Source organism: Thermococcus sp. LS2, assembly GCF_012027375.1.
Classification (GTDB): domain Archaea; phylum Methanobacteriota_B; class Thermococci; order Thermococcales; family Thermococcaceae; genus Thermococcus_B.
Map to the genome: position 1 here is coordinate 1 of NZ_SNUI01000005.1, position 112,521 is coordinate 112,521.

At 40.5% G+C, this 112,521-nt stretch carries 119 protein-coding genes, 3 pseudogenes, 1 CRISPR repeat array and 1 riboswitch (1 of these 124 only partly in view); of the genes and pseudogenes, 72 read left to right on the plus strand and 50 right to left on the minus strand.

All coding sequences use genetic code 11. From position 1 onward, the window contains the following. The first annotated feature begins 194 nt into the window (after positions 1-194). From E3E24_RS07520 to E3E24_RS07530, 3 genes are all read left to right on the plus strand, one after another. A complete protein-coding gene (locus tag E3E24_RS07520) occupies positions 195-872 on the plus strand; it encodes a DUF257 family protein (RefSeq protein ID WP_167915821.1) in 678 nt (225 codons plus the stop codon). A 103-nt stretch (positions 873-975) separates the two neighbouring features. Then, entirely contained in the window at positions 976-1,617 is a 642-nt protein-coding gene (locus tag E3E24_RS07525; RefSeq protein ID WP_167915822.1) for a hypothetical protein, read from the plus strand. A 69-nt stretch (positions 1,618-1,686) separates the two neighbouring features. Further along, complete coding sequence (locus E3E24_RS07530) at positions 1,687-2,526, plus strand: nucleotidyl transferase AbiEii/AbiGii toxin family protein (RefSeq protein WP_240912561.1); 840 nt, start codon at positions 1,687-1,689, stop codon at positions 2,524-2,526. Here E3E24_RS07530 and E3E24_RS07535 read toward each other — a convergent pair. The 3 genes from E3E24_RS07535 to E3E24_RS07550 all read right to left on the minus strand — a co-directional run bounded on the left by E3E24_RS07535 (position 2,506) and on the right by E3E24_RS07550 (position 6,603). Beyond that, positions 2,506-3,264: an integrase gene (locus E3E24_RS07535; protein ID WP_206205324.1), complete on the minus strand. Its 759-nt coding sequence runs from the start codon at positions 3,262-3,264 to the stop codon at positions 2,506-2,508. The genes E3E24_RS07530 and E3E24_RS07535 overlap by 21 nt on opposite strands. 524 nt (positions 3,265-3,788) lie before the next feature. Beyond that, a complete protein-coding gene (locus tag E3E24_RS07545; protein ID WP_167886811.1) occupies positions 3,789-4,424 on the minus strand; it encodes a DUF257 family protein in 636 nt (211 codons plus the stop codon). A 133-nt stretch (positions 4,425-4,557) separates the two neighbouring features. Continuing rightward, a complete protein-coding gene (locus E3E24_RS07550; protein WP_167915825.1) occupies positions 4,558-6,603 on the minus strand; it encodes a hypothetical protein in 2,046 nt (681 codons plus the stop codon). Positions 6,604-6,700: 97 nt separating this feature from the next. Here E3E24_RS07550 and E3E24_RS07555 point away from each other — a divergent pair, with 97 nt between their 5' ends. Together E3E24_RS07555 and E3E24_RS07560 are read left to right on the plus strand one after the other, a co-directional pair. Beyond that, entirely contained in the window at positions 6,701-7,699 is a 999-nt protein-coding gene (locus E3E24_RS07555) for an iron ABC transporter permease (RefSeq protein WP_167915826.1), read from the plus strand. After that, entirely contained in the window at positions 7,692-8,408 is a 717-nt protein-coding gene (locus tag E3E24_RS07560) for an ABC transporter ATP-binding protein (RefSeq protein ID WP_167886808.1), read from the plus strand. Before E3E24_RS07555 ends, E3E24_RS07560 begins: the two co-directional genes overlap by 8 nt. Here E3E24_RS07560 and E3E24_RS07565 read toward each other — a convergent pair. Both E3E24_RS07565 and E3E24_RS07570 read right to left on the minus strand, forming a co-directional pair. Beyond that, positions 8,405-8,929 (minus strand): NTPase, encoded by a 525-nt coding sequence (locus E3E24_RS07565; RefSeq protein ID WP_167886807.1) that lies wholly within the window; start codon positions 8,927-8,929, stop codon positions 8,405-8,407. The genes E3E24_RS07560 and E3E24_RS07565 overlap by 4 nt on opposite strands. A gap of 69 nt (positions 8,930-8,998) precedes the next feature. Continuing rightward, the gene (locus tag E3E24_RS07570) at positions 8,999-10,249 is read right to left on the minus strand and encodes a hypothetical protein (protein ID WP_167886806.1); all 1,251 of its coding nucleotides are present in this window, start codon (positions 10,247-10,249) and stop codon (positions 8,999-9,001) included. A 294-nt stretch (positions 10,250-10,543) separates the two neighbouring features. Between E3E24_RS07570 and mtnA the strand changes: the two genes are divergently transcribed. The 3 genes from mtnA to E3E24_RS07585 are packed head-to-tail and all read left to right on the plus strand — an operon-like array spanning position 10,544 to position 15,637. Further along, positions 10,544-11,632 (plus strand): S-methyl-5-thioribose-1-phosphate isomerase, encoded by a 1,089-nt coding sequence (gene mtnA / locus E3E24_RS07575; protein WP_167915827.1) that lies wholly within the window; start codon positions 10,544-10,546, stop codon positions 11,630-11,632. Positions 11,633-11,666: 34 nt separating this feature from the next. Then, positions 11,667-12,806 carry an iron-containing alcohol dehydrogenase gene (locus E3E24_RS07580; RefSeq protein WP_167915855.1) on the plus strand — a complete coding sequence of 380 codons (1,140 nt, stop codon included), beginning with the start codon at positions 11,667-11,669 and terminating at the stop codon, positions 12,804-12,806. Between the two features lie 41 nt (positions 12,807-12,847). Next, on the plus strand, positions 12,848-15,637 hold the full coding sequence (locus E3E24_RS07585) for a DEAD/DEAH box helicase (RefSeq protein ID WP_167915828.1): 2,790 nt from the start codon (positions 12,848-12,850) through the stop codon (positions 15,635-15,637). A gap of 119 nt (positions 15,638-15,756) precedes the next feature. Here the strand turns inward: E3E24_RS07585 and E3E24_RS07590 are convergent, their stop codons facing one another. Beyond that, positions 15,757-16,809 (minus strand): M20/M25/M40 family metallo-hydrolase, encoded by a 1,053-nt coding sequence (locus tag E3E24_RS07590; RefSeq protein WP_167886803.1) that lies wholly within the window; start codon positions 16,807-16,809, stop codon positions 15,757-15,759. A 171-nt stretch (positions 16,810-16,980) separates the two neighbouring features. Between E3E24_RS07590 and E3E24_RS07595 the strand changes: the two genes are divergently transcribed. From E3E24_RS07595 to E3E24_RS07610, 4 genes are all read left to right on the plus strand, one after another. Beyond that, complete coding sequence (locus E3E24_RS07595; RefSeq protein ID WP_167886802.1) at positions 16,981-17,670, plus strand: MBL fold metallo-hydrolase; 690 nt, start codon at positions 16,981-16,983, stop codon at positions 17,668-17,670. After that, a complete protein-coding gene (locus E3E24_RS07600) occupies positions 17,667-17,930 on the plus strand; it encodes a DUF504 domain-containing protein (RefSeq protein WP_042680165.1) in 264 nt (87 codons plus the stop codon). The genes E3E24_RS07595 and E3E24_RS07600 overlap by 4 nt, the downstream gene beginning before the upstream one ends. Before the next feature lie 72 nt (positions 17,931-18,002). After that, positions 18,003-18,764, plus strand: coding sequence for a YchF/TatD family DNA exonuclease (locus E3E24_RS07605; protein ID WP_167886801.1), 762 nt, complete (start codon positions 18,003-18,005; stop codon positions 18,762-18,764). 4 nt (positions 18,765-18,768) lie between these two features. Then, positions 18,769-19,056: a DUF3216 domain-containing protein gene (locus tag E3E24_RS07610; RefSeq protein WP_167886800.1), complete on the plus strand. Its 288-nt coding sequence runs from the start codon at positions 18,769-18,771 to the stop codon at positions 19,054-19,056. Positions 19,057-19,154: 98 nt separating this feature from the next. On the opposite strand, the gene E3E24_RS07615 is transcribed toward E3E24_RS07610, so the two are convergent. Further along, positions 19,155-20,675: a dihydropteroate synthase-like protein gene (locus tag E3E24_RS07615; protein WP_167915829.1), complete on the minus strand. Its 1,521-nt coding sequence runs from the start codon at positions 20,673-20,675 to the stop codon at positions 19,155-19,157. A gap of 231 nt (positions 20,676-20,906) precedes the next feature. Between E3E24_RS07615 and E3E24_RS07620 the strand changes: the two genes are divergently transcribed. Both E3E24_RS07620 and E3E24_RS07625 read left to right on the plus strand, forming a co-directional pair. Next, positions 20,907-21,668, plus strand: coding sequence for an ABC transporter ATP-binding protein (locus E3E24_RS07620; protein WP_167915830.1), 762 nt, complete (start codon positions 20,907-20,909; stop codon positions 21,666-21,668). Positions 21,669-21,677: 9 nt separating this feature from the next. Continuing rightward, a complete protein-coding gene (locus E3E24_RS07625) occupies positions 21,678-23,159 on the plus strand; it encodes a hypothetical protein (RefSeq protein WP_167915831.1) in 1,482 nt (493 codons plus the stop codon). 97 nt (positions 23,160-23,256) lie between these two features. Here E3E24_RS07625 and E3E24_RS07630 read toward each other — a convergent pair whose 3' ends face one another. The 3 genes from E3E24_RS07630 to E3E24_RS07640 are packed head-to-tail and all read right to left on the minus strand — an operon-like array spanning position 23,257 to position 25,027. Continuing rightward, a complete protein-coding gene (locus tag E3E24_RS07630; RefSeq protein ID WP_167915832.1) occupies positions 23,257-23,610 on the minus strand; it encodes an Mth938-like domain-containing protein in 354 nt (117 codons plus the stop codon). Further along, complete coding sequence (locus E3E24_RS07635) at positions 23,607-24,131, minus strand: NUDIX hydrolase (protein WP_167915833.1); 525 nt, start codon at positions 24,129-24,131, stop codon at positions 23,607-23,609. Before E3E24_RS07635 ends, E3E24_RS07630 begins: the two co-directional genes overlap by 4 nt. 50 nt (positions 24,132-24,181) lie before the next feature. Next, positions 24,182-25,027, minus strand: a complete 846-nt coding sequence (locus tag E3E24_RS07640; RefSeq protein WP_167915834.1) for a carbohydrate kinase — start codon at positions 25,025-25,027, stop codon at positions 24,182-24,184. 87 nt (positions 25,028-25,114) lie between these two features. Here E3E24_RS07640 and dapA point away from each other — a divergent pair, with 87 nt between their 5' ends. Continuing rightward, positions 25,115-25,999: a 4-hydroxy-tetrahydrodipicolinate synthase gene (gene dapA / locus E3E24_RS07645; RefSeq protein ID WP_370520474.1), complete on the plus strand. Its 885-nt coding sequence runs from the start codon at positions 25,115-25,117 to the stop codon at positions 25,997-25,999. An 81-nt stretch (positions 26,000-26,080) separates the two neighbouring features. On the opposite strand, the gene E3E24_RS07650 is transcribed toward dapA, so the two are convergent. The 6 genes from E3E24_RS07650 to E3E24_RS07675 all read right to left on the minus strand — a co-directional run bounded on the left by E3E24_RS07650 (position 26,081) and on the right by E3E24_RS07675 (position 28,973). Beyond that, entirely contained in the window at positions 26,081-26,257 is a 177-nt protein-coding gene (locus E3E24_RS07650; RefSeq protein ID WP_167915835.1) for a hypothetical protein, read from the minus strand. Continuing rightward, positions 26,236-26,760: a hypothetical protein gene (locus E3E24_RS07655; protein ID WP_167915836.1), complete on the minus strand. Its 525-nt coding sequence runs from the start codon at positions 26,758-26,760 to the stop codon at positions 26,236-26,238. Before E3E24_RS07655 ends, E3E24_RS07650 begins: the two co-directional genes overlap by 22 nt. After that, positions 26,739-27,326 carry a hypothetical protein gene (locus E3E24_RS07660; protein WP_167915837.1) on the minus strand — a complete coding sequence of 196 codons (588 nt, stop codon included), beginning with the start codon at positions 27,324-27,326 and terminating at the stop codon, positions 26,739-26,741. Before E3E24_RS07660 ends, E3E24_RS07655 begins: the two co-directional genes overlap by 22 nt. A 112-nt stretch (positions 27,327-27,438) precedes the next feature. Then, positions 27,439-28,200, minus strand: a complete 762-nt coding sequence (locus E3E24_RS07665; protein ID WP_167915838.1) for a 7-carboxy-7-deazaguanine synthase QueE — start codon at positions 28,198-28,200, stop codon at positions 27,439-27,441. Then, the gene (locus E3E24_RS07670) at positions 28,197-28,460 is read right to left on the minus strand and encodes a hypothetical protein (RefSeq protein ID WP_167886791.1); all 264 of its coding nucleotides are present in this window, start codon (positions 28,458-28,460) and stop codon (positions 28,197-28,199) included. The genes E3E24_RS07665 and E3E24_RS07670 overlap by 4 nt, the downstream gene beginning before the upstream one ends. A gap of 9 nt (positions 28,461-28,469) precedes the next feature. Beyond that, positions 28,470-28,973, minus strand: a complete 504-nt coding sequence (locus E3E24_RS07675) for a hypothetical protein (RefSeq protein ID WP_167915839.1) — start codon at positions 28,971-28,973, stop codon at positions 28,470-28,472. Positions 28,974-29,168: 195 nt separating this feature from the next. On the opposite strand from E3E24_RS07675, the gene topA reads away from it, so the two are divergent. Further along, positions 29,169-31,367: a DNA topoisomerase I gene (gene topA / locus E3E24_RS07680; RefSeq protein ID WP_167915840.1), complete on the plus strand. Its 2,199-nt coding sequence runs from the start codon at positions 29,169-29,171 to the stop codon at positions 31,365-31,367. Here the strand turns inward: topA and E3E24_RS07685 are convergent. From E3E24_RS07685 to E3E24_RS07695, 3 genes are read right to left on the minus strand one after another with little or no spacing between them, the layout of a single operon-like run. Next, entirely contained in the window at positions 31,364-32,551 is a 1,188-nt protein-coding gene (locus E3E24_RS07685) for an NAD(P)/FAD-dependent oxidoreductase (RefSeq protein WP_206205017.1), read from the minus strand. The genes topA and E3E24_RS07685 overlap by 4 nt on opposite strands. Positions 32,552-32,558: 7 nt before the next feature. After that, positions 32,559-32,756 carry a DUF362 domain-containing protein gene (locus E3E24_RS07690; RefSeq protein ID WP_167886787.1) on the minus strand — a complete coding sequence of 66 codons (198 nt, stop codon included), beginning with the start codon at positions 32,754-32,756 and terminating at the stop codon, positions 32,559-32,561. Between the two features lie 14 nt (positions 32,757-32,770). Continuing rightward, positions 32,771-33,460 carry an ArsR family transcriptional regulator gene (locus E3E24_RS07695; protein ID WP_167886786.1) on the minus strand — a complete coding sequence of 230 codons (690 nt, stop codon included), beginning with the start codon at positions 33,458-33,460 and terminating at the stop codon, positions 32,771-32,773. A gap of 145 nt (positions 33,461-33,605) precedes the next feature. Here E3E24_RS07695 and E3E24_RS07700 point away from each other — a divergent pair, with 145 nt between their 5' ends. Next, a complete protein-coding gene (locus E3E24_RS07700; RefSeq protein ID WP_167915841.1) occupies positions 33,606-34,280 on the plus strand; it encodes a thioredoxin family protein in 675 nt (224 codons plus the stop codon). A gap of 37 nt (positions 34,281-34,317) precedes the next feature. Beyond that, a complete protein-coding gene (gene trmY / locus E3E24_RS07705; protein ID WP_167915857.1) occupies positions 34,318-34,923 on the plus strand; it encodes a tRNA (pseudouridine(54)-N(1))-methyltransferase TrmY in 606 nt (201 codons plus the stop codon). On the opposite strand, the gene E3E24_RS07710 is transcribed toward trmY, so the two are convergent. After that, positions 34,920-35,381: a single- stranded DNA-binding family protein gene (locus E3E24_RS07710; protein WP_167886785.1), complete on the minus strand. Its 462-nt coding sequence runs from the start codon at positions 35,379-35,381 to the stop codon at positions 34,920-34,922. The genes trmY and E3E24_RS07710 overlap by 4 nt on opposite strands. A gap of 57 nt (positions 35,382-35,438) precedes the next feature. Between E3E24_RS07710 and E3E24_RS07715 the strand changes: the two genes are divergently transcribed. The 5 genes from E3E24_RS07715 to E3E24_RS07735 are packed head-to-tail and all read left to right on the plus strand — an operon-like array spanning position 35,439 to position 37,803. After that, the gene (locus tag E3E24_RS07715; protein WP_167915842.1) at positions 35,439-36,113 is read left to right on the plus strand and encodes an adenylate kinase; all 675 of its coding nucleotides are present in this window, start codon (positions 35,439-35,441) and stop codon (positions 36,111-36,113) included. Between the two features lie 50 nt (positions 36,114-36,163). Then, entirely contained in the window at positions 36,164-36,427 is a 264-nt protein-coding gene (locus tag E3E24_RS07720; RefSeq protein ID WP_167886783.1) for a ubiquitin-like small modifier protein 1, read from the plus strand. Beyond that, the gene (locus tag E3E24_RS07725; protein ID WP_167886782.1) at positions 36,427-36,708 is read left to right on the plus strand and encodes an MTH1187 family thiamine-binding protein; all 282 of its coding nucleotides are present in this window, start codon (positions 36,427-36,429) and stop codon (positions 36,706-36,708) included. The genes E3E24_RS07720 and E3E24_RS07725 overlap by 1 nt, the downstream gene beginning before the upstream one ends. Before the next feature lies 1 nt (position 36,709). Further along, positions 36,710-37,387, plus strand: coding sequence for a class I SAM-dependent methyltransferase (locus E3E24_RS07730; RefSeq protein WP_167886781.1), 678 nt, complete (start codon positions 36,710-36,712; stop codon positions 37,385-37,387). Continuing rightward, positions 37,384-37,803, plus strand: coding sequence for a ParB/RepB/Spo0J family partition protein (locus E3E24_RS07735; protein WP_167886780.1), 420 nt, complete (start codon positions 37,384-37,386; stop codon positions 37,801-37,803). The genes E3E24_RS07730 and E3E24_RS07735 overlap by 4 nt, the downstream gene beginning before the upstream one ends. On the opposite strand, the gene E3E24_RS07740 is transcribed toward E3E24_RS07735, so the two are convergent. Both E3E24_RS07740 and glmS read right to left on the minus strand, forming a co-directional pair. Next, entirely contained in the window at positions 37,800-40,637 is a 2,838-nt protein-coding gene (locus E3E24_RS07740; RefSeq protein ID WP_167886779.1) for an STT3 domain-containing protein, read from the minus strand. The genes E3E24_RS07735 and E3E24_RS07740 overlap by 4 nt on opposite strands. 10 nt (positions 40,638-40,647) lie before the next feature. Then, entirely contained in the window at positions 40,648-42,456 is a 1,809-nt protein-coding gene (gene glmS / locus E3E24_RS07745; protein ID WP_167886778.1) for a glutamine--fructose-6-phosphate transaminase (isomerizing), read from the minus strand. A gap of 258 nt (positions 42,457-42,714) precedes the next feature. On the opposite strand from glmS, the gene E3E24_RS07750 reads away from it, so the two are divergent. Beyond that, positions 42,715-42,921 carry a PCNA-inhibitor gene (locus E3E24_RS07750; protein ID WP_167886777.1) on the plus strand — a complete coding sequence of 69 codons (207 nt, stop codon included), beginning with the start codon at positions 42,715-42,717 and terminating at the stop codon, positions 42,919-42,921. 313 nt (positions 42,922-43,234) lie between these two features. Then, entirely contained in the window at positions 43,235-43,858 is a 624-nt protein-coding gene (locus tag E3E24_RS13075; RefSeq protein WP_167886776.1) for a transcriptional regulator FilR1 domain-containing protein, read from the plus strand. 48 nt (positions 43,859-43,906) lie between these two features. Here E3E24_RS13075 and E3E24_RS07760 read toward each other — a convergent pair whose 3' ends face one another. Beyond that, positions 43,907-45,040: a methyltransferase domain-containing protein gene (locus E3E24_RS07760; RefSeq protein ID WP_167886775.1), complete on the minus strand. Its 1,134-nt coding sequence runs from the start codon at positions 45,038-45,040 to the stop codon at positions 43,907-43,909. Positions 45,041-45,117: 77 nt separating this feature from the next. Between E3E24_RS07760 and E3E24_RS07765 the strand changes: the two genes are divergently transcribed. After that, positions 45,118-46,767 carry a dolichyl-phosphate-mannose--protein mannosyltransferase gene (locus E3E24_RS07765; RefSeq protein WP_167915844.1) on the plus strand — a complete coding sequence of 550 codons (1,650 nt, stop codon included), beginning with the start codon at positions 45,118-45,120 and terminating at the stop codon, positions 46,765-46,767. Here the strand turns inward: E3E24_RS07765 and rnhB are convergent. Genes rnhB through E3E24_RS07780 form a run of 3 tightly spaced genes read right to left on the minus strand, consistent with a single transcriptional unit; the run spans position 46,709 to position 49,006 of the window. Next, positions 46,709-47,389 carry a ribonuclease HII gene (gene rnhB / locus E3E24_RS07770; RefSeq protein ID WP_167886773.1) on the minus strand — a complete coding sequence of 227 codons (681 nt, stop codon included), beginning with the start codon at positions 47,387-47,389 and terminating at the stop codon, positions 46,709-46,711. The genes E3E24_RS07765 and rnhB overlap by 59 nt on opposite strands. A gap of 10 nt (positions 47,390-47,399) precedes the next feature. Further along, a complete protein-coding gene (locus E3E24_RS07775; protein ID WP_167886772.1) occupies positions 47,400-48,221 on the minus strand; it encodes a metal ABC transporter permease in 822 nt (273 codons plus the stop codon). Next, positions 48,218-49,006 carry a metal ABC transporter ATP-binding protein gene (locus tag E3E24_RS07780; protein WP_167886771.1) on the minus strand — a complete coding sequence of 263 codons (789 nt, stop codon included), beginning with the start codon at positions 49,004-49,006 and terminating at the stop codon, positions 48,218-48,220. Before E3E24_RS07780 ends, E3E24_RS07775 begins: the two co-directional genes overlap by 4 nt. A 163-nt stretch (positions 49,007-49,169) precedes the next feature. Next, positions 49,170-50,533: direct repeats of the CRISPR family, unit length 30 nt; unit sequence CTTTCAATTCTTCTAAAGTCTTATTGGAAC. Between the two features lie 524 nt (positions 50,534-51,057). On the opposite strand from E3E24_RS07780, the gene cas2 reads away from it, so the two are divergent. After that, positions 51,058-51,315 carry a CRISPR-associated endonuclease Cas2 gene (gene cas2, locus E3E24_RS07785; RefSeq protein ID WP_167886770.1) on the plus strand — a complete coding sequence of 86 codons (258 nt, stop codon included), beginning with the start codon at positions 51,058-51,060 and terminating at the stop codon, positions 51,313-51,315. Here cas2 and cas1b read toward each other — a convergent pair. The 11 genes from cas1b to E3E24_RS07840 all read right to left on the minus strand — a co-directional run bounded on the left by cas1b (position 51,312) and on the right by E3E24_RS07840 (position 61,181). Beyond that, on the minus strand, positions 51,312-52,280 hold the full coding sequence (cas1b, locus tag E3E24_RS07790; protein ID WP_167886769.1) for a type I-B CRISPR-associated endonuclease Cas1b: 969 nt from the start codon (positions 52,278-52,280) through the stop codon (positions 51,312-51,314). The genes cas2 and cas1b overlap by 4 nt on opposite strands. Positions 52,281-52,284: 4 nt before the next feature. Further along, complete coding sequence (locus E3E24_RS07795; protein ID WP_167886768.1) at positions 52,285-53,094, minus strand: MBL fold metallo-hydrolase; 810 nt, start codon at positions 53,092-53,094, stop codon at positions 52,285-52,287. 9 nt (positions 53,095-53,103) lie between these two features. Next, the gene (gene cas4 / locus E3E24_RS07800; RefSeq protein ID WP_240912200.1) at positions 53,104-53,631 is read right to left on the minus strand and encodes a CRISPR-associated protein Cas4; all 528 of its coding nucleotides are present in this window, start codon (positions 53,629-53,631) and stop codon (positions 53,104-53,106) included. A gap of 70 nt (positions 53,632-53,701) precedes the next feature. Next, positions 53,702-54,376, minus strand: a complete 675-nt coding sequence (gene cas5a, locus E3E24_RS07805) for a type I-A CRISPR-associated protein Cas5a (protein WP_167886767.1) — start codon at positions 54,374-54,376, stop codon at positions 53,702-53,704. Next, a complete protein-coding gene (locus E3E24_RS07810; protein WP_167886766.1) occupies positions 54,373-55,320 on the minus strand; it encodes a DevR family CRISPR-associated autoregulator in 948 nt (315 codons plus the stop codon). The genes cas5a and E3E24_RS07810 overlap by 4 nt, the downstream gene beginning before the upstream one ends. Further along, positions 55,313-55,642, minus strand: a complete 330-nt coding sequence (locus E3E24_RS07815; protein ID WP_167886765.1) for a hypothetical protein — start codon at positions 55,640-55,642, stop codon at positions 55,313-55,315. Before E3E24_RS07815 ends, E3E24_RS07810 begins: the two co-directional genes overlap by 8 nt. Continuing rightward, complete coding sequence (locus E3E24_RS07820; protein WP_167886764.1) at positions 55,626-56,642, minus strand: hypothetical protein; 1,017 nt, start codon at positions 56,640-56,642, stop codon at positions 55,626-55,628. The genes E3E24_RS07815 and E3E24_RS07820 overlap by 17 nt, the downstream gene beginning before the upstream one ends. Further along, a complete protein-coding gene (gene cas3, locus E3E24_RS07825) occupies positions 56,620-58,899 on the minus strand; it encodes a CRISPR-associated helicase Cas3' (protein WP_167886763.1) in 2,280 nt (759 codons plus the stop codon). Before cas3 ends, E3E24_RS07820 begins: the two co-directional genes overlap by 23 nt. After that, positions 58,874-59,617: a CRISPR-associated endoribonuclease Cas6 gene (gene cas6, locus E3E24_RS07830; RefSeq protein WP_167886762.1), complete on the minus strand. Its 744-nt coding sequence runs from the start codon at positions 59,615-59,617 to the stop codon at positions 58,874-58,876. The genes cas3 and cas6 overlap by 26 nt, the downstream gene beginning before the upstream one ends. A 114-nt stretch (positions 59,618-59,731) precedes the next feature. After that, positions 59,732-60,382 (minus strand): glycosyltransferase family 2 protein, encoded by a 651-nt coding sequence (locus E3E24_RS07835; protein ID WP_167886761.1) that lies wholly within the window; start codon positions 60,380-60,382, stop codon positions 59,732-59,734. After that, a complete protein-coding gene (locus E3E24_RS07840) occupies positions 60,297-61,181 on the minus strand; it encodes a peptidase M54 (RefSeq protein WP_240912199.1) in 885 nt (294 codons plus the stop codon). The genes E3E24_RS07835 and E3E24_RS07840 overlap by 86 nt, the downstream gene beginning before the upstream one ends. A gap of 66 nt (positions 61,182-61,247) precedes the next feature. After that, a riboswitch (Fluoride riboswitch) is annotated at positions 61,248-61,324 on the plus strand. A 35-nt stretch (positions 61,325-61,359) separates the two neighbouring features. Between E3E24_RS07840 and E3E24_RS07845 the strand changes: the two are divergent. The 12 genes and pseudogenes from E3E24_RS07845 (at position 61,360) to E3E24_RS07900 (ending at position 67,523) form a co-directional block, all read left to right on the plus strand. Next, positions 61,360-62,213: pseudogene (locus tag E3E24_RS07845) on the plus strand (prenyltransferase/squalene oxidase repeat-containing protein). Between the two features lie 9 nt (positions 62,214-62,222). Continuing rightward, on the plus strand, positions 62,223-62,927 hold the full coding sequence (locus tag E3E24_RS07850) for a DUF6062 family protein (protein WP_167886847.1): 705 nt from the start codon (positions 62,223-62,225) through the stop codon (positions 62,925-62,927). Further along, positions 62,911-63,231, plus strand: coding sequence for a hypothetical protein (locus tag E3E24_RS07855; protein ID WP_167886759.1), 321 nt, complete (start codon positions 62,911-62,913; stop codon positions 63,229-63,231). Before E3E24_RS07850 ends, E3E24_RS07855 begins: the two co-directional genes overlap by 17 nt. Continuing rightward, entirely contained in the window at positions 63,209-63,634 is a 426-nt protein-coding gene (locus tag E3E24_RS07860; protein ID WP_167886758.1) for a hypothetical protein, read from the plus strand. Before E3E24_RS07855 ends, E3E24_RS07860 begins: the two co-directional genes overlap by 23 nt. Further along, positions 63,627-63,815: a hypothetical protein gene (locus tag E3E24_RS07865; RefSeq protein WP_167886757.1), complete on the plus strand. Its 189-nt coding sequence runs from the start codon at positions 63,627-63,629 to the stop codon at positions 63,813-63,815. The genes E3E24_RS07860 and E3E24_RS07865 overlap by 8 nt, the downstream gene beginning before the upstream one ends. Beyond that, the gene (locus tag E3E24_RS07870) at positions 63,775-64,047 is read left to right on the plus strand and encodes a hypothetical protein (RefSeq protein ID WP_240912197.1); all 273 of its coding nucleotides are present in this window, start codon (positions 63,775-63,777) and stop codon (positions 64,045-64,047) included. Before E3E24_RS07865 ends, E3E24_RS07870 begins: the two co-directional genes overlap by 41 nt. Then, positions 64,037-64,408, plus strand: a complete 372-nt coding sequence (crcB, locus tag E3E24_RS07875; RefSeq protein ID WP_167886756.1) for a fluoride efflux transporter CrcB — start codon at positions 64,037-64,039, stop codon at positions 64,406-64,408. Before E3E24_RS07870 ends, crcB begins: the two co-directional genes overlap by 11 nt. A gap of 4 nt (positions 64,409-64,412) precedes the next feature. Then, the gene (locus E3E24_RS07880; protein ID WP_167886755.1) at positions 64,413-64,787 is read left to right on the plus strand and encodes a DUF190 domain-containing protein; all 375 of its coding nucleotides are present in this window, start codon (positions 64,413-64,415) and stop codon (positions 64,785-64,787) included. A 111-nt stretch (positions 64,788-64,898) separates the two neighbouring features. Continuing rightward, positions 64,899-66,113: a bifunctional phosphopantothenoylcysteine decarboxylase/phosphopantothenate--cysteine ligase CoaBC gene (gene coaBC / locus E3E24_RS07885; protein WP_167886754.1), complete on the plus strand. Its 1,215-nt coding sequence runs from the start codon at positions 64,899-64,901 to the stop codon at positions 66,111-66,113. 75 nt (positions 66,114-66,188) lie between these two features. Further along, the gene (locus E3E24_RS07890; protein ID WP_167886753.1) at positions 66,189-66,869 is read left to right on the plus strand and encodes an aspartate/glutamate racemase family protein; all 681 of its coding nucleotides are present in this window, start codon (positions 66,189-66,191) and stop codon (positions 66,867-66,869) included. 104 nt (positions 66,870-66,973) lie between these two features. Then, positions 66,974-67,198: a DUF433 domain-containing protein gene (locus E3E24_RS07895; RefSeq protein WP_167886752.1), complete on the plus strand. Its 225-nt coding sequence runs from the start codon at positions 66,974-66,976 to the stop codon at positions 67,196-67,198. Next, the gene (locus tag E3E24_RS07900; RefSeq protein WP_167886751.1) at positions 67,176-67,523 is read left to right on the plus strand and encodes a DUF5615 family PIN-like protein; all 348 of its coding nucleotides are present in this window, start codon (positions 67,176-67,178) and stop codon (positions 67,521-67,523) included. Before E3E24_RS07895 ends, E3E24_RS07900 begins: the two co-directional genes overlap by 23 nt. 2 nt (positions 67,524-67,525) lie before the next feature. On the opposite strand, the gene E3E24_RS07905 is transcribed toward E3E24_RS07900, so the two are convergent. Next, positions 67,526-68,353, minus strand: a complete 828-nt coding sequence (locus E3E24_RS07905; RefSeq protein ID WP_167886845.1) for a translation initiation factor IF-2B subunit alpha — start codon at positions 68,351-68,353, stop codon at positions 67,526-67,528. 4 nt (positions 68,354-68,357) lie between these two features. Continuing rightward, positions 68,358-69,116 (minus strand): molybdopterin-binding protein, encoded by a 759-nt coding sequence (locus E3E24_RS07910; protein ID WP_167886750.1) that lies wholly within the window; start codon positions 69,114-69,116, stop codon positions 68,358-68,360. Between the two features lie 163 nt (positions 69,117-69,279). Between E3E24_RS07910 and E3E24_RS07915 the strand changes: the two genes are divergently transcribed. Next, positions 69,280-70,284, plus strand: coding sequence for a phosphorylating glyceraldehyde-3-phosphate dehydrogenase (locus E3E24_RS07915; protein ID WP_167886749.1), 1,005 nt, complete (start codon positions 69,280-69,282; stop codon positions 70,282-70,284). Positions 70,285-70,467: 183 nt separating this feature from the next. Here the strand turns inward: E3E24_RS07915 and E3E24_RS07920 are convergent, their stop codons facing one another. The 4 genes from E3E24_RS07920 to wtpA all read right to left on the minus strand — a co-directional run bounded on the left by E3E24_RS07920 (position 70,468) and on the right by wtpA (position 74,560). Continuing rightward, positions 70,468-71,571, minus strand: coding sequence for an aromatic amino acid transport family protein (locus tag E3E24_RS07920; RefSeq protein ID WP_167886748.1), 1,104 nt, complete (start codon positions 71,569-71,571; stop codon positions 70,468-70,470). A gap of 109 nt (positions 71,572-71,680) precedes the next feature. Further along, on the minus strand, positions 71,681-72,715 hold the full coding sequence (gene wtpC, locus E3E24_RS07925) for a tungstate ABC transporter ATP-binding protein WtpC (RefSeq protein ID WP_167886747.1): 1,035 nt from the start codon (positions 72,713-72,715) through the stop codon (positions 71,681-71,683). Further along, entirely contained in the window at positions 72,708-73,454 is a 747-nt protein-coding gene (gene wtpB, locus E3E24_RS07930; protein ID WP_167886746.1) for a tungstate ABC transporter permease WtpB, read from the minus strand. Before wtpB ends, wtpC begins: the two co-directional genes overlap by 8 nt. Before the next feature lie 32 nt (positions 73,455-73,486). Continuing rightward, on the minus strand, positions 73,487-74,560 hold the full coding sequence (gene wtpA, locus E3E24_RS07935) for a tungstate ABC transporter substrate-binding protein WtpA (RefSeq protein ID WP_167886745.1): 1,074 nt from the start codon (positions 74,558-74,560) through the stop codon (positions 73,487-73,489). Between the two features lie 384 nt (positions 74,561-74,944). Between wtpA and E3E24_RS07940 the strand changes: the two genes are divergently transcribed. The 5 genes from E3E24_RS07940 to E3E24_RS07960 all read left to right on the plus strand — a co-directional run bounded on the left by E3E24_RS07940 (position 74,945) and on the right by E3E24_RS07960 (position 79,796). After that, the gene (locus E3E24_RS07940; protein ID WP_167886744.1) at positions 74,945-76,156 is read left to right on the plus strand and encodes a hypothetical protein; all 1,212 of its coding nucleotides are present in this window, start codon (positions 74,945-74,947) and stop codon (positions 76,154-76,156) included. Then, positions 76,153-76,950 carry a sugar phosphate isomerase/epimerase gene (locus E3E24_RS07945; protein WP_167886743.1) on the plus strand — a complete coding sequence of 266 codons (798 nt, stop codon included), beginning with the start codon at positions 76,153-76,155 and terminating at the stop codon, positions 76,948-76,950. The genes E3E24_RS07940 and E3E24_RS07945 overlap by 4 nt, the downstream gene beginning before the upstream one ends. Before the next feature lie 5 nt (positions 76,951-76,955). Then, entirely contained in the window at positions 76,956-77,915 is a 960-nt protein-coding gene (locus tag E3E24_RS07950; protein WP_167886742.1) for a Gfo/Idh/MocA family protein, read from the plus strand. 139 nt (positions 77,916-78,054) lie between these two features. After that, positions 78,055-78,585, plus strand: coding sequence for an Lrp/AsnC family transcriptional regulator (locus tag E3E24_RS07955; RefSeq protein WP_240912196.1), 531 nt, complete (start codon positions 78,055-78,057; stop codon positions 78,583-78,585). 92 nt (positions 78,586-78,677) lie between these two features. After that, the gene (locus E3E24_RS07960) at positions 78,678-79,796 is read left to right on the plus strand and encodes a DUF917 domain-containing protein (protein WP_167886740.1); all 1,119 of its coding nucleotides are present in this window, start codon (positions 78,678-78,680) and stop codon (positions 79,794-79,796) included. On the opposite strand, the gene nagA is transcribed toward E3E24_RS07960, so the two are convergent. From nagA to E3E24_RS07980, 4 genes are read right to left on the minus strand one after another with little or no spacing between them, the layout of a single operon-like run. Then, positions 79,747-80,886, minus strand: a complete 1,140-nt coding sequence (nagA, locus tag E3E24_RS07965; RefSeq protein ID WP_167886739.1) for an N-acetylglucosamine-6-phosphate deacetylase — start codon at positions 80,884-80,886, stop codon at positions 79,747-79,749. The two genes, E3E24_RS07960 and nagA, sit on opposite strands and share 50 nt — an antisense overlap. Positions 80,887-80,895: 9 nt before the next feature. Next, a complete protein-coding gene (locus tag E3E24_RS07970; RefSeq protein WP_167886738.1) occupies positions 80,896-81,627 on the minus strand; it encodes an SIS domain-containing protein in 732 nt (243 codons plus the stop codon). Positions 81,628-81,629: 2 nt separating this feature from the next. Then, positions 81,630-82,550, minus strand: a complete 921-nt coding sequence (locus tag E3E24_RS07975) for a GNAT family N-acetyltransferase (RefSeq protein WP_167886737.1) — start codon at positions 82,548-82,550, stop codon at positions 81,630-81,632. 4 nt (positions 82,551-82,554) lie between these two features. Next, complete coding sequence (locus E3E24_RS07980; protein ID WP_240912202.1) at positions 82,555-83,718, minus strand: M14 family zinc carboxypeptidase; 1,164 nt, start codon at positions 83,716-83,718, stop codon at positions 82,555-82,557. A 102-nt stretch (positions 83,719-83,820) separates the two neighbouring features. On the opposite strand from E3E24_RS07980, the gene E3E24_RS07985 reads away from it, so the two are divergent. The 17 genes and pseudogenes from E3E24_RS07985 (at position 83,821) to E3E24_RS08060 (ending at position 103,194) form a co-directional block, all read left to right on the plus strand. Beyond that, on the plus strand, positions 83,821-85,068 hold the full coding sequence (locus E3E24_RS07985) for a neutral/alkaline non-lysosomal ceramidase N-terminal domain-containing protein (RefSeq protein WP_167886735.1): 1,248 nt from the start codon (positions 83,821-83,823) through the stop codon (positions 85,066-85,068). Between the two features lie 114 nt (positions 85,069-85,182). Beyond that, positions 85,183-87,903 carry a putative glycoside hydrolase gene (locus E3E24_RS07990; RefSeq protein WP_167886734.1) on the plus strand — a complete coding sequence of 907 codons (2,721 nt, stop codon included), beginning with the start codon at positions 85,183-85,185 and terminating at the stop codon, positions 87,901-87,903. A gap of 35 nt (positions 87,904-87,938) precedes the next feature. Further along, positions 87,939-88,181, plus strand: a complete 243-nt coding sequence (locus E3E24_RS07995; RefSeq protein WP_167915845.1) for a hypothetical protein — start codon at positions 87,939-87,941, stop codon at positions 88,179-88,181. Between the two features lie 10 nt (positions 88,182-88,191). Then, positions 88,192-88,389: pseudogene (locus E3E24_RS12975) on the plus strand (SIS domain-containing protein); the annotation flags it as partial. Further along, entirely contained in the window at positions 88,384-88,953 is a 570-nt protein-coding gene (locus E3E24_RS08000) for an SIS domain-containing protein (protein ID WP_370520479.1), read from the plus strand. The pseudogene E3E24_RS12975 and the gene E3E24_RS08000, both read left to right, overlap by 6 nt. A 143-nt stretch (positions 88,954-89,096) precedes the next feature. After that, complete coding sequence (locus E3E24_RS08005; RefSeq protein WP_167915858.1) at positions 89,097-90,890, plus strand: ABC transporter substrate-binding protein; 1,794 nt, start codon at positions 89,097-89,099, stop codon at positions 90,888-90,890. 47 nt (positions 90,891-90,937) lie between these two features. Further along, positions 90,938-91,918, plus strand: a complete 981-nt coding sequence (locus tag E3E24_RS08010; protein WP_167886732.1) for an ABC transporter permease — start codon at positions 90,938-90,940, stop codon at positions 91,916-91,918. 1 nt (position 91,919) lies between these two features. After that, entirely contained in the window at positions 91,920-92,813 is an 894-nt protein-coding gene (locus E3E24_RS08015; protein ID WP_167886731.1) for an ABC transporter permease, read from the plus strand. A 4-nt stretch (positions 92,814-92,817) separates the two neighbouring features. Then, positions 92,818-93,531 (plus strand): hypothetical protein, encoded by a 714-nt coding sequence (locus tag E3E24_RS08020; protein ID WP_167886730.1) that lies wholly within the window; start codon positions 92,818-92,820, stop codon positions 93,529-93,531. 9 nt (positions 93,532-93,540) lie between these two features. Then, on the plus strand, positions 93,541-94,461 hold the full coding sequence (locus E3E24_RS08025; RefSeq protein ID WP_167886729.1) for a BadF/BadG/BcrA/BcrD ATPase family protein: 921 nt from the start codon (positions 93,541-93,543) through the stop codon (positions 94,459-94,461). Positions 94,462-94,585: 124 nt separating this feature from the next. Next, complete coding sequence (locus tag E3E24_RS08030; RefSeq protein ID WP_167915847.1) at positions 94,586-95,692, plus strand: ABC transporter substrate-binding protein; 1,107 nt, start codon at positions 94,586-94,588, stop codon at positions 95,690-95,692. A 37-nt stretch (positions 95,693-95,729) separates the two neighbouring features. Continuing rightward, the gene (locus E3E24_RS08035) at positions 95,730-97,388 is read left to right on the plus strand and encodes an iron ABC transporter permease (RefSeq protein ID WP_167886727.1); all 1,659 of its coding nucleotides are present in this window, start codon (positions 95,730-95,732) and stop codon (positions 97,386-97,388) included. Then, positions 97,385-98,458, plus strand: coding sequence for an ABC transporter ATP-binding protein (locus E3E24_RS08040; RefSeq protein WP_370520476.1), 1,074 nt, complete (start codon positions 97,385-97,387; stop codon positions 98,456-98,458). The genes E3E24_RS08035 and E3E24_RS08040 overlap by 4 nt, the downstream gene beginning before the upstream one ends. Positions 98,459-98,470: 12 nt before the next feature. Beyond that, the gene (locus E3E24_RS08045) at positions 98,471-99,844 is read left to right on the plus strand and encodes a 2,3-diphosphoglycerate synthetase (RefSeq protein ID WP_167915849.1); all 1,374 of its coding nucleotides are present in this window, start codon (positions 98,471-98,473) and stop codon (positions 99,842-99,844) included. 45 nt (positions 99,845-99,889) lie between these two features. Continuing rightward, positions 99,890-101,176 (plus strand): 2,3-bisphosphoglycerate-independent phosphoglycerate mutase, encoded by a 1,287-nt coding sequence (locus E3E24_RS08050; RefSeq protein ID WP_206205325.1) that lies wholly within the window; start codon positions 99,890-99,892, stop codon positions 101,174-101,176. An 86-nt stretch (positions 101,177-101,262) separates the two neighbouring features. Further along, the gene (locus tag E3E24_RS08055) at positions 101,263-101,670 is read left to right on the plus strand and encodes a cyclic nucleotide-binding/CBS domain-containing protein (RefSeq protein WP_167886724.1); all 408 of its coding nucleotides are present in this window, start codon (positions 101,263-101,265) and stop codon (positions 101,668-101,670) included. Between the two features lie 6 nt (positions 101,671-101,676). After that, on the plus strand, positions 101,677-103,194 hold the full coding sequence (locus E3E24_RS08060; RefSeq protein ID WP_206205326.1) for a metallophosphoesterase: 1,518 nt from the start codon (positions 101,677-101,679) through the stop codon (positions 103,192-103,194). On the opposite strand, the gene E3E24_RS08065 is transcribed toward E3E24_RS08060, so the two are convergent. Next, complete coding sequence (locus tag E3E24_RS08065; protein WP_167915850.1) at positions 103,191-104,060, minus strand: type I restriction enzyme HsdR N-terminal domain-containing protein; 870 nt, start codon at positions 104,058-104,060, stop codon at positions 103,191-103,193. The two genes, E3E24_RS08060 and E3E24_RS08065, sit on opposite strands and share 4 nt — an antisense overlap. After that, entirely contained in the window at positions 104,053-104,805 is a 753-nt protein-coding gene (locus E3E24_RS08070) for a Rossmann-like domain-containing protein (protein ID WP_167886722.1), read from the minus strand. Before E3E24_RS08070 ends, E3E24_RS08065 begins: the two co-directional genes overlap by 8 nt. Before the next feature lie 54 nt (positions 104,806-104,859). Here E3E24_RS08070 and E3E24_RS08075 point away from each other — a divergent pair, with 54 nt between their 5' ends. Next, positions 104,860-105,657 carry a class II glutamine amidotransferase gene (locus tag E3E24_RS08075; RefSeq protein WP_167886841.1) on the plus strand — a complete coding sequence of 266 codons (798 nt, stop codon included), beginning with the start codon at positions 104,860-104,862 and terminating at the stop codon, positions 105,655-105,657. Positions 105,658-105,687: 30 nt separating this feature from the next. Here E3E24_RS08075 and E3E24_RS12885 read toward each other — a convergent pair. Further along, positions 105,688-105,848, minus strand: a pseudogene (locus E3E24_RS12885) (dihydropteroate synthase); the annotation flags it as partial. 85 nt (positions 105,849-105,933) lie between these two features. On the opposite strand from E3E24_RS12885, the gene E3E24_RS08085 reads away from it, so the two are divergent. The 9 genes from E3E24_RS08085 to hisH all read left to right on the plus strand — a co-directional run. After that, positions 105,934-106,845, plus strand: a complete 912-nt coding sequence (locus E3E24_RS08085; protein ID WP_167886721.1) for a DMT family transporter — start codon at positions 105,934-105,936, stop codon at positions 106,843-106,845. A gap of 22 nt (positions 106,846-106,867) precedes the next feature. Beyond that, positions 106,868-107,839 carry a beta-ribofuranosylaminobenzene 5'-phosphate synthase family protein gene (locus E3E24_RS08090; protein WP_167886720.1) on the plus strand — a complete coding sequence of 324 codons (972 nt, stop codon included), beginning with the start codon at positions 106,868-106,870 and terminating at the stop codon, positions 107,837-107,839. Positions 107,840-107,841: 2 nt separating this feature from the next. Further along, the gene (locus tag E3E24_RS08095) at positions 107,842-108,630 is read left to right on the plus strand and encodes an N-glycosylase/DNA lyase (RefSeq protein ID WP_167886719.1); all 789 of its coding nucleotides are present in this window, start codon (positions 107,842-107,844) and stop codon (positions 108,628-108,630) included. A 273-nt stretch (positions 108,631-108,903) separates the two neighbouring features. Then, positions 108,904-109,794, plus strand: a complete 891-nt coding sequence (locus E3E24_RS08100) for an ATP phosphoribosyltransferase regulatory subunit (protein WP_167886718.1) — start codon at positions 108,904-108,906, stop codon at positions 109,792-109,794. Continuing rightward, positions 109,791-110,408 (plus strand): ATP phosphoribosyltransferase, encoded by a 618-nt coding sequence (gene hisG / locus E3E24_RS08105; protein ID WP_167886717.1) that lies wholly within the window; start codon positions 109,791-109,793, stop codon positions 110,406-110,408. The genes E3E24_RS08100 and hisG overlap by 4 nt, the downstream gene beginning before the upstream one ends. Continuing rightward, complete coding sequence (gene hisD / locus E3E24_RS08110) at positions 110,398-111,531, plus strand: histidinol dehydrogenase (RefSeq protein ID WP_167886716.1); 1,134 nt, start codon at positions 110,398-110,400, stop codon at positions 111,529-111,531. Before hisG ends, hisD begins: the two co-directional genes overlap by 11 nt. Then, on the plus strand, positions 111,528-112,058 hold the full coding sequence (gene hisB, locus E3E24_RS08115; RefSeq protein ID WP_167886715.1) for an imidazoleglycerol-phosphate dehydratase HisB: 531 nt from the start codon (positions 111,528-111,530) through the stop codon (positions 112,056-112,058). The genes hisD and hisB overlap by 4 nt, the downstream gene beginning before the upstream one ends. Next, on the plus strand, positions 112,059-112,181 hold the full coding sequence (locus E3E24_RS12980; protein ID WP_255454066.1) for a hypothetical protein: 123 nt from the start codon (positions 112,059-112,061) through the stop codon (positions 112,179-112,181). 12 nt (positions 112,182-112,193) lie between these two features. Beyond that, on the plus strand, positions 112,194-112,521 hold the 5' portion of the coding sequence (gene hisH, locus E3E24_RS08120) for an imidazole glycerol phosphate synthase subunit HisH (RefSeq protein WP_167886714.1). It continues 263 nt past the right edge of the window; only the first 328 of its 591 coding nucleotides appear in the window; its start codon is at positions 112,194-112,196; the stop codon falls past the right edge of the window.

Below are 112,521 nucleotides of genomic sequence, written 5' to 3' on the forward strand. Positions count from 1 at the left end.
AAAAAAAAAAAAAAAAAAAAAAAAAAAAAAAAAAAAAAAAAAAAAAAAAAAAAAAAAAAAAAAAAAAAAAAAAAAAAAAAAAAAAAAAAAAAAAAAAAAAAAAAAAAAAAAAAAAAAAAAAAAAAAAACAATAAATTTTTTAACCAGATAATACAAATTATATTATGAAACACTCCCATCTTGAGGGGTGACGTATGTTGAAGGAAAACGTTGTTACTTTCGAAGAGCTCATTAAAAAGACAATTAGAGGACCTAAAGCAAGCGTACTAATAAAGTATTCTTCCAATCAGTATCCGGGGCATATCTTGTACCGTATTCTAACAACATTGAAGAAACAGTATAATGATAGAATAGGGTATATACTCGTGGACATACTTGATACACTAGCTACTATGAAGTATCAAGCAGATGCTTTTGGCGTTAATTTGGGGGAAGCATTAAATGGTGTAAACGTATTGAAAGTTGGAGGCATTACAAATACTGGAGAAGTAAAACAGAAGATAGATCTTTCATTGCAGTATGGAATACACCGTGAAAAATACGAGCATGCTATGACTCCAATTATTGAAGAGTTGTCGGATAAATTGGCTATTATTAAAATAACTGTTGGTTTAGAGAAGCTTTTGAATATCTTTGACCAGAGAGAAAAATTTCTCCAAATTCGTGATATTGTGAGGGGTATGACTGAAGAAGAAAGGGATATTAGGAACATATTTTTAATAAACAAAAACTTGTGGGATAACCTTGAGCCGTATGTTTCAGAGTACTTTGAGGAGGCAGTGCTTTTTATAGGAGAATTAGCGACTATAAAGCATCTAAAGATTCTAAAAACCATCTATGATGAATTTCAAGATGAAAATATAGAGTTTTGAAATCTTTCTAGTTCTTTATTTATTTTAACTTTGCATAGTAATTATGTCTAGTTTTGTTGAACAACCAATAATTTTTTATTATGATTGTTCAACAACTTGAAACATGAGACGACTTGCGATTAGGTATATAATCTCAAGGTTTGGGGGTAGTGTTGTTACAAAAGATGAGCTGAAAGAGGTTGGTGAGAAGTTTGGCATTGATATTGATTATTTTGTCAATTACCTGCTGTCTCAAGGCTACATAGTTAGAATTCTCAGGGGCGTGTATTACGTTAAAACGATTGAAGAAATTGGATTAAAGAGGGCTCCTGACGTGTTTAGAGTGATTGCAAAGGGGCTTGATAGACTCAATGTGATATGGTATTATGGACTGTTCACTGCCTTGAGGCTTAATGGTATGACTCACGAATATTTCAACATGATATTCGTCCTCAATGATAAAGTAATCCGCTCAAAAACAGTCAAGATTCTTGGAGAGAATGTCAAATTTGTAAAAATAAAGCCAACTTTAGCCTCTTTTGGAATAATCAAAAGTGATGAGATAAAGTTCTCAGACCCTGAAAAAACAATCCTAGACTTCATATACCTCTCAAGGTACAACAAACAGCTCAAACCTCATGCAGAGGAGGTTTTAGTAGAATACGGAAACAAGATTAACTGGGCTATTTTATGTAACTACCTAGAGAAATATCCAAAGAGTGTACAAAAGGAGGTTTTAAAGTATGAACGAGAGGGAGTTTGTTGAATTTATAATCCAAAAAACAGGAATTAAAAAGGAAATCTCATACGAAAAGACGTCATCCTACATTCCGTTTTGAAGGAATTGTACTCAAATGAATACCTCTCTACCAACTATCTCTTCAAGGGAGGAACGTGTTTAATTAAATGTTATCCCGGTTACTACCGCTTCAGTGTTGATTTGGACTTTACAAGTAGAGATCCCCAAGCATGGATAGAGCTTTCAAGACGGAGCAGAGAAAGGGAACTCAAAGCTGAAGCCGTAAAACTTGCGAGGCTAATTGAGGATATTGCCAGTAAAAAGGGCTTGGAGTTTAAAGCAGATTTGAGGGACAGGAATTATGTGGAATTTGGTGGAGGATCGAGAATGATTACTTTCAAGCTGTATTATCCTGAAGGATTAATGCGCGAGATGATAAAGATTCAGGTCAACTTGGTGGAGAGACTTCTTTTTGAGCCCAAAAACGTTAGTGCTAAATCCTTGCTTTCAGGTGTTCAATTGAGTGATGAGGAGCGAGTGTATTTCTCGGAGTTTCTTGAGAGTTACTCTGATGTTCCTGTTTCTGCATATGATCTGCGGGAAATCCTAACAGAAAAGGTTAGAGCACTTTTAACGCGGAAGAAGGTGAAGTTTAGGGACATTTACGATTTGTACTACCTTGAAAAAGAAGCAGGCTTGAGTATTGGAAACTATAGTGAGGAGATAATCCAAAAGCTTTTATTTGCACTGAAATTTGAGAGGTATTCTATCAACTTTCAAAAGATCATACAATCAATTTCATTCCTTGAGGGCACTGCAACAGAGGAAGAGCTGTTTTTGCTGAATGTTCCATTTAATGCTGAGGATTTCAAAAAGTTTTTAGAAAAGCTGTCCAATCGGATTAATGCAATTAAATCAGAAATTAGCGAAAAATAATTGGAAAGGGATATTGCTACCTTTTTGCTTCGCGAAGCACTTCTCTGATTGCATTAAAAATTTTGGGCAATATTTGTCCGCAAGTTTTACTTTGTCGAGATAATGCAGTACTCCTACTGATTTTGTTGATCGTGATTGTATGAAGTCTATTACCCCTTCAGGAATCCCTAACTCTGTTGCTTTTGTGTAGAAGTATTTTCTCGAGGTATTTGCAGAAACATTTCCATACGTTATTCTCTTTCTTGCAAGTTTGTAATCATATTGGTATTTTGATGCTTCTAAAAACAATTCAATTGGTGCATAAATGTAGAATTCTTTTTTGTTGGAGTTAATATTATTTATTTCGTATCTTCCCAATTCATCGTCTATTTTCACTATTTTTGTGACGTCAAAATTGTTTACTGCCCTAATGATCGTACGTAGTCTAGCACCACTATATAGTGTTAGCAAAAATATCGGTCTGTATTTCTCTGCCCGACCAGTTGTAATAACTTTAAATGCTTCGATAATGTCATCATCTGAAATGAATATTGTCCTAATTCCTGTCTTTTTAATTTTAATGACTTCAAGTAGTTCATCTCTTTCTAGTCTTGTTATCTGTTTGTCGTAATACAAAAAGTGAATGTAGTTGCGCATTGCTAGTTGTGTTGGTTTCGTAGCATTGCTAATTTTCTCTTTTAGATCAAGAGGTCCTTCAATCTTTTTGTATTTGGCAAAAAATCTTGTGAGCCCACTCATATATTGCTGTACTGTCTCTTCAGTGACTTTCGACCTCAAGTATCGCTGGAATTTCTTTGAGTTTCTCACTCATCCCTGAGATGATAGAGGGTTTGTAGAGAGAAACAAGCCTTCTACTTGGTTTATTGGCTCAATACTCGGTGATAAACTCTCTAAATTTCCAAAAAACCTCTTTCGAGCCCGCGCCCCAGGTTCAAATCCCGGCCGGGGCACCATAATTTCGTTAATAGAGAATTCTGAGCCCCCATTTCTTGAAACAGCCCCATTATAAAGACTTTCAAGCAATAAAATAGTCGCATTTTTTAGAAACTCACCTAAACAAAATTCACTGTCCTTCATTTTGCGAACAAGCCACTCCGGAGCTGTACACGCTCATCAACATCTAATTACGGGAGGGCATTGTAGAAATTCTTGTTTCGAATTTTGAACAATTTGCCGCCCATCATAGAAAGATAAAAATTACAGAAGCATTAAAAAGAAGAACTGCCAGCAAGAAATACCCAAAATAAGCTCAGACATATTAGCTACACCTTTATTCTCATTCCTTCGATTTCATTGTTTACCGATTTTATAACGGCAAGAGTAAAGTCTCTTCCTTCTTTAGTCACCCTAATTACTGTGGTTGCAACTTCTTCCAGCAACGGCAAGATTCTTGGAGTCATATCTTCCAATACATCAGTATTAATGAAATAAAATGATATCTTTCGTTCGTCTCCAACAAATGAGAGGACACCATTCACGAGAGTTAGGATGTCCTGTTTAGAATTAGCTAGAAGAAGCAGTTTTTCAAAACCCACAACTGGATTAATCACTTGTCCCTTCAAGAGGGGATCAAAGATCCTTCTGTATTCTCGTTCTTGAATTACTGGCTCTTTTATTGAAAGTCTTTTAACAACCTTTCCAACTTCCAATCTTCCACCTTCTTTAATAACTTTGACATCATCCAAAATGTCATCTCCACATCCAGACAATTTCATCTGCATTTTGTATAAATAAAGGGCATCTAAGATGTCATCTATTATTATATCATACCCCTTCTTTTTAGCCCACTTTACTAAACGGCACAGACCTATGGCTGTTGGTGTTGTAGCAGGGTGCTCTACTAATACAGTTTCTCCAAATTTAATCCCATCCCAAATCCTTTTGACAATATCCATCATGCATGTACACCTCTACTTCCTCTGATATCTTCATCGATGTGCTGTGATGACCGTCGAGATATTTATTTTTTACGTTTTGTTCTTATAACTCAAAGAAGTTTCTAAAGCTATGTCACAGAAAAATGAAGAGTGTTCAGCTAACAAAGAACTCTGCAAGGAGATTTATGTATTTCTCATTTACCCCACTTATGTATCTACCTACTTTTTCTCCGGTTTGATTTCTATCCTTTCCAGCAAGAATTATCACGATTTGTTTTTCTGCCCAGACATCTCTTTTAATGAATATCCCTTGCTCTCCTTTAATTGTTCTTTCTTGCTCTTCTAAGCTCAGTGCTTGTTTTACGTAATCCCCTACTCCATCATATGCTTTCGAACCTCCAAGGATTATTATAAGCTTTGAATCCTTGTACTTCTCGAATTCCTCAGGTTTTACTCTGACAACTGTCGCCCCAAGATTCTCCAAATGTTCTTTAAGATTCTCTCCCTTTATTTTCCAATCAATGTCATTGGCAAGAACAACTGCCTGCACAATTGGGGCAAACGTCTGAATAGGCTTGAACTGCGAGGCCCACTCAATCAAATCCTTCAAAACCTCAAATTCTTTATTTTCTCCCGCTTCAATTTCAAATGAAATGTATGCACTCCTAAACCCATCGTCCCTGTGCTTTTGATCTCTAGTGATTATTGCACCTATGTAATCAGGTGAAAGAGCTGCTATGTTGATTATATCACGATTAATTGCCTTTAACAGCCTAACCCTCTCAATGACATCTTGGGTTGCGGTTAAGTTGAGAGTTTCAAATCCCACAGGAACAACAATTTTGTCGTCCAGGATTTCTGAATCAACTATTTTGTCAACCAGTGTGAAATCAAGTGCAGATATACTCCTGAAATAGTTTGAATACCCAAAAAGTTCTCCTTGGAAATCGGCAAATTCTTTAATGTCATCTTTTACTTCGCTCTTTAAGCTTCTACTCTTATCCTTTGCAAACTTCAGACTTTCAGGAGGCAGCAGATACTCCCATCCAAAAGCAGCTCTTGTTCCGTCTGCAAATTCAAGAAGCGAGACACTCTTGATAATCTCCTTATTCTTTATCCCCAGCTTAGCAGTTGAGGGTATAAATGGCAGAATTGATGGTGTCTCAGCCAAATAGGACTTTCCAAATTCAATGGCCCTAAGCTTAACCTCTTCAATGAAAGGTAGAAGCTCCAATCCCAAAGCTGTGGCTATGCTACCGTTTTCATAAGCCTCAAATCCTCCAATGTGAGCAGTTGGCCCTAGGTAAATCGGCTTATCATCAAGCACCATGCCGTCGTAGAGAGTCCCATGAGTAACTATCAGCCCTGCGTTGTTTTCTCTCAGATACTTTAGGAGCTTACCCATGCTTTCCTTTGAAATGCCCCACTCACTCATCCACAAATTGGATAGAATAATCACATCCGGCTTAAAATCTGCTAAAGCACTTGACAATTCCTCAGGAGGTATTATCGCAATATTATAGTCTTCAGCTAAATACTGCCAGTTATGAAAGTTTAAAAAGCTTGAATGATTTGCAAATGGCTTAAGCAGAGGAATGAGCTTTTCATAATCACTCATATTGTAATCATATCTTTCAGACGAGAGATTAACCATCAGCTCTAAATCTTTGAGATTCTCTATCATTGCCCAGAACTTCAAGGAGGGGTCAACAATGAGAATCTTTTTCCCATTAGGATTCGCGACAAAGTAGAGCCCTATAGGACTCTCAACTATATGGCCTTCCTCATCTTCAACAACTGCTTTGAACTCGACCAGCGTCCCTGCAGGCTGAGGTGGTAGTGTGACTTTTCCGTAAAAAGTCGTGAAGTTGAAATCTTGAGTTAAGAACTTGCTTGTTATCTCATTGTATATACTCTCATTCTCGTTTATCGTGGCCCTTGTAGCATAGAGCCACTTCCATTCCCCTCTGTTAACTCTGTAGTAAATTCCAATTTTTGCAATACCAACATCATCAATGCCATAAAGGTAAACTGTGTAAGAGTTATTTGGCTGGATTGTGAAGAATTTTGGATATGGATTTCCTACAATTACAATCGGAGGGCGTGGATTCTTTATGAAGGCAACCACTTCAGCGCTTGCAGAAGGAATAATACCTAGAATGATTATCAGTATTAAAAAAGAGACGCATACATTTCTCATCTGCACCACCAATGTTATTGTTGACGCTCATAGTATTTATTCTTTTGCTGGGTTAGGTTTTTAAGACAAGGATGGACAAATAATCCAGAGGGAGAGCATGAAAAAGTTCATAGCATTAATTTTCTCATCAATTGTGCTTGTCCTCATTGGGATAGCTTTTGGATCAGTTAGTCTGTCCCCTTCTCAAATTCTCAGTGCATTCACGCTTGAAAATTTAAAATTGGCAGTATATAGCCCTGAAAAACTTGACACAACCGAGACAATAATACTTCAAATAAGACTGCCTCGTGTGCTGCTTGCATATTTAGTGGGTTTAAGCTTAGCTTCAGCTGGAACAGCTTCACAAGCTCTCTTTAAAAATCCCCTCGCAGACCCCTATATTTTGGGAATAAGCGGAGGCGCCGCTGTGGGCGTAGCTTTGGCTGCTTTATACTCCCCAATGCATATGGGGGCTTTTGCCCTTATTGGGGCTTTAATTTCAGTTACCATTGTATATAACATCTCAAAAATCAATGGGCATATCCCGGTAGATACGCTCCTATTAGCAGGAATAGCTTTTGGGTTTTTTGCACATGCTGTTACTTCATATCTTCTCTATGTTGGAAGGGAAAGAATACATTTGGCTATTTTCTGGCTCATGGGGACTTTTAACGGAGCAACGTGGGATGATGTTAAGCTTGTTCTCATGTCCTCTGTCGTTGGGTTTTCATTCTTAATGTTCAAGTGGAGAGAACTGAACCTCTTGCTCTTTGGAGAAGAGAGCATAGCACTTGGATTAGATTTGAATTTTTATAGGAAGATTATAATATTCGTGATTTCTTTACTGACAGCATTTGCTGTTGCAACAAGCGGAATAATTGGATTTGTTGGGCTTGTAAGCCCTCATGCCATGCGTTTAGTGTTTGGACCAAATCACAAGAAGCTTTTGCCAGCGGCGGCACTCTTTGGAGGTTCGTTAATGGTCTTTGCAGATTTGCTTGCGAGAATAATCCTAAAACCAGCTGAAATTCCAGTAGGGATAGTCACTGCCCTATTTGGAGCACCTTTCTTTATCTATCTCCTTATGAAGCGCAAAAGAGGTGAGCTTTATGCTTGAAGTCAAGATAACTTTCTCATATGGAAGGCGAGAAGTTCTGAAAGATGTGGAATTTTCCACTCAAAAGGAACGTCTTTTGACAGTTATCGGACCTAATGGGGCGGGAAAATCAACTCTACTCAAATGTATGGTTGGAATTCTCAATCCAAGAGGATACGTAAAGCTTGATAACGTCAATTTGCTTGAGCTAAAACCCAAAGATAGGGCAAAATTCATAACGTATGTCCCTCAAAGCTCTGTTCCTGAATTTGCCTTCACGATTGAGGAATTCGTTGAGATGGGAGCTTATGCTACAAAGGGTGACGTTAGAGATGCTCTAGAGAAAATCGGAATGTGGGAAAGGAGAAAAGAGTTTGTGACGAACCTAAGCGGAGGTGAGTATCAACTCGTACTCATAGCGAGAGCTCTAGCACAGGGAAGCGAAGTTATCCTTCTGGATGAACCAACTTCTCACTTAGATATCAATCATGCACTCCTTATAATGGATTTATTAGAAGAGCTCAAAAGAGAAAAGATTGTTGTTGCTGTTATGCACGACCTAAATTTGGCATTACAGTACTCTGATGAGATTATTCTGCTGAATGAGGGGAAAGTTGAGTGGAAAGGGAATGTTAAGGAACTCAACCCGGAAATTTTAGAAAAGGTCTATAGAGTCAAAGCTAAGATAATTGAAATTGAAGGCAAACCAGTAGTTCTGGCAGAAGTCTAGGATTCTAGGACTTTTAAGAGCTCATGTAGAATTTCCTCTCTTATCTTTTCCCTATTCTCCACTGTTAAAACATAGAGCTCCCCTTTGTCTCTGAATTTATCCACCCATCTCCTATGTAGAGTTGCTAGTAAGGGTTTTTCACTCTTTAATGCTTCTTCCACAGCTTTTGCAAACTCTCTGCTCTTAAATTCCATTGCACCAATTTCGTCAATGATTACGATATCTGCATTCTGAATGGCTCTCCTTATTGCAGAAACGCCAACCCTATCCAAATCCTCAATATTCACAACATACTTTCCAACCCTCGGATAACCCTCACCAACCCATGCTAAAATGCCCTCCTCGTTAGTATCAAGCGCTTTGATTTTAAATCCGACTCTTCTCCCTTGCTCTCTAACTTCTTGGGTAATCATCCCACCTATTTTAAAACCCCTTCTCTTGAGTCCTTCTGCAATTTTGAGAACAAGAGTTGTCTTTCCAACACCTGGCATTCCTGTTACAAAGATTTTCATAGATACCACCAAGAAAAGATACCTTCAGAGAAATTTAACAATTACGAAAATGAGGAAGGATATGAAAGGAAAGAAACGTCAGCTGTTTTCTCCTTCCTCTTTCTCACTTTCATCTTCATGGTGACATTCTCCATGGCAGTTCTTTTCCTTGTGCTCTCTGCCTTCTCCGTGGTGCTTTTCCTTTTCCTTCCATCTTGCACGTATAAGTTCTTTTTCGTTGTGGTACTTTGTTTTTATGAGTTCCTTGAGCTGTCCCATCAGTTGCTTGGCTAATGCATAATCTCCATTTTCATAAGCTTGTTCTGCTTGTTCTAACAGTGCTTTTTCCTCTGTAACGTTAAACCCAAGTTCTTCAAGTCTCTCGACAATATCCTCAAGTTTCTCAAGTTTAATTTTTATTTTCATTGTCTCATTTTTGTGAAGCATTATCTGTTTTTCTTCGCTAGCCATTCTAATTACGACTTCAGCAATAGACTTGGCTGCAATTGCAAGTCCATATGCTCTTCCATATTTGGTTTCATTGTAAGCTTCTTTTGCTCTCTCTAAGTGCTTCTTTGCATTTTCAAGCAGTTTTTCAGCAGCTGGAATTGAGATGTTTGCAACCAATGATTCTGCAAGCATTGTCTTGTTCTCTGCAATCTGAATAGCAAGTAGTGCATCTTCTGCAGTTATTGTTGTGTTTTCACATGTCACATTAGCCTTGATCTTCTCACGAACTCTTTCTCTAACTCTCTCTGTAACGTTCTCTGAGTAGGGAGTGTTGATTATGAGAACCATTGTAGCATTTAACAAATCTAGTATCTGTGTCTGGTTTTCAAGATAATCATCATCAACATAAATGATAATTGCTCTTCCCTTTATGTTTCCGGCTTTTCTGATTGCTGTTATATCTTCACCGTTAACGATAATAACTTTAACATCCTTCAAGAGCTCTGAATAGTTCTCAAACAAGTATTGGAGCACTGCCAAGTTTGTTTCATATCTGTTTGCTCCCCATCTTCTAACATAGGGAATTCCAAGATCTTGAAGATCATTCTCATACTCCTCTGAAACTGCTGTTGGCCCTCCTATTATGAGCACCAAATCTGGGGCTCTGGTAACTATCTGAGATGTAACATTTGGGTCATAAACTCCCCAAGGTGTCACAACTATTGACGCGTTTAAGTATTCAGCAACTTTCTGGGCTAATGCACAGTCAGCTTCATTATCGCTTACTAAAATCACTAAATTTAAGCTGGTGGTTGTCTCAGTCTGTGCTCTCGAAAGGGGCACTGCACTCGCTAAAACCAAAAATCCAAACAACAAAGCAAGTGTCTTTTTCCACATCATATGTCTTCACCTCACTTATTTCTAATGAAAAATAGATATTTAAGCTTTTTTCACGAAATCGTCAGTTAACATTCACGTTTGTTTACAAAAAAGCTCGTATATTACTTTTTGTCCTTTTTATCGTTAATAACCGTTTTTGATCGTTTATTATTGTTTAAGCTCATTTAAGACGCCAGCACAGAGCCAATAAGCGAAGAATAGCATGATAAGTTTGGATTGAAATCATCATGAGAGCTTCAGAAACAATGGATAAAACTTAAATCGGAGATTTGAGAGGTTCATTAGGTGGTGGAAATGGAGCTCAAGTACAAACCAGAGGAACTTACAAAACTCCCAAGGAGCGTTGAGTATAAAGATAAGAAAGTTTACCTCATTGACCAAAAGCTTTTACCTTGGGAATTTAAGGTCATATCTATAAGTACTGTTGAGCAAGTTGCAAAAGCTATAAAGACAATGCAGGTGAGAGGTGCACCAGCAATAGGGGCCGCAGCTGCTTTTGGTTTAGCCTTATATGCCGAGAGGAGCAAGGCAGAAACAAAGGATGAGTTTTTTGATGGCTTTTACAGGGCATACGAAATTCTGAAAAACACCCGTCCAACGGCCGTGAACCTCTTCTGGGCATTGAATAGAATAAAAAACCTTGTCGAAGAACATAGAGAGGACAGCTTAGATGAAATAAAACGCTTGATAGTTGAGGAAGCTCAAAGAATAGCGGATGAAGATGTTGAAGCAAACCTGAGGATGGGACACATTGGAGCTGAAATTCTGCCAGAAGGGAATGTATTGACGCACTGTAACGCTGGAAGCTTGGCAACTGTTCACCTTGGAACTGTTGGCGCTGTTTTAAGAGTTATGCACAAAGAAGGAAAGCTCAACTTACTTTGGGTTGATGAGACAAGACCGGTTCTGCAGGGCGCTCGCTTATCTGCATGGGAATATCACTACGATGGCATTAGGCTGAAGCTCATCACGGATAACATGGCTGGATTTGTAATGCAGCAGGGAAAAGTTGATGCTATAATTGTTGGTGCTGATAGAATCGTTGCAAACGGTGACTTTGCAAACAAGATTGGAACTTATACTTTGGCTGTATTAGCTAAGGAGCACGGGATTCCATTCTTTACAGTTGCACCGCTATCAACAATTGACATGAGCCTTAAGAGCGGCAAGGAAATACCAATTGAAGAGCGTAGTAAAGAAGAAGTTCTGACATGTGGTGGCTGTAAGATTGCTCCAGACGTTGATGTCTACAATCCAGCTTTTGATGTTACGCCTCACAAGTATCTGACGGCAATAATAACAGACAGAGGCGTTGTTTATCCTCCATTTGAGAGGAACTTAAAGAAGTTGTTTGAGGATTTGGCTTTGGAGGATAAACTTTAATTCCCTTACATCTTTCTTTATTCTGGTGATGTTCATGCAGTTCTTTAGCTTAAAGACGAGGATAGTTTTAGGGGAAGGAAGCTTAGGCTACATAAAGAGCGTTGCAAAAAAGCACAGCAGAGTTTTAATATTCTCAAGCAAATCAATGAGAGTTCACGGATTTTTAAATGAGGCAATGAACTATGTGGAAGATGCAAATGCAGAGGTTGAAGCAATAACAGGAGTTCCAGCAGAGCCGAGCTATGAATACGTCGAAAGTATAATGCCAAAGGTCAGAGAGTTCCAGCCAGACTTGATAGTTGCCTTAGGCGGAGGAAGTGTAATAGATGTGGCAAAGGCAGTTAAGGTTTTCTATGATGCTCCAGAGCTTAAGTTTGAGGAGGTTGCATTCATAAGCCGCTTTGAGAAGCCAAAGCCAATCCCTAAGCTCAAGACTCCATTAATAGCAATTCCTTCAACGAGCGGAGCCGGGAGTGAGGTTTCAGCAGCAAGTGTTCTTAAAAAAGGAGATATTAAATACAACTTGGTAAGCTTTGAGATTGCTCCAGAGTTTGCAATTCTCGATCCAAGGTTGCCGAGGACAATGCCAAAAGAAGTCGCAAGGAACAGCGGACTGGATGTTCTAGTGCACGGAATTGAAGCTTATACAACAACCGCAGCGACACCTTTCAGCGATGCGGTGGCAATCAAAGCCATAAAGCTCGTCTACAAGTATCTTCCTCTCTCAGTTCAAGATGATGAAAAGGCAAGAGAAAATGTCCACTACGCAGCAACAATGGCTGGAATAGCTTTTCTTAATGCCCGATTAGGCTTGTGTCACAGCTTAAGCCATAAAGCAGCTTGGATTGCCCCTCACGGCTTATTAAATGCAATATTCTTGCCCTATGTTATGGAGTTCAACATGAGGAGCGAATATGCAAGAAAACGCTATGCAGAGATAGCAAGAGAGCTTGGCTTTAACACTGCCCAAGAGCTGATTGAAGTCATCAAAGAGTTCAATGAGATGCTTGGAGTTCCAAAGCTGAGTGAACTTGTAAGTGAGGATGAATTCCTCTCAAAGCTTGACGAAATGAGCGAAAAAGCCTACCACGATCCGCTAATAAACTTCAACCCAGTTGAGCCAAGCGCTGAGGAAATAAAAGAGCTGTATAAGAGAGCCTTCTATGGTGAGTAACTTTTGCAAAACTCTTTTAATTCTCTTTCTAATTTTATACCATGCATATCCTCCTCAGAAAAGCCATTGAAGAAAAGTTTGGCAGGCTTAATGAGCTTCAGCTTAGAGCTTTTAGTGAGATTAGCTCAGGAAAGAGTGTTTTAATTATTGCTCCCACGGGAAGCGGAAAAACTGAAGCTGCTGTTCTGCCTGTTTTAGATGCAATTTTGAAGAATGATTTAAAACCAATCTCCGCCCTATACATCGCTCCTATCAAAGCTCTGAACAGGGATCTGCTCGAGCGTTTGGAATGGTGGGGAGCTAAAACTGGAATTAGAGTTGAAGTGAGACACGGCGACACTTCCGCATATAAAAAAGCAAAGCAGACAAAAAACCCTCCACACCTTTTGATAATCACTCCCGAAACTCTTGGAGTAATCCTGGCAATGAAATCGCTCAGAGCTTATTTGAGGAATGTCAAGTTCGTCATAGTTGATGAGATAGCAGAGCTTGTTGACAATAAGAGAGGAGTACAGTTAATTTTGGGTCTTGAGCGCTTAGCTGAGATTGCAGAATTCCAAAGAATCGGACTAAGCGCAACGGTTGGAAATGAGGAAGAAATTAGGGAGTGGCTGAAAGCCGATGCAATTGTAAAGCCCTCACTTAGAAAGGAGTATTCCATAAAGGTCCTCTTCCCTTCTCCGGATGAAAGAGATTTGGAGCTTGCTGAAAAGTTAAAGCTTCCTGTAGATGTGGCGACTCGTTTGAGGGTTCTCTGGGACATTGTGGAGAAGCATAAACGGGCTTTGATTTTCACAAATACAAGGCAGTTTGCTGAAATCTTAGCTCATCGCTTAAAAGCTTGGGGGAAGCCTGTTGAAGTTCACCATGGAAGTTTGTCAAAAGAAGCGAGGATACAAGCTGAGAAGTCCCTAAAAGAGGGAAAAATCAAGGCTTTGATATGCACTTCTTCTATGGAGCTCGGTATAGACATTGGAGATGTTGATGTCGTTATCCAATACATGAGTCCGAGACAAGTAAACAGATTAATTCAGCGCATAGGGAGGGCAAGGCACAGGCTTGGAGAAGTCAGCAAGGGGTACATAATCACAGCCAATGTTGAGGACTACCTCGAAAGCTTAATCATAGCACAGAGGGCCATTGAGGGGAAGCTTGAGAGAGTTAAGCCGTATGAAAATGCCCTCGATGTCTTGGCGCACTTTGTTGTCGGCTTGCTGATTGAATACAAGCATCTGCCAAAGGATAGACCTTTTGAAATTGCCAAGAGAGCTTACCCATACAGAAACTTGAAATGGGAAAATTATGAAGGAGTTTTAAACCTCCTACAAGAGGCCCATCTGATAGGTTACGATGAAGATAAGGGCATTCTCTTCTTGAGGAGAGGGGCTTATGCTTATTACTACGAGAATCTTTCAACGATTCCCGATGAGATATCTTACAGAGTTTTTGACGTTTCAAGCGGGCATATAATAGGCCGATTAGATGAGAGCTTCGTTATGGACTTAGAAGAGGGAATGGAGTTCATAATGCACGGTAGAAGCTGGATTCTTCTTGGTATTGATGAAGAAGCAAAGCTGCTCAAAGTGAGAGAGAGCAAAAGCCTTGAGAGCGCAATTCCGAGTTGGGAAGGTGAGATGATTCCTGTTCCTTTGGAAGTTGCTTTGGATGTTGGAAGACTGAAAAGGGAACTGCTGTTTGACCTTGAGAGAGCGAAAAGGATTATTAAAGATGTTGAACTTAGTGAGGAAGAGCTGAGAAAAGCCAAGGAAATTCTCGAAAGGCAAGAGCCTTTAAGCACAGATAGAGATGCCGGTATTGAATCCCTGCCAAAGGCTCTTGTAATCCATGCAGACTTTGGGAATCAGGTTAATGAAGCCATTGGAAGATTTGTATGGAGTTTTCTCTCAATGAGATATGGGAAAGTTTTCACAATGAGAGCGCAAGCCCATGCAATTGTGTTTAAAACTCCATTCCAGCTCAATCCGAGTGAAGTGAAAAGCTATCTCCTCCAAGACGGTAGAGCTTTGCCCTTTGTGATTTCAAAAAGCTTAGGGGAGAGCACAGTTTACAGATGGAGAATGCTGAACGTGGCAAAGAGGATTGGCGCTTTGAGGAGAGATGCTAAAATAAGAAAAGTTGAGAAGCTTTTTGAAGGCACGATAATTGAGAAGGAAACTCTAAATGAGATTTTCCACGACAAGCTCGACATCGAGAATGCAACTAAAATTTTGGACAAAATAAAAAGCGGCATGATTAGAATTAAAACCACCTTAAATTCTGAACCTTCACCATTAGCTCAGCTGAATATAAACATCGGCGGAGAGTTCTTAATCAGCGGAGAGCTTGAAAAAGACGAAATCCTTGAGCTGTTCAAAGAGAGGCTACTGGATACTGAAGTTATGCTGGTCTGTATAAACTGTGGCTGGAGCTCAAGAACGAAAGTTTCCCGCTTAAGGGAGCGCCTAAAGTATCTAGAGTGTCCCAAGTGTTCTTCAAGAATGATTGCCGTTGCTCATCCAATTGATGCAGAGGAATTCCTCAAAGCTTTTAAAAAGCTCAAACACCGTAAAAAGCTGGAAAAAAGTGAGGAGAGAGCCTACAGAAAGCTAATAAAGGCAGCGGATTTGGTTCAGAGTTACGGCTTCGATGCAGTTTTGGCTTTAGCGAGCTACGGGACAGGGCCAGATACCGCAGCTAGACTTTTGAGCCAGTACAGAGGTGAGGCTCTGCTAGTTGCTCTGATGGAGCGTGAGAGAGAGTTCATAAGGACTAGGAGATTCTGGGTGGACAAGGGAGAGAAAGAAATGAATGGAGACAATAAGATACAATAACTGCGAGTCAAATGACTTTCTTTATGGGTCTTTAGTAGGATTGCTCCCCTACGATTATGATAATCTTGTATGAACAACTGAAATTCTCCAAACCGCTCAAAAAGAGAAAAACAAAAACCTCAGCTCTTCCCAAAAATATCATTCACGACAGTTAAGAACTCGCTCGCTTTAACGACATCTCTCACATCTATATGTTCATTCTTCGTGTGTGAGATGTCCAAGTTGCCAGGCCCAAAGACTATGGTCTTTGTTCCGTTGTACATGAAGTTTATTGCATCTGTCCAGCTCCTCATTCCTCCAAATTCATCTAAGCCAGTTAAATCCATTGCCTTCTTAGCTATCTGCACAATTTCCTCGTTCTCATCAAGCTCGTAGCCGTCCCATATCTCTGTGTATTCATATCTCAGCGTGTACTCCTCAAGTATTGGTTCGAATAAGTCGAGAATATCCTCAACTTCCTGCTCTGGTAACAGACGAGCTTCAAGACGACCCTTACATAGAGCTGGGATTAGGTAATATGGATTCTCGCAGACAAGCTCTTGCAGTCCAATGTGAGGGTCAAAGTACTTACCCTTCTGCTTAAACGGTTCCAAAGCCTTAAGCTCCTCCAGCATCCTATAAGTCAGCTCAATGGCATTCTCACCGCTCTCTGGACAAGCTCCGTGGGCTTCTTTTCCGTCAACCTCAAAGTAAGCCTCAATATTTCCAGCATGGGCTATGTGAACTTCAAGGTCAGTTGGTTCTAAAACAATTGCCATCTTTGGTCTGTAACGTTCCATAAACAAAGCAGATCCTCTTCCTCCCTTCTCCTCATCGCTGACAAAGACAATTCCAACGTTTAAGTCCTTACCTTCCTTCTTTAGGCTCTCAAGCATAAGCAAAATGCTCGCCAAACCCCCTTTTACATCACTCGCTCCAGTTCCGTAGACAATGTTACCTCTTATGAATGGCTGAACCCTTATGTCAATTGTATCCATGTGTACCTCATAGAAGAGCTCGGCATCTGGGTTAACGATGAGGTTTATTATCTCGCCATCGCTCTCTATGTGGACATCATAACCGAGTTTGTGGAGGAACTCCATAATATGCAATGCCAATCTGTCTTCCTTTCCGGAAGGAGACGGAATTTTCAGCAGATTAATCAAAATTTCCTTGGCTCTCTCAGCTTTCATTCAAATCACCTAACCATTAGTAGTGGTGAGCCTTTATAAAGTCTCCCTAACTTTTTAAACCTTGGCGTTAATTTTCAAATGGGCGATGAAGAGTTTTACCCTTGCTGACGAGACTCGCTCCCTCGGATGAGGACGCGGTCCCCCCTAGAGCCCCTTTTTGAGGTGATAAGCATGATCCCCATCGAAATTCCGCCAAACACTGTGATGCTCAAAGGTATTGGTTGGGACTCAAACATATATCTAGTTAGAGACGAAAATGAAGCGCTGATAATAGACACCGGCACTGGAGTTTATTGGCATAAATACATTAATGTCTGGCTCAACGAGAACTATCTGAAAGGTGTTGAAAAAATTACAATTTTCAACACACATGAGCATTTTGATCATGTTGGTGGAAACCTAGCTTTTGAGAGATATTTCAAGGAGAGAGGAATCGAAGTTTACTTTGCGGCCCATAAATATACGGCTGAAGCATTGGAAAGCGGGGATGACTATGTGATACTTTCATTTTACCATGGAAGAAGCTACACCCCCCATGAAGTCCATTTAAAGCTGAGCGGTGGAGACACTTTACGAGTTGGCAACCTTGAGCTGATTGTAATTCACACTCCCGGACATACGAGGGGAAGTACTTGCCTGTATGAGCCGAAGGAAAAGCTCCTTTTCACTGGAGACACGATTTTCAACAGAACAGTTGGAAGAACAGATTTCCCTACGGGAAGTCTAGAGATGCTCAGAAAGTCTCTCCAAAAGCTTGAAAAGCTTGACGTCTATCTCGGTTTGCCAGGTCATGGAAGGGTTATAAAAAGCTGGAAAGAAAACCTTGAGTATGTAAAACACCTTCTGGAGGACTTCGAATGAGAAAGGGCTCAGTAAAAGAGGCATTGGCAAAGATAAAGTATGATCCAAGAGAAAACGAGGGCGATTACTACATAGTGATTGAGCATAGAGGGGCGTATGGTGATGTGAAGAAAATCCCAGTGGAAATTATTGAACTTGGACATGGTTATTTCTTTATTGGCGAAACGCAGATTCCTTACCACAGAATTCTTGCTGTCGTTAGAAAAGATGGGAGAGTAATATGGAAGAAAAGAGGACTAAGCAGAGAGCCTAAATTCTGAAGTTTCCTATACTATGTTTTTCATCAAGTTAAGTTTTTAATCAATCAAAATCTCCCTTCATCTGGTGATGGCATGATAGATGCTCACGCTCATTTTGAGTTTTATAAGCGAGACGCACCAAAAATTATAGAGGAGTGCAAAGCTGAGCTTAAAGCCGTTGTTAACTCAATAACAGAATACAGAAAAGCTCATGTATGGAAAAGCTGGGAGATGCTAAAGCCTTACTTCGGCTTTATCTTCCCAACGCTTGGCTATCATCCAAACGAAGCGAGAAGAGGGAATTGGGAAAAGGTTAAGAGGGTTGAGGAGTTCATATGGATGCATAAAGATGAGATAGTGGCAGTTGGTGAGATAGGTCTAGACTATCACTACGCTGAAAATGAGAGGCAAAAAGAAAATCAGATGCAAATTTTCAAGCACTTCCTTGAACTAGCACTTGAAATTAAGAAGCCTGTAGTCATTCATGCTAGAGAATCTGAAAGAGAAGCATTTGAGATCGTTCAGCGTTATGGTGTAAAGGCCTACTTCCATTCTTTCGCTGGAAGTAAAGAGCTGGCGAAGGAGATTGCAGAGAATGAACATTACATCGGGATAAACACTGGTATTGTCTTCATCCCAGAAGTTAAAGCTGCGGCAGAAGTTCTCGACGTTGAGGCGGTTCTCGTGGAGACGGATTCTCCTTATATGAGCCCATTTAAAGGGCAGAGAAATAAACCTTGCTACGTAAAGGTAGCAATTGAGGAGATAGCAAAGCTTAAAGGCTTGCCTTTTGAAGAAGTAGAGGGGATAACCGAGGAGAACGCTATTAAATTTTTCAATCTAAAGCTGAGGTGAGAAGATGAAGGTCTTAGAAGAGCTCAAAACCCTTTGTAAGGAGCTTGGAGAAGAGAACTTAATCCCAAGAATTGAGTCATTCATAACCCTAAACAAAGAGTTCGAATCCAAAAAGGGTAGAGAATTTGTTGAAGTCTCCATATTGGGCTTTGCAGAGGGAATTCTGACAACTTTAAAGATCAAGTACCCTGAGAATGAGAAAGTTAGGAGCTTACTTGAGAAAGTAAGCACTCAGAGAAAAGAGCTTGACGCAAAGTTCAGAAAACCAAAGCCGCCGATTTTTGAGGAGTGAATCAGCCCTGGCTGTAGTCATCATCGCAGAGCTCAGACCGTAGAAAGGTCATCACATGCCCGCCATTAAATTGTTTTATTTCTCAATTTTTAAGCTTTTCAGTAAAACTCCTTGAACAGCTCAACCTCTTGCACATAAGAGCGTTTCAATTTTAAAGCGGTTTTAGCTCTCTCGAGCTCTCTTCCAAGGTAAAAAGCGTGCCTTGGTGAGATTTGGAAGTGCTCAAGAATTGTGTCAATTATTGCATTTGGTTCTTCTCCCACTATCGTCAAAATCTGCCCAGTTCCTTTGTGAGCAATCACCCAGATTTTGTTCTCTTTTGTAAAAATCCTGAAGTAAATATCTTCGAGCTTGATCTTCCGCTCTTTGGCTTCAATTATAGGGGATTTAACTTCATACTCAACTTTCTCACTTCTCTTCTCCTTCAAAATCAGCAGATCAAAACCTAAATCCTTGGGCATGTCGAAGAGCATCATGTCCAAAGCTCTCCTCAGCTCTTTGACACTTCCACGGCACTTGGGGCTAACCTCTGTGGTTAAAAGCAGAGAAATTTTCAGTTCTTTGGCAAAACCCGCCATAACTGCGTTTATCCCAACGCTGTCAGCATCGATCAGTTCAACAACATTGCCAACACCAGCCAATAGTACATCATCTGGATTTCTCTCACGATAGAGTTGAAAAGCAGTTATTGAACGAGCCAGATGAGGGATATGCTCGAGAATTAAATCTGGGATAATTCGTTTATAACCTAAATCAAGGGCTTTTTCTTTGAGCATTTCCAAAAATTCAACTCTCTCATGTGGATTCCTCGGAAAGAATCCTTTTTTCTGGTTTGTAGGTATTAAAACCACTGGCTTCTCAGTCACAAGCTCCTCGAGGTTGCTCTCGTCAATGCTGAGGAACAAGTCAGCAAGGTCCAAAGCTCTTTCAATTTCCTTCGTGTTTAAGGAATCAAAGCTTACTGGAGCATCATATCCTCTTTCCCTCAGAGCATCTCGAACTTCTGGAATCAGCTCGATAAAGTCCAAATTTGTCTCTCCACTTACCATGCCAATGTCTATGATGTCCGCTCCACTCTCGAGATAATAAATAGCTCTGCTCACTATCTCATCAACGCTCAGCTTTGGTGCATCAACTATCTCAGCCAAGATTCTGTGCGGGAAGTCAAAGCCTACCGGCAGGTTTCCAACTAAGAAGTTGTGGGGCTTTTTGAGGGCTTTTTCGATGTAATCTCTGTTTTTCGTCTTGTTTTTGATATCCTCAACTTTCTTAAGTGCATCCCGTTGAAAGAGATCATCAGCTGGAACTTCCTTGCTCAGCTTGAAGCCTTCCTTCAATGCCTGTAGAACTTGAGGCAAGTCAAAGGCATATCTCGGCCCTTTGAACGTTGGAATGCCGATCTCATCCTCAACCTCCTGAGCTGACCCTCTAACGAGACCTGGGATTAAAATTAAATCGTAATCCCTACCCCTTATGCCGGCTTTCTTTAAGTAGTGAGCTATGAGCTTTGGCGTTAAAAAAGCAGCTACGCTAACTGGAGTTACAAATACATCGCAGCCTTTGCCATATTTTCTCACCAGTGGCTCAGCGAGGCGACCCGTTACGAGAAGAATTTTCATGATTAGGAGTTTGGCATTAGAGTATTTATCCATTTAGGTTAAAGAAACGCCACACACTAAAGGTTCCTGGCCAATTCCTGTGGTTCTCGAAAGAGTAAACCTTTCACATCAGCTTGTTTGTTATATTACGCATCCAAAGTATTCAACTTTTTTTGCAGGATTTGAGAAACTATTCAACACATGAGGAAAAGTTATTAAACAGAGTGAAGCTTCTTAATTCAGGTGTGATGGATGATTGAAGTTGAGAATCTCACTAAAAAGTTTGGAGATAAAGTTGCCGTTGATGAAATCAGCTTTCGTGTTTATGATGGTGAAATCTACGGTCTTCTGGGACCAAATGGAAGCGGTAAATCCACGACAATGAAAATTCTTGCTGGGATTTTAAAGCCCACCAGCGGAAAGGTTCTGGTTGAAGGGATAAATGTTGCTAAAAATCCGATTGAAGTCAAGAAGATAGTTGGCTACGTTCCTGAAACACCAATTTTGTATGAAAGCCTAACACCAAGCGAGCTTTTCAACTTTGTCGGGAGTATAAGAGGAATCCCAAAGGACAAACTTGAGGAGAGAGTGAACTATCTCGTCAAGGCCTTCGGCATTGAGGAGTATTTGGAGCAGTTCATTGGAACTCTTAGCTTTGGAACCCAGCAGAAGGTTTCCCTCATAACTGCTCTTTTGCATGACCCAAAAGTCCTAATCTTAGATGAAGCCATGAACGGATTAGACCCAAAATCTGCTAGAATCCTGAGGGAGCTTCTGCTTGAGTTTAAAAATGAGGGAAAGAGCATAATTTTCTCAACTCACATTTTATCCTTAGCTGAGATAATCTGCGATAGAATTGGTGTCATCTATCAGGGAAAAATCATCGCAGAAGGAACAATTGAAGAGCTTAAAGAAAAGGCTCATGAGGAGAGCTTGGAGGATGTCTTCCTCAAGCTTACGGAGAGCAAAGATGAGATTGCCCACATAGTTCAGGCACTTAAGGAAAGCTTATAGGTGTGCTGAATGTTTGAGGTTGTTAAAATTCTTTATCGTGAGCTTCACTACCAGATTTTGAAAAGAAATCCACAGATAGCGAATGACGAGAAAAAGTTCAAAAAACATCTTAAGAATGCAGTGAGCATAAAAAGGAACATCGCAATCCAGAGTACAGCTTTCGTTTTCTTTGGAATTATAATGGCTGTAAGTATCTCTTTCTCGGATGATAAAACTTACATAGCCGCAATGCTATCCTCTTTGGCTGTCATTCCTTTCATCTTTTCCCTCTATGTTACTACCGTTCAATCATCTTATGTCGTCTCGCTCGGCTTGTTTGAACCAATGAAGGCTCTACCGATAAGGATTGGAGCTTTATATTTGAGCGAGCTTTTGATGATTGATCAAGTCCCAGCTTTAGCGATGATTCTGCCCAGCATAGCTGTTGTTATTTCGAAGTATCCGCTGAACGGAATTTTAGCTCTGCTGTGGGTTTTCATAGGAATGCTGACTGGGCATACACTCGGCTTGATAATCTACTCTACCTTTGGGCTTAGAATAAGCTACAGAAAGAGCAAAAGCGGAAGCCTAAAAAACATCCTCAAGATTTTGGCAATATTTGCATTTATGGGACTGTTTTATGGAGTAAGCTACATGCAGGGGTATATTCAAGAGCACAGTGAGCAAGTGGGTGCAATCATCGGCAGATACTCCATAGCGTATCCTTTCACAATTTCCTCAATTTTTGAGCCGAAAAAGAGCATCATCCTGCTTTTAATTTATACAGGTGTGTTTGTTCCTCTTTATAGGCTTGCCCTTAAGAGGGTCTGGAGCGGGATTCTTGAGCCGAAGCTTGAATCTGAGAGAGTCAGAGCTACAGGCTTTAAAGCGTCTCTTGGAGGAAAAATGTTTGCCCTCATGCTCAAGGATTTGAGGATAATCTTCAGAAAAACCGCGATGATAACGGGTTTTCTTATGCCCGTCTATGTGCTCTTTCCCCAGATAATTATGGTTCTTCAGAGTGGGAACTTTCCAGTTTCAAAGGCGGTTTATTTCCTCATTACTTTAGGAGTCTTTACAATTCCCGGGGCTGATGCCGTGCTTAAGGTGGAGGGTAAAGTCCTGGACTTCCTAAAATCATTGCCGCTCACCAAAAGAGAATACGCACTGAGCAAAGCCCTTTCAATGTCTGTAATCCCAATACTGATTTCCGAGCTGATTTTAGCGCTTGCTGTTCATTACAATCCACAAGCTATCATTCTGCTCCCCTATACATTTCTGCTCCCGCTGAATGCATCATTTCTAACGATGGTCTACTTCTTCCGATACGAGGGGATTGAGCTTGGAATTCCGGAATTCAACATTGGACATATGATTGTGCTGATGATTTTGGTTGGAATTCTCTTCGGAGTGATAGCGCTGCCTCTCCTCGTCTTAAGCTATCCTTTCAAGTATGCAGTCAGCTTTGTGATCAGTACAGTGGCTCTGATTGTGCTGTATCAGATGCTTTGATCCCAAAGACTGATACATTTCCGTGATGAGAGAGTTGAAGAAGATACAGAAGAATGCTCACGTCAAAAATTTAAATAAAATCCAGCATACCTTCGAATTAGCATGTAATGTGAAAAACTCCCAATACCTTCTTCTCTTTTCTCAGCTCATTGAATAGGTTTATTGCCTCTGGTGTTGGTTTCTCTATAACTTCCTTGTCTTTGACAAGTTCCTTAGCTTCCGGTAATAGCTTTAAAGCCCCATAAATCCCGGTCCCCACGATCAAAACGTCAAAATCCTCCGTAAGATACTCCTTCAGCTCATCTGGATCAAACTTATGACTTGTCCCATGCTTTTTCTTTGAAAGCTCCTTCTTCCTGTGCTCAATCTTTCCAGAGGGATAGATAACGATGTCATGGGTGTATCTCTTCCCTTCGACAATAATCTCGCCAAACTTCACAGAGTTAATCATAAGTTCACCTCCTTTAAAATCCTCAGAGCATCTTCTATTATCTTTGCATGATCAAAAGCCAGCTTTAAGCTTTTAATCTCATCAAAGCTGAAGATTTTTGCTTCTTTGGCATCATCACCGCTTTTCAGCTCTCCATAACCTTTAGCTAAAAATGCCGCTGTAACTGTATGTCCTCTCGGGTCTCTGTTAGGATCGCTGTAAACCCCAATGAGCTTTATCAGCTCAACATCTAGCCCTGTCTCCTCCTTTGCCTCTCTAATTGCTGCATCTTCTACTCTCTCCCCGTAATCAACGAAGCCGCCTGGCAAAGCCCAGTGATCTTTGAAAGGCTCATGTCTGCGTTTTATCAGAACAACCCCATTTTTGTATAGAATAACCAAATCAACCGTCAATCCAATGCATCTGTAAAGTTCAGCTTTTAATTTGGGGTATTTTTCTGAAAGGAGCTTTCTAATGTCCTCCTTAACTGGGGTTATGTCGTAACCTTTAGGAGCCTTAATTAGCAGAACGTATCTGTCCATAGTTCTCACCTCAAGTTTTTCACCTCAGAGAAGTCCCGTCTCATCACTTCTCAGCGTGCTGACGTTTCTTCATCGGTCATTATTTTCTCAACTTCCACGTTTTTAGCGTTTTCTGTGGCTTCATCAAAATCAAAGAACGGAGTGCGGTGTTTGAGGAAGAACGCAGTAAATGAGACAGCTTTCTTCAGAGCCTGCATGAATGGGCACTGCTTGTAAAAGTATGAAAAGTAGGCTAAAAATGAGTCCCCAGCTCCCGTTGTTTCAGCAACGGGCATCTTTAGAGGTTCAAAGTGATATCTATTTCCTCTATAGATTGCTTCTCCTCTGTCAGCACCATTTGAGATCAACATAACCTCGGGATACCTTAGATCGCTGAGCATCATAAATTCGTTGACATCGGCATGAGCAACCTTAACTCTCTCTAGAAAAGATGCATCAACATCTCTGGTTTCAACGATCCCGTCTTTAAATTCTCTCACAAACCCTTGAACATCAAGGGATATAAAGCTCCTTAGGTGGTTCACTATTTCAATCGGAATCTCATTGGCAACAGGATTTAAAATTACGATGTCAGCATTCTCATGAGGAATTTCTTCTGGTTTGAAGGGCTCAGCTTTAGCCAGCAACTTAAGAATTCTCGTGTTTTCGTCAAGATATCTAAGCTCGTAAGTTGTTGTTTCCTTCGATGGTAGGACTGTAACCTTTATTCCTTTTTCTTCAAGCTCCTTCAGCCATTCTCTTGGGAAGCTCTTGCTAACTTTAGTTATAACCTCCACATCGCAGAAAGGCGAGAGGACGAGAGCAGAATAGTATGCCCCCCCACCAATTCTCTCGATTTTGGTGTTTCCTCTGATTATCATATCATGGGTTAGATGCCCTATTACGATGCATTTCATTGCTGAATCCCATTTCAGCTCTTATGCAACTGAACTTAAAAGCTTGTTCATCAAAAAATTTATTACCCAAAAATCCAACTTTTGTTGGTGTTCCGCTTGATCGAAGGCATATATGTTCCCCATGTAACGCCTTTCGATGATGATGAGGAGATTAATGAAGAAGCACTGAGAGAGCTCATTCACTATTTTGAGAACACAAAAGTGAGCGGTTTCGTAACTTTAGGGAGCAACGGTGAGTTCCCATATCTGAACTTTGAAGAGAAACTGAGAGTTTTAAAAATAGTTTGTGAAGAGACGAACCTGCCAGTTATTGCCGGTGTGACTGAAAATTCCACGCGAGAGACCATAAGATTGGCAAAAGAGGCTTGGAATCTTGGTGTTGATGCCCTTTTGATAGCTCCCCCTTACTATTTCAAGCCCAACGAAAAGGAGCTCTTTGCCCACTATTCTGCAATAGCTCAGAGCGTTGAAGCCCCAATTCTGATTTACAACGTTCCCAAGTTTACTGGCATAAACATTCCAATTGAAGTAATTGAACGCCTGGTTGAGGAGCATTCAAACATAATAGGGATTAAAGATTCAAGCGGCTCAATTGGTCGAATTGGAGAGCTTATCAGAAGACTTGGCGAAGACATGAGCATCTTAGCCGGGACAGCTGATTTAATTTACCCTGCATTAACATTGGGGGCTCACGGAGCAGTTATAGCCGTTGCAAATGTTGCTCCCCGCTTATGTGTTGAGCTTTACACTGCTTTTCTTGAGAAGAAATACGACAGAGCTAAACGCCTACAGTTGATGATAAACTATCTCAATGAAGTTCTCGTAAAAAAATACAATCAGATAAGTGCAATAAAGGAAGCTATGAACATGCTTGGCTTAAATGTCGGGTATCCAAGGATGCCCTCCCTGTTGCTCGATGAGCAAGCTCTTCAAGAGATTGAATTTGTACTTGCAGAGGTTGGATTATTGTGAAGGCTCAGCTTCGTCGATCCCGGGCATCAATACCCCAAAGGCCAATCTACATCATCGCCTAAGGTGACCTAATTTTATCTGTTATAAAATTTTAACTGTCCTACCAATACCTGGACAGAGCTTACCCTCCATAACACCGCCTAGCAATCCCGCTGACTCTGGAGGAATTAGGGTGTTGAAAACACTAACCAAACCTGCAACTAGGAGCAATAGTAATATAACTAGCACGATTTCTATTAAGACTCTCTTGACTTCCATATCTGTGCCTCCTTTATTGTAACGTATAACAGTACTCCACTTGCAATTCCTACTATACCAATTGTGAACAGCCCCATTATCTTAGCTACATATTCCCTAGCTGTAATCCATTGAAAATCTATAAGAGCGACTCCAATCATTCCAAAAATTGAGGATAGGCTATCTAATAATGAGCTCTCAAACCTTCCCAGTATCAATGAGAGCACAATTAAAATCCCAGCTATGGCATAAATTCTGTCGCCTTCTGTAAATCCGAGGGATATAGCGAGGATAATTAATAAAGCCATTAAAATAGACCTAGCTTTTTCATTCCGAATTTGTGGAAGTTCTACATCGCTTTTAGCTAACAGATAAGCACCAACAAGCATTACCACAAGCATCGCTATAGCGAAAAGCTTTGCTAATAACTCTTCTCCCTGATCTTGGAGATATAGTGAGAGGAGCTCAAACAAGATTATTAACAACATCCATCCTGTCACGATTATAATTCTCTTCTTTTCCATTCCCTCACCTCCTTAGCAGTTTTAATAGATACAAAACTGTACATAATCATCCCAACTCCGAAAACTTTCATCAGAAGGTCACGAAGGATGAGAAGGACTATGCCGAAAATTATAAACATACCTCCAATAGTAGCAATCACTGCTTCAGCTTTCCTTAACATGGCAAAAGCACTAACCGCAAACCACAGTATACTGAGGACAGCGAAAAGCGGATTATCCATCAAATTCCACTGAATGAGCATCACAACTCCAAAGATAAGCCCGTTAAGTATGTTAGTTCTGTAGAACTTGTCAAGATTTTTAGCAATCCTTTCTGGCTTTATAGATTTTAAAGATTTCCAAACGCTCCAAATCAGCACTGCAAGGATAAGCAATGCGATTACAAAACTTAAAAGTTCGTTTTCTTCAAAATAAATATATGCAAGAATCGAAGGAAAGAGCACAGCCACAAATAACACAACTGTCCTTACCTCGTCCTTTTCAAACTCATACCTTTTAACACTATCCCACAGCAGCAGTACGATGATTATCACAAACAGTACCGCTAGCAATGACGATGGGTCCATATGAATCACCCAATTGTTTACTCTTGGCAAACATATCCACATGACACTATAGCATAATCTAGTCTTTTAAATCATTCGGAGTAATTTGGATGATAATATTTGAGAAAAGCACTCACAAAACATTCAAGTACTTATGAACTTGAAAGCTCAGTCCAACGTTTTCTCTCCCCAAAATCTTAGCAGCAGCTTTGTAAAACTCCATCAGCTGCTTTTGTGTTAAATCAATTGGCTCCTTTGGCTGAATTACCATTGGAGCTAAGCTTTTGAGAAGAGAAGCATACCACTCGATGTTTTCAAGTTTAGTATCTCTTGTAACTACAAGCTTAGCGTAAACCTTTGCACCCGCTTTCTTCAACACTTTAATGCTCTCAACTTCCCTTATAACTAAATCTCTCCAGCCCTCAGTTGCCCTTGCAGTCTCATCTTTTATGTCAACGCTTGCGTAATCAACAAGATGAGCAATCTCGGCAATCTTCTCTGGAAAACCTCCGTGAGTTTCGAGGAAGTTCTTAAATCCGAGTTCACTCAGTTTTTCCATTAATGCCATTAAAGGCTTAATTTGTATGGTTGGCTCCCCTCCAGTGTAGCTGATTGAATGAATATCCCCCGTGTCAAGGTTCAAAATAACATCAACTACCTCATCCAAGCTGGCTGGATTGGGCTTGTATTTAAATTTCCCAGAAAAAGGCTCAACCTCATAGCGCCACTGTAAAACTCTTGAGGCATCTATGAACTGTCTCGAGTCGCACCACACACATCTAAGGTCGCAGCCAGCAAATCTGACAAAAATCTGCCTCCTCCCAAAGGCTGAGCCCTCTACGCTTCCGCCTTCACCCTGCCAGCTGTTAAATATTTCTGCTAGGATAAGCTTCATTGGGACACCTCACTTAAATCAATTCCCTTCACCTTATCACTAACATAGCCCTCAAGAATCTCAACCCTAACCTCTCTTTGCTCTCCCATCAAATCAGCCATGAGTCGTACTCCATTTGCATAGTCCCACAGCCTTCTCTTAGCTTCTTCCTCAATAGTCTCGCACATTACGATGATTTCCTTTGCATTTTCTCTGCTCGCAATCTCAATTACCTTCATTGCATCACTAACCGTGAAGAGTCCTTTCTTCTTGAACAACATAAAACCACCTCATATATATTTCATCAAAAGCCTCACAGCTTCTTCTAATACTTCCCTGTCCTCAGCGTCCACCACATGGTCAAGATAGTGGAGAGCTTTAATGTTTAAGATGAGATACGCCTCATTTCTGCTCAAGCCTAAATCATAAGCCTCATAGAACACAATTTCTCTCCCCAATGCTTCATTGAGCATCTCAATGAAGTAGTCAATCTCCTCAACGCTTAAATCACTCCAACGACTTTCAATTTCATCGAAATATCGCTCTAAAATTCTTAATGTCTCGTAATCAATTTTAAGCATGCCCTCAATATAAGGAAACTCTCCAATGCGGAATATCTTTATCCCTTCATAGTCCTGAATTCCCACATAGTCCCACAGAAGAAAGCCTTCAAGAACACTCCCGCTCCCATAGCGGCTCGCTAAATATGTAAATCGCTCCATGACGTTTTCCATGTCCATTAAAAACTCTTCCTCATCCTCAAATCTCACAATTTTACTTATTGTTCCAGTCATTGCTCACACCTGTTGTACTTTCATAAGCTTCATGTAGGGTTAAGTGTTATAAGCCTTTGGCTCCTACATTATTATGCCCGAGGAGTATTGGGTTGCGATGACCTCGGGACCCCCAGGGGGGCGACATCCCTACTGCCCCCCACCTTCCAAAAATTTATTATATACTCTTCTTCAATTCCCTAAGAGGAGATGCCAATGACTGTCTTAATTATTGCAGAGAAGCCAAATGTTGCAAAGAAGATAGCATATGCCCTAGCTGAAGGAAAGCCCATACGAAAAACATTGTATAGTGTTCCATACTATGAATTGACCCGCGACGGAAAAAAGATCATCGTAGCCCCAGCAGTTGGTCATCTCTACACACTAGCTCCAAAAACCAAAACCTATGGCTATCCAATTTTTGATATTGAATGGGTTCCGGTTTATGTTGCTGAAAAAGGAAAGAGTTATGCTAAAGACTATATCAAAGCTTTGAGGGAGCTCGCAAAGAGAGCTGATGAATTTATAGTTGCTTGTGATTATGATACCGAAGGTGAGGTCATTGGATACACAGCATTAAAATACGCCTGCGGCATTGACCCAAAGAAGGCAAAGCGTATGAAGTTCTCAGCATTAACAAAACGAGATATCCTCAAGGCATGGTACAACCTCGAGCCAACAATAAACTTTGGAATGGCTGATGCTGGAATAGCCAGGCATGTTCTTGATTGGTATTGGGGTGTCAACCTTTCGAGAGCTCTAACACATGCCATAAAGCGTGCAAGCGGCAAGTGGATGATTTTAAGTACGGGTAGAGTCCAAGGGCCTACGCTCAAATTCTTAGTTGAACGAGAAAAGGAAATTGCAAACTTCAAGCCGACTCCATACTGGGTCATAAAGATGATTTTAGAGAAAAACGGGAGGCAATATACAGCTACTTACGAAAAAGAGCGCATCTTAGATGAGGAAGAAGCAAAGCGCATTGTTCAAGAGGCTAAGAAAGGGCCAGCTTTTGTCGAGAAAGTTGAAGTCAAGCAGCAGAAGAGAAATCCTCCTCATCCCTTCGACTTGGGAACACTCCAAAGAGAGGCGTATTCTGCTTTTGGTTATTCTCCAAAGAAGACCTTAGACATTGCACAAAGGCTGTATGAGCGTGGATTTACGAGCTATCCACGTACAAGCTCTCAGAAACTCCCTAAGAATCTAAACTACAAATACATAATTCAAAGCCTCGCAAAGATTCCAGAGTACAAGCCGTTTGCCCATGAGCTTTTGGGTAAATCTCAGCTAAAACCAGTTGAGGGGCCAAAAGATGACCCAGCTCATCCAGCAATTTATCCTACTGGTGAATTACCTAAACCCGGAGAGCTAACTCAAGAGGAAAAGAACATCTACGATTTAATAGTTAGAAGATTCTTGGCTACATTTGCAGACCCAGCAGTTAGAGAGACCATGAAGGTCATAATAAACTCAAACAATTACCGGTTCATTTTGAGTGGGGCAAGGACAGTAAAGGAAGGCTGGCTTAAAATTTACGGCAAATATGTCAGCTTTGATGAAGTTATTCTGCCTAAGTTCAGAGAAGGAGAACCTGTCAAGGTTATCCAAATCAAGCGTGAGAAAAAGAAGACAAAGCCACCTGCCCGTTATAGTCCTGCGAGCGTCATCAAGAAGATGGAGGATTTAGGAATAGGGACAAAAGCAACGAGAGCGCAAATTTTGGAAACACTCTATCAAAGAGGCTACATTGAAGGGAAGAAGAAAATTAAGGTAACTCCACTCGGCATGAAAGTAGTTGAAGCTTTGGAAAAGAACGTGCCAGAAATTGTAAGTGTTGAACTTACAAGAGAATTCGAAGAAAAGATGGAGGAAATTATGAAGCAAAAGCTGAGCAAAGATAAAGTCATTGAAGAAGCAAAGGAACAGCTGATAAAAATTCTCAAAGAGTTTAAAGCTAAGGAGCTTGACATAGGTAAAGAGCTCATGGAAAAACTCATTGAGAGTGAAGAAAGGAAAACGAAAAAATCAAAGAAAAAGACTGCTAAAGATCTGACAGCAGAAGAGAAAGAAACAATGAAGCAGGCTGTTGATAATGGAGAGAGAAAGGAAGAAAAGAAAAGAAATAATGATGAAATAATTGTAGGAAAATGCCCCAAATGTGGTGGAGATTTAATTGTGAAGTACAATAGAAAAACAGGAAAGAGGTTTGTCGGCTGTTCTAACTGGCCTAACTGTGACGTTACATATCCTCTCCTCCAGAGAGGGGAAATAATTCCAACGGGAAAAGTTTGTCCAGAATGTGGCAATGCTCCAATAGTGAAAATTAGGGAAGGAAATGTGGAATATGAAGTCTGTTTAAATATGAACTGCAAGAAATGGAAATACAATAATAAGACCAATAAAAGGGGAACTTAAAGGGCTTCTTTCAAAAGTTTGAGCATCCTTGGTTTGAGCAGGATTTTTGGATTCTTTATCAGAGCCTTAAAGACTTCTTTGTAATCTCCAGCGGCTATTTTCTCAGCATCTGCACCGCTCAATGCTTGAACTGCTGCATCAAGCTCATCGTCGCTGAGCTTTTCGCTTATCTTCCTGACTTTTAGGATTCTAAGCAGTTTTTGGCCTTCTCCAGCCCACCACTCCTCGGTGTAGCCTTTGAGCAGCTCGATGTTCTCTTCACTTAAGGCTTTGTCAATCCACTTGCTTGCTATCGTTGCAGCTTCCATAGCTTCGGCCATTCCTCCACCGTGCATTGGATTTACTTGTCTTGCTGCATCACCAACAACTACAACGTTGTCCTTGACGAGCTCTTTCAAAAAGCCGCCGACTGGGACGCCTCCGACATTAACTTCTAGAATCTTGGTTCCTTTTATGTTGTTTTCTTTAAGCCACTTCTCGAGATAGTACTTTGCCGTTTTGGGATTATCTCCATTAATTCCGATTCCAACATTAGCTCTGTCTTCATCTTTTGGAAAAATCCATACGTAACCTCTTGGAGCAACTTCATTCCCAAAGTAAAGGTGAATTATATCTGGATCAAACTCAAAATTCTCAATTATCATCTCGTATTCATAAGCTGAGTCAAGCTCGTGAGGTGGTAAAAAGCTATTTATTCCAGCCCATCTTGCTACCCTGCTTTCTACACCATCAGCCGCAACAATTACATCAGCATAAATCTCCAAAGGTTCGCCTTCGTGCTTAGCCTTAACTCCAGCTATCTTACCATCTTTCCTTATTAAGCCGACAGCCTCTGTCTTTGCCATAACATCTGCTCCAGCTTTGGCAGCATAGTAAGCAAGCATCTTGTCAAAGATTTTTCTCTCCAAGATTACACCAGCGACTTTATCATACCTAATTTCAAGCTTGTAGCCACTTGGAGAATAAATAGCAGCACCATAAATTTCCCTATTTATAAAACGCTTGTCCAGCGGAATGTCATATTTTTTGAAGTTTGCAATGCCCAATCCTTCACCACATCTCTTTGGTGAACCTATTTCGGCTTTTTTATCAATCATGAGAACTTTGTATCCTTTTTTAGCTAAATTCCTTGATAAAATTGGCCCCGCAATGCCAGCTCCAACGACTACAACATCATAATGCAGCTCCATTTTACTCAACCTCCTTAGCAGTCAACGCTCCGACTGGGCAAGCCAAAACGCAGAACTTACACCCAATGCATTTCTCCTGGAAAAACTTCCATTCATCGTTTTCAATTATTATTGCTTCCTTTGGACACACTGCCACACAAGAGCCGCAAAGATAGCACTTTTCTCTGTTAATTAATATTTCAACCTTTGGGAGCGTCATAGTTTAACCCCCTACTATTTCAGCATTTTTCTGAGCTTTTCCTTATCTATCTTAATAACGTCATCTTTTATTATTAACGGTACAAACTTGTTTAACTCTTCAGCTTTTTTGATAACTTCTCTCTCTTTGAGATTTAAGCGATCACTGAGGTCTTCAATTGTAGCTTCCCCATAGAGCAGCAAATAGTGAAGTATTGCCAATTGGGTCATGTCTCCGATTTCTTCTAAATAACGCTCTTTTATGTTTTTCACGAGCATGTCTCTATAGCTTTCAAGTGCTCTAAGGGCCTCTAAAAGATTCTCCAACTCTTTATTGGCATCGATGAGATTAATGACCATGGACTGCAATGTATCGGGAGAAGGATCAAGATTCTCGAGATTGATTTCAAATTTTCTAAGATTTGGCTTCTCTTCTAATTTAATCCCCTTATACCAGAACAAATTTGGAGTAACAGTAACAACATAGGTGTTGGATAGTGTAATCTTGTAATATTTTCTCACTGGACCAATGAACTTTCCTTCTTTCTCATAGGATTTTAGAAGTCCCTCTCTTTCCATAATCTTGAGATGCTTTGATACTGCTGTTGATGAAACACTAACTTTATTGCTCAACAAGCTGAAATAACATTCAGTACAAGTTAAATGACTAAGTAAATCTCTTCTCACCTTATTTCCCAGAATGTAAAATATATCCGGTTCAGACATGTCCCCCACCTACTCAAATTTGTAGCGTAAAGCTTATATAGTGTGCATCCAACCTTTGGTTGACAACTTTAAATTTGCAAACTTTGTTAGAATGTTGCACTCTAAAGGTTATAAACCTTTAGCTTAAAGATTGGAGGTGCTTGGAATGGGATTGATAAGCGATGGAGACAAGAAAGTTATTAGAGAGGAGTTCTTTTCAAAACTAACTAACCCAGTCAAGCTCATCGTGTTCGTCGGTAAAGAACACTGCCAATACTGTGATCAGCTTAAACAGCTTGTTCAAGAGATTAGCGAGCTAAGCGATTTAGTCAGCTACGAAATACACGACTTTGATACTGAAAAGGAACTTGCAGAGAAATACAGGGTTGACAGAGCTCCAGCTACAGTGATCACTCAAGATGGAAAGGATTTTGGAGTTAGATACTTTGGACTCCCAGCTGGACATGAGTTTGGATCATTCCTCGAAGATATAGTTGACGTATCAAATGGTACAACTGACTTGATGCCAGATACAAAGGAGACGCTTAGGGGTATTGACAAAGATGTCAGAATACTAGTCTTTGTAACACCAACCTGCCCATACTGTCCAATGGCAGTTAGAATGGCCCATAAGTTCGCTATTGAGAACGCATTGGCTGGAAAGAGCAAAATACTCGGCGACATGGTTGAGGCTATTGAATACCCCGAGTGGGCTGATCAGTACAGGGTCATGGCAGTTCCAAAGATAGTCATCCAAGTTGATGGCGTTGACAAAGTTGAGTTTGAGGGTGCTTACCCAGAGAAAATGTTCCTCGAGAAGCTCCTCGAAGCTCTCGAGTGATTTTTAAAACTCTCTTTCTATTTTAATTTTGATGACAATGAGGATTTTCATCATCAAAGCAAACCATGCTCATACAAAAGCGGATTTCAGTCTGAAAGATTTACCAGGGACAAGCGGCCGAGTTGATTTACTCTGCCGAAGCATTAACTCCGCTTTTCTGCTCTCCCACGGCTTTCGCAAAAATGTTAGGGTTTGGCTAAACTTAAATGGTCCACCGAATCCGCCTAAAACCATTCGATTCGAAGGTAGCGAGATTAGACCCAAGACAATAAATCCAGATGAGAGGAGCATTGCAAAACTGATAATTAAAGCACTAAAAGCTGGCGAGGAAATAAAGGAGCCCAGCAAAGAGCATCAGGTCTTGCCTGGAATTTACATCAGCAATTTAACCTTTGAGGACATTGTGAGAAAGACTATTAAGACTGCGAAGCTCTACTATCTTCACGAAGAGGGCAAACCAATAACTGAGATTAACTTTAAAGGAAACGTTGCATTTGTTCTCGGAGATCACATTGGATTAACTAAGGAGGATGAAGCTTTTCTTGAGAGCATTGCGGAAAAAGTTAGCATTGGTAGAAAGAGCTATCTAACCTCACACGTCATTGTTTATGTTAACATATTCCTTGATAATCTGAGGATTTAGCTTTCCTCTTCCTTTTCGAATTCAAGCTTTAATGTTGTGTGCTCTTGCTTAATTTTCTCGACAAGTTGGGAAATCTCGTCACTTAACTCTCTCAGCTTTTCTGACAGCTTACTCAGTTCTTCAATTACAAGCTCGAGGGCTTTCTCGCTCTCTTCTACCTCGCGCATAGCTTCTGCGAGTTTCTCTTCCTCTTCCTTCTTGTACACCTCAACCTTCAAGCTGTCATAGTTCCATTCAATTTTTCCGTCTTTAATTTCAAACTCTGCCTCAATTCTCACGACGTCTTCCTTTTTCACACCCATATCTTGGAACTTGTTGAAGAGATACTGATTAAGCTCTGCCGCAGCTCTCACAACTTCTTCTGGATTAACTTTCCCCCTCGTAATGGCAAATAGAACTTTCCTCACTTTGTTTGCATAACCAGCTGCTCTAACAAAACCAGTTAGGAGACGGGGCATGCTCACCACCACATTCTTTTTATGCTTTGGAGTTATAAATCACTATCGGTGACCTACATGAATATCTTGATTTTTGGGCCCCCCGGAAGCGGAAAATCCACACATTCAAGAAAAATAGTGGAAAGATACAACTTAGAATACATATCCTCGGGAGACATAATTAGGACAGAGATACAGAAAGGGACTACGCTTGGGAAAGAGATGGGAAAATACTTGGCAAGAGGTGATTTAATTCCTGATATCGTTGTTAACACCCTTGTTCTCTCAAGATTGAGGAAAACAAGAAACAACTTCATAATTGATGGCTATCCAAGGACAGCAGAGCAGGTTTTGGCTTTAGAAAATTACCTTTATGACCATGGAATTAGGCTCGATGTTGCCATTGACATATTTATCTCAAAGGAGGAAAGCATTGAACGGATTAGCGGAAGAAGGATATGCAACAGATGCGGAGCTGTGTATCATATCAAATATAAGCCACCAAAAGTTCCCAACAAATGCGATATATGTGGAGGTGAAATTGTCCAGAGGTCCGATGACAAGCCAGAAATCGTTGCAAAGCGATATGACATTTATATAAGAAATATGCGACCGATAATTAAGTTCTACAAAAAACAAGGAATCTACGTCCAAATTAATGGCCATGGAGGAATTGAGGAAGTTTGGGAAAGGATTAGGCCACTATTGGATTATATCCGCAACAAAGAGAAAAAGAGAAAAGAGCACGAGTGAGAGAAAAATCTTTATTTCCAAACTCTAAAACTTGATTTTGGTGAGTCTTAATGAAGGTGAAGTTTTATGCCACATTGAGAGAATTGACTGGAAAGAAGGAGATTGAAATCAGTGGAGTAAGAACTGTAGGGGAACTTCTGGACAAGCTTGATGAAATGTTTCCAGGAATTAAGAAAGAGCTGATTGACGAAGACGGGGATGTCAACGGCATGATACTTGTGAATGGACATAACATTGTTCACTTGAAGCTCTGGGATACCGAGCTGAAGGAAGATGATGTAATCCACTTATTCCCTCCAGCTGGTGGTGGCTGATGGCTGTTGCAGAGATTTGCCTCTTTCCCCTTGGAACAGAGACTCCAAGCGTTGGGAAGTACCTTGAACCAGTGATGGAGGAGATAAGAAAGAGTGGGTTAAAATACATGGTCTGCCCAATGGGAACCGTGGTAGAAGGCGAGATCGATTCAATTCTTAAACTGATTAAAAGATGCCATGAAGCAATTTTCAAAGCTGGGGCAAAAAGGGTGGTAATAAGTGTGAAAATTGACGACAGAGCAGATAAACCCATCACAATAGAAAGCAAGCTTGGGATTTAAGATGACCCAATACTTCGACAAAATTGCTCACCGCTACGATACATGGTATCAAACGAAAGTTGGCCAGTACGTGGATAGAACAGAGAAAAGGCTTATTTTCTCCATGATTAAAACGAAAAGAGGACGAGCACTAGATTTGGGCTGCGGCACTGGAAACTACACTATTGAACTCTATAAAAGGGGCTTTGATGTGATCGGAGTTGACCTGAGTCAAGAGATGCTCAGAATTGCCAAAGCCAAGATCCCAAATGTTCTTTTCATTCGAGCTGATGCATATAACTTGCCATTCAAAAAAGAAGTCTTTGATTTGGTATTAAGCGTTACAATGTTCGAGTTTATCTATGAACCTGAAAAAGTTCTAAATGAGATACATCGAGTATTAAAGCCGGGAGGAGAAGTTGTCATTGGAACTATGAATGGAAGAAGTTTATGGTTCCTTTTCAAACGATTTAAAAGCTTGTTTGTTGAAACGGCATACAGATATGCAAGGTTCTACACTCCAAAAGAATTAGAAACACTCTTAACAAATGCAGGATTTGATAATGTAGAGAGCAGAGGTATTATATTTTTCCCATCGTTCTTTCCATTTATTGGAATTGCGGAGAAAGTTGACCAGAAATTTAACAAAAACTTGAAGAGTATTGGAGCCTTCATAGCTGTTAGGGGAGTTAAAAAGTGACAGAGAAAGAAGAAATCATTTTGATAACAAGGGAGAAGGCATTTGAAAGAGCAAGGCACCTCAAACGGGAGAATGAACTCATCTATGGTGTTAAGTTCAACATAGATCATAAATATCTTCCGCTTGATATTCTGATACCAACCCAGAAAGAACTCAGTGAAGCGAAGCTACTGGTTGTTCTACAAGAGATTAAGCATGGCTATGATGCTCCCATCATAGTGTTGGAGCATCGGGGGAAGTATTATATCCTTGATGGCCACCACAGAGCTTATGCACTTAAAAAGCTGGGGTTTTCCCAAGTGGAATGCCTAATTCTAAAACCAAGAGAAGAAATTGAGACAAAAATTGAAGAAACAGTTCAAAGATCAAAACTAAAAAGTCTAGACGACATAAAAATAGTGAGAGACAAGGGCTAACCTTGCTTATAAATGACATACTCCTTGTCTGCTATAAACACTGGTTCAATTCTCTTTCCTCTGACAATCACTTTATCTGCTCCGTATTTCTGCTTGAGCTGTTCTATGTACTGAGCAAAGACCTGGGGCATCTCTACATCTGCCGTTATTGTGTTCACACCAGCTTTAACTGAGATCCCTTCTTTTACCGGAACGTACTTTATGATGTCCATGTGGGGCTCAAATGCCGCATTTTCGTCTTCATTGCTTGTTCCTTGTGTTCTGACCAAATATATTATTGTGGCTCTCAAGTATAGGCTGACTGTATAATCTTTATCAAATTCAGCTGTGAGCTTGAGCTTTCCGCTCTGGCCTTCTTTTACAACATATGTGGGCTTGACGGGTTCCCCATTCAGCGTTGGAATATCAGCTAATACTCCAACTGGACCTTTTTGAATGAGCACAAGCTCGTATTTAGTTGCATTTGGAACACTCAATGTTACCTCAATTGGCTTTTCGTTGAGGTGGTCTATGTTAACGTTGGTTGCTATTGTTTCATCAGCTATCAGCTTTCCATCTTTGTATGCTCTGAGCTTTATTGTTGCATCCTTTACATCCCTGCCAAATGCTGAGATGTAGAGTTTGGCTTTATATTCTCCGGGTTCAAGCTTCTGTATCGGAGTCCACGTTCCGTTTTTGTATATGTCTATCCTATACACTATGAATGGGTGGAACTCATACACATTGATATCCCCTGTTGACTTAACAAGCTGGAAGTTTGGAACTCCATTCCCGCCTAAAAACGCCATCCTGAAGAAGTTGCTGAAGGCAACTTTTTGATACGTTAAGATTGCATAGTTGGGGAATATCCACACAACTCCAGGATACGTTCCTTGTCCTTTGATAACTTCCCCTGTCTGGACAAATATCGTCTGTATAGGCTCAAGCTGCTGATTTCCAATCTGGATTACAACTCTCTTTTTACCATTTTCTTCAAGCACTCTTATGAGCTGGTTCTGGCTTAGAGCATAGAGATTGTCTCCATACTTCTGGAAAGGCAAGATCATTGCAAGATTATCTCTTTCCTTTCTGCTTATTGCCCCACCAAGATAGCTTATTGCGTTGAACTTTGCATAGTCATATGTCCAGACTATGAAATAGTTAAGCTCCCAGCTCTCAAAATCAACTTCACTCTTTGTTCCATCATTTGCAAGGAATCTCGCCAGTATGTAATCTCTATCCCTTGCATGACCTCCATCTGCCGGGGACCTTCTGTTTCCTAGTAGAGAGCTCTCAATCCAATATCCATAATCCCACCATGAAGTAGCAGTTGAAAGCTTTGGTGTGTTCTGGTTGAGCCACTTAAGTACTTCTTCCCATGATGGAGTTACTGAGCCTGCTTTTGCCATTGCCTTTGCTTGAGAGTTCATCGTGGTGGCACCAGCTATGGGGATTGGAATAAACAGAATTATCAGAAGTACTGCGTACAAAGCTTTTGTGGACGCTTTTTCTTTCATGTTCTCAACAAAGCTAAACAGCTCTCCGATTAGTATTCCAAATACTAAAATGACAGCACCCGAAGCCAAGAACAAGAACCTTACTGCAGTCCACATTAAATATAGAGACATTGCATAGTAAATTAGCACAAACAGCTGCTTCTCACTAACTTCCCCATTCTTGAATAGGCTGTTTAAGAAGCGGAACAGTACTGTTGCAATGCCGAGCAGTGAAAGGAGGAATATTATCCCATCAGAAGACTTTACTGCATAATACTTTGAGACATCACTCCACGTCGTCTTTGCCAGCTCCTGCACTGTCTCATAAACTTGAGTTGATTGATACGCACCGCTCATGAGCTTGAAGAGCTTTGGACCTACATAGGCATAAGCCCCTGCAAATCCTATGAGAATTATCATTGCCACTACTGCAAATCTGTGCTTTTTGTCAGAATAATTGAGCTTAAATTTCTCTCCATAGAGCATTATCAAAGTTAATACCACGAGAGCGACGAAAACCTCAAATGCGAACCTGATAAAACTCCTAACCTGAATTATGTCTGGGAAAGTCAAGAGGTATCCTAAGACAAGCACTGCAAAATATGCTGGGTAGAAGTCCCTGATGAACTCTTTGAGATTTTCAATCTTTCCAAAAATGAACAGCAGAATCGCGTAAACACTTGCAAAGCCAAGGAAAACCATTAAACCAAACGGCGAACCATTCCAGACGCTTAGGGAAACTACTGAAAGCACTATAAAAAGTGCGCCCCAGATGTATTTTTTCTTGTCCTTCGTTTCGAGATATATAAACAGTGAAAGCACTGCATACAAGAACAGCATTAAGAATGGCCCATCACCTCTGTTGTTCCCTGAAAATGTTCTGACGAAGTGAGCCGTTGAGAACATCATGACTGCAGCAGCCCACAACCCAGCCCAGTCTGAGTGGAACTTCTTTCCGAGTAAATAGATTGCGATAATGCTGAAAAATCCTACCAACGGAGGCCAGAGCTTAAACACTGCTATTTCACTGTATCCAAACACTGAGAGAATCTTGTAGAGTATGGCAGGTAAGATGTAAAGTCCGAGGGGCTCAGCTATCTTAGCCCCAAATGGAGCATCTGCCATCATATAATATTTTGGTATCCATTCCTTTATCGTGAGCTTGTAAATTTCAAAGTGGTAAAATGTATCTGGATCTATGAAATACTTGTAGCTTGCTGTTTGGTATCTAATCTTGAAGCCTATGACCGCCACAAGCAGTGCCAAAATTGGGAACGCATATCTCCTAATTTTAGCAAAATTAAAAGAAGATGATTCAGATTTTTCCTCTACTTTTTTCTTGGTTTTTGTCTTCACCATTCAAACCACCTCATTCGACTGTTACAGATTTTGCCAGATTTCTCGGCTTATCTGGATCATTGCCTCTCAAGACAGCTAAATGATATGCTAATAATTGCAACGGAACTATATAAACTATAGGACTCAAAACTTCATCAACTTTAGGCATCTTTATCCAGACATCACTTACTTTTTCTAACTCTTCGTTGTCCCCGAGGCTTATGATTAAAGCTCCTCTAGCCTTAGCCTCTTGAATGTTTGATATCATTTTCTCAAATGTTTTCCCACTTGGAGCAACTGCTACAACTGGAACACCTTCTTCAATTAAAGCCAATGGGCCGTGCTTCAGCTCTCCAGCTGAGAGCCCTTCCGCATGTATGTAGCTTATCTCCTTAAGCTTAAGAGCGCCTTCAAGTGCAGTGGCAAGGCTTATGCTCCTCCCTATGTAGAAAAAGTCCCTTTTCTCTTTAAGTTCCTCAGCAAGTGCTTTTATCTTATTTTCATAACCTAAAGCGGCTTCAACGTACTTTGGCATTTCATACAGCTGAGCTTCGAGTTTTCTAAGGTATTCTTCATCAGATGTTTTGAGTTGCCTAGCCAAAGCAATTGCAAGCATCGTCAAGACTGTTAATTGCGTTGTATAAGTCTTTGTAGCAGCAACGCCTATTTCTGGCCCTGCATGAGTGTAAAGAACAAGGTCGCTGATTCTTGTTGCCATGCTACCCACAACGTTCACTATGCTCAGAACTTTTGCACCTTTCTTTTTAGCTAGCTTTATTGCTGCCAAAGTGTCAGCAGTCTCTCCACTTTGTGTAATTGCTATGACAAGTGTGTTTTCATCAACTAGATCTTCAAACTCATATCTGAATTCACTTGCATCTTCAACCACTGCAACTTTCTTTGCAAGTCTTTGGAAAAGATACTTGCCCACAATTCCAGCATGATACGAAGTCCCCATGGCAACAATGAATATTTTCTCGTAATTTGCGATTTCTTTAGCAATCTTGTTTATTATTTCAGCATTCCCATATATCGCTTCCTTTATTGCCTTTGGCTGTTCATGAATCTCTTTGAGCATGAAGTGCGGAAATCCTTGTTTTTCTGCCATTTCTAGTGTCCAATCAATTTCGTGGACTTTTTTATCTTTAATCTCCCCCGTTTTTAGGTCTTTAACAACAAATGAATTTTTGGTTACAATTGCATATTCACCGTCATCAAGAAATACGGCTTTGTTAGTATATGGGAGAAATGCTGGAATGTCTGAAGCAGCAAACATCTCACCTTCTCCAACACCAAGAACAAGAGGGCTCTCATTTCTCACAAAGTAGAGATGCTCCTTATCCTTTGTATAAATTATTCCAAGCGCAAAAGAGCCTTTAAGTTTGAGAAGTGCATATCTAAGGGCATCTTCAAAGTTCTTAAAATCCTTCAGAGCATCTTCTATCAAATGAGCAATGACCTCAGTATCAGTATCACTCTTAAATTTATGCCCTTTTTGAAGAAGCTCTTCTTTAAGCTCGAGGTAGTTTTCAATTATACCATTATGGACAATAGCTATCTCTCCGGTACAATCAGTGTGAGGATGAGCATTGGCATCATTTGGAATTCCGTGCGTTGCCCATCTTGTGTGCCCAATGCCTCTTTTTCCAGGCATTTCAAGGAGGTTAAGCTTCTCTTTGAGCTCATCAATTTTTCCAGCGCCTTTCTGGATATGCAGCTTTCCATCCTCTTCTGTTACAACTCCAACAGAATCATAACCTCTGTACTCCAGCCTTTTAAGACCATCAACGATGACATGACAAGCTTTTCTTTCACCGATGTATCCAATAATTCCGCACATTTTAATCCCCCATTTTTATGGTTACTATCTTTTGTTAGACAGCATGCCCAATTAAAAGAGTTTCTCTGAAAATCGTTTCAAAATTTTGCTCGGTACCATTTCACAAGGTTTTATATCATGGAATACTGTTTATTACACTTTCATCTGCAAAAACTATGTCCATTCTTGTTACTTTCGATATCCCCATCCTGTACATGGGTTTTAGTATTTATCAAAAAACCTATATAAGTGAAATCTTCAATTTCTTCGGGTGAGGGGATGGACAAAAAACTTGATGAATTCATTACATCATCAGTAAAAATAAGCAAGGAAAAGGGTACAAAAACCATTAAAAAGAAGCGCCTTCGACCAACTAAGCTTGACAGCTTTCTTCCAGAGGATCACATAAACTATTTTAAAGCCCTTAGAATTGGTTCAAAGAAGATAAGAAACGCTAAAATTAGTGAGGTAACTTTAGATGAATGATTGGGATATTTTATCCATTATTTGTGCCTTATTGAGAAATCTTAAGTTCTATTTTATTACCCTATCCGAAATTTTATTAATTAGTTGTTATAGAAGATGAAAAAGTATTAAATAAGCTCGTGAAAATAAAAAGCGAGGGATAATAATGAACGCTGAAAATTTATTGAAGTTCATAATGAGTTCAGACTTACGGCGCAAACTAATTTTGTCATTGGGGACTAGCCCTAAAATCTTGAAAGATCTTCAAGCCGAGTTAAAATCAACACCTTCTTCAATACTCCACGCTCTAAAATCATTAGAGAGCAAAAATATAGTGCATCAAAACGAAGACACAAAAGAATATGGACTCACAAACGTTGGATACCTAATCTACATTCAACTTAAGAACATCATTGATTCATTTGATTCCATAGCTAAATTTGAGAGCTTCTGGCTAACTCATGATGTTAAGTCTGTTCCAGAAGAATTCCTCAGAACAATTGGGGACCTTAGAAACTCTAAGCTTATAATTGCTTCTCCTGATGAGCTGAAATCTCCCCATGAAGTGTATCTGGAACTCCTTAGAAATGCAAAATGGGTTAGGGCAATTTCCTCAGTTGTGTTTGAGGACTACTCAAAAGCGTTTTTGGAGTTAGCTTTTAAAAAGGCAGATATTGAAGCAGTATTGCCAGAGAAAACCTTCGAAATGCTTCTCAAAATGCTTGACCCAAAGGAAGTGAAAGCCCTAAAAGAGCTTCCAAACATGCGCATTTATACTTTAAAATGGAACCCTAGAGTTTCATTCACAGTTACAGATTCGGTACTTTCATTTGGTTTGTTATTCCCCGATGGTAGGTACGATATGACAATGGATTTAGTCAGCTATGATCCAAAAGCTAGGAAATGGGCTCTTGATCTCTTCCATTATTACAAGCAGTTTGCAAAGAGAGCTCTCTAGTCTTTTTTCCTTAAAAGGTCTTAAAGTCTTAAAAGGGATTTCACAAAGCTACCCAATTGCTTCAGCAATTATGGCTTTGTCCTTATATTGGAACACATATGCCCTCCTTTCACCCTTCAAGTTATTCTCAACTTTTCTTCTAAAGCGCCAGTATTCACTATCAGGTATCGAAATTCTAAGTGTTGCTCTTCCAAACCCTTCTTTCCTCAAGAATTCATTAATTCTGAGAGGGTGAAACTTAACGATTCCAGCAATGACATAAGCCCTTTTGAAATACTCGCTTTTGATTTCATCATCGCTGGTTGCTAATACTCTTCTTTTCTCTCTCAGTAGCATATAGAGGTTTCCTTTAACTGCATGGAATAGCTCGTTTATTAAATCGGCATAATCAACGCTCTGGGGAATCTCATAGAGGTATTTTTTAGGCTCGCTCCACTCAATGATGTTTTCAAGGTTAGGATTGCTTTCAAGCCTAACCCCCTTTGGCAAAAGAACTGCTGAGCGTTCAGCTTTTGCCAGAGGTTCAAAGTAAAATGTCAATCTGTTCAGCTGTCCATATAAGTCAATATACTCAAATTCACCTTTCCAAGGAACTTTTTCTCGCCTAATTTGGGGAGGTAAGTCAAATATGAATGCATCTGTTTTATGTTTGTAAGCTTCATAAATCTCGAGAGGACTTGGAAGTAAATCCTCCAGCCTCCTTTCAGGCATTTCTGGTGGACGAGCAGGGTCAGAGAATATTACATCTGCATTCACTTGCTTTATAACGTCCTCACTCAAAGAATCTCCATGGATGAATTTTATCTTCTCTTTAACACCATACTTCTCCGCATTTTTCATTGCATAAAACAGCTTCCTCTCATCAATATCAATTGCATAAGCTTCCCTTGCATATTTGGCGAAAAATATAAGCTGTATCCCAATCCCACAGCTCACATCGGCTATGCTCTCTGGCTTAACCCTCTCAGCTCTGTATTCAGCAACTACCTCATGAGTAGCATACCTCAGTCCCTCTAAATCCATCCATAAATCTGTTCTCGAAAATTTATCCTTAGCTCTAATCCTAGCTCTCGCTATCTCAATTATCTCGTCAGCATTCTCTCTTGGAAGTCTCGCCCTAATCTTTCTCTCATCAAACCCTTTCTTTATCATCTCAACTGCAAGTTCAATGTACTCCTCCATTCTCTCACCGCTATTTCCTTAGGAGGAATTCTTTTAAATTTTTGCGAAAAGGTTTAAAGCAAAGAAGAAAAGAAAAGATGGGAGAAGAAATGAAGAGAAGAGAAAAGCTCTACTTTGCACTGCTCGCTCTTATCATTGTTGGAACATTTTACTACACTTATAAACAAGCTTCAAGCGAGGGTTTATACGACTACATCGGTGATGAAGTCTGGTACGTTTCTGCTTCTCGAAATGTCTTACATCGGTTAGGGATTGATGTGCATTACATCAATGAAACTACCGGAAGTGAAGGCGTTAATATAATATTTCTCACTGAACCTGAAGTTAAGGGAGAAGTAAAGGTTTCTTTTTGGAGATTTACGATCCTAAGAACTTATACTGCAGCTGAACATCTAAAAGTTCCAGATTTTGTTTCAAAACTTGGGATAAAGGTTGAGTACATTCCATTCAATTTCTCCAAAGACTACAACGTTGATCTTATGAAAATTAAAGTTTGGCAGATTGCTCAAAAATACAACTACACAAAATACATGCCCTATACAAATTTTCCAGCTGTATACTATGAGATTCCAAAAGAGCACTTTGATGCATTTGTAAAGGACGTGAAAAGCATTGAAGGCGTTGATGTAATTCCGGGGTTCTGGTATCCAGACAAGGAGAACATTCAGAACTATCTCAACACTGAACATCCATTTTTGGCAAAAGACCTCATAATGCTGGGCATGTTAATTCAAGACAAGCCAATATTCTGGCGCTTACCTGGCTTAATTGCTCACGTAATAATTAATCTCCTCGTATTTTTTGCCGCGTTGAAAATTACGAGAAGCTACTTGGCAGCGTTCATTGCACTGATATTTTCAGCATTTGACCCGCTCTTGTATGCAACGAGCTTGGCAGCGATGCTTGACATCTATGTCGCCCTATTCACTGCAATTTTTATGTATGTGATGATTGTTGACGATTATCCTTTAAGTGGTATTTCAATTGGCTTAGCTGCAGCAACAAAGCTCAACGGTGCATTTCCTTATCCTATTTTAGCGATAAAAGCCCTAAAAGATAGGATGAACCTTAAGAGATATCTCTTGATTCTCTTTGTGCTCCCAGGAATTGCTTTCTTAATTCCAGAAATTCCAATAATAATGGCAATCGGCTTCCAGAGATGGGTTGAAGAGTTTATAGCGAGCTTTTCATGGCATTTGAGCTTTAAAGGTGAGCATCCAGCAAATTCACCTTTCTGGCAGTGGTTCATAAGCCTAAAGCCATTTCCATTCCACTACAATCCAGATGTTTTTGCAGTAACTGATCCGATTCTAATGCTCTCAATGATCGTCTTCATCTTCGCAATTCCTTACGCTACCAAAAAACGGGGAAAAATCTTAATTCCTTTTGGCATCTTTTGGTCAACAATTGCATTCTATGCTCTCCAATGGGTTCTTGGAGGAAAAACGCAGTTTAGCTTCTATGCAACGCCCCTAGTACCAGCTGGAGCAGTGACCCTCGGGGTCATGGCATATGAACTGATAAAGTGGGAATACTTCGAGGAGTCCCTCAAGTTTTATTGGAGCTGGATTTGGAGGATTATAAGAAGCCCAATTGCCCGGTTAATTCAAAAGAAGTTTATTCAAAAAACGACGAAAGCTAAAGCCGAAGAGAAAGAACCTCAAGAATTTACTTCAGAAAATCAAGGAGATTTAGCTGGCCTTTCTTCTTCTGAGTCTGAGCCTTGAGATTTTCTTCAATTTTCTTTAAAGTTTTCCAGCTTCTCCTAACTATTGGAGGAAATTCCCCGTGTTCTTTGTAATATTCCTCAAGGAACTTTCTCGTCCTTGGGTCGCTCGGATAACCAGAGCCAATTTCACCATACTGCTCTTTGAGCTTCTCAATGGCTCTATCCCTCGTAACTTTAGCCAGAATTGATGCAGCAGAAACTGGAAGGTATTTGGCATCGGCTTTATGCTCGGCTATTATTTTTGGAGAAAAGTTCAGCCTCTTGCCAATTACTTCGCCAAAACGCTCTTCTTTTACATCAGCGGCATCAATGTAGACTATATCGGGCTTCACCTTTAAAGAGTTAAGGGCTTTTATGAAGTTCTCAACCTCGAACTCATTCATTGTCCCCTCTCTTCCATCTATCTGCTCCGGGCTTAGCTCAATAATTACATAATCATCTAAAAGTGCAATTATTTCATTGAACAGCTTTTCTCTTCTCTTTGGTGTCAGTTTCTTTGAGTCCCTAACTCCAAGAGCCTCAAGCTTGCTCAAGTTTTTTTCATCAACTACAACTGCCGCTATGACTAAGGGGCCTATAACTGGACCTCTCCCGGCTTCATCAATGCCTCCAAGCTTCATTTTTGACACCTCACTTCTTGAAGACTAATGTCCCATAGATTATGCCCAATAAAATAGTTGCTATTCCGCTTGGAGGTATGTTGGTTGCGTATGCTAAGAATATGGAAAGAATTTCAATGCAGAGCGTCAGAAAGAGGCTTATACCCACTATCTTTCTCAAATCATCGCTGAGCATCATCGCAATTGCTCCAGGAAGGACGGCAACAACTTGGAGCGTTATTAAGCCAACGGTTTTGACTATCAAAGCTCCAATTGCACCTACAATTATGTAGAGAATCATTAGATAAGCTCTAACGTTTCCTCCGTAGCTTTCAACTCCTTCTGGGTCAAAGCTAACGTAGAGAAAATCTCTGTAGAGGAAAAGCATCACTAGGAAAAGCAGAAAACCGCCAAAAATTAGCATTTCTAAATCGCTGATTGTTATCAAGAAGACCTCTCCCGTCAAGTAGGAAACTATGCTTTCTGAGAGTGCAAAATATGGCCTTGATGCCATGACTTTGTAGAGGATCCCAAAGCCCAGAACTGTTGCCCCTGCAACGAAGCTAGAAATTATTCCAATTGCTGTATCACTTGTAAATCCTCTGTTTTCAATTTCTGCTATTATGATAACAACGATAACTGTCACAATCAGAGCAATCCAGATTATAATGTTGATATTCCCTATTAAAAGTCCCAAAATCATCCCCAAGACTGCTCCAAAGAGAAGAGAGTGAAAGGTTGCATGAGTTAGGAAAGCCAAGCCTTTTATGTTGATTAAAGGGCTGAGCATGCCAAGGAGGACGCTTATCATTATACTTGCAAGAAGAGCTCTCAAGAGGTACTCGGGAATCATCTCCGCTCACCCCTATGGATGTGTACATCTCCGATGATGCAGTACAGTCTGTTGCCGATCCTCACAGCTTTTGAGAGCGGTCCATAAACTCTGCTTATTACCTCATCTCTCAGCACTTCTTCTGGTGTTCCAAATGCCACAAGCTGCCTGTTTAGAAGCATTATCTTATCCCCAATCTCGGTTAGAGGATTGACGTCGTGAGTTGTGATTATCATTGTAATGTCTTTTTCCTTCTTTATCTTTCCCAAGACGTTGGCAACCTCCACTCTTGCGCTTGGGTCTAAGGCTGAGAGAGGCTCATCTAAAAGGAGGAGCTTTGGGTTTGATATGAGAGCTCTTGCAAGCAGAACCCTCTGCTTTTGCCCACCACTCAGCTCTTTGAAGAGTTTGTTTTTTATGTGCTTTAATCCAACGAATTCCAGAGCTTCTTCTGCAGACTTCAAGATTTTCTTTGGGATTTTGAAGTGGACAAAACTTCTCTTGTAGATTCCTCCCATTGCAACGACTTCAAGAGCTGTTAAGGGAACTCTTTCATTCAGATAATGGCTTTGAGGGACATAGGATATGAGATCTTTAGCTTCCAGCGGATGCTTTCCAAATATCAAGAGTTCACCTGTATACTCTCTGTGAAATCCAGCTAATGTTCTAAGAAGTGTTGTCTTGCCAGCACCGTTTGGGCCTAGGAGAAGTAAGGTTTCACCCTCTTCGAGTTTAAAAGTTAAGTTTTCCACAGCTGTGTAGCCATCATAGTAAATGCTGACATTCTCTGCCCTCACTGCTTCCATGCAATCACCCCAGAATTTAGGTTTACCTAAAATATCCTAACCTCATGTGTTTTTAAATGTTGAGGGGACAAAAGTGATTATTGACTTTGGTGAGCATTTGCTAGGGAGTAGAGCCTTATTAAAACGTGGAGAGTCCTAGCAATAATCCCAATTCTCTTAATGTCTTTCAATTCTTTTAAAGTCTTATTTGAACCTTCCCCGGCAAGTTCCCACACCTCATGCTTCTTGGCTTTCAATTCTCTTAGAGTCTTATTGGAACCACACTATTAGAACTATTTAAAGACGTTGATTATAACCCTTTCAATTCTTCTAAAGTCTTATTGGAACATGAGGTTAGAGAACCAGAAAACCCAATATCTACAGTCTTTCAATTCTTCTAAAGTCTTATTGGAACTTTTCTTTTTCTTTTTTGGAGGTGTGAAAAAGTGAACTTTCAATTCTTCTAAAGTCTTATTGGAACTTCAACCACTGGCTCGGCTAATTCGTATAGTCTCTTCTTTCAATTCTTCTAAAGTCTTATTGGAACTTGGATACTGAAGAGGTTGTATGAATTATTGTGAGGCTTTCAATTCTTCTAAAGTCTTATTGGAACTTAGTTGTTCTACTGGAGCGTTTTCAGCAATCAGACTACTTTCAATTCTTCTAAAGTCTTATTGGAACCCAGAAATGGAACAAACAGAGGTGTTCCAAAGATGATGCTTTCAATTCTTCTAAAGTCTTATTGGAACACCCCATGTTATAAAACCACCTGTTGTTAAGCCTACTTTCAATTCTTCTAAAGTCTTATTGGAACCGGATAGCCCTAAAGCGGGCTATCCGAAAAACTATATCTTTCAATTCTTCTAAAGTCTTATTGGAACACGATGAGGGGACAGTATCAGGGGCACTCTTTTGGGCCTTTCAATTCTTCTAAAGTCTTATTGGAACCAAAACCTCTGAGAACATCAACTTTTGGGGCAATTGTCTTTCAATTCTTCTAAAGTCTTATTGGAACTGCATGCTGTCTCGTCCTCAAACCTATCCAACTTGTCTTTCAATTCTTCTAAAGTCTTATTGGAACGCGGTTAAGACTTTCGAGGATATTAAGGAGCGTCTTACTTTCAATTCTTCTAAAGTCTTATTGGAACTATCGTGCCGTCTTGCACGTAAGCCTTGATGTCAATCTTTCAATTCTTCTAAAGTCTTATTGGAACCAACGGCTTCTTTGGTTGAGTTTCCGTAGGCACTCACTTTCAATTCTTCTAAAGTCTTATTGGAACGCCGTGTTGATCCAATTAACGATGTTTGGGCAATCCGCTTTCAATTCTTCTAAAGTCTTATTGGAACGCTAGGCATCTAGGGTTTTTACAGGCTGAAGGGGAACCTTTCAATTCTTCTAAAGTCTTATTGGAACTGGCACGCTCCGCGAGCTTATTCCAACAAATGGAAGGGCTTTCAATTCTTCTAAAGTCTTATTGGAACTTCCTTCCCAGCTTCTTTGAGGACTTTATCTTTTCTCTTTCAATTCTTCTAAAGTCTTATTGGAACAGGGCGCAATTTTGTCCTATTTCCCAATAAAACTATAAAAACACTTGAATTATAAAAGCTTTTCCCCAAAGGGTCAATAACAAAACCCAAACAAACCTCCAGTTAATACACTATTATCACTCCATTAAATTAATTCACGGTTATTTTTCCATATTTTTAAGGATGTTCAGCAATGTTCAAAACCTCTCCAACGGCTTTTTAGGTGTTAAAATACAAAAATCTAACTAACAAAGTTTTTAAATCCAAAATAGTCAAATTTTCAGGAGGAGAACACACTAAAGAAGCCTCAAGAAGCTTCCATTCCAAATGTGCACATTTAAAATGTTATAAAATTGCCAAAAACTTGTAACACAATGTAATTTAATAACAATCAATTACTAAAGCCTTCCAACACGTTCTCAAGCCTCCATTTTGACATCAAACCATATTAGAACCCAAAAATTTCAAAAACTAGAACGTCAGCAAGGATCGAAAAATTTTCAAAAAGATTAAATGGAGTGAAGCCAAACCCATTATGATGTGCCATGTATGTGGTCATTGTCTATGATGTTAATGTCTCGAGAGTAAATAAAGTCAAAAAGTTCCTGCGTCAATATTTGCATTGGGTTCAGAACAGTGTTTTTGAGGGCGAAATTACCTTAGCAGAGTTTGAGCGCATAAAAGAGGGCCTTCTTAATCTGATAGACGAAGATGAAGATTCAGTAATAATTTACAAGCTTCGCTCAAAGCCAAAAAGAGAAAATTTGGGGGTAGAGAAGAATCCGCTGGAGGACATAATCTAAAACCACGCCACCAATGGATTATACTCCTCGAGCCCAACAAGATATCTTATCAGCTTATAAGCCTCCAGTCTAATCAGCCTCTGCTTGGTTACATTTTTCTTAAGCCTTGGATGCTTCACGCTCTTCTGCATCTCCTCATTGAAAGCTTTTAGGACAATCTTTTTGCCCTCATCGTTAAGTAGGACGCCGTTTAAGTCATCCCTAAAGTGCTTCTTCTTAATTACGCCTTGCTTCACCAAGCGGTTAGCTATGCGATCAGCTATTATCGGCTTGAATATTTCACTTAAGTCCAAAGCAAGAGAAAACCTCCTCTCGCTCGGCTCATGCAGATAGCTTATCGTTGGCGTCAGCTGGGTGTTGTAGAGCTCACTTATTATAGCGGGATAAAGCCTTGAGTTTAAGAAGCTTATTAAGGCATTCATTTCATTTTGAGGAGGTCTCCTCGTTCTTTTCACAATCTTGAAACCATCTGGAAGAGTCTCATCCCATAAAGCATAATACTCCTGCCTTATTCTTGCCTCAACATTCATGATATCAGTTATTTTCCTGGTATCTTCAAGCTCCTCCAAAAGCTCATCAAATGAAGCATTAACTCCCCAGCGCTTCAAGTTGCGCTCCATGTTCTTTGCAGCACCTTTAACAAAGAGACTTGCCAATCTTAGGCGTTTCTCTTTATTGAGATAGTGCTCAGCCTGCTTTATTACTAAATCACCAGAGTGGAGGCTTTCTCTGGGATAAAATGAGCCGTCATAATAACCATAGTGGTTGAAGAAGTGAACAGCTATTCCCTTCTGGGCTAAAAAGTGGAGAGCCTGGGAGGTTATAGTGACTTTTCCATAAATGTAGATGTCATAGATGCCTTCAACAGCCAAAGGCCTTTTTCCTTGGGCGTTTTCAAAATACAGGGTGTTTTCTCTTCTAAAGAGAGTCCCATCTGAAAATAAAGTTAGGGACTTCTTTCTCATAATATCACCAGCTTATAACCTTTCCAACACCACACCCTACATAATCCACCCCGAACTCCTCCGCAAAAATGCGCTCTGCTTTGCTTCCTGTACAGTGGCAAGGCATAACTTTTTGAACTCCCAGCTTTTTGAGGCTTGTAGCTATTGCCCTAACTTCCTTTTCTGATGCTCCAAATAAGTGAAAACCTCCAACAACTAAGAAGGCATTCTCTCCTGTTATGTTCTCTGCTCTCTCCACGATCTTAACTATTCCGGGATGAGAGCATCCAGTTACCACAACTAAACCCTTTGAAGTTTTCAAAACGAGAGCCTGCTCTCCTACTGGAGACATTACTCCAGTGGAGTAAACATTCTTCAAAATTTCTTTCGGATCATCAATTTCAACGACTTTTGCCCCAAAGCTCCGGACTTTCTCTTTAAAACTATCTGGGAAGATACTTGGGAGGAATACCGTCACATTGGGATTCTCCCTTAAAAACGCCCACAGCCCACCTGTGTGATCTCCATGGATGTGAGACAGAAAAACGTATTGGATTGACTTTGGGTCAATGTCAAGCTTCTTTATGTTGCCCAGCAGAATTTCACCATCGCCACCGGTATCAAAAAGAATTGTATAGTTTTTGAATCTAACAACAGCAGCAAAGCCCCATGCGCTTTTAAAGCCGCTCAATGCTTTGTTGTCATAGACGATAATTATTTTGTCTCCACCAGAATATTCCTCTTGTTGTCTGACTGAATTCTGTTGTCTAAATAAAGGAATGAGAGCCAAGAGGAGCACCAGTATTGCCATGAGGATTAGGGGAAGCTTTTTCATATTATCACCTCAAACCCAGCAGAGCTCATAATATGCACATTTTTTGCACTTCTTTGTTTTTACAGGCTTAGGTGGGGTTGGGAGCGATTTTACCCGCTCAACTTCTTTTATAGCTTCTTCAACTTCTTTTTCTCTTCCTTCAAGTGTTATCTCTTTCGTTTCTCTGAGCTTTGGATAATTCAGAATAGCTTTCGCATTTATGCCAAGTTTCTTGAGGTAGTAAAGGTAATAGAGAGCCTGCATCTCGTGGGCCTTCTCCATTGATTTGCCCTTTTTGACTTCATGGACTTCAATGATGTCACCTTTCTTGATGAAGTCAATGCTTATTGGACCGATTCTGATTTCCTTTTCTTCTCCGAAGTAGCTCTTTTCGTGGAGGAACTTGCCAAGGTCAACCCATTCACTCTCTTGCTCCATGGTGATGCCTTTAGAAAAGTACCAGAGTTTAGTTGGGCAGATGAAGAGGTAGTTAATTTCTGTGCCACGGATTAGGAGGTGATGTTCGGGATATAGGTCGGTCATTGGAAAGGCCTCCATTACACCTGAAAGTGTAACAGTCTAAGGTGTAATTTTTGATACAGTCTTTACTGTAAAAAACAACAAAAAACTAAGAAAGCACAAAGAGTTTCCAGTTCTTGCCCTCTTTTGGACGTTTTGAGAGGAGTATGGGGCAATATTTGGTCTCATAAGGTTTTCCAGCTTTTTTAGATGAGTAGGGGTTAATCTGCTCAAATGTAACTTTTTTTGCAAAGTCCTTTACTGGGTAAATAATTGCCCCTTCAGGAAGCTTTGAGAGTTCTGAAGGGAAAACAGCATCAGCTGGTTCTTTATCTATCCACTCTGCGCTCTTTACATAGACGATTGAATCACTTGTTCCGAGATATCTAATGCTCTGTGCATAGGTTATTAATTCCTTTGGAATCCCAATTTTGCTGAACCCCAAATAAACTTCTAAGTCCCCACTGAAATGAACGTATTCCCTAACTCCGAAGCTTGGCTGAAAACCTGGTTGATCTTTCTTCTTTTTTAGTCTCTTGATGAAAACACTATTCACTACAATGATTTTAGGGAGTTTAATTCCAACCTTTGCATCTTTTACATACTCAAAGATTCTTTTCCCTTCGCTAACTTTGCCGCTCATTCTAATTGCCGTTGCAACGAGAGCTAACTTTATTGTGGATGGTGCGATTAGAGGCAAAGCTAACGCATACTGGGACGAATACTCTGGGATTCTGTAGGAATAAAATGAAGGAAAGTGAATCCTAAGCCTCATCCATTTCATTTCTCTCCCCCAAAGTTCATCTCGTAGGGCTCTTTGCTTAACAGCGTGCCAATCTTCTCCACGAAATCGGCCACTCCTTTAAACTCAAGAACTTCAATCCCCTCAATTGTCTCAGCTATCTTCTTTATTTCCGCTTTGTAGTCTTCCTTCAACGGAGAAATTACTGGCACTGGAACAGGTTTTGTGGAATAAACTATTACACCCTCAAAATCAACTACATGTGGAAGCCTTGTTGTTGTCATTGCTCCCTCAGGTCTTGTGAACATTAGCTGATAGGCCTTTAGTGCCAGTTGATAGCGCTCTTTTCTACGCTCTCCATCGTAGGAATATACATCCTGCCTTGCTTCATTCAAACCAATGCGCCATGGCTGGAAAACTGTAACAATTGCATATTTTCCAGTTCTTGTAGGTCTGTGGTAAATCATTTGTGACCGAATTTCCTCACTTTCTTCATCATTTTTCTTCTTCTCTTTTTCACCTAATGCATGTCTTGCGTGTAAGTGAATATCCCTATAAACTTCAGGAATGCCTAAAGCCCATCCAAACTCTATGGTTGATTTTCTCGCAACTGTAGGCTTTTCAATCATGAATCCGTGCACATCACAAATATCACAGGATTCAAGAGCTTTTTTGACGGCTTCTTCTACTGTGCTTGGCTTTTCTTTTCCGATTTTAATGACATAATTAAATCTTTCCGGCTGAAGAACCTTACATGCATCACATAGATTTTCCTTGCCATCGAGGAGCCACATAAACTCTGAATGAATGTGTTTCAACATTTCCCCGGAAATTCCATCAGTTGTTACAGCTTCTCCAGTATTTGGATCAATTATCTTAACGCTTCTTGGCTCAACAACGTTTCCAACATTGCCTTCGTTGTTCAAGCTGTGGAGCTCCCAAAGGGCTCTTCCCAAAATTGCAATTTCAAAAACTTTTTCACTCATTTTCTTCACCTCCTTTCACAAGAGCATAGCTAATTAAGGCAGAGCGAACAAGCTTTACTCCATATTCATCAACAAGCCTCATCAGCTCAACTAAGCTTGTTTCTTTTGGTCTGGTTAATGGCTTACCCTTGTAGCCTTTCTTGGCTAATGTCTCATACCTCCTCAAAAAGCGTTTTATTGCCCCTACAAACTGCTCTTTGCTTTCAACATATTCAAGTTCCACCAAAGAGGAGTAGTCCTCTCCTATTCTCAGCGCCCTCCTAAGGGCTTTTCCAAAGTCCTTTATAGCTTCGTTTTCAAAAAGCTCAGCTAACTTCGACATTCTTCAACACCTCCAAAAGGGAATCCGCGTCATAAACTCCAAATTTTAGGCCCTCTTTTCTGAGCTCGTTCCTCAAGTGAAGTCTTGCATAAGAATAGTAGTTGTCTAATGTTGGTTCTGCTATGAACTTTGCTAAAGACAGTGCTAAATCTTCGTAGCCTTTCTTGAATGATGTGAATTCAAATATCTTCAACCACATATCGAGTGCATCTTCGTTGGAGACAACTATGGTATGAAGAAGCTCAAGTGGAAACAGCCCAGATGTGAATGGTTTTGGTTGATTACCTGTTTTCATCATGACTCCATAGAAGAGCCCACCGATTTTGGGTGAAAACTTTCCCCCATTACTGAGAGCTTTTTCTTCCTTAACTAGCTTTGCTGCTATATATGCAACTGTTGCAAAATAACCTGCTCTATGAAATCCCTTTACAGAATCCTTCAGCTTTGACCTAATGTCCTGAATGTGCCTAATCTTCGTATTAGAGGGCAATGGATACACAGCTACCCAGTATTCCTTAGAATATTTCCACAGTGAAACGTTTATGGCTCCAAGCACCGCAAGATAAAGCTCGTCTTGCAGAATTTTCACTTGGTCTTCCGAATATGAACTTGGAACGGCTTTCCTAATGCCTTTACTTGCGGCAAGTTCAAGCGATTGTGGGAGGGTTACAGACTTTCCTCCAAGATGCCCACTAAGGAGTTTCTTCACATTGTTTTCATCGCTGAAAAATTTTCTTATCTCCTGCTTCAGCTTTTCTACTTTTGCCTTGCTAAGAGTGGCAAGAACGTAATTCCATTCCTCAAGGTCGTCTCCGAGATATTCCTGTATCTTAGGTATTCTTGAGAAATCCAACTCTTTTTGTGTTTTAACTTCATAGTACGCCCCAGCGTCAGAAATCTCTGCATCTCCAGAGAGAGCATGGACGATAACACCAACTCCATAAGCCTTTGCCAAATCCAAAAACTGCCATCCCTGTTTAGGGACTAAATATCGATTCATATGACTCACCACCCGTTGCAAGCCTATCTGAGATACGCAAAAGCTTAGAGACTAACCCATATAGACGATAATACTCATTCTCATCGTCAATATTCAAGTATTTGAAAAGCAGACTTCCAGAGGCACTTTTTGTGATTATCAGCTCTTCTGGAATTGAGTAGATTAGGGATATGTGCTCATGTGCATTCTCAATAAGCTTGAACTTTTGATATTTAGAAGACCAAGGCGAGTGATGATGTGCTATTGCTAAATAGAAAACCTTGAACAATACCTCATCATCAAACTGTTCCATTAAATAGTGCTCTAAAGCTTTGGCAGACACAGTTGCATGAGGCGGCAACTTCTTAACATTCTCAAAGCCGTGGGCTATTGGCTCTTCTCCTTTTTGCCATCCTACTGCCTTTTGCCAGTAATAGTTAAGCTTGCCCACATCATGCAAAGCCACACTAAGCTCAATCCAACTAATTAAGTCCTTCTTGGAGATACCAAAATATTTGGCAAATGTTTTGATTGGATAAGCATATCTTGGTAACATATATGTTCTTAAAAATTCGAGTGTTTTTAGTGAATGCTCAACCCATGTTTCTCTCTTTAATTCTTTTAGCTCAAGCTTAAACAGATGTTCCTTTTCTTCAAATTCAAAGCTCTTAATCTCACCACTTTTGTCAAATAGCAGACCAACCTCTGGAGAGTAACTTATTCCGGAAATTATGTAAAACTCAAATGGCATGATATCTTCTTTGCTTTGAACTTCCACGAGCTCATACTTGCTCTCGTATTCGTCGATGAGTGGATTTTCCTCCACACGGTAAATTTTGGCACCAATCTCCTGTAGGTAGTTGAACTTACCAGCCAAAACTCTAAAGTCAACCCTTAACCGCTTGAGCCTAAATGCTTTCTCTGGTTCATCTCTAAGTTCTTCAACGTTTTCATATAGTGCTATCTCAACTGAATAAGTTTCTCTAACATTTTCTTCAACATATGCCCGCTTTCCTTCGTAAACAGCCCTAACCAAACCTCCCAACCGTTCATAGAATTTATATGGATCGAGATAACTCTCAAAAGGTTTAGAGAGAACTTTATCAACCAGCATTACCTCAGCTTGCCAGTTCAAAAGCTCAACACCTTTGAGAGCTTCAATTGTGGGTTCAACAAGTTCTTTGGTGTATGGTGCATAAGCATTTCCTTGCTTTCTTTCAACATCATACACGACAACTTCACCTTCGCCACCCCATCTTGCGACTCTTCCCGCTCGTTGGATAAGAGAATCAATAGGAGAAATTTCTGTCAAAAGTTTTGAGGAGGAGATGTCCATACCCACTTCAATTACTTGCGTGGCAATTAAGATTCCTTCTCTTTGCTTCTTTCCAAAAATCTCTAAAACTGTTCTCTCTTTAGCTTGTCTATCTTCATCAAGAAACCGTGAATGGAGTAATAATAACGGAACATCTACCTTATCCTCGAGGCTAAGATAGAGTTCCTGAGCTTTCCTAACGGTGTTAACAACAACCAAAAGGTTTTTGGAATCATCCAAATGTCTCAGAACTTCTTCAGCACTTAAGGAAGTCTTAGAGCGAAGGGGAGTACTATCTAAATAAACTTTCCGAGTTTTCCTCGAAGTAATTTCGTTTTCATCATCAACGTTAATTATGTGCACTCTTCCTCCTTTCTTCTCTGCCATATTCTTTACTTTTTCCATAAAGCTCTCTGGGAGTGTAGCAGACATCATGACAAATGGAAATCCAAGCTTTGAACTCTCAATGCTCATTGCTACCGATGTCAACAGTCCTTTTTCTGGATGCAACGTGTGAACTTCATCAAACACCAGCATTGAAGATGCAACACCACCAACGAAGATATTTCCCCACTTTTTTGGCATGCTTAAGGGCACGCTTAAATAAGCTCCCGCCGCTTGGTCAATTGTTGTAATAATTATATCCTCCTCAAAAAGCTGACTTTCAACTCTTTTTCCATGGTGAACAGCAACTCTAAGCTTTTTAAAGGATGCATAGCGTTTAGCCCTATTACCTAAACTTTCAACAAGGGTTCTATTTGGCAAGGAATAGATAAGCTGAGAAGGCAAGCTTTCGTTCACTTCAGAGATAAAAGGAATCAGCACCATTTCACTTTTTCCTGCCCCTGTCGGTGCTCTAACGATTAAAGAATAGCCTTCTAAGAGGTATTCAATAGCTTCCTTTTGAAACTTATATGGAGCAAATCCAGTCACTTGCTTAAACTTTCTTTCTATTTCCCCCATCAACCTTCACCATCCCAAATCCTAAAGAGTTCTTCTCCCCAAAGCCGACAAGATAGCCAACCCTAATCAGTTCATCATCTCCATATGCTTTGAACACCATGTGCCAAGCCCTCTGGAAAATCCCAGGCTTAATCTCGAAGCGCTTGGGCTTTGCATTTAACACTTCAATTTCAAAATCCTCCGGAGGTTTCTTCCCATGAATCAGCATATACTTCTCCTTTAGATTTTCCCCTAAATTTTCATAGAACTTTGGCTCATTTGGGCCTAAATCATAGTGCTTCGGCTTTCCAAACTGAAGCTTTATGGTTGTAACAGCTATCGGGGAGAGCGTTGAATATCTTTTTCCACTAAATGAAACTGGTTCTGGTAAGGCTTTAACAGTCTCAACGTAAAACTTTTCATCCCAAAGCTGAACTTCTGGCTCTTGCAAAAGGCCTCCAATGAATGCCTCAGCTATCTCGGGAACAGCTGTTGAAAAGTAGAAGAACCCCTCCCCTCTACCGATGAAGTATTTGCTGTTCCTTATCATACGCCGCTCTTTGGTCATAAAAAGCGAAAACGTGAAGAGCTTTGGAGTCTTTGGCCTGTGCAGAGATAAGCTTAGCTCTGGATTTGTTCTTTGGATTCTCCTATAAATCAGACCCTGTAGATAATAGAGATGGTTATAGGGAATCTTGAACTCTGAATTCTCGCCTTTGAGTCTTATTAGAAACCGCATAACAAACACCACAAACGTTTGTAGTGAATTATGTAAATTAACTATTAAAAGTTTTTCCTTTATAATACTTTCAGTTATTTAATACTCACTCGGATAATAGAACCAAACTTCAGTTTAGTACTTCAAAAGAACTTCTAAAAATCTCACAATATCTTCAAACCGAAAATGACCAGTTTCAATTCCATAAATCATCGAAACAGGAACTTCTTTTATCCTTGCACCCTTCTTCACAACCTTTATTAAAACTTCAGTCTCGACTTCATACCTCCTGCTCTCAATCTCAGGTAGAAACTCCCTTCTTATAGCTCTAAATCCACTTTGGGTGTCCTTAACATTTATCCCTAACTTCAAGCGAATGAGAGAAGTCGTTATGAAGTTGCTTATCTTCCTTATCAGCGGCCTCTCTCCTTGGGCTTTTATCAACCTTGAGCCGATTACAAAATCCGCTTCGTCTTCAACAATGGGCTCAACAAGTTTTATTATCTCTTCAGGCTTGTGCTGTCCGTCAGCATCCATAAAAACGATTATATCTCCACTTGCTGCTTTAATGCCTTCGCTCATAGCTTTACCTTTCCCTTGGTTCTGTTTTAATCTTATGACTTTCACTCCAAATTTCTTTGCCACTTCGCTAGTTCTGTCTCTGCTCCCATCATCAACAACAATGACCTCGTCAACAAATTCAGGCATCCGTTGAAGAACGTTCCCTATCCTCTTTTCCTCGTTGTAAGCTGGTATTATCACACTTATTCGCTTTCCATTCAACATTCCTCTTCAGCTCCAAAAAGCATTTAGGGCAGAAGTCCGGAATTCTTGAATCCCAATCATCAATGGTCGCAGGAGGATTCATCACACAGTTCTCAGAGCAGTGATCTAAGCCAAAAGCATGCCCTAATTCGTGCAGAATAGCCTTGAAAAGTCTTTGTGAAAAAATCAGCTTATTTTCATGGTAGAAGGGACTTGCAGAAACAACTATGATGTTCAGTCCAGAGATTTGTTTTTGAATTCCTAAGAATTTCTCATAGAAGTCAAGGTAAGGATTCCTTGTAACGAGAGGCAAGCTTACAACACCTATAACAGTGTCTGGGATATCATTTTCATAGAAGTCCGCTATATTAATCGTTTTCTCTTTAGTTCCTTCATGAATGACTTCTACTCCATTTTCAACTTTTTCTTTATCAATTCCTGCATTGCCTTCTTGATTTTTTCTTTGCGTTTCTTCGTCCTTATTCTCGCTTTTCTTCACTATATTCTCCTTATAGTATCTCTCGTATCTCTCCAACACCTCATCACGAGTTTTAACAAGCCACCCATGGAGAATATCAACAATGCCCTCTAGGGGATACGCCAACACTTTACCTTCCTCTGTCTCAATCATAATGGTGAATCCAGGCTTCAGCTCCAGAACGACATCATTAGCTGCCTCTTCGATTTCGTTGGAAGCGTGAAAGATAAGGCGGATAGGGAGCTTGTTCTCAGCTAGATATCTATTAACCTCACTGTATGCATCAAAAACGGCATCTTTATACTCATAATTACCTATGTAGACAAACCATATTGTCCTCATGATTTCACCGATTTTTGGTTTTAATTTAAACGATTAACCAAAATCTTTAAATATTTTCTCTCTTATGTTAACTTGGGCGATGGCGTCCGCCCGGGGCTTCGAGCCCGAACCGCCCGCTAAGGGCTGATGACGCCTGTTCTAACCGCTAATTATCATAAAACAGTTAGGAGGCGGTAGAATGGGCTCGAAGCTCTATGAACTTGCGAGATATGTGAATATTAATGCTGTCGTTAGTTACATCTCAAAGAGACGCCATGAGGATGGAGGCTACTGCTTCGTCTCACTCCTAAATGAAACTAACATAAATGACACATATTATGCCGTTAAAATCTACGATCTGCTCAATCTTGAAATTCCAGAAAAAGAAAAAACAATTGAATTCTTAGACAATTCAGCACAAGCTCACAGAGCTACAGTTGCTCTTGCAATGGCAAGCGAAGCCCTTGCAATTTTAGGGGCAAGAGATTTGGCATTGGAAAAACTCCAGTACATTTTCAAAAAATACAACCCCCTTGAGGGACAGTTCTCTGTCGGATTAGGTGGAAGTGAAGAGTTTGGCGCGGCAACACCCTTAGAGTCAACTTATTGGGTACTAAGAGCAGTTGCAACTTTGGATTACAAGCTGGAGAATGATATGAAGGAAAAATTAGAGAGTTCATTGAGAGCTTTAGAAAAGGCAACGGCTATGGAGTTAACCAGCCAACAGTTACAATGACGTACCAAGCGCTCTACTCTCTAAACGCTCTGGGATATCCAATACCAAAAACAAGGTTCTTTGAAGAGTGCGAAGTCCATGGAGGATTTACTGAAGTGCCATTATCTCTACCGCCGTATCTCGAACCAACGTTTTATGCGATAAGAGGGCTGAAGCTCCTTGGGAAAAAGCCAAGATACATAAAAGAACACATCAAATTCATCAGAGCTTTGCAGAATCCCAATGGAGGATTTAGACGCTCGCTAGAGATGGGGATATCAAACTTCCAGAACACATACAGAGCACTGAGAACGTTAAGCGATCTGCTCAGCTTCTGAGGAATGGCTATGGATTTGATTGGGATTTATTTAAGAGAGGCTATTCAAGAATCTGGCTGTCCAGTGTGCAGAATGCTCAAAAAGTACGAAGAGGATATAATCGGCCAGATACTGTACGAGCATGTCAACAATCCCAGCGTTAGAGAGAAGTTTGCAGAGAGCTTAGGCTTATGCACTTATCATGCATGGAAAATGAAGGAGATAGCATATTCAAACCCTCTCTACGGTGGGCTTGGAGTGGCAATTATTTACGAGCACATGCTTTCCATTTACATTAATTCCCTCAAAAGCGGGAAAAATCTCGAAGAGAAGAAGTGCTACCTTTGTGATTTAGTCGAGATAAAGGAGCAGCACACCATAGAAGCTCTAGCTGACAGACTCAGCGAACTTATTGAAGACTATAAGAACTCAGAAGCAATTCTATGCAAAAAGCACTACGAAGAGCTGATGCTCCTCCTTCGGAAAAGAAGTCCAAAGCTGGCTGGCAAGCTAAGAGAGATTCAAATAAAAAAGCTCGAGAGAACTAAAGATCTAATGAGGGCTTTTATTGAAAAATTTGACTACCGCTCAAAAGAAGCCCCAACAGAAAGAGAAGCCACATCAGTGCTTAAAGCTATTGAGAGCCTTAAGGGTCTCCCATTGGAGGTTAATTTTATAAAGAAACAGAAACCGCACTCAATCTTTAGAGGTGTCCTCCTTGGAAATAGAGATTAGGGTCAGCTGTGAGGAATTCCACAAAATTAGGAAGGAAAAGCGGGAAATCCAGAAGAAGTTTACTTCCCTTGAAGAGCTTGAGAGGACTTTGAAACTTCTCGAAATCAAATATCTGATTGAAAAACGTGAAAGATTGAAAAAGAGACTCAGGGATGTTGAGTCTCACTATAAAATGCTGTTAGAGTTCAGTGAAAAAGCCAAGCGAGATAAAGAAAAAATGAAAAAGCTTAGATTGCAACTCAGCCTGGAAAACAGAAAACTGAGAGAAGAGATGAAAGAATATGAAAATTGTAGTAAAGCCTGAAGTAGGTTGGAGAAAAGTCGTATTTCAAATTGATGATGAAGTTTTTGAGAAGATTAAGGAGATTGCTGAAAAGCACGGGTTTAGGTTAGATGAAGCTCTCAAAATAATCCTTCTCGGAGAGTTTTTAGATGAAAGTACCAACGTGAATGTTGAGGAGTTGAGAAAGGAAGTGAGAAAGCTTGAAGAAAAGCTCTATGAAGTTGAAGGCAAATGGTCTCCGTTGAAGTTTACTTCCTATGGAATAGCAATGGATAATCAAAACTTAGCAATCCAGTTATCTGGGCTTATTGCAGAGAATAAAAGGCTTAGAAAGATGCTTGGGAAAAAAGAGAAAGACTACAGAGAAATTGAGGAGCTGATCCACTGTTATCTCCAATTCGAGAGGAGGGAAAGGAGTGAATGAGAGAATAGAACATCTTGCTGAACTCTTAAAAACCAAAAAAGAGCTCGAAAGAGAAATTGCATTAATGAGAGAGAAGTATGAGAAGGCTATGAGAGATCAAAAACTCCTCATGAGAGAACTAGAGAAGCTGAGGGAGGAAAATGAAAGACTACATGGAAAGAGCAAAAAGGTTGATATCTGAAAAGGGTGTAGATGTCATAGATGACATCCAAAGAGAGATATTACACCTCAACAGCATTAGGGCATCCCTTAACTATAAGCTCTATGAAGTTTACACAACTAATAGACTGCTTGCAATAAAAATACTTGGCTATGCGTCGGAGAACAAAATGCTGGGAGGAAAGGGTCTAAGCAAGGAAGTGGAGGAAATTGTGGAATACTACCTAAAGGCGGGTCGAAAAAATGAACGCTAAGCTTATAGTCGCAATTGCCCTGGGAGGCGCATTAGGAGCGTTGACAAGATTTTACATCTCTGGAATTTTGCCAGTCTACAAAGACTTCCCAGTAGGAACGCTTTTGGTGAACAGCATAGCGAGCTTTATACTCGGCTATCTCTACGGATTACTCTTCTTTGGTTACGACGTTTCTCCAAATACAAGACTCTTTTTGGGAACGGGTTTCTGCGGAGCTTTGAGTACGTTTTCGACATTTTCCTACGAAACATTTATCCTCTTGAGGGAGAAAGAATACACTCTAGCTTTGCTCAACATCTCGGCAAATGTTATAATTACCATAAGCTTGGTGTTTTTGGGCTTCATTCTAGCAAGGAGGTGATTTTATGGTTGAAGTTGAGCACTGGAATACTCTGAGATTGAAGATATACATTGGAGAAAATGACACCTATGATGGGAAACCTCTCTACAAGGCGATAGTTGAAAAGCTTCGTGAAATGGGAATTGCTGGAGCAACGGTGTATAGGGGAATTTTGGGCTTTGGCAAGAAAAGCAAAATGCACTCTGCTGATATATTGAGGCTTTCTACTGATTTACCAATAGTCATAGAAGCCGTTGATAGAGGTTACAAGATAGAGAAGGCAATCTGCGAGATAAAACCAATGATTAAGGACGGCATGATAACAGTTGAGCCGGTGATAGTTGTATGGGTCGGAAGTGAGGAGGAAGTGAAAAAATTCGAAGAAGATACTGTGAGATAAAACTGAGCTCTATAAAGTCTGCATCTTTTCATTTAGCGAGGCTTTGAACTCTTTGGAACACTCCTAAAAGCTTTAAGTGTGAAAGAGAGAAATACTATTAGGTGAATAAAAATGCTTCATCATGTTAAGCTGATTTATGCAACCAAAAGCAGAAAACTTGTTGGTAAGAAAATTGTTCTTGCCATTCCTGGAAGCATAGCGGCAGTTGAGTGTGTAAAGCTGGCGAGAGAGCTGATAAGACACGGGGCAGAGGTTCATGCTGTTATGAGCGAAAGTGCCCAGAAAATAATTCATCCCTATGCAATGGAGTTTGCAACTGGAAATCCCGTAGTTACTGAGATTACCGGGTTTATAGAGCATGTTGAATTGGTGGGAGAGCATGAGAATAAAGCAGATTTGGTCTTAGTGTGTCCAGCAACTGCAAACACAATTTCAAAGATAGCATGTGGGATTGATGATACCCCAGTCACAACCGTTGTGACAACAGCTTTTGCCCACACACCGATAATGATAGCCCCTGCTATGCATTCAAGCATGTATGAACATCCAATAGTAAAGGAGAATATAGAGAAGCTCAAAAAGCTTGGTGTCGAGTTTATAGGGCCAAAATTCGAAGAAGGCAAAGCAAAAGTTGCCAGCATTGACGAAATCGTTTACCGCGTCATTAAAAAGCTCCACAAGAAGGATTTGAAAGGTAAGCGAGTTTTAGTAACAGCAGGAGCTACAAGAGAATACATTGACCCAATAAGGTTCATTACAAACAAAAGTTCTGGAAAAATGGGCGTTGCTCTGGCGGAAGAGGCTGACTTTAGAGGAGCTGAGGTGACTTTAATCAAAACCAAGGGAAGTGTGCCAAGCTTTGTAGAAAATCAAATTGAAGTTGAGACTGTTGAAGAAATGTTGCGCGCAATAGAAAATGAGCTGATGAGTAAAAAGTATGATGTTGTAATCTTAGCTGCCGCTGTCAGCGATTTCAAACCAAAAGAAAAGGCTGAAAAGAAGATAAAGAGCGGACAAACACTCATTTTGGAATTGGTTCCAACCCCAAAGATAATCCAGAGGGTAAAGGAGATACAACCGGATGTGTTCTTGGTTGGATTTAAGGCTGAATATGGTGTTAGTGAGGAAGAGCTTATTGCTCAGGCAAGAAACCAGATTGAGAAAGCCAAAAGCGATGTTGTGATTGCCAACAAGGGTGAGATCGCTTTTGGCAGTGAAGAAAATGAGGTTTACTGGGTTACAAAAGACAAAGCCGAAAAATTCCCAAGAATGAACAAGAGAGAACTGGCTGAAAAGATTTGGGACAAGATTGTTGAGATGCTTTAGTTTTTGTTTTTGTGAAGACTTTTTCATTAAAAAGTCTCATAAACTTCTTTTCTTAATTTTCTTGGAGGTGGAAGTATGAAAAAGATAGGAATAATCGGTGGAATGAGTCCAGAATCAACACTCTACTATTATAAAAAGTTCATTGAAATCTCAAGAGAAAAGTTTGGGCTATATTTTTATCCAGAGCTGATTATTTACAGCATCAACTTCAAGGAGTTCAAAGACAATCCCGATGGCTGGGAAGGTAGGAAAAGAATCCTAATAAACGCAGCAAAAGCCTTAGAAAGAGCTGGAGCTGAAGTGATTGGGATTGCAGCAAACACTCCCCACATGGTGTTTTCTGATGTTCAAAGAGCTATAAACGTTGAAATGGTCAGCATAATTGACGCGGTTGCTGAGGAAGCTAAAAGAAGAGGGCTGAGAAAGCTTCTTCTTTTAGGAACCAAAACTACAATGACAATGCCGTTCTACAAGGAAGCGCTCAAAGAGAAGGGCTTCGATGTAATAGTGCCAAATGAAGATGAGATTGAGGAAATAAACAGAATACTCTTCGAAGAGTTCGTATTTGGAAACTTTAAAAGCAAACCCTACCTCCTAGATGTCATAGAGAAATATATGAGTGAACAAGATATTGAAGGTGTTATATTAGGATGCACAGAGCTTCCATTAGCTATAAAACCAGAAGATGTTAGTGCTGAAGTTCTCGATACCGCGGAAATTCACGTTAGAGCATTGATTGAAAAGGCTTTGGGATGAATTGCCGTTTTGGATTCTTATTTAATTACTCATTTAATTACTCACTTTAGTTTCTAATTTCTAGACCAATATACTTATAACACTTTTCAGACTAAAACTAAAGCATGAAGTGGATAGTTGTTGATCCCGAAATCTGTCATGGAAAACCTGTTTTTAAAGGAACAAGAATACTGGTTAGTGATGTACTTGAGATGCTAGCTGCTGGTATGAGCATTGAAGAAATACTTAAAGAGTATCCGCAGCTAAGCGAGGAAATGATAAGAGAGGCTATTGAATATGCAGCAAGGCTCATACGGGGAGAATATAATGTCGTTAAGGTTTCTACTTGATGAGAATGTCCCACTATCAGTCAAGAAATTCCTAGAATCCAAGGGTTATCATGCAGTGTATGTCCCTAAAGGAGCCAAAGATTCAGAAGTTGCAAAAATAGCCAAGAATACAAATTCAATCCTTCTGACTCGTGATTCTGATTTTGCCAACACTCTAATGTATCCCCCACACGAGTTCCCCGGGATCATTCTTCTCAAAACACATCCTCCAGTCCCCAAAGACATGATTGAAAGCTTAGAATTTGTCCTTGAAAATCTCAAAGAAGAATTTAAAGGAAAACTGATTATTGCAACAAAAGAGGGATTCAAAGTTATTGAAGTCTGACCCTAAACCTCTTTTGGCGGCACCAAAATCCCAAGTTCCGTAATAATCCCTCTCACATACTTCCAAGGTGTTATATCAAAGAGGTAGTTCCTTATCAGAAAGTGGTTTCTCTTGAATTTTCTTTCCACGATCTCAACTTCCTCAGCCTTAAGTTCTGGATGAACCTTGAAACTCTCAGCCGCAACGTAAAAAGGAACACCATTATCATGACAAGCTAACGCTAGAAGATACGTGCCGGCTTTGTTTACCACGCAACCATCTCTGGTTATATTATCAGCCCCAACTAACGCTAAAGTCGCTTTCTTTGCAAAGAGCCCAAGCTGGGCATCGGTAATAACCTCAAATGAAATATCGAGCTTCTCAAGCTCTTTTGCCAAAGCGAGACCCTCATAATCCGGAGCACTCTCCGTGAGAATTACCTTAAAGTGCTTACCCTTCATCTTTGCTGCCTTTAAAATCTCAAAAACTGTTGAAGAGAAAGAGTGTGTGATTATTACCTCGTTTTCATCAATTAGCTCGCTTCCTATATTACCAATCTCCCTTTTTGCTTCTTCACTAAGCTTTATAAACTCCTCGGCTTTTGCTCTAACGAACTCTGGATTGTTTGTCAAAGGAATAAAACGAATCAAGTTGTAGAGAGAAGCCATCGTGGGATTTACACTAATAATTTCATTGCACATCTCCTTCAAAGCCTCAAAAAGCTCTTCTCCAGTCAAAAGCTCAGCAAGCTTTAGGTAAGCTTCGGCACCTCTTTTGGCTAAGTAGCTTGCCCCTCGAATTCGTTCGGCTTTCATCTCGTCGATGATGGCTTGGACTTCTTGGGGGAGCATGAAATCACCAGCCTTCCTCAAATCTTATCCCTTTTTCCTCCATGAACTTTTTAGCCTTTTCTATGATCTCTTCATCTTCACCAAAGAGAATTATGCCAATATATTTTCCAAAGCCCTTCGGTGAGGAGTGAATCCTCACGGGAAACTTCTCGAGGGTCTCATTCAAAATTGGAGCAAGCTTTGATTCATCTGTAATTTCTGCCACCAGCTTTCTCTGAACGAATTTCCTCTCGCCAAGCTTTGGGAGAACTTCGTTCTCAAGCATAGCCTTCATTTCCCTCGGCATCCCGGGCAGCACAAAGATTTTAACGCCGTCATGCTCGATGTAAGCTCCTGGGGCAGCACCTTCCGTATTCCTCAATGCTTCGGCACCTTCAGGAAGGTGAGCCATCTTTTTTCTAGCCTCGTTTAAGTTTGGATCATCTATGAGACCTTTCTCATAAAGCTCATGGTAAAATTCCTCAATTCTCTTTAAACAATCCCTTCTCAAAACGAGCTTTTTGCCTAAAGCCTCTGCCACGGCAAGCATAGTAACATCATCATGTGTCGGTCCCAATCCTCCAGAAATAATCAGCACAGAAGGTCTTCTTGAGAGTATCTCCCTGATTACAGCTTTTATCTCCTCAACATCATCTCCCACAGTCGTTTTTCTCCTCACCCAGTAACCCTTCTCTGTTAATTTTTGAGCAATGTAAGCGGAGTTGCTGTCAACGGTGTGTCCAGTTAAGAGCTCATCACCAATCGTAAGGATTTCAGCGAACACTTGCACCACCCATAGAACTCTTTAGCACTCGGTCTTTTTGGAGTTTTCCATCATTCGATAAATCGAACGTTCGCTCCACATATCAAACGGTTTTTCATAACACCTCCAGTGAAAGCAACGTTTAAGTATCAACTTGTTAAAATAATCTTTGGAGGTGGTTTCTGTGAAAGTTAAGGTGGGAATTAACGGTTACGGGACAATAGGGAAAAGAGTAGCTTATGCTATCACAAAGCAAGATGATATGACACTTATAGGTGTAACAAAGACAAAGCCAGACTTCGAAGCTTACAGGGCAAAGGAGCTCGGCATTCCAGTATATGCAGCATCAGAGGAATTCTTGCCAAGATTTGAAAAAGTAGGTTTTGAAGTTGCCGGAACTTTAGAAGACTTGCTTCAGAAGGTTGACGTTATCGTTGATGCGACTCCAGGAGGAATGGGAGCAAAGAATAAGCCAATTTATGAAAAGTACGGAGTTAAAGCAGTGTTTCAAGGTGGAGAAAAGGCTGATGTTGCAGAGGTTTCCTTTGTTGCTCAGGCAAACTATGAAAAAGCTCTCGGGAAGAGCTACGTTAGGGTTGTTTCATGCAACACAACCGGATTAACAAGGACGCTAAGTGCGATTCAAGAGTACATTGACTACGTTTACGCTGTGATGATTAGAAGAGCCGCTGATCCAAATGACATTAAGAGAGGTCCGATCAATGCAATAAAGCCAACCGTTGAAGTTCCATCTCATCACGGTCCCGATGTTCAAACAGTTATTCCAATAAACATTGAGACGACAGCTTTTGTTGTGCCGACTACAATAATGCACGTCCACTCAATAATGGTCGAGCTGAAGAAACCAATTACGAGGGAGGATGTAATTGATATCTTTGAAAACACCACGAGGGTTCTGCTGTTTGAGAAAGCGAAAGGCTTTGAGAGCACTGCCCAGCTGATAGAGTTCGCTCGTGATCTGCACAGAGAGTGGAACAACCTCTACGAAATAGCTGTCTGGAAGGAGAGCATAAACGTTAAGGGCAACAGGCTGTTCTACATTCAGGCAGTTCATCAGGAGAGCGACGTTGTGCCAGAGAACATTGACGCAATCAGAGCAATGTTTGAGCTTGCAGACAAGTGGGAGAGCATAGAGAAGACCAACAAGAGCTTAGGAATTTTGAAGTGAAGCAAACTTTGCTGTGCAAAGTTTGATCGAAGTTTGGGTGCCCTGCTACACAAAGCAAGGAATCTAGTGAGTCCCTCTCCAATTTTCTGATTTTCTATTACTTACTCTTTTTAGCGTCCGCTGGACGCTGACTAATTGGAAGCAAATCCTGGTAAGTGTGGGACGTTAAAAGGTGAAAAAGCATTACACAGATAAAATCGAGTAGATAAACACCAAAAAGAACACAAGTCCAGAGAGATAAGCAAACCCGTAAGGTATTGGGAGATACTGCTTTTTGTGGATCTTTTTCGCTTTTATATACATCACTGTTGGTAGAATCCCTGCATAAAGCAAGCCGCCGAAGGTTCCAGCCATCCAGAGGGCATTTACAAAGCTGTTCAGCCCAGCAAAGTATATGAGCAACGGTGGAATCACAGTTAAAAGCCATGCATGAGACCTTTTAATGCTGAATATCTCTTTCATGTTGTCCATCTGAGCCAAACCAATTCCAATGTAGCTCGTGCTTATTGCAGCCAATGGAAGAACTAAGCCCAAAATTTTACCTAAACTACCGTAGAGCTGCTCAAGGGCTGAGGTGGCTAACTCTGGAGTCTTTGGCCCAAAAGCACCAACAAATGCAAGCACGAAGAAAGCATAAAACACCATTGGAACAAGGTATCCAATCAGAACAGCCCTTGTGGTCCTCTTCACATCTCCCAAACCTTTTAGCATCTCTGGAACAACCATATGGCTCACATAGGCAAATACAGCAACACCAATGCCCTTTGTTATAGCTGAATAATCAATCTTCGTTAAGTTTGAGACATCAGCTTTGGGAATAACAAGTGCTATTGCAAGGGTTAGAGCACCTAGTAAAAGGAAGTTCAGCAGAAGCTCAGCCTCTCCAGATGCTTTTAAGCCAAGAAAGACTATCAAGCTCATTACAAACCAGAATATTAGAGCGCCAGCTTTCTCATTAATACCAAAGAGAGAGGAAAGAATGTCCCCGCTACCAGCTATGTAAGCGATCAAAGCTCCATAGCTCAGAACAGAAATGCTTAAAAACATCAAATATCCTCCAACCTTTCCTAAATAGACCTCGGCAATCTTAGAGAGAGTTCCATCGCTGTGAGCGGCTAAATCAAGAACAAACAGCGCTGTGAGCAATGTTAACAATCCCGTTGCAATAACAATGATAATCCCCAAAAGTCCGGTATCCTTTAGAGCATAAGGCAAACCCAAAACTCCCGCTCCAATTTGAGTTCCGATTAAGATTGCACTCGCTTCTGCCAAACTCAGCTTCCTCATTTTAGAATCACCATGATTCATGAACGAAAATTCACCTTTAAAACCTTGCTATTTGTAAAGCTGGGGACATCAAATGGCAAAGAAATGCACCAACAGACACATAAATGCATTAGAACACATGAATTGCCGTTGCTTTAAAGCTGACATAAACCTCTTTTCCTTCCTTAATTCCCATCTCAATCAGAGAGGAGCGGGTTATGAAAGCTTTAAGCTCAATTCCACCGATATCAAGAGTTAATCTAATTAGCGAGCCCAAATCCTCAATTGCCAAAACCTTGGCTTTAAACTCATTCCTTGCAGAGGTTTTTATAGGTTCATTTGATATGATTATGTCCTCAGGCCTTATGCCGATTCTAACCTTTCCTCTGGCTTCTATTGGCAGTTCAACTAGAATCCCATTTGCTTTCAGAATTCTGCCCTCTGCAATCCCCTCAATTATGTTCTCAAAGCCAAGGAATCTTGCAACTTCTTCATTCTTTGGTTTTCCAAACACTTCTCTGACTTCTCCTGTTTGAATGAGTTTTCCGTTTAGCATTATTCCAACTCTGTCTCCCAAGCTGACAGCCTCTTCGAAGGAATGGGTAACGTGCAGAGCTGTAAAGCTGAGCTCTTTCCTCCAGCGCTTCATCTCTTGAATCAGCTTAGCCCTTGTTTGGACATCAAGATTTGCAAAAGGCTCATCAAGAAGGAGAAGTTCAGGCTCTAAAACCAAAGCTCTAGCTATTGCAACCCTCTGCGCCTCACCTCCACTCAGCGTTTTTGGATTCCTATGTAAAAGATGAGAAATCCCAAGGATTTCTGCAATCTCTTTAACCTTTCTCTCGATCTCTACCTTGGGAATTTTTCTCAGCTTTAATCCGTAAGCGATATTGTCGTAAACTCTCATATGGGGGAAGAGCGCATAATTTTGAGGTATGTAAGCTAAATCTCTCTTTTCTGGAGGTAAGAAAGTTATGTCTTCATCGTTCATAAAAATCCTCCCAGAGTCTGGGATGAAAATTCCAGCGATAACTTCAAGAAGAAGAGTTTTCCCAGCACCGCTTGGGCCTAGAATTATGAAGTATTCACCCCTGTTGACTTCGAAGCTTATGTTTCTGAGCTTAAACTCTTTCCAATCTTTGCTCACGTTTTCGACCCTAAGCATTTCTCGACCTCCCCACGAGCCATCTCAAAACAACGAATATGCCCAAGCTTAATATTATTAAAATCACAGAGATCGGCCTCGAAGCTCTCAGTCCATAGTTGTTGAAGTACTCCATAACTAAAACTTGAGCTGTTTTTGGATAGTAAGCAACAATTAAGATGGCTCCAACCTCACTTATTGCCCTTGCCCATGTCATTATGGCACCGCTAAAGATTGAAGGCAACGCTAAAGGCAAGCTGATTGTAAAGAATGCTTTAAGCTTTGAGGCTCCTAAAGTTCTTGCTACATGCTCGAGCTTTTCATCAACAGCCAAAAATCCATCACGGGCAGCATTTATCGTAAACGGTGCAGAGACAAAAAGCATCACCATTATTATCCCCAGATAGCTGTCGAGAATCCTGTTTGAAAAGGTCACGAGGAGCATGATACCAACAACAGAGTGAGGGATTACAATCGGAACATCAACAACAGCTTGAACAAAGCTTTTGCCCCTGAAATCTTTTCTCGCAAGGATATAGCCGAGAGGAACACCGAAGAAAAGGGAAATTATCATTGTAGCTGTTGATGTTAGGAGGGAGTTTTTAAGAGAATCCAAAACAAGCTCATCATGGAGTGCTTTTACAAGCATCTCCCAATCGAAGAGTTGCTTACTTATGATAACAACTAATGGTAGAAGAATATACAGCACGAGGAACGTTCCAATCAGAGCAAAGAATGCTGTTACATAGTCGCGCTTCATATCTTCACCTCTGAAAAGGAAAAATAAAAAGGTTAGCCTTCAATCTTCACCTCGTCCTTAATCTCATCTGGAACATTTCCAAATGCCACTGGTGGCCATATGAAGTCCTGATAGTTCTCCGCAAAGATTTCCTTGCCCTTCTCGCCCAGCATGAAGCGGAGGTACTGCAGTGCAAGCTCTCTGTTGGGAGCATCTTTGAGAACAGTGACACCGTAGACAATTGGCTTTGCTTTAATGGTCTTTCCTGTTGAGCCTAAAGTTATGCTGACTTGTCCATAATAGTCAGCCAAAGTGAAGTCCTTTAGGTTTATCTCCTTTGGCAACTCAATGAACTTAAGGTGGTGCTGCATTGCAACGCTCTTGTAGATGAAGTAATAGTCAAGAGAGCCAGATTCAACTAAACCCGTTAAATCAGTTTCCTTTGGTCTTATAACGACCTTATCACTTTTAACCTGTATCTCCTTAGGAGCAATTACATGATTGCCTTCTGCGTAGATGTTTGTGTTCTTCTCAACAAGTGTCTCAAATATCTGCTTTCCGTAATAGATGTCAGCTAATTTCATGACCATTACACTTCTGTATCCGCAGGGATCCTGGTTGGGATCGCTGAAGCCAAACTTAACATCAGGCCTTGCCAAGATTTCGTACCAGTTGTCTGAGTTGATTTCATCAGCATATTTACTCTTGTCTGTGAACGCAATGACAATCTCATTTGTAGCGAAGAGGACGTAAAAATCAGTGTAATTTGGAACTAAGAGCTGAGGTATCAATGTATAATCCGCAACAGCCACGATATCAGCTGTTTTGTGCAGATCTGTAACTTTCCTAACTGCCATAACACTTCCGCTTGCCTCTGCTTGGATCTCCACGTCATAGCCAAGATTCTCCTTGACATATTCTTTGAATGCCTCGCCAACGTCTTTAAGGGGCTCACTCAGAGAACCGGCGTGAAAAATCTTTAAAGTTGCTTTTTTGAGCTCTGTTTGTGTTGCTGATGACGTTGGGGAAGCTTTTTCACTTGTTTCAGTACCTCCACCTATGCAGCCGCTTGCAACAACTCCCAGAATCAGAACCCCAAGTGTGATTAAAGCTAACAGCCTTTTCATAATACCACCATGAAAATACCCAGCTTTAGGTAATTTAAACATTTCGGACAAACAAACTAAATTAGGTAAATATATATGTTTAACATGGAAATAGAGACCACAAACTTAAAACACCAAAGGTAGGGTAAACTCAATTCCCTATCGCTTTGTACTCCCGAGAATAGCTAGAAAAACTGTGAACATGATAATGGAGTGCCTCGGGGGGAAGTTTTAGAGAGATTGAAGGAGAGATGTATTGAGATTTGGGGGAAACCCTCTAAAGTTTTTTCAATCTTTTTCAATATTCATTTAAAATTATGCGCTTTTTTACCATAAATCTTAAAATTTGATGATTATTACAAAAATTTTTAAAGCAAAGTGCAGAAGACAAAATAGGGGAGTGTAATGTACAAAGGCGTATGGATTCATCCTTGGGACTTTAACGAAGAAGCAATATCAAAAATCTCTCATTATGGATTCACCCACGCAAGCCTAGCTGTTCGCTATATTGAAGAGCGACAAGACTGGCCTGGACCTAATATAATTTTCCAGAATCCTAAAAAGAGAGCATACACTTCCGAAGAAAATGCAGTCTATTGGATTCCCGATAGGGAAAGGTACTCGCACTTACCTCCTCAGCTAAGACCTAAGCCTTCAAAAGAGGTTAAAGGAGATGTTGTGGGAAAGTTCATCAAAGCCTGTGAAGAGAACTCAATTAAAAGTGTTCTCTGGTTCCCCACACTTAGATGGGAGAAAGCTGTTAGAGACAGCTTAGATTTTGGAGTTAAAGATATCTATGGTTCCCATCCAGGCTATAAAAGAATGTTTCTATGCCCCTCAAACCCATTTGTAAGAGAAACCCTTTCACTTATGATAGAGGAGCTCTCAGAAAAGTATGAGTTCGATGAGTTTGAGTTTGATTTCATACGATATCCAGAGATTCCCCTAACGTATGGAACTCCTCTGCTGAATCTTGCTCTTTCCCCTTGTTTCTGTGAGCACTGCAAAGCTGAAGCCTTAAAACATAATCTCGACCTAGAAGAGGTTAGAGAAACTCTAAAAGAGATTGTTGAATGGCACGTTAAATACCTTCCAAACTCATATTACTGTAAAGATGATGACTACTTGGAAGCAACATATCTTGAGTTTACACGGGAAATAATCGAAAACGAGCTAATTAAGAAGTGGCTAAAGTTTAGAGCAGGACAAATAAGTATTCTCTTAAAAGAGCTTTCAAAGATAGTTAAAAAGAACAATCCTAAAGCGCAGATAAGCGCTGATTTATATCCTCCTTCTGGGGCTTGGCTTTTGGGTCAAGACTACAAAAAGCTTGTGGAAATTGTGGATGCAGTGAAGATAATGATTTATGTCAAGCCTTTTGGAAAATCCATTTGCAGGATACCATATGAAACTAGAATAGCAAGAAAATACTTGAAGGATAAGCTCCTAATTCTTGGTTTGGCATCATGGCCGCCAACAACTCCAGAGGACATTGAAGAACAGCTTAAATTGGCTTTGGACTCTCCAATTGATGGTGTGAGTTTTTACTCATATGGCTGGACTCCCGAGAAAAATTTCCTCAAGATAAAGGAGCTCTTTGAGAGGTGGAAGATATGAAATTTGGAATTAACTGTTGGAGCTTTCCGAAAACATTTTCAATAGAAGAAGCCCTCAAAGCTGCAAAAGAAATTGGCTATGTTGGTTATGAGGTCGGATTAGCATTAGAGGACCTTGAGCATTTTGGAAAAGACGAATTCAAGACCAAGTTTAAAACAATCAAAGAAACTTCCGAAAGCGTGGACATAGAGATACCCAGTGTTGCAACTGGCTTGTTCTGGCGCTTCAATCCTATCACAGACAAAGAAAACGCCTTGAAAGTCGTCAAAGCAGAATGTGAGGCAGCATCACTTTTAGGGGCAGAGCTTATACTAATTGTTCCCGGAGTTGGAGTTCCAAGCTTGGCCTATGAAAAGCACTTTGAAAAGGCATCAGAATTCGTAAAAGAAGCTTCAAAAATTGCAGAGGAATACGGGGTTAAGATAGGACTGGAGAATGTGTGGAACAGAGTTTTTGCGGGGCCATTAGAGTTCAAGCAATTCTTAGACGAAATAAACTGTGAGAATGTTGGGGCCTATTTTGATGTAGGCAACACAATACCTCACTCACTGCCAGAGCACTGGATAAGAGTTCTTAGAGACAAGATACTCCAAGTTCACGTTAAGGACTTTAACTTAGTCGAACTTAAGTTTGGAATTCCTCTCAGCGGGAGCGTCAACTGGAGTGAGGTTAGAAAAGCTCTTGAAGAAGTGAAATATGACGGGTACATCCTTCCAGAAGTGCCGCCATACTTAGCAGATCCCGTTAAAGCCGCTGAAGACTCATTCACCTCTCTAAAAAAGATATTCGGGTGATATAAATGAGAATTGCTCTCATCGGTGCCGGAAGCATGGGGCAGTTGCATTTGAAAGTCATGAAAATGGCAAACGTGGAAATAGCAGGAGTTTGCGACATCAAGCAAGAGATCCTTGAAAAAGTGAAAGCAGAGTACAAAGTTCCAGTTTATACAAATTATAAAGAGATGCTTGAGAATGAGAGCCCAGATGGAGTAATAATTGCAACACCTCCCCATCTGCACAGAGAACAAGCTTTATATGCCTTGAGAAATGGATTCCACGTTCTCCTTGAAAAGCCCATGGGCGCTGATATTTATGACGCAAGAGCAATCTACAGGAAAGCCAAAGGAACGAATAAACTCATGGTGGCGTTTAGCCTTAGATTCCATGGACTTTTCATGAAGGTAAAGGATTATCTGGACAACGAGCTTGGAGATGTTCTCTTCCAGTGGCATATAGCTTTAGGAAGGACTCCTAGGAATGAGTGGATAAAAGACAAAGGAAAAAGTGGCGGAATGATAAATGAAAACGCAGTGCATGTAATTTATTATTTCCTCTGGTACGCTGGAGACATAAAGAAAGTCTACGGAAGATGCTGGACTCTTGAAGAAGATGCCACGATAGAGGATAATGCTGTAGCAACTTTTGTCCATAAGAGTGGAGCCATTTCAACATTAATGCAGACATGGACCGCTCAGCACAGATGGAGAAAATGGGGACTGCAAGCTACCAATGGAACTGTTACGGTTGATGGATATCTTGGAGGGGACTACAGAATTTCAAAAAGAGAGATGCAAATCCTTGAAGAGGGCAACTTTAGCGAACCCGTTGAAGAAATGTATCTGAGACAGTTAAAGCACTTCCTTGAATGCATTGAAAATGGTACAAAGCCAGTGGTTAATGAAGTTGATGGCTTGAAAGTTCATAAAGCAGTGAGCGCATTGTATAGGGCCTCAAAGAGTGACAAGCAGATAACAATTTAATTTTTTAATTTTCTTACTTTGCTCCATTTTCTATTAACAAACCGCCAATAGGTTTTTAAACCACGGGGTTTTAAATAAGTTAAAATTTGATAACCAGATTGCTAAGAATACCCCAGTAGTTCTCATGGAGGTGAAAAATTTGGTAAACAAAAATGAGGCAAGGTATAAGAAAGAGCTTGAATTTTTTAAAGAGATTCTCAAGGACTACCTCGACGAAATCGATATTCTAATTTGGCTGGCTTTAAGAGATGACGGAAGAATCTCTGATACAGATTTGGCAAAGATAGCCAATGTCTCAGTACCAACTGCAAGAAGGAGGAGACTGGCATTAGAGGAGAAAGGGATAATCAAAGTCAGAGGGTTCTTAGTGTTTGACAAATTAAAGCTAGCATCAGCAGATGTTCTAATTAAGCTTAAACCTGGCTGTTCTGCCGAGGCGGTAAAGGATTTCATTACAAAAGCCTTGGAAGAGCCCAGGATATACGAAGTCAGCGAATATATTGGTGAGTACGATTTCCTCTTCAGGTTCTTTGAGAAGGACTTTAGAACATTAAAGGAGAAAATCGAGGAGTTCATGCTCGAAAGCAATGTCGTCAGCCACTACACAATTCTTGCAAACGTTTATACTCCTAAACTGTTCTCTGAGCTGATAAACTCTTCATCAAAGTGAGTTCATTCTTTTCAATTTTTTGCAAATTATTGTTATAGTACCATAAAAATATTAGCAAAAGACTTTTATACATAACAAAATTAGTCATAATCATGCAAACAATTGACAACGAAATAACGCTAGATGAGGAGGATTTAGCAGATATAATAAGAGGAAGTACTGTGCTAGGATGCGGGGGCGGTGGTAGTCCAAAGAATGGATGGAGGCTTATTAAAAAAGAACTCAAAAAAGGAAAAGAGTTCAAGCTTATTAGTATCAATAAAATCCCTAACCACAAGAGAACTGTGAGCGTATATTTTGTAGGGCCAATTAATGGAGACAGGAAATATAGAAATTTGGCAGCAGAAGCACTTATAGAGCTTGAAAGCTTTTTAAATGAAGAATTCTTTGCCATTATCCCAACTGAAATGGGAGGAAATAGTACAGCTGTTGCCCTTTCAACTGCAGCAAGACTTGGAATCCCAACAGTTGATGGGGACATGGCAGGAAGAGCCGTCCCAGAGCTTCACCACTCTGTTTATTATCTTCATGGACATAAAATGACCCCTTTTTCTGTAGTTACCCTCCATGGAGACGTTATGATAGTTCCGAAAATTAAAGATGACATAAACGCTGAGAAACTTGTTAGAAGTATTGTTTCATCAATCAAGTCCAAAGTTGGAGTTGCTTCCCATCCAATAAAAGGGAAGATTTCTAAAGAAATTTTGATTAGGGACAGCTTAAGCTATGCACTGAAGCTTGGAAAAATACTGAGAGAAAAAGACGATTGGATTCTGAAATTTTTAAAAGAGGGAGGATTTCTTCTTTTTAAAGGAGAGTGCATTTTTCTAAAGTGGAAAAATGAAAATGGTTTTACAGTTGGGGAAGTTGAACTCCAAGGAATTGATGAATTTAAGGGAGAATCTTACAGGATATGGTTCAAAAATGAGAACATAATCTCATGGAGGAACAATCAGATTGATGTTACAGTTCCAGATTTGATAACCATACTAACAATAGAAGGAGAACCAGTTATAAATTCTGAACTAAAAGCTGGAAGAGAGTATGTGGTATTCGGATTCAAAGCACCAAAGGTTTGGAGAAGCCCAAAAGGACTAAAAATCTTAGGGCCGCGACATTTTGGATTTAATGTCAAGTACATACCGATAGAGAAAAGAAAAATTAAAGCTCAAAGACTAACTCACCATTCACGTATGTCTGTTCAACTCTGAGTTTCTCATCCAAAACTACGAGATCAGCTTTGTTTCCTGGTTTTATTAAGCCAAGCTTTTCTTCGCTTATAGCCCTTGCTGGGGTGTATGATGCCATTATGAGAGCATCTTGGATAGGAATTCCAATTTTAACTAGGTTTCTAATTGCTTTGTCCATTGTTAAGGTGCTTCCAGCTAAAGCACCGTTCTCTAGGCGGCAGATTCCATCTTTAACAACAACTTTTAATCCTCCAAGTTCATATTCTCCATCCGGTAGCCCAGTCGCACTTATTGCATCTGTGATGAGTGTTATCCTATGCTTCCCTGCTATTTTATAAGCCAACTTTATTGCCGCTGGGGAGAGGTGAATTAAATCGCAGATTAGCTCAACGAATACGCTTTCGCTCTCTAAACAAGCTCCCACTACACCGACATCTCTGTGGTGAATTCCGCGCATAGCGTTGAAGAGGTGAGTCGCTTTACTTGCTCCAGCTAAGATGGCTTTTTTAGCTTCTTCATAAGTTGCATTAGTATGTCCAAGCTGAACAATGACACCAAGTTCAACGGCTTTTTCTATGAACTCCAATGCACCTTCGACTTCAGGTGCTATTGTTATCTCTCTTATGTTTCCATTTGAAGCCTCCCAATACTCAAGAAATTCTTCAAAACTTGGCTTTCTGATATAAGCTGGATTCTGAGCACCTCTTTTCTCGGGGTTTATATACGGGCCTTCTAAATGCAATCCCAAGATTCTTGCTCCCTCTAGCTTTTTCTCTTGAGTTCTTATAGCTTCCACAACAGCTTTTGAGGCTTTCAAAAGAACTTCATGGGAAGCAGTGACAGTTGTGGGTATGAAAGCCGTGACACCGTGCTTAACTAGGGCTTTGCTCATTCCTAAAAAGCTGTCAACTTTTGCATCATTGGTGTCAAATCCATAGCAGCCGTGAATGTGGGTATCTATGAATCCCGGAGCTAGAATTTTGCCCTCTAAATCAATTCCGTCCTTGACAAGGCCTTTAAAGACTTTCTTAATTATGCCATTTTCAATTACAACGGTTGCAGGCTCAATGACTTCAAGAGGAGTGTAGAGCTTTGCATTCGTTAAAATCATACAACCACCTCAGAACAGCTTTATTCTGTTCCCATATCTCTCGAAGAGCTTTGAGTTGTGTTCCTCAGCTCTAGGCAAATGAGCGCTTATCCATACTGGCGGTCTAATGCCTTCCTTAACGAGCTTTTTAACCGTTAAAGCTACTATCGTGTTGGCTATGAAGCAGTTAGTTATCGTTGAAACTGGGGCAACCTTCATCTCAAAGCCCTCTATGCTCAGCACTGCATCTCCGGGAGGAACTTTGTTATCAATTACTAAGTCTACAACTTCAAAAAGCCTCTTTCCAAACTTGTTCTTTGGAGTTAAGCTCTTCGAGTATTCCACAGCGGTTATTCCTATTGTCTTGGCCCCCAGCTCTTTTGCAGTTAAAGCTGCCTCTACGGGAAACTGATTGACACCTGAAGTTGAGACTACCATCACTACATCGCATTTTTGGACTTTCGCTGTTTTGAGCAAAATTCTTGCATATCCCTCTATTTTCTCCATTGCTGTTGACTTTTCAGCACCGTGAGAGATGTTTATATCAGTATCAAGGATTGGATTAACCAGCGCTAACCCACCAGCCCTGTAAAAAAGCTCCTCCCCTAGCATTGCTGAGTGTCCAGCTCCAATTACATGCAGTATTCCACCTTCTTTAATGCTCTCTGCGAGGATTTCTGCAGCTTTTTCAATGTTCTCTTTTTCCTCCTCCATGATTCTTTTAAGTAGTTCATTAATTATGTTATAATATTCCTCAATCATAGCTACCACCTGTCCGAATAGAAGATGTAAGCGTTTTCGACTTCAAAATTCCTGAACATGTAGCTTTCAGGCTTTCTAAAAATCTCCACATTTAGAGACTCTAACTCCTCCCTCGGGGCATAAATCACCAAACTTTTAGCCTTCATTTTTTCAGTGGCAGCTTTAAGAAGTGCCCATGTTATTTCTAAATCTTCTCCTACAACTTCCCTTACAATGCAAAACCCTGGCAAAGTGCCTTTCATAATAAAGGTGTAACCTCTAATTTTTCCATCATCAAAGACAAGTGCATTCCCCTTTTCCTTGGAATAAAAAAATGTGTGCCAAAAAGTCCTCTTTATGAATTTCTCCGCTATATACTCTGCATCCCTTTTGATTACTCCTCCCAGATTCGATATTCTGCTTTCATAAAGCCTAAGGATATCCTTTGCATCCCCTATAGCTGCCTCCCTAACATAGGAGCTTTTCTCAATTTCCTTAAGTTGCTGTTCTACAGCAATCCCGTATTCCGTGAAATAAGAGTCTTTAAAGCCGTATTTCTGATATATCGAATGAGCTATTTCTCCATAACCTGCAAAGAGTGCTGAAATTTCATAATTTTTGTCTATTTCTTGTATAACCGCACTCATCAAATTCTTCGCTATCCCTCTACCTCGGAATTCTGGAGCAGTACATACATTTGCTATTCCAGCACACTTTAAGAAATCCTCACCAATTTTGACTTCTCTCTCCACTATTTGAATCATTGAAGCAATTTTGCCATTTTCTTCATAGAGGAAAATGTTCTCAAGCTTAACGCCATCGTCACACTTCAGCCATGTCAAAAATTTCTCCCTGTTTAGACCCCACTCTCTATACGTTCTAAAGCATTTTATCATGAAATTCACTATGTCCTCTATGTCTTCTGTTTCTGCTCTCCTTATCATAGGCTCACCTTATTGTTTCAACTTTCACATCAAAGAATTTGTCAACTGTAAACGGACCCTTCTTTCTCTTCTTGAGCTCCTGATTGTACCAGTGCTCTCTGTCCAGAAGCAGAATTGCCATTCTTCCCATCTTCTGAGGCATCTTCACAACTAATGCATCTTTATCTCTTTCGAACTCAATGCCATGACACCTTAAGAGCTGCGCTGCTTTTTCAACTTCTCTTCCTGTTATCCTAAACCCCTTATATTCCCTTCCAACTTTCATTTCCTCCTTTTCCCACTCTTCCCTAACTTTCAGAAACTTTTCTGGATTTTCTTCTGCGTACTCTATTGCTGTAAGAATAGCGTTTAAGTGAACACTAACCCTGTCACTCATAAGGTAGCCAGCTAGTCCAACACCCCAGCTCTCAACGAGCACTTTTGCAGATCCCTCAAATGGAACATGCGATCCTAAGACATTGTTGGGAACTATTGGGAATTCTTGAGCTTCAGCCATAAAGTGCCTCATTTTTGGTCTCCATGGAAGTGCCTTTGCTATTTCATTGGCAACTTTTTCTGAAATCAATCTAATGCCCTCATTAACCCAGTTGTATGGGGTATCTGTTATCGTTGAGAGGAATCCTTCAGTTTCATCTGCCCACTTGGGCGGACAGCCACCTTTAGCGTAGAACTCATGTAAATCAAGAACCAAATGGGGTTTAACTTTGTTGAAGACTTCGTGAATTGCTCTCGTCTCTGGCTGGCTTAAATACATGAAGTCCCTGTTCAAATCCTCCCCATTAGCATTTCTTCTTGCCTCCTCCCATACATGGCTCCAGTGAGGCTCAAAATTTTTTGCTTTAAATAGCTCATAGTTTCTCTGAAATCCATCAGGATTTGCTAGGGGAATTATGTGAAGCTCCACGTTTTCTAGTTTCTCAAAGTTATAGTTCATTGGATATCTCTCTTTCAAGGCCTCCATTAGAACAACGCATGCATTTACTGGAGCTGGTTCAGTTCCATGAATGCCTGCCACAATGAGTATCTTTACTTTTCCATTTCCAATTTTGACATGGTAGATGTTCTTATCTAAAACACTCTTTCCAACAATTTCGTATTCCCATCCAGAGGATTCAACAGCAACTTTCACTTTTTCATAAGTAATTAAATGAAACAGTGCCTCTTTCATAAGCTTCACCAAAATGTTTTTTGCGCCAATCTTTAAAAATTTAAAGTTTATATTTGTTATGCTGCCAAATTTTAAATATAACATGAAAACAGGTGAAAGAGCATGAAAACAGCTTCCGTTAAAGTTGATATTACGCCAAAAAACTCAATGCCAATGGCTGGATATGCTTTAAGAAAGGGAAAGAGCGAGGGTGTTCTTGACCCTCTATATGCGAGAATGCTCTATATGGAAGAAGAAAATCCCGTAATGATAGTTTCCTTAGACCTCATCCGAGTTGATGATGAACTTTATGAGGGGATTTCAAGAGAAATAAGCAATGAAATCGGAATTTCCGAGAAAAACGTATTGATTGCAGCTACACATACTCATTCCGGCCCAGAAATCTCTACTGGTTTTTGGAGCAGTATAGAGTTAAGTGAGGGGGATGTTAAATTAGTTGAAGAATACAAACAGCATCTAATTGACTTAATTCTCAGTGCTGTAAACAAGCTTAAAATAGAGGAAACTCCACTGTTCGGAGGAAAAGCAGAGGTGAATGGAGTAGCATCTAACAGATTAAGTCGTGATGGGCCGATGGATAATGAGTGTGTGTTTTTGTTCTCTGAAAAGGAGTTTATAGCTTTAAATTTTCCTTGTCATCCCACTGTTTTGCCAGCTTCAAATAGAAAGTTTTCTGGAGACTTAGCAGGTGCAATTTGCAGACTCTTCGAGAGGTCGTTTAATGTAGCATTATTCCTCAATGGTGCTGCAGGAAACGTCAGCACAAGATTTACAAGAAGAGCTCAGACATATGAAGAAGTTAAAAGACTTGCTAAGCTGTTTTATTCCCATGTTAAAGATAATTATTCTGAAATTGAAAAAATTGAAGGTCAGATAAAACTCAAATGGAAAAATATAGACCTTAAAGTCAAGGAGCTTCCACCTATAGAAGAACTCGAAAAGTTGGAGAAAGAATTATACAAAAAGCTTGTGGAGGGCAAAATTAAGAATGTCTCCCCAGCAGAACTGAGAATTTTAGAGAGCAATTATTTAGGAGTAAAAATTTTGAAAAGGAGAGCAGAACTGTTGAAAAATCTTAATAAAATAACGTTAAGGATCGCAAAGCTTGAAATCGGAGATAATTTTGCGGCAATTTTTGTACCAGCTGAGCTGTTTGTTGAATATCAGCTTGAACTAAAGAAAAGCTCTCCATACAAGTACACAATGCTAGTATGCTATGCAAATGGATATGCAGGATACATCCCCTTTTCACCTATGAAAGAAAGCATGTATGAATCATACGCTTCAATTATCGCATCTTCTGAATATGAGCGTTTAAGAAAGGAGTTTCTTAAGCTCCTTACTGGCTAGTTCTAATTTATTCATTATATCTTAAAATTATTTTGATAACTCTGTTTATTTTGACAAAATTAATCGAAAACTTTAATTATTTTTACAGCATCAATATGAATGAGGTGTTGTGCAATGATGAAAAGGGTTGCAACCTTTACACTGGCTCTGCTTCTAGTAATGTCTCTAGCTTTAGTTCCACAGGTTTCTGCTGAAGAACAGCAAATTGTAGGAGTTTGGATGTGGCCAAGCACTTATAAGGTCTATTATCAGGAAGCACTTGAGCAACTTGGATATCAAAATCCCTTCGACAAAAGTGTCTATCCAGCAATTCCCGAGGATATAAAAGAAAAGGCTCTAAAAATGGCAGCGGAGGAGCTTGTGAAAGAACTCAAAGAAGCTGGGATTACTGATGTCTTCTTAGAAGTGAAGCTAACAAGCGGTTACTTAGTCTATCCCAGCAGTGTTTATCCAGGAAGAACATACCCAGCATATCCATACAATACAACAAACATCCTAAAACCACTTCTTGAAGAGGCTCACAAAAACGGGATAAGGATGCACGCCTGGATAATTGTGCATTATGACAAAGAGTTCTTCGGAAAAACAGACCCAATATGGCATGTTGGAAAAGCAAAGAGCAACTGGACAGCTTATCCAGTTGAGGGTAGGGTTAGGCTGGCAAATACAAAGTATCTCGAGGTTCTTGAGAACATAATAAAAGAGCTAATTTCAATGGGCTTTGATGGAATACACTTAGACTACATCAGATACCCCCATATGGTTTACAGCTTCTCACCAAAGGACATTGAAAGAGCAAGGCAAATGGGAATCAATGTAGATAAGATCATATTCGCAGTAAGACACACTTTCTACAATGACGTCCCACTACCAGATGGAAGCACTGCAGGGCCAAAAGATCCATACTACATCTTCAAGCTATACATCAAAGGAGACCCAGATATAGTTAAGTGGTTTGAGCTCAGAAGAAAAGATGTTGATTCTTATGTAGGAAACATAACAGCCTTCGTACACTCACTAAGAGCATGGAATGGAGAAACTCCAATTGTATCAGCAGCTCTTATGCCGGATTGGACAAGGGACAACATTCTCTATCCAGAAGAGTTCCAATTACTGCACTATGGGCAGGTATGGAGCGACTTCGTTAAGCTAGGTGTAGACTGGTTAATCCCCATGGCATACTTTAAAGATTATGGAGAGCCAGTGAGCTGGGTTGGAACTGTCAGAGGGCATGTAGTAGAGGTTGCAGAAGAAAAGAGCGTTCCACTTGTTGGGCTTCAAACATACAGCGTTCCTCTTGAAGACGTAATTGCTGAGGAAGGGTATGCTCTCTCGGAGCTTGGAAACAAAGAGGCACTCTTAGTAATCCTGCCAGCAGAAGAACCAAAATACACAATGGAAGCTAAAGATACTATAAAAGCTCTCTCACTAATTAATAAGGGACTCTATGCTGGAGAATTTGACGGATATATGCTCACAGAAGACATAAAAGTCAATGGTATTGAGGTTCCAAGAGGCTCTATTATCCTCGTTGGAGATAAAGATGAAATCGATTCAATAAAAGCAGAAATTCAGAAACTAGCAGTTAATGAAATTTCCATTAAGAAGCTTCCAGATGCTAAAGTCATTCCACTATTACCTCCAAAAATCGCACTGCTTGATGTTGGGTACAACTACACCATAAATGATGTGCTGAAAGAGCTTGGATTCAAGTATGATATAATTTCCAACGGTAGCATTAAAGCAGGTGCACTTAGCAGATACGATCTGCTAATTCTCCCACCAGGGAGCGGGACTTGGGAAGCGAAACTGTTGGGTGAGGAAGGTGCAGAAAAGCTTGCAGAGTTCTTAGCTGGCGGTGGAGGATTAATTGGTGTTTGTGCAGGAGGCTATGCAGTGATAAAAGGCTACAACGAGCCAACATCCAAAGTTCAGCTTGTTGATGCAGAGCTAAAGAATTGGCCAAACTGGTGGCTTGGAGTTGGAATTGTGCACGTCCAAGTTACAAACGAAAGCAACCCACTTGTATTTGGATTCAAAGATGGATTTGACGCAATTTACTGGAACGGACCAGTGTTCAAGCCATATGACTTAGGAAAAGACACTCCTCTAGGAATTGACGTTGCCCCGTATGTTGAGCTCATTAAATATGTCTCGACCGACCACAAAGAAGGAACATTCAGCTATGGCTGGGGAGACTTCAACCAGAGCTATGTAGATAGCGTGATCAAGAACTCTGCTGCAGTAATATACTCCAAATATGGCCACGGAAAGATAGTTCTGTTTAGCTTCCACCCAGAGCTAACAAGTGGAGACTTGAACTATGCGCCAAACAGTGTTCTGGATTCAAATTACAACTACAGACTTTGGTTCAATGCAATATACTTTGTTTCAAGGAAGAGCAAAGAAATACCACTTAAACCTGCTGAGGGAATAGTGTACTTCAGATGGGGAACAATCAAGCCAAGACTTGAGAGTCCAGATGTTGGAATAAGCATCAAAGAAAGAGGTGCTGTTCTTTTAGTAACCCTAACAAACTATGGAAACGTTGATGCAGAAAACATAACACTGACACTCACAATAGGAAAAGAGAACATGAAGACAAGCTTAAAAGTTGAGATACCGATCCTAAAGGCACATGAAACTAAAATTGTCCGGTTTGTTTTAAACAAAGCTATACTTCCAGATACTGTCAGTGTTGGGAAGAATGTCATAACAATTGAAGTTACAGTAACAGCAGAGAATGAAAACAAACTTAATGCAGGAAACAATGAATTTACGGGAACTTTCGAGGTTATGGTTATGGACAATATGACATATTTCATTTCTAGCTGATTTTTCTATTTTTAACTTATTTTGGAGGTGACACAATGGAATACAACATGATAAAGTCCATCCGAGAAACTCCTGGGATTTTAAAAAATCTAAAAATCGGAGAAGAAGTTGAGAGAATTCTTGAAAATGATTTCAACAGAGTAATTTTCATTGGATGTGGTAGCTCTTATTTTTCATCTCTTGCTGGAGCTTACGTTTTAAATAAGGTATCCAATAATATTCAAACATTTGCCCTCCCAGCATCTGAGTTTATGTTTCATTTTGTAAAAAAAGGCTAAAAATTCTCTTGTAATTGCTTCTTCCCGTTCTGGAAACACTGCAGAAGTGATAGAGGCGATAAAATTAGCAAAACAAGAAGGGACTATAGTGATAGGGGTAACTTGTAATGAAGGCTCAAAAATAACAGAGGTATCTGATTTCTTGGTAATAGCAGAGAATGCAGAAGAGCCAAATATCCCAGCTACAAAATCATTCTCTGCAATTACATACATCCTTCAAAAAATTGCAATCAAATTAACCCGTGCAGAAGAGCTGGAAAAAGAGTTAGAAAAAATGCCAAATGTTGTAAAAAGCATTCTTAAAAACGAAGCAAAATATAAGAAACTTGCCGAAGAGCTTGCAGAGAAAGAGGCTTTTATTCACTTGGGTTCAGGTTCTGGCTACGTTGCAGCCCTTGAAGGAGCCCTGAAGATAAGAGAAACTACATACACATTAAACGAAGTCTTTCCAGCATTGGAATTCAGACATGGCCCAATAGCACTTACAAATCACGGAGACAAATTTGGATATTTTGTAACTGCCCCTAAAACGAACAGATTTGATGCTGTTTTGAGAATTTTCAAAGAAATAGAACACCTAAAGCCAATTTTAATAACAAACTCCAATCTTGATTATCCAAACATCATAAGGACACCATGGCAAGAAGATGAAAGCTTAGCGGTTATACCTGCTGTTTTGCCGTTTCAAATCATTGCATACTATCTCAGCATCTTTAAGGGATACGACCCGGACTCTCCGAAGAAACTTGTAAAGTTCGTAGATAGATTTTGACTAAATTGTTTTTTGTTCTTTAATATTTTTTAATTATCTCAAAAATCTCAACAAATTAGTTCATTTTTATGAAAAATTTTATATACAATAATAACATGTGTATTAATGAGAAATGCTCTGCTACTAAGAAGGGGTGAATAAACATGAAAGCTTTGAAGAATGTGCTGCTGGCGTTATTTTTAGCTGGACTAGTAGCAACCCCCGCTGCCCTTGCCAGCCCGGACATTGAACTTGTTCTTGCAACAAGGCAGTGGAAGACCTTTAATCCACTAACCTCAAGCACTGTTTATGCAAACGTTGTACTGGACAAGATTTACGAGCCATTAATCAGGTGGGACGATAGTGGATTCAAGCTAACTGGAGCATTAGCAGAGAAGTGGGAATTCAAGACTGAAGGAGACAAAAAGATACTCACCTTCTACCTAAGAAAAGATGCAAAATGGCACGATGGCAAAGGTGTAACTGCAGACGACGTTAAATACACACTTGAATTATTCCAAAGCGATCCTGCAAAGTTTGTAAATCCAGACCCGCTGATTCTCAAGGGATTAAAGGAGATAAAAGTTGTTGATAAGTATACAATACAGCTTATCTACGATGCAAATGAAGCTCCAGCTGACACATTCTTAGAGATGGCATTTACAACACTCTTCATAGTTCCAAAGCACATCTGGACAAACAAGAGCATAATCCCAGATCCAACAGCTTCACTCGACAAGCCAGAGCAACTAATTGGATGCGGACCATTCAAAGTTGTAGAGATAAAACCAGACGAATATGTAAAACTTGAAGCATTCCCAGACCACTATCTTGGAAAGCCGGAAGTTAATAAGGTCATTTTCAAGATGATCAAAGATAGAAACCAATTCGCCATGATGGTAGCTGCTGGAGAACTTGACGCTGGTTATCACTACTTCTTCGGAAAATACCTTGAAGAGTTCAAGAAGATGGTCGCAAATGATCCAAATGTTCAGATTTACAGAACTGCCTCAAAGTCAATCCACTTGCTTGCATTTAACTTCAACAAAGGGTTCCCATACAACAACTTAGAGTTCAGGAAAGCTATAGCATATGCTCTACCAGTTGATAAAATAGTCCAGAAATATTATGGCGCAGATGGAGCAGTGCTGGGAAGCATGGGATTCTTGGGACCATTCTTCGGAAACTTTGCAGAGTACCTTCCAAAGGAGAAGCTGTATCCATATGATCCAGAGAAAGCCAAGCAAATTCTTGATCAGCTTGGATTCAAGGACATCAACGGAGATGGCTATAGAGAGACCCCAGATGGAAAGCCCTTCGAGATTTATTTGCTCACAAGAGCCCCAGGTGATTCATTCTTCAGAGACGCCATTGGTGACGAAATCGCTCACTATCTCGAAGAAGTCGGTCTGAAGGTTACAGTTGACAAGGCTGGTGACTACTGGGACAAGTGGGGAGCTGGCTCATGGGACATGGCAATTGTGGGATTCGTTCCTCACAAGCCAACTGATTTGGCATGGTTCACAACAGGAAATCCAGGAAACAGAGTTGGTTACTCAAACTCAGAATTTGACAAGCTCTTTGATGAGTTCCAGAAGACTGGAGATCCAAAGTTAGCTTACAAGCTTGAAGAAACCTTGGCTAACGATGTTGTGTTCATAGCCCTCTACCATCCAGTTGTTGCAACACCCTACAGAATTGACCACTACAGAGGATGGAAGCCAAATCCAAGATACTACACAGTTGGCTATTGGTCATTAATTGGAAGCCCAACTAAGGTCATAAAAGAGACTCAAGTTGTTACTACAACAACAAAGGAGAAAGAAGTTATAACAACAACAGTTGAGAAGAAAGAAACCGTAACAGCAACACAAACAGTTGAAAAGGGTGTCTGTGGACCAGCAGCCATTGTCGGCTTAGCCTTGCTGCCGCTTTTGGCCTTGAGAAGGAGAAGATAATTTTCTTTTCTTCCCTTATTTTTCGATAAAATGGAGCGGTGATGCATATGAAGAGGAGCTTTGCTTCATATGTTATAATCAAGCTGATTCACAAGCTCATAACGCTCATTTTTGTAATTCTCTTGATTTATGCTCTGCTCAGATTAGCTCCTGGAACCCCCTTTGACCAATATTTGTATCAAGGTAAAATAACTCAGGAGCAATATGAGAGGCTCTTGGAAGAGTGGGGGTATAAGGATAATTTCATTACCGGTGCTGCTAAAATCCTCTATGGAATGTTCACCTTCTCCCTTTTTAAAATGAAGTCTCCCGTGTATAACAAGCCAATTATAGATTTAATCTCGGTTAGATTGCCTTACACCCTAAGTCTCGTTACAGCTGCATATTTTTTTGGTTCTATGCTCGGTATTCTTTTAGGATTATACTGTGCAAGAAATAGAGGAAGTTTAAAGGAGTCCACAATCCTGTGGGTGGTTTTAGGGATAAGAGCTTTACCTGTTTTCTGGCTTGGAATGGTTCTCTTATATTTCTTAGCTTTTAAGCTTGGACTTTTCCCATATCTAACTACATCAGAGCTTGAACCTCAGAATGTTTTCCATCACATGATTGACTGGCTCTGGCACAGCTTCCTTCCAATAGTTGCCCTTTCAAAGATTTACGCGGTCTCCTATCTCTTAACTATTAGAAACATGGTTACAGAGGAATACACAAGTGACTATGTAACAGCCCTTAGGGCCATTGGTTTGAGGGAGGAATATATTGTTGAGAGACATGTTCTCAGGAACATAATGCCTCCAGTAATAACCATGATGGCTATAGATTTGGGATTCCTCTTTGGAGGTGCTGTTGTTACGGAAACAGTGTTCAACTATCCCGGAATGGGAACTTTAATCTATGACGCAATGTGGAACAAGGACTATCCCGTTGTTGTAGCGTCGTTCTATATAATAGCAGTTGCTGTAATTGTGGCAATTACTATTGCTGAGATAACTTATGCCTATCTCGACCCAAGAATTAGGAGGGGTTAAAATGGCAAAGACGTACAAGGAAGCACTTGCTGAGACAATTAAAAATACAAAAGAAGTCTTCGATTTTATATGGAATCATAAAATGGGAAAAGTTGGAATTATAATCTTCACATTCTTGCTTGTCATGGCACTATTTCCTCAACTTTTCACAAAATATACACCAGACTGGGCCTCTGATCAAATCTTTGTGCCTGCTTCCTGGGAGCATCCTTGTGGTCTTGACCATCAGGGAAAAGACATATGGACGCAGGTAGTTTATGGAGCGAGGATATCATTAAGCGTTGGATTCATGGCAGCTTTGCTCACAATATTAATGGGAGCACTGGTAGGCACAGTGGCTGGGTATTACGGAGGAATTTTCGACGAGTTTTTAATGTTCATCTCTGACTCAATAATGATGCTGCCTAGCCTCTTGTTGCTTCTAGTAATTGCGTCGCTCTTTTCAACTGTATGGAACATTTGGTACACAATAATAGTCATTGCATTAATTTCATGGCCTTCAACTGCCAGAATGGTGAGAGCCCAAACACTCCAACTTAAACACCGCCTATATGTTGAGGCTGCAATTGCATTAGGAGCAAGCAATAAAAGAATAATCTTCAAACATATACTGCCAAGCATAATCCCCCTCCTCTTTGCAAGAGCCGCTGTTTTGATAGCTGGATTCATCGTAACTGTGGCATCTCTGACGTTCTTAGGTTTGGGAGACCCAAACAATCCAGATTGGGGATACGTGATGTACACAGCAAACAAGAACATGATGATAATTGTAATGAAAGGAATGTGGCAATGGATAGTCGTTCCCGGAGTTATGATAGCCTTGGCAGTCATAGCATTCGTCTGCCTAGGAGAAGCCCTTGAGGATTATCTAAATCCAAAGCTCAGAGAGAGGTGATATCATGAGAGAAGGAAGTATCTTAAAAATTAGTGGTGCATTAACAATTTTGCTTTCACTCGTATTCCTCAACATGGTACCAGTTTACTTAGGAAAGAGCATATTGGCAGGCTTCTGTATTTTAGGAGTTGCTCTAATCAACATTTTTCTGTTCATAAGTCTTAGACTTGGTTATAGTCTGATTACAGCTTCAGTTAGTGGGGCTTCTGCACTCACATCAATATTGCTAAGAGAGTTCCACGGGGTAGAATTCGCTGGTGTAACACTCTCTTGGCGGGCGATAGCTCTGGTATATTTCTTAATTTTCATCACAGCAATTTACTGCAGCAAGGAAGAAGAAATCAAAAAAATCAAGTACATAATATACCCTCTCCTAGGAGCAATTTTAATGATCGGAGCGGTGATAATATACGGCAGCATAACTTTTCAAGTCCCTCCTGATGCTACAAGAGGAATTTCCGCAGTCACAAAGGAAAAAACATGGAGAGCTATGGGAATTTTGCTTGGAGTGCTAAATCTTGGTATAGTGCACTCCATAATAAAAGGCCGCTATATTGCATATATCCTTTTAATGAGCTTCATAGTAGCTCCTCTTATTACAGTCCCACTGACAATAAAAGCTGTAACTTTTGGAATTTTCTCCCAAATACTCTTCCTCGTGCAGATTTATACTGCTGGGTTAATTACTTCATGGTATATGGGACTGAAAAAGCTCTGAGGTGAGAAAATGCTTTTCCTCGGAATTGACTGTGGAGGTACAAAAACTAAAGCAGTGCTCATAGATGAAAATGGGCTTGTGCTGGGAGAAGGAAAAAGCGGACCTGGAAATCCAAATTCTTCTCCACTCGCTGTAGTCAAACAATCAATTAAAAATGCAGTTCTCCAAGCTCTATCACGACACTATAGAGAAGAAGTCAAAGCCGTATGCATCTCGGCAGCAGGCACGCTTGGCGGAAACTCTAAGCTCTTTGAAGAGATTATTTCAGAAATCTTTCCAAGTGCAAAAGTTATTGTAAAAGGAGATTATGAAGTTGCCCATGTTGCATGTTTTAATTTTAAACCAGGAATAGTTTTCATAGCGGGCACTGGGTCAATAGCTTATGGGATAAATGAAAAAGGAGAAAGCGTAAGAGTTGGAGGATGGGGTCATTTAGTTGGGGATGAGGGAAGCGGTTATTGGGTTGGGAGAGAAGGCATAGTAAAAGCATTAAGAGCTTATGATGGAAGGGGAGAAAATACACTACTCACTGCCTATGTTCTGGAGTATTTTAGTGCTAACACTACCGATGATATCATACGTGCCATATATTCCTCTAAAAATCCCAAAGCATTGATTGGAGGCTTTGCTCCTTATGTCGTTAAAGCTGCAAAAGAGGGAGATAGTGCAGCATATTCTATTTTAAGAAATGCAAGCAAGGAGATAGCCCTAGCATATAGTGCTGCAACAAAAAGACTGGGATTAGAAGATGTAAGAAACAAGCTTGCTATAACTGGGGGGTTTTATTTTGGAGCTAAAGAGCTCCTTAAACCGCTAATAGAAAATGAACTGAAAGAAACATTTGGATATGAAATCACTCTCAAAGAACCTTTTATAAGCGAAGCAGAAGCGGCGGCAATTATTGCTTTAAAAACAATGCAAGAACGATAGGGATAATTCAACATATTCCATATATTGCTATATATCACTATATTTCTCTAAATAGATTATATAGACCATATTTCGACAAAATTTTTATTTTATATACAACAAAAGAATTAACGGGTGGAGCTTCATGAAAAAGTTATTCGTGGCCTTGTTAATTTTTGTCCTTGCCTTTAGTGTAGTGGGAAGTGGCTGTGTAGAGAAGAAAGAAACATCAACAACCACAGCAACCTCAACTCCCTCAGAGACAACATCTTCTCCAGCATCAACTCAAACTGCCACTGCTAAAGAAATCAGCGGAACAATTCACTTCTACACCTCAATTCCAAAAGATATTGCCGTTAAAATCGCAGAAGAGTTCCAGAAAAAGTATCCCAATGTTAAGGTTGAAGTCTACAGAAGCGGTGCATCAAAAGTTATGGCAAAGCTCGATGCTGAAATCGAAGCTGGAAAGATAATAGCCGATGTAGTTTGGCTTGCAGACCCAGGAAATACAATATACCTCAAGAAAAAAGGAGTCCTTATGAAATACACACCTAAAGACGCTGATAAAGTCCCTGCATTCGCCAAGGATCCCGAAGGATACTGGATAGCCGGAAGGTTCATTGCACCGGTCATTGCTTACAACACAGAGATTGTAAAGAACCCACCAAAGAAGTGGAGCGACTTAACCGATCCCAACTACAGGGCATCACTTCCAAGTCCATGGAACACAGCTGAGGGATGGGTCGCAATTCCAAATCCACTCTACTCAGGTGCAGCTACAGCATGGGTCTATGGTCTCTCAGAGAAATATGGCTGGGATTACTTCAAGAAGGCAAAGGAGATGGGCATTGTTGTTCTCAAGAGCAATGGAGCTGTTAAAAGTGCAGTAATTGAAGGACAGGACCCAATTGGGGTTACACTTGACTATATGGTAAGGCAAGCAATTGCCGATGGGGCACCTATAAACTACGTTTATCCTGAAGATGGAACAGTACTAATTCCAAGCCCAATTGCAATTCTAAAGACAACAGAAAACCCAGATGCTGCTAAAGCCTTCGTGGACTTCTTACTCTCAAAGGAAGTCCAAGAGCTACTTGTTCAATATGGACTTATCCCTGCAAGGACAGATGTTGCCCCACCACAGGGAACTCCAAGCATAACTGAAATACCACAAATTCAAATTGATTGGGAAAAGCTTTCAGCTCAGCTTGAAGATGTCAGAAACAAGTTCTCTGAGATAATGTTGGGCTGATTTCTCTTTATTTAATTTTATCCAGGAGGGAGCTCAAATGGAGAGAAAAATGACATTCACCCAAATCATGTGGGTGTTCTCTCTTGTTGTCCTTCTCATAACAATAGCATATCCTCTCTTCATGCTCATTTACAAGAGTCTTTTTGGTGAGAAAGGATTTGGATATGCATATAAAGTCATAGTTTCTGATCCTAACACCTGGGTTTATGCTCTTAACACGATAAAACTTGCCGTTATTGTGACATTTTTCGCAATCTTAATAGGTGTCCCACTGGCATTTTTTGTTGTCAGAACAGACTTACCCGGAAGAAAAATTGTAAGGTTTTTGGCAGTTTTACCCTTCATCTTACCACCTTATGTTAGCGCCATAGCTTGGATTCAGCTTGGTGCTCCTTATGTGGGATATATAAACAGAATATGGAGGGCTTTAGGAAACAGCGGAAATTTGGTTAACATATACTCCTTTACAGGCTTAGTTTTGGTAATGACGCTAAAGTTTTACGTTTATGTGTTCCTCACAGTTGCGGCGGCCCTTGAGCAAATGGATCCATCCCTTGAAGAAGCAGCAAGAATGAGCGGTGCTCATCCCTTCAAAGTTGCAAGAGACGTAACAATACCCCTCGTAATGCCGAGCATAGCATCTGGTGCTTTATTAGCGTTCGTGGCAACTTGTGCAAACTTCGGAATTCCCGCGTTAATAGGTGACAGGGCCCATTACTATGTGCTCACAACAAGAATCTATAGTACTCTCTCAATTCCAGACTTGGACAAGGCAACTGCATATTCAATCCTTTTGGTAATAATAACGGGTGTTGCTCTCTTAATTCAGAAGAAGTCGTTTGGAGAGAAAAGATACACGACCTTAACGGGAAAAACGGTGAGACCCTCAGTAATTGCCCTTGGCAAGCACAAAGGTTTGATAGCTCTATTTGTCTTCATATTCCTAGCCTTAACTTCAGTGATACCATTATTCTCGCTCTTTTTCAGCGCATTTCTAAAGAACCTCTACTCACCTCTAACGAGCTTATCTTCATTCACACTCAACAACTTCAAGTTCGTTCTTGTCCAAGATGAGACAACAACCACCGCATTAAGGACAAGTATCTTTTCAGCTTTGCTGGCATCTACAGTGGTAACGTTGTTTGGTGCTTTATTGGCTTACATGATAGTGAAGACAAACGTTAAAGGCAGACTCTTTATGGATTGGCTATCCTCAGTTCCCTATGCTCTGCCAGGAACAGTTGTCGGTGTTGCAATAATCTTGGCTTTCATCAAAACCCCCATCTTCAACACTCTTTGGATAATCCCATTTGCATACTTTGTAAGGTATCTCTCTTATGGTGTCAGAACAACTGTCGGTTCACTCCTTCAGATAGACAAAACGCTCGAAGAGGCTTCGCTCATGTGTGGTGCAAACTGGCTCACCACAATGAGAAACATAGTTCTGCCCCTCATAAAACCAGGACTTATTGCGGCATGGATTTTGGTTTTCATGCCCACTTTAAGTGAGCTGACTGTCTCAATTATCATATATCCCCCAAATCATCCAACAATTGGTGTTGCAACATATAATTTGATGGAAGAAGGGCAGTACACAGCTGCTTATGCCCTTTCGGCTGTTGTTGCCGTTGTTGTTATCCTTGCTCAGCTCGTTGTTAGTAGAATAACCGGAAAAATGGGAGCAAGGGGGTTGTGAAATTGGCTGGTATAAGGATTATCAATCTTGTTAAGAAGTTTGGTGAAGTCACTGCAGTTGACCACATAAACCTTGACATAAAAGACGGCGAATTCATGACTTTACTCGGCCCAAGTGGCTGTGGAAAGACCACAACGCTTAGAATGATTGCCGGTCTTGAAGTGCCCACCGATGGAGAGATTTACATTGGAGATAAAATAGTGTCCTCTCCATCCAAAGGCATTTTCATTCCACCAGAGCAGAGGAACATTGGAATGGTGTTCCAGAACTATGCAGTTTGGCCTCATATGACAGTGTTTGACAATGTGGCTTATCCTCTCAAGATTAGAAAACTCCCCAAGGATGAAATTGAAAAGAAAGTCATGAAGGCCCTAGAAATGGTTCGTTTAAAGGGCTTTGAAAATCGTTATCCTCACCAGCTCAGTGGAGGGCAGCAACAGAGAGTTGCACTAGCGAGAGCGCTTGTAATGGAGCCAGAGGTCATGCTCCTTGATGAGCCGTTGAGCAACTTGGATGCAAAGCTCAGAGAAGAGATGCGTTTTGAGATAAAGGAGTTGCAGAGAAAGCTTGGAGTTACGATAGTTTATGTAACCCACGACCAAGCTGAAGCAATGGCTATGAGTGACAGGATAGCAGTAATGGATAAGGGAAAAATACACCAAATTGGCAGTCCTTGGGAAATCTACAAGAGACCAGCCGATGCCTTTGTTGCTGGATTCATAGGATTAGCTAACTTCTTGAAATTCGATGACGCAAGGATTGAAGAAAGCTACGCAGAAGTTACCCTCTTCGGCGGAAAGGTAAAAGTTAGATGCGCACCGCCATTGAAGAAAGAAGGAGAGCTCGTTTTTGTCGTCCGGCCTTCGGAGATAGACATTCTAGGAAGTCCAGCAGAAAACACAGTGGCTGGAACTGTGAAAAGAGCTACGTTCCTTGGAGATATAGTTGACTATCTTGTAGATGTTGAAGGGGAAGAAATTAGGGTTCAAACTAAAGCTACGACGGTTTACAAGGAGGGGACTGTGGTTTATCTCAAAATTAACCACGGTGTTTTAGTTAGATTAACATGAGGAGGTGGTAAAATGAAACAAAGGGCTTTGGCCTTGATAGATGGGGAGCACTACATACCTGTGCTTAAAGGAGCCTTGGAGTATGTAAAGAAGGCATACCCAGAATACGAAGTTGTTGCAGCAGTCTTTTTAGGAGGAACTGAGAAGATAGGAACACCAGAAGATGTCAAAAAAGCCCTTCCAATTCCAGTAGTTTTGGGAGAAGGAAACCCACCAATCAGGACGATAGTAGAGACTGCAAAGAAATACAACGTTGACGTTGCCTTGGATATGTCAGATGAGCCAGTAGTTGACTATGAGAGAAGAATGCTCATAGGTTCAGCCCTAATGGCCATAGGAGTTAGGTATGAAGGCGCAGATTTTGTATTCAACCCAATAGACTTTCAGGACGTTGCAGAATACCCATCAATAAAGTGCATTGGGCTTGGCAAGAGAGTAGGTAAGACTGCTATATCAACTTTTACAGCCATAACACTCAAAAAGATGGGCTTTAAGCCTTGTGTTATAAAAGCGGCAAGAGGAGGTCCAGAAGAACCAACACCGCTCTTTGGAGAAGAACTTGAACTTTCCCCAGAGTTCCTCTTGAAGGTCGCTGACAGCGGAAAGCATGCAGCATCAGATTACTACCAAGAGGCCCTGCTTGCTGGCATTATAACAGTCGGAGCAAGGAGATGCGGAGGAGGAATGGTGGGCAAGCCGTTCTACTCAACAGAAGTCGAGGCTGTTAAGCTTGCAAATACACTACCAATTAATTTCATAATAGTTGAGGGAAGCGGAACAACAGTTCCAGCAGTACTCAATGATGCAGTTGAACTTGTCATAAGTGCAACAACACCCTTAAGCCATATAACAAACTTCTTTGGACCTTACAGAGTTATGATATCTGACCTCATTGTGATAACGATGGCTGAAGAGTACAACAGAGACAAAGTCGAGCAAATTGAGAAAGCCGTGAGAGAGCTCAACCCAGAGGCTAAAATCTCAGAGGTTGTCCTGAGACCAGAGCCAATGGGAGACATAAGGGGCAAGAAAATAGTGTTTACATCAACAGCAAAGAAAGATGCTTTAGAGAAGACAATAGTTCCATACTTGGAGGAGAAGTATGGCTGTGAGGTTGTTGGCTACTCACCATGGCTCAGCAACAGGCCAAAGCTCAGAGAAGACCTAGAGAAATACCTACCAAAGGCTGAAATGCTCGTTACAGAGCTTAAAGCTGCAGCTGTAGATGTTGCAACTAGAATGGCCGTCCAGAGAGGTCTTCCAGTAGTTTACGTGAACAACGTTCCAGTAACTGTAGGCGGTGACATTGATCTTGAAGAAGGCATTAAAGAGCTTGCAAACAAGGCAGTTGAGAGATTTAATGAGAGAAAGGGTAAGAAAGCCTGATTCTCTTCTCTATTTTTCTCTTTCATAATCGTGAGGTGCAATAAAATGAAATGGAAACCTATGGAGACTTATAGGGCTTTTGTCTTCATCCTTGACGGGGTTGGAGACAGACCAATACCTGAATTGGGTTTCAGGACTCCCTTGGAAGTGGCAAAAAAGCCCAATATGGATTACATAGCAATGAGAGGAATGACAGGTCTGGCTGATATGATTGAGCCCGGAGTTAGACCTGGAACTGACACCGGACACCTTGCGATTTTTGGTTATGAGCCTTACAGGTATTATCCTGGAAGAGGACCTCTCGAAGCTGTCGGAGCGGGAGTTGAGCTTAAGCCCGGAGACGTGGCTTTGAGATGCAACTTAGCTACTGTTGAAGAGAAGGATGGAAAGCTGATAGTTGTGGACAGGAGAGCAGGTAGAATTAAAGGAAAAGACGCTGAAGAGCTCGTAAAGGCATTAAATGAAGCGATAAAAGAAGTTGATGGTATTAAAGTTGAGTTCCATCCAGCAACTGCACATAGAGTTGCATTGGTTTTAAGAGGTAAGGGGTTATCTCCAAAGGTCAGCAATTCTGACCCTGGAACGGCAAAGGAAGGAAACCCAATAAAAGAAGTTCTTCCCCTTGAAGATTCAGAAGAAGCAGAAAGAACCGCTAGCATTTTAAACAAGATTATAAAGCTCTCCTATGAAGTTCTAAAAGATCATCCAATTAATAAGAGGAGGATAAAGGAAGGCAAGCTGCCAGCTAACATAATTCTCACAAGAGGAGCTGGAATGGTTCCTCTCGATTTGAAATCATTTGAAGAGCGCTTCGGTGTCAAAGGCTATGTGATAGCAGAGGAGGACACTATAATTGGTCTTGCGAAGCTCTTGGGAATGAAAGCAGAGGTTCCGGAAGGGGCAACAGGAGATTTGGAAAGTGACGTGATGGCCATTGGAAAGAGAGCACTTGAAGTTTATGAGAGCACAGATGCTGACATAATCTTTGTTCACATAAAAGGGCCAGATATAGCGGGTCACGACGCAAACTATCTTGGAAAGGTGAAGATAATAGAAAAGGCTGATGAGATGATAGGCTATATATTGAAGAACACACCAGAAGAAAAGACTGTGTATGCAATAACAGCAGATCATTCAACACCGTGCAGTGTTAGAGACCACAGCGGAGATCCCGTGCCCATTGCAGTAAAAGGACCTGGATGCAGAGTTGATAAGGTAAAGCGTTATGATGAGTTTAGCTGTGCAGAGGGTATACTGGGAAGAATCAGAGGAGTCAATCTCATCCCCATAGTGCTAGATTTAATGAACAGAAGGCTAAAGTTTGGCGAGTAATCCTATATCTTTTTACCTTTTCTCCATTATCATGGAAAAAGTTTTATAGAGTTCCCTGGATAGCTCGTTTTTAAGGTGAGATACCCATGGAGGAGACTGCCCCAGTAAAGGTTTACATGACCAAGAAACTAGTAGGGGTTAGTCCAGAAGACACTGTTCAAGAAGCTTGCAGGATCATGGTAAAGTTTGACATTGGCTCTCTAGTTGTTGTTGAGAATGACAGGGTTATTGGCTTCTTTACAAAATCCGACATAATAAGAAGAGTTATTGTGCCGGGTTTACCCTACACCACCCCTGTAAAGGAGATAATGAGCCGAGATTTAATAACTACAGATGCTAACACTCCTGTGAGGGAAGTGCTCAAGATAATGGCACATCACAGAATCAAGAAAATCCTGATTGAAGAGGACGGAAAAATAGTTGGGATTTTCACATTAAGTGATTTACTTGAAGCTACAAGAAGAAAACTTGAAACATCGATATCAATGGAGTGATGTTTAATGATTAAGATAGCTCACATAAGCGATACTCACATAACCCAAGAGTCGGCATTTAAATCATATGCCTACGACTTAATAGTGAATGAGATAAACCGAGGAGATTTCGACTTAGTAGTCCATACGGGTGATGTAACAAATCAAGGCCTTAAAGAAGAGTACGAACATGCCAGCTATCTAATTAGGAAGATAGAAAAACCTCTCATAGTCATTCCCGGGAATCATGATGCTCGAAATGTCGGATATGAGCTGTTTGAGAAATACATTGGTCCTTTGTACGGAGTTTATGAACGAGATGACCTTGTAATAATCTGGGTTGATTCAACAATACCAGATTTAAGCGATGGAAGAATCGGCGGCTACAAGTTTCGCTGGCTGAAGGAAAAGTTAGAAGAATACTCACACAAGAAGTTCAAAATCGTAGCCGCTCATCATCATCTTGTCCCTCTTCCAGATACAGGAAGAGAAAGGAACGTCTTATTCAATGCAGGTGATGTTTTAGATTTGCTGTTAAGGCATGAAGTTAATCTGTATCTCTGTGGACACAAGCATGTTCCAAACGTTTACAGCATTGAGGATTTGGTCGTTGTGAATGCTGGCTGTACATCATGCAGAAAGACTAGGAAAGGCGACGTGAACAGCTATAACATAATCAAGCTCAATGGTGATGGTAGGATTGATGTGATTATAAGGAGAATAACCGGAGATGAGCTGAAAAAGGGCTATAAATCCGTGAAGCCTAAGATTTTCATTCCAAAAGGAAAGCATCTCTTGAGGATAATCCAGATGAGTGAGAGTAATGTTTCCGACAGGATTTACTTTAGAAAGCGAGTCCTTGAAAATGCAATAAGGGCAATAAACGAGAAGTATAAGCCTGATTTGGTAGTCCACTGCGGCGACATTGTGGATGTAGGAATTGAGAGGTACTACGAGATGGCAGCAGAGTACTATGCAAAGCTTAAGGTAGAAAAAATCATAGTTCCGGGCCATAATGACATAACGTATCTCGGATATGATTTGTTTAAAGAATACTTTGGGGAGCCTGAGGTTAAGGAACTTGGAGACTTCGTCTTTATTCCCCTACTAACTGCTCAATACGAGACTCCCATAGGTGCTGTTGGTAGGATTGGCCAGAAAATTCTGAAGTCAATGCTTGAAGAATACAAAGAGAAATTCACAGCTGTTGTAATGCACCATAACCTAGTGCCAATTCCAAGGAGCAGAGAATTGGGATTTTTAGAGGATGCTGGCAATGTCTTGAAGATACTCACTGAAGAAAGAACAGAGCTTGTAATGACTGGACATGGGGGCAATGCATTTGGAGTTAGGATTGAAAGAACACCAGTAATTAACGCTGGTTCAATAAGTTGGGAGCTACATAGAAATCCCTTTGGAAATTCATTCAATTTAATTGACATCTATGAGGACATGATTGTTGCCTTTGAAATCCAAGCAACATGGGGCTCAAGAAAGTTGCTGGGAATTTGGAAAATCAAGACTGAGGTTCCTTGGAAGAATTAAAGCTCAATTCCAATCCGTATTCCTTTCTCCTTTTCTATCTCACGCAGAAGCCTTAGAATCTTTTCCGTATCAAGTGGGATCTCTTTGAGATATGCATAAGCCTTTTTGATTTGAGCCTTTTCTTCTCCTTTACTCTTCTCACTGAGGTAAAGAAGAAGGGACAACAAAACGCCTTTAATGCTCCGCTCTATGAGCGGAACCATTTTCCAGCCATTATCGTAGACATAGAGAGCCCTTGGAAACTCGTCTCCTTTTATTTTATCCAACGTAAGCAACCTCTTCTTTGAGGCTGTTAAAAACTCTATCAGCTTTCTCTCACTGATTCCCTCTTTTTTAAGCTCATCAAAGCTGAGTTCTAAAGCTCTTAAAAGGGTTGCAAATCTTTCGAGTTTGTCTATTTTGCCTTTGGACAGAAGGCTCAGCTTAAGAGTTACTCTCTCAAGAGGCTCGTTCTCTATGTCAACACTTAAAATTATCCTATCCTCCAAGCGAGAACCTTCCTCAAAAGCTTTAATGACAACCCACGCTACTCCATTCGTCAGAATTCCATATTTGACTCCATGATTGAAGCAATATCTCCCGAGCTGCCTCAATGGCTTGTCCTTTTTAAGAACATTGACACTTAAGTTCTTAGCCTCAACAAATGCAACAACCCTATCATCAAGGATTAATGCATAATCCGCTCTTCCCTCTTCAGTCCTCTCCTCTGGACGCACTTCTCTTGGATTGTCCCACTCCCAGCCAAGGGCTTGAAATATCTCTCCAATTAAATGCTGTTTTACAGCCTCTTCATTCCTCTCATATAACCCTCTGTGCTCATTCACTTTTTTGAGAACATCGAGCACAGCGTTCTCTATTTTATCCATCCCCTGGCACCTCAATGATGTACTTTTTAGTTTCTTTCTCAAAGCCTCTAAATGAGCCCAATTTAAGCTTGAGGAGTGCATTTTCAATGTTGAGGACTTTCATTGAAGCTAAGTGGGTGACTCCGGAACCTTTAAGAAATTCGGGCAAAACTTGGGCTGTTGGGCCGGTCAAAACAATTAGTTTGGCTTTCTTAGACCTTTCAAGAATCATGTCTAAGGTAGCATTTAACAATGCAGTTCCGCTCACGATGACAGCATCCATTTCTGAAAGAAGCCAGTATTCTAAAGAATCGCTTAGGGTCTCTCTATCCCAGAGTTTGGGATTCCTCTCAAATACATAAAGGTTAAACCCTTTCTCTTTCAATGCTCTCACTATCGGAGGTATGTTTCCAATTACTGCAACTTTTTTAATACTCTCATCTAAAAGCTCTGTCGCATCTTTATTTTCAGATTCACTTAGGTCTATGTAATATTGGGAGATGGCATTTATTGCTGCTAAAGCTAAGGTGCGTTCAATGACGTTTAAGCTATCAGCTTTCTCAATGAAGTTCTCAACACTTATATCTTCAATTTCACTTGAATACACTTGGATCTCTTCTGGGAGTGTCATTGCAACACCCAGAGCTTTTCCCTTCCGCCCCTCAATAGCAACATATGTGTAAGGCAGAGCAAATGAGAAGTCAGTGATTTCAAAATCCTCATCAATGATTTGAAGTGCCTCTTTTTTCAGCTTTCTAAGTATCATTCCCAATCCCCAAATTTTTATACAATGAGAACCTAAAAACCTTTGGTGATCTTAATGTGCAGAATACTGTTTGCTGTAGGTGAGGGAAAGAGAGTCAGGCCCCTTCTTGAGGCATTGCTTAAATCTTCAGAGCATGATCCCTATAAGCTTGCCCGAAATAAAGGAAGTCAGCACAGGGATGGCTGGGGTTATGTTCTGTTGAAGGATGACTATGTAGAACACTATAGGAGCGAAAGTGCAATTTTTGAAGATAGAAGAAAAGTTAATGAGGTTATAGAAAAGCTCGATGGTTTTGTTGTGTTCTTAGCTCATACAAGGGCAGCGAGTCAAGGGGAGAAAAATCTCTTCAACGTTCAGCCATTTGCGTTTTCAACAAAAAGAGGCTTCATATTTTGGACTATGCATAATGGAGATTTGGATAAGGATAAGCTAATTGAAATGGGAGAACTTAACCCAATGGAGTTAAAAGGTGCATCAGACAGTTATACAATGGGCGTTTATCTCTGTCGCTTTTTGGAAGGCCTTGAAAAAGAACACCTTCTGAAAAGGTTTAGAGAAATCAAGACAGCTGCAAAATCTCTCCTGAACACTGCAACCCTTCTTATGAACAGCGAAAAGGAAGTTAGGGCATTTATAACTGCATACATGAGTGACCTTTATGCATCAAACACTTTGAACTATTACTACGGCCGTCTACTCTATTTTGAGGGTGCAGATATCTTTGCAGTTGTATCTTCAACTTTTGAGCAGTACTCGTACATTCCCTTTGAAGAAGTCGAGAACAGAACAGCATTTTATGTCAGAATTTATCCAAGTGAGAAAAAATTCGAAGTTGAAGAAATTGGGTTTTAATTTATGACATTTCTTTTCTTCAAGCTTTAATATTGCCTCTTCAGCAACCTTTGCATTTGTCGTGTCTATGTTGATTGGAACATCAACATGATCTCTCAGCGTTGAGATTGCCCAGACTACCCTTCTACTTCCTCAACCGGAATTTGGGTTTCCAGATAGGGTGCTGTGGATTTGGCCCTGATGTCAATGAATTTTCTTGAGATTGATAAGTTTTTTGGAAAGTATCGTTACTCTAAAAGAGAAGTTTTTTAAAATTGTCTATATTAATGAAGTACTATGAAAAGAGCACTTGCATTATCTGAAGCTTTATTAGTTACATTTTTGTGGTCAACCTCTTACGTCCTCATTAAGCTTGGTCTCAAAGAGCTTAATCCAATAACCTTTGCTGCTTATAGATACCTCTTAGGTTCTGCTGTTTTAATGCTCTTTGCATTTCAGTTATATGGGATTCAGGAAGTTAGAGTTACTTCAAAACAGGTTTTGTGGTTTATTTTTCTTGGATTTACAGGTTACTTTATAGCTCAAGGATTGCAGTTTGTAGGATTATATTATCTACCCGCTATTACTGTAACGTTTATCCTCAACTTAACACCAATCTTTGTCGTTATTCTAAGCACCATCTTTCTCAGGGAAGCTCCCTCATTTATTCAGCTGTTGGGGATAATTTTTGTGCTGCTCGGAGTCAGGGTGTTCTTTACTGGCAGTACACTAATTTTTAATGAGGCATTGGGCATTGTTGTAACCCTTATTTCGGGGATTGGATGGGCTATGTACATGGTTCTTATGAGGCACTATCTTAGAAAGAATCAGGAAAGTGTAATCGCATTAACTGCGTGGTCCATGACATTAGGGTCTCTAATGCTCTTTGGAGCAACTGTTTTGAGTGGAAATCTCACTATGCCCTCTCCCAGGGGATGGGCTATAATACTATTTTTAAGCGTTGTAAATACCGCATTGGCTTTTGTCCTCTGGAACCACGCTTTAAAGACCCTCAAAGCCTATGAGCAATCAATACTCCAGAACACGATGCTAATACAGATAACGCTGTTAGCCTATGTCTTCTTAAAAGAAACACTCACTCTATACAAGATCTTAGGGATGTCTATGGTCTTTTGTGATGTTTTATTGGTGCAAGTATATCCCGCCCTTAGGGAAAGGAAAATTAGACATTTAAGCATAAGAGGATAATAACTAAGAGAAGGTGAAAAACATGATAATCAAAACACCGAAAAGATTGCACTTGGGTTTAATTGACCCCTCTGGTTCTTTGGGAAGAAGATTTGGAAGCTTAGGTGTTGCCCTTGAAGAAGGCTACGAGATAAAGCTCATGCCCCATGAAAAGCTCGAAATTAGGGCTGAAGGAGAAGATAAAGAAACGATTAAATTCGTCATTGGAAGGATGAACAAACATTTTAGCACAGGCTTTAACTATCTTGTTGAAGTCAGAAGGACAATTCCAAGACATGTAGGTTTTGGATCAACAACTCAGCTCTCTTTAGCTGTTGGTGTAGGAATAGCAAAGCTAAACAACATAAATGCTAGAATTGAAGAGCTGGCTGAAATTTTTGGAAGAGGAAAAAACAGCGGTGCTGGGATTTATACCTTCAAATACGGCGGCTTTGTTATTGATGGTGGAGTTAAGGAAGGAATACCGCCTTTAATTCTTAGGGAAGAGTTTCCTGAGAATTGGGCTTTTCTTTTAGTGATTCCTCAAGTTAAGAGAGGATTTGACGAAGAGGAGGAAAAGCCCATAATGGCAAGCATTAGAGGTAAACCCGAAATTGCAAAGGAGATAAGCCACAGAATTCTACTTGGACTTCTACCAGCTCTAAAAGAAAGGGACATTAAGACCTTTGGAAAGCATTTGAGTGAAATTCAAAGGTTAGTTGGAAAGCATTTTGAGGATTACCAAGGAGGCGAATTCAGAGAAGATGTGAAGCTAATCCTAGAGTTTTTGAGGGAGAACACCTACGGCTATGGACAGAGTTCATGGGGTCCAACTGTTTACGGGTTGATACGGAAGAGCGAATACTCTATGCTGAAGGCAAAGCTACATGACTTTCTGAAGGATCACGGCATCAAAGCCAAGATAGAGCTTGGAACTCCAAGGAACAAAGGAGCAGAAATTGTAATGGAAAATGCCTATCTGCTGAGGCTGATAAACAGCATAGCGAAGGGATAAAGATGACCCTCGACCGCTTTATCACAGTCAAACACAAGGAGAACAAGCCAAAAATCGAGAGATTAAAGGAAATCCTTAAAGAGTTGGGCATAGAATGTGCCAGAACTATCGAAGAGAAAGTTGATCTGCAGTTTTCAGCTCTGGAACATCTTCACAAAAATCTCAAAAACGATGAGCTATTCATAAAGCTCGTAATTGCCAACGCAATAGTCAGCTATCAGCTGACTGCCACTGGGGAGGAGTGGTGGTGGGAATTTGCCGAGTATTTCTCTTCGAATCCTCCAGAAAAGGGGATTGTTGATGCTTATTCAAGGTTTTTACCCGCCTCTCAAACTAACAGAAGGCTAACAGTTGCAAAAATTAAAAGGCTTGAAAAGCTCGAGTCCTTTTTAATTAAGCTTAAACTTGAAGATCTCAAGAATTACTACTATTCAATGACGTCTCTAAGAAACGACCTTGCAGAAGTGCTGAATTCCAAAAGAAATGCCAAAACAATAGTCTTTGCTGTGAAGATGTTTGGCTATGCAGGCAGGATAGCATTTAAAGAGTTCATTCCCTATCCAATGGAAATTGAAATTCCAGATGATGTGAGAATAAATGCCTATACAAAGAGATTCACGAACGAGCTACCCACAAGCTTTTGGTCGAGGATTGCAGAAGAGGTTGATATCCCTCCTCTTCACATAGACTCAATTCTCTGGCCCGTTCTTGGGAGGCATGCAGAAGTTAAGAATAGATTGAAAAAATACTGTTCCAAAGCTGAGCTTATTTTTGAGCTGGCTTCCCTTTAGACCTAATATTTTTCGCAAACTTTTGTCATATTGACAAACTTTCAATAGGTTAAACTTATATAGGGTGCAAGACATTGGGAGTTGAGGTGTTTAAAAATGAGAGGGGGAGGAATAGACAACAAAAGAGGTACAAACTTTAGAGAAGAAGTTAACTTTTCCATGGCTTTTCTGGTGAGTTACTACCATCATCATTGACTGTTCTGGAGCACTTAGCTTAGTTGGACATTATTTAGCGGGAGATATTCTCATCGAAAAGTTCTCGGAGGGATTATTTTGAAGAAGGATTTATTTTCCGAATCAGAGAGGTTAGCGGATATTACAAAGTATTTAAGGCGAACATTTGAGCTTTGGGGTTATAGAGAGATATTTTTGCCAACGATAGAAGAGTTCAGCGAGCAGCTTAGAAAAGGAACAAAATTTGCCTACAATAATGGATTTTACATAATAAAGCCAGACCTAACATCTCAGATACTTGCAAACCTCAAGGAGCCGAGGAAGCTTAAGCTCTACTACATCAGTGAAGTGCTGAATGGGGGGATTAAAGGGAACTGGCAGGCTGGAGTTGAGTTTATCGGCGGAGAAGACGTCAAAATGCAGGTCGAGGTTCTTTTAACTGTTATAACTTCCCTCGAAGCACTTGGCATCAAGGATTTCTACATCGACGTCGGCAGCTTGAAGGTCTGGGAGAGAGCAATTGAAGGAATTGAAGAATTCAAAGCAGAAATTTTCAGAGCCTTGACGAGAAGAAACTTCGAAATCATTGAAAGACTGCCTATAAACGAGGAGAAGAAAGAAGAGCTCTGGCAGCTGTTCAACTTTAGGGGAAAGAGCTGTGAATACGAAAAGCTCAATAAAATTATCGAGGCAGTTGACGATGAGAGAGTCTTCATAGATTTCGGCACAATAAGACCTCTTCCTTACTACAGCGACATAATCTTTGAGGTCTATTCTCCAAAGATTGGAAAACCGCTCGGAGGCGGCGGAGAGTATACATTTAAAGGAGTCAGCGCTTTTGGATTCGCCTTTGACTTAAATGCACTCTCAAAGCTCTTTGACGGGAAGATAGAGAAGAGCAGAAAGAGAATCGGAGGGGAGCTGAAAGAAGCATACAAGCTTGCAAAAGAGCTCGTAAAGCTCGGCATTCCAGTGGAGGTGGAAGAATGAGATTTGTTCTTCCAAAAGGACGACTATTCAAGGATTCGCTTGAAATCCTACGAAAAGCTGGGATTGAGCTTAGGCCACCAGAGAACAGAGAATTGATGGTAAAAAACGGCAGATATGAGCTCCTCCTTGCAAGGGCTTTTGATGTCCCGGTTTACGTCGAGTATGGCGTTGACGTTGGCATAGCTGGAAGCGATGTTGTTGAGGAAAGGGAAAGTGACGTCCTCGTTCCTCTTGAGCTGCCTTTTGGAAAGTGCCGCTTAAGCTTGGCGATGCCCAAAGAAAATGCAGTCAGCGTTGAAGAGATGGACGGTTTTAGGATAGCCACCAAATACCCAAACCTTGCAAGGAAGTTCTTTGAGAGGAGAGGAGTCGAGGTTGAAGTGATAAAGCTTCACGGAAGCATCGAGCTTGCCCCAAAAATTGGGATTGCAGATGCCATCGTTGACATCGTCGAGACGGGAAACACATTGAGAGCCAATGGGTTAGTTGAGGTGGAGAAGATTATGGATGTTTCGGCTTTGCTTTTGGTGAACAGAATCTCCCAAAAGACGAAGTTTAGGGAGATTAACGAGCTTGTTTTAAAAATTAAGGAGGTTGTCAAAGATGAATTTTGAGTTAGAAAGCTATGTGGCTCAAATTTTGAAAGACATAAGGGAAAGAGGTATTGAAGCTGTAAAGGAATACTCAAGGAAGTTTGACGGCTATGATGGGGAATTCCTTGTTAGTGAAGAAGAGTTTGAAGAAGCGGAGAGGCAAATTCCAGAGAAGGATAAGAAAATAATCAAGCGCACAATAGAAAGAATCTGGGAGTATCACGAGAAACAGCTTGAGAGCGATAAGCTCTACATAAAGAACGCTTCGCTTTATGGTATAATCTACAAGCCGATAAGGAGGATCGGTATCTACGTCCCTGGAGGGAAGCCTCTGCCTTCGACACTCATGATGGTTGGAGTTCCAGCGAAGATAGCTGGTGTTAAGGAGATAGCAGTTACAACACCACCTAAAAACGGCAAAGTCAATCCGTACATCCTCTATGTTGCAAAGCTTCTCGGTATCAAAGAGGTCTACAAGCTCGGTGGAATCCAAGCGATTGGAGCAATGGCTTACGGCATTGGAATGAAGAAAGTAGACAAAATCTTCGGTCCAGGCAATAAGTTCGTGAACGAAGCAAAGAGGCAGGTCTTTGGTGTTGTAGGAATTGACAGCTTAGCTGGACCATCAGAAATAGCTGTTATAGCCGATGAGACAGCAGATAAGGAGTATGTTTTATACGATTTGCTTTCCCAGCTGGAGCACGGAAAAGATAGCAAGGCTTGGCTTTTAACGACTTCAAAGGAATTAGCGGAGTACTGCAGAAGGGACGGAATTGAAGTTGTCCTGTGTGAAAGCTTGGAGGAATGTGCCGAAAAAGCTAACGAGATAGCTCCAGAACACTTGGAGATAATCACAAAGGAACCACTGAAGCTCGTGGATTTAATTGAAAACGCTGGAGCGATTTATCTCGGCGAATACACACCGGTGCCAGCGGCTGATTATTTCCTTGGAGTTAACCACGTTCTGCCAACCGGGGGAGCTGCGAAGTTCAGCGGGGTTTTAACAGTTATGGACTTCATGAAAAGGATAAGCTTAGCGTACGTCAGCAGAGAAGAATTCCTAAGCGAGCGCTATCTCGGAATTAGGTTGGCTGAGATAGAGGGAATGGAGATGCACAAGAAGTCAATGGAGGTTAGAAAATGAGACGCAAAACGAAAGAGACTGACATAATTGTTGAGGTTGGCATTGAGGGGAGCATAGAAACAGGAGATAGAGTATTTGACCACCTCCTTACCGCTTTATTCTTTTACATGCGTGAGAAAGCCAACATTAAAGCGAGCTATGACTTAAGACATCATCTCTGGGAGGACTTAGGTATAGTCCTTGGAGAAGAGCTCAAAGAGAAAATTAAAGGCAAGAAAATAGCGCGCTTTGGGAACGCAATAATGCCAATGGATGATGCATTAGTCCTTGTCGCCGTTGACATCTCGAGGCCATACCTCAACCTTGAGTTCGATATAAAGGAGAGCGAGGAAGGCTTCGAGGTTACTCTGGTTAGGGAGTTCCTCTGGGCGCTGGCAAGAACTCTCAATGCCACAATTCACGTGAAGCAGCTGGCTGGAGTTAATGCACACCACATAGTCGAGGCTACATTTAAGGGACTTGGTGTTGCTCTAAGGCAGGCTTTAAGCGAAAGTGAGCGTTTAGAGAGCACCAAAGGGGTGTTGTGAATGAGAAATTCCGTAGAGAGCAACCTAAAATGCACTCAAAAGGCATATTGGAACACCAACTGTGGGGACAAGCCTTTGGCAGATGGAAAATTTCCGCCAGCGCTTTGCGAAGCAAAGGGCTGAGGGGGTGTTGTAGTGATTGCGATAGTTGATTTAGGAATTGGTAACTTAGCCAACGTAAGAAAAGCTTTAGATGGAGTCATTACGAGCGATCCCTATGAAATAGAGAAAGCTGAGAAAATAGTTTTGCCCGGCGTTGGAAACTTTGGAGCTGTGATGGAGAAGCTTGAGCCTTTGAGGGGAGTTATCTTAGATGCCATAAACGATGGAAAACCCTTCCTTGGCATATGCCTTGGGCTTCAGCTGCTCTTTGAAGAGAGTGAAGAGAGCCCAGGAAGCAGAGGTCTTGGCGTATTTGAAGGCAAAGTTGTGCGCTTTAGAGGCGTTAGAACGCCGCACATTG

What these genes read in the sequence shown, in the direction of transcription:
- E3E24_RS07520 (WP_167915821.1), top strand. Translation starts at nt 195, where the DNA reads ATGTTGAAGGAAAACGTTGTTACTTTCGAAGAGCTCATTAAAAAGACA.
- E3E24_RS07525 (WP_167915822.1), top strand. Translation starts at nt 976, where the DNA reads ATGAGACGACTTGCGATTAGGTATATAATCTCAAGGTTTGGGGGTAGT.
- E3E24_RS07535 (WP_206205324.1), bottom strand. Translation starts at nt 3,264, where the DNA reads ATGAGTGGGCTCACAAGATTTTTTGCCAAATACAAAAAGATTGAAGGA.
- E3E24_RS07545 (WP_167886811.1), bottom strand. Translation starts at nt 4,424, where the DNA reads ATGATGGATATTGTCAAAAGGATTTGGGATGGGATTAAATTTGGAGAA.
- E3E24_RS07550 (WP_167915825.1), bottom strand. Translation starts at nt 6,603, where the DNA reads ATGAGAAATGTATGCGTCTCTTTTTTAATACTGATAATCATTCTAGGT.
- E3E24_RS07555 (WP_167915826.1), top strand. Translation starts at nt 6,701, where the DNA reads ATGAAAAAGTTCATAGCATTAATTTTCTCATCAATTGTGCTTGTCCTC.
- E3E24_RS07560 (WP_167886808.1), top strand. Translation starts at nt 7,692, where the DNA reads ATGCTTGAAGTCAAGATAACTTTCTCATATGGAAGGCGAGAAGTTCTG.
- E3E24_RS07570 (WP_167886806.1), bottom strand. Translation starts at nt 10,249, where the DNA reads ATGATGTGGAAAAAGACACTTGCTTTGTTGTTTGGATTTTTGGTTTTA.
- mtnA (WP_167915827.1), top strand. Translation starts at nt 10,544, where the DNA reads ATGGAGCTCAAGTACAAACCAGAGGAACTTACAAAACTCCCAAGGAGC.
- E3E24_RS07580 (WP_167915855.1), top strand. Translation starts at nt 11,667, where the DNA reads ATGCAGTTCTTTAGCTTAAAGACGAGGATAGTTTTAGGGGAAGGAAGC.
- E3E24_RS07585 (WP_167915828.1), top strand. Translation starts at nt 12,848, where the DNA reads ATGCATATCCTCCTCAGAAAAGCCATTGAAGAAAAGTTTGGCAGGCTT.
- E3E24_RS07590 (WP_167886803.1), bottom strand. Translation starts at nt 16,809, where the DNA reads ATGAAAGCTGAGAGAGCCAAGGAAATTTTGATTAATCTGCTGAAAATT.
- E3E24_RS07595 (WP_167886802.1), top strand. Translation starts at nt 16,981, where the DNA reads ATGATCCCCATCGAAATTCCGCCAAACACTGTGATGCTCAAAGGTATT.
- E3E24_RS07600 (WP_042680165.1), top strand. Translation starts at nt 17,667, where the DNA reads ATGAGAAAGGGCTCAGTAAAAGAGGCATTGGCAAAGATAAAGTATGAT.
- E3E24_RS07605 (WP_167886801.1), top strand. Translation starts at nt 18,003, where the DNA reads ATGATAGATGCTCACGCTCATTTTGAGTTTTATAAGCGAGACGCACCA.
- E3E24_RS07610 (WP_167886800.1), top strand. Translation starts at nt 18,769, where the DNA reads ATGAAGGTCTTAGAAGAGCTCAAAACCCTTTGTAAGGAGCTTGGAGAA.
- E3E24_RS07615 (WP_167915829.1), bottom strand. Translation starts at nt 20,675, where the DNA reads ATGAAAATTCTTCTCGTAACGGGTCGCCTCGCTGAGCCACTGGTGAGA.
- E3E24_RS07620 (WP_167915830.1), top strand. Translation starts at nt 20,907, where the DNA reads ATGATTGAAGTTGAGAATCTCACTAAAAAGTTTGGAGATAAAGTTGCC.
- E3E24_RS07625 (WP_167915831.1), top strand. Translation starts at nt 21,678, where the DNA reads ATGTTTGAGGTTGTTAAAATTCTTTATCGTGAGCTTCACTACCAGATT.
- E3E24_RS07630 (WP_167915832.1), bottom strand. Translation starts at nt 23,610, where the DNA reads ATGATTAACTCTGTGAAGTTTGGCGAGATTATTGTCGAAGGGAAGAGA.
- E3E24_RS07635 (WP_167915833.1), bottom strand. Translation starts at nt 24,131, where the DNA reads ATGGACAGATACGTTCTGCTAATTAAGGCTCCTAAAGGTTACGACATA.
- E3E24_RS07640 (WP_167915834.1), bottom strand. Translation starts at nt 25,027, where the DNA reads ATGAAATGCATCGTAATAGGGCATCTAACCCATGATATGATAATCAGA.
- E3E24_RS07650 (WP_167915835.1), bottom strand. Translation starts at nt 26,257, where the DNA reads ATGGAAGTCAAGAGAGTCTTAATAGAAATCGTGCTAGTTATATTACTA.
- E3E24_RS07655 (WP_167915836.1), bottom strand. Translation starts at nt 26,760, where the DNA reads ATGGAAAAGAAGAGAATTATAATCGTGACAGGATGGATGTTGTTAATA.
- E3E24_RS07660 (WP_167915837.1), bottom strand. Translation starts at nt 27,326, where the DNA reads ATGGACCCATCGTCATTGCTAGCGGTACTGTTTGTGATAATCATCGTA.
- E3E24_RS07665 (WP_167915838.1), bottom strand. Translation starts at nt 28,200, where the DNA reads ATGAAGCTTATCCTAGCAGAAATATTTAACAGCTGGCAGGGTGAAGGC.
- E3E24_RS07670 (WP_167886791.1), bottom strand. Translation starts at nt 28,460, where the DNA reads ATGTTGTTCAAGAAGAAAGGACTCTTCACGGTTAGTGATGCAATGAAG.
- E3E24_RS07675 (WP_167915839.1), bottom strand. Translation starts at nt 28,973, where the DNA reads ATGACTGGAACAATAAGTAAAATTGTGAGATTTGAGGATGAGGAAGAG.
- topA (WP_167915840.1), top strand. Translation starts at nt 29,169, where the DNA reads ATGACTGTCTTAATTATTGCAGAGAAGCCAAATGTTGCAAAGAAGATA.
- E3E24_RS07690 (WP_167886787.1), bottom strand. Translation starts at nt 32,756, where the DNA reads ATGACGCTCCCAAAGGTTGAAATATTAATTAACAGAGAAAAGTGCTAT.
- E3E24_RS07695 (WP_167886786.1), bottom strand. Translation starts at nt 33,460, where the DNA reads ATGTCTGAACCGGATATATTTTACATTCTGGGAAATAAGGTGAGAAGA.
- E3E24_RS07700 (WP_167915841.1), top strand. Translation starts at nt 33,606, where the DNA reads ATGGGATTGATAAGCGATGGAGACAAGAAAGTTATTAGAGAGGAGTTC.
- trmY (WP_167915857.1), top strand. Translation starts at nt 34,318, where the DNA reads ATGAGGATTTTCATCATCAAAGCAAACCATGCTCATACAAAAGCGGAT.
- E3E24_RS07710 (WP_167886785.1), bottom strand. Translation starts at nt 35,381, where the DNA reads ATGCCCCGTCTCCTAACTGGTTTTGTTAGAGCAGCTGGTTATGCAAAC.
- E3E24_RS07715 (WP_167915842.1), top strand. Translation starts at nt 35,439, where the DNA reads ATGAATATCTTGATTTTTGGGCCCCCCGGAAGCGGAAAATCCACACAT.
- E3E24_RS07720 (WP_167886783.1), top strand. Translation starts at nt 36,164, where the DNA reads ATGAAGGTGAAGTTTTATGCCACATTGAGAGAATTGACTGGAAAGAAG.
- E3E24_RS07725 (WP_167886782.1), top strand. Translation starts at nt 36,427, where the DNA reads ATGGCTGTTGCAGAGATTTGCCTCTTTCCCCTTGGAACAGAGACTCCA.
- E3E24_RS07730 (WP_167886781.1), top strand. Translation starts at nt 36,710, where the DNA reads ATGACCCAATACTTCGACAAAATTGCTCACCGCTACGATACATGGTAT.
- E3E24_RS07740 (WP_167886779.1), bottom strand. Translation starts at nt 40,637, where the DNA reads ATGGTGAAGACAAAAACCAAGAAAAAAGTAGAGGAAAAATCTGAATCA.
- glmS (WP_167886778.1), bottom strand. Translation starts at nt 42,456, where the DNA reads ATGTGCGGAATTATTGGATACATCGGTGAAAGAAAAGCTTGTCATGTC.
- E3E24_RS07750 (WP_167886777.1), top strand. Translation starts at nt 42,715, where the DNA reads ATGGACAAAAAACTTGATGAATTCATTACATCATCAGTAAAAATAAGC.
- E3E24_RS07760 (WP_167886775.1), bottom strand. Translation starts at nt 45,040, where the DNA reads ATGGAGGAGTACATTGAACTTGCAGTTGAGATGATAAAGAAAGGGTTT.
- E3E24_RS07765 (WP_167915844.1), top strand. Translation starts at nt 45,118, where the DNA reads ATGGGAGAAGAAATGAAGAGAAGAGAAAAGCTCTACTTTGCACTGCTC.
- rnhB (WP_167886773.1), bottom strand. Translation starts at nt 47,389, where the DNA reads ATGAAGCTTGGAGGCATTGATGAAGCCGGGAGAGGTCCAGTTATAGGC.
- E3E24_RS07775 (WP_167886772.1), bottom strand. Translation starts at nt 48,221, where the DNA reads ATGATTCCCGAGTACCTCTTGAGAGCTCTTCTTGCAAGTATAATGATA.
- E3E24_RS07780 (WP_167886771.1), bottom strand. Translation starts at nt 49,006, where the DNA reads ATGGAAGCAGTGAGGGCAGAGAATGTCAGCATTTACTATGATGGCTAC.
- cas2 (WP_167886770.1), top strand. Translation starts at nt 51,058, where the DNA reads ATGTATGTGGTCATTGTCTATGATGTTAATGTCTCGAGAGTAAATAAA.
- cas1b (WP_167886769.1), bottom strand. Translation starts at nt 52,280, where the DNA reads ATGAGAAAGAAGTCCCTAACTTTATTTTCAGATGGGACTCTCTTTAGA.
- E3E24_RS07795 (WP_167886768.1), bottom strand. Translation starts at nt 53,094, where the DNA reads ATGAAAAAGCTTCCCCTAATCCTCATGGCAATACTGGTGCTCCTCTTG.
- cas4 (WP_240912200.1), bottom strand. Translation starts at nt 53,631, where the DNA reads ATGGAGGCCTTTCCAATGACCGACCTATATCCCGAACATCACCTCCTA.
- cas5a (WP_167886767.1), bottom strand. Translation starts at nt 54,376, where the DNA reads ATGAAATGGATGAGGCTTAGGATTCACTTTCCTTCATTTTATTCCTAC.
- E3E24_RS07810 (WP_167886766.1), bottom strand. Translation starts at nt 55,320, where the DNA reads ATGAGTGAAAAAGTTTTTGAAATTGCAATTTTGGGAAGAGCCCTTTGG.
- E3E24_RS07815 (WP_167886765.1), bottom strand. Translation starts at nt 55,642, where the DNA reads ATGTCGAAGTTAGCTGAGCTTTTTGAAAACGAAGCTATAAAGGACTTT.
- E3E24_RS07820 (WP_167886764.1), bottom strand. Translation starts at nt 56,642, where the DNA reads ATGAATCGATATTTAGTCCCTAAACAGGGATGGCAGTTTTTGGATTTG.
- cas3 (WP_167886763.1), bottom strand. Translation starts at nt 58,899, where the DNA reads ATGGGGGAAATAGAAAGAAAGTTTAAGCAAGTGACTGGATTTGCTCCA.
- cas6 (WP_167886762.1), bottom strand. Translation starts at nt 59,617, where the DNA reads ATGCGGTTTCTAATAAGACTCAAAGGCGAGAATTCAGAGTTCAAGATT.
- E3E24_RS07835 (WP_167886761.1), bottom strand. Translation starts at nt 60,382, where the DNA reads ATGTTGAATGGAAAGCGAATAAGTGTGATAATACCAGCTTACAACGAG.
- E3E24_RS07840 (WP_240912199.1), bottom strand. Translation starts at nt 61,181, where the DNA reads ATGAGGACAATATGGTTTGTCTACATAGGTAATTATGAGTATAAAGAT.
- E3E24_RS07850 (WP_167886847.1), top strand. Translation starts at nt 62,223, where the DNA reads ATGGATTTGATTGGGATTTATTTAAGAGAGGCTATTCAAGAATCTGGC.
- E3E24_RS07860 (WP_167886758.1), top strand. Translation starts at nt 63,209, where the DNA reads ATGAAAATTGTAGTAAAGCCTGAAGTAGGTTGGAGAAAAGTCGTATTT.
- E3E24_RS07870 (WP_240912197.1), top strand. Translation starts at nt 63,775, where the DNA reads ATGAAAGACTACATGGAAAGAGCAAAAAGGTTGATATCTGAAAAGGGT.
- crcB (WP_167886756.1), top strand. Translation starts at nt 64,037, where the DNA reads ATGAACGCTAAGCTTATAGTCGCAATTGCCCTGGGAGGCGCATTAGGA.
- E3E24_RS07880 (WP_167886755.1), top strand. Translation starts at nt 64,413, where the DNA reads ATGGTTGAAGTTGAGCACTGGAATACTCTGAGATTGAAGATATACATT.
- coaBC (WP_167886754.1), top strand. Translation starts at nt 64,899, where the DNA reads ATGCTTCATCATGTTAAGCTGATTTATGCAACCAAAAGCAGAAAACTT.
- E3E24_RS07890 (WP_167886753.1), top strand. Translation starts at nt 66,189, where the DNA reads ATGAAAAAGATAGGAATAATCGGTGGAATGAGTCCAGAATCAACACTC.
- E3E24_RS07895 (WP_167886752.1), top strand. Translation starts at nt 66,974, where the DNA reads ATGAAGTGGATAGTTGTTGATCCCGAAATCTGTCATGGAAAACCTGTT.
- E3E24_RS07900 (WP_167886751.1), top strand. Translation starts at nt 67,176, where the DNA reads ATGTCGTTAAGGTTTCTACTTGATGAGAATGTCCCACTATCAGTCAAG.
- E3E24_RS07905 (WP_167886845.1), bottom strand. Translation starts at nt 68,353, where the DNA reads ATGCTCCCCCAAGAAGTCCAAGCCATCATCGACGAGATGAAAGCCGAA.
- E3E24_RS07920 (WP_167886748.1), bottom strand. Translation starts at nt 71,571, where the DNA reads ATGAGGAAGCTGAGTTTGGCAGAAGCGAGTGCAATCTTAATCGGAACT.
- wtpC (WP_167886747.1), bottom strand. Translation starts at nt 72,715, where the DNA reads ATGCTTAGGGTCGAAAACGTGAGCAAAGATTGGAAAGAGTTTAAGCTC.
- wtpB (WP_167886746.1), bottom strand. Translation starts at nt 73,454, where the DNA reads ATGAAGCGCGACTATGTAACAGCATTCTTTGCTCTGATTGGAACGTTC.
- wtpA (WP_167886745.1), bottom strand. Translation starts at nt 74,560, where the DNA reads ATGAAAAGGCTGTTAGCTTTAATCACACTTGGGGTTCTGATTCTGGGA.
- E3E24_RS07940 (WP_167886744.1), top strand. Translation starts at nt 74,945, where the DNA reads ATGTACAAAGGCGTATGGATTCATCCTTGGGACTTTAACGAAGAAGCA.
- E3E24_RS07945 (WP_167886743.1), top strand. Translation starts at nt 76,153, where the DNA reads ATGAAATTTGGAATTAACTGTTGGAGCTTTCCGAAAACATTTTCAATA.
- E3E24_RS07950 (WP_167886742.1), top strand. Translation starts at nt 76,956, where the DNA reads ATGAGAATTGCTCTCATCGGTGCCGGAAGCATGGGGCAGTTGCATTTG.
- E3E24_RS07960 (WP_167886740.1), top strand. Translation starts at nt 78,678, where the DNA reads ATGCAAACAATTGACAACGAAATAACGCTAGATGAGGAGGATTTAGCA.
- nagA (WP_167886739.1), bottom strand. Translation starts at nt 80,886, where the DNA reads ATGATTTTAACGAATGCAAAGCTCTACACTCCTCTTGAAGTCATTGAG.
- E3E24_RS07970 (WP_167886738.1), bottom strand. Translation starts at nt 81,627, where the DNA reads ATGATTGAGGAATATTATAACATAATTAATGAACTACTTAAAAGAATC.
- E3E24_RS07975 (WP_167886737.1), bottom strand. Translation starts at nt 82,550, where the DNA reads ATGATAAGGAGAGCAGAAACAGAAGACATAGAGGACATAGTGAATTTC.
- E3E24_RS07980 (WP_240912202.1), bottom strand. Translation starts at nt 83,718, where the DNA reads ATGAAAGAGGCACTGTTTCATTTAATTACTTATGAAAAAGTGAAAGTT.
- E3E24_RS07985 (WP_167886735.1), top strand. Translation starts at nt 83,821, where the DNA reads ATGAAAACAGCTTCCGTTAAAGTTGATATTACGCCAAAAAACTCAATG.
- E3E24_RS07990 (WP_167886734.1), top strand. Translation starts at nt 85,183, where the DNA reads ATGATGAAAAGGGTTGCAACCTTTACACTGGCTCTGCTTCTAGTAATG.
- E3E24_RS07995 (WP_167915845.1), top strand. Translation starts at nt 87,939, where the DNA reads ATGGAATACAACATGATAAAGTCCATCCGAGAAACTCCTGGGATTTTA.
- E3E24_RS08005 (WP_167915858.1), top strand. Translation starts at nt 89,097, where the DNA reads ATGAAAGCTTTGAAGAATGTGCTGCTGGCGTTATTTTTAGCTGGACTA.
- E3E24_RS08010 (WP_167886732.1), top strand. Translation starts at nt 90,938, where the DNA reads ATGAAGAGGAGCTTTGCTTCATATGTTATAATCAAGCTGATTCACAAG.
- E3E24_RS08015 (WP_167886731.1), top strand. Translation starts at nt 91,920, where the DNA reads ATGGCAAAGACGTACAAGGAAGCACTTGCTGAGACAATTAAAAATACA.
- E3E24_RS08020 (WP_167886730.1), top strand. Translation starts at nt 92,818, where the DNA reads ATGAGAGAAGGAAGTATCTTAAAAATTAGTGGTGCATTAACAATTTTG.
- E3E24_RS08025 (WP_167886729.1), top strand. Translation starts at nt 93,541, where the DNA reads ATGCTTTTCCTCGGAATTGACTGTGGAGGTACAAAAACTAAAGCAGTG.
- E3E24_RS08030 (WP_167915847.1), top strand. Translation starts at nt 94,586, where the DNA reads ATGAAAAAGTTATTCGTGGCCTTGTTAATTTTTGTCCTTGCCTTTAGT.
- E3E24_RS08035 (WP_167886727.1), top strand. Translation starts at nt 95,730, where the DNA reads ATGGAGAGAAAAATGACATTCACCCAAATCATGTGGGTGTTCTCTCTT.
- E3E24_RS08045 (WP_167915849.1), top strand. Translation starts at nt 98,471, where the DNA reads ATGAAACAAAGGGCTTTGGCCTTGATAGATGGGGAGCACTACATACCT.
- E3E24_RS08050 (WP_206205325.1), top strand. Translation starts at nt 99,890, where the DNA reads ATGAAATGGAAACCTATGGAGACTTATAGGGCTTTTGTCTTCATCCTT.
- E3E24_RS08055 (WP_167886724.1), top strand. Translation starts at nt 101,263, where the DNA reads ATGGAGGAGACTGCCCCAGTAAAGGTTTACATGACCAAGAAACTAGTA.
- E3E24_RS08060 (WP_206205326.1), top strand. Translation starts at nt 101,677, where the DNA reads ATGATTAAGATAGCTCACATAAGCGATACTCACATAACCCAAGAGTCG.
- E3E24_RS08065 (WP_167915850.1), bottom strand. Translation starts at nt 104,060, where the DNA reads ATGGATAAAATAGAGAACGCTGTGCTCGATGTTCTCAAAAAAGTGAAT.
- E3E24_RS08070 (WP_167886722.1), bottom strand. Translation starts at nt 104,805, where the DNA reads ATGATACTTAGAAAGCTGAAAAAAGAGGCACTTCAAATCATTGATGAG.
- E3E24_RS08075 (WP_167886841.1), top strand. Translation starts at nt 104,860, where the DNA reads ATGTGCAGAATACTGTTTGCTGTAGGTGAGGGAAAGAGAGTCAGGCCC.
- E3E24_RS08085 (WP_167886721.1), top strand. Translation starts at nt 105,934, where the DNA reads ATGAAAAGAGCACTTGCATTATCTGAAGCTTTATTAGTTACATTTTTG.
- E3E24_RS08090 (WP_167886720.1), top strand. Translation starts at nt 106,868, where the DNA reads ATGATAATCAAAACACCGAAAAGATTGCACTTGGGTTTAATTGACCCC.
- E3E24_RS08095 (WP_167886719.1), top strand. Translation starts at nt 107,842, where the DNA reads ATGACCCTCGACCGCTTTATCACAGTCAAACACAAGGAGAACAAGCCA.
- hisG (WP_167886717.1), top strand. Translation starts at nt 109,791, where the DNA reads ATGAGATTTGTTCTTCCAAAAGGACGACTATTCAAGGATTCGCTTGAA.
- hisD (WP_167886716.1), top strand. Translation starts at nt 110,398, where the DNA reads ATGAATTTTGAGTTAGAAAGCTATGTGGCTCAAATTTTGAAAGACATA.
- hisB (WP_167886715.1), top strand. Translation starts at nt 111,528, where the DNA reads ATGAGACGCAAAACGAAAGAGACTGACATAATTGTTGAGGTTGGCATT.
- E3E24_RS12980 (WP_255454066.1), top strand. Translation starts at nt 112,059, where the DNA reads ATGAGAAATTCCGTAGAGAGCAACCTAAAATGCACTCAAAAGGCATAT.